Origin of the sequence: Candidatus Accumulibacter sp. ACC012 (genome assembly GCF_907163155.1) — a bacterium.
GTDB lineage: Bacteria > Pseudomonadota > Gammaproteobacteria > Burkholderiales > Rhodocyclaceae > Accumulibacter > Accumulibacter delftensis.
This window is the reverse complement of sequence record NZ_CAJQUC010000009.1, coordinates 57,672-173,014: the sequence shown is the minus strand read 5'-3', so window position 1 is coordinate 173,014 and position 115,343 is coordinate 57,672. Positions and strand designations below refer to the sequence as shown.

Genomic DNA, 115,343 nt, shown 5'->3' with positions numbered 1-115,343 from the left:
AGATCAGCGCGAGTCATACCCGCATTCTACCGTCTGGAGTAGCGTTGCCTCTCATTGCCGGACGGGGTTCAGAGAGACGAGCGCTTCCGGCACCGACCGCACGACTCGATCGGTCCTCGGAGTCGTGAAGGTCGGCATTTCGAGGTGAGGTGGCAACTCGCCACCTTGCCCTGATCGTCCGCTTGTCGGCCACGGGAGACGGTTGCCGATCACATTCGGCGACTTACCCCAGGTAAGCCGACCTGCGCCAGGCTCGATCGCTGATCAGGCCTCGATGCCCTCGCGCGTTGCGCGAGGATTTCTGCATTGCGTTCATCTTACCCGGCGGCCTCGGCTGCCAGGCACGGCATGCACATGCTGAAGCGCGCCCCGTGCAACTATCGCGCGCAATGCGCCCTCAGTCCTCGATCGTAAACTGGAGCCCGGCGCTCGCCTGCAGGCGGCGTACGAGGGCCATGCCCATGGCCGCGCCAGGCGTCCAGACGCCACCGCCGGTCATCGCCCCGTCGACATCCTGCACGAGGCAGAGCGCACTCTCGCTGATCATCTTCGAGGTCGAACCATAGCCGGGGTCGCGGTCGCCGATCACTTTTGCGCGCAGCAGGGCGCCCTCGGTCGTCTCGCCGATGAAAACGAGCTCGTAGCGGCCGTTCTCGCGTGCCTGCGCGTCGGGCCCTTCGCCAGGCTTGGGCAGCGCGAAGCGGCGCAGCAGGGCCCGGGTCGGCGCCATCGCGAGCAGCAGGTTCTGCACCCGCGCCTGGCGCACCAGGCGGCGTGCGCGCGCCTCGCCCTTGGCGCCATCGCCGGTCAGCATGCGTTCGTCGTACACGAAGTCGCGCCCCCAGGAATGGCCGAGCAATGCGTTCGTGCGGTGTACGTTCTTGGTGTTGATCGGCGCCATCACGAAGGGTCCAGTCCAGGATTGCGCGCCCTCGTCGTAGCTCGCCGATTCGCCTTCTGGCTGCGCCGGGCCGCTGAAGCCGGGCGTCAGCGCAAAGGGGTCGGCCATCGTGCGCGCCGCCGAAGGGTCACGTCGCATCTGCTCGATGGTGGCAAGCAGGCTAGCGATGGTGCCACCTGACGGCCCGCCCTTGAGCACCCGCACGCGTCCTCGCACGCGCGACAGGGGACGACCGAAGCGGCGCAGTGCCTCGTCTTGCAGAAACACCACGCCGAGGTCAAAGGGGATCGAATCGAAGCCGCAGGAGAACACGATACGGGCGCCGCTCTGCGCGGCCATCGGCTGCAGGCGCGGAATCATCTTCGCCATCCAGGCCGGCTCGCCGCACAGGTCGACATAGTCAGTGCCAGCCCGCGCGCAAGCGAGCACCAGCGTTTCGCCATGGAGTTGGTACGGACCGACGGTGGTCAGGATCACACGCGTGCGCGCCGCCAGGGCGGCCAGCGCGTCGACATCCGACGCATCCGCGGTGAGCAGGGGCAAGGTGGCGCGCGCCCCGATGGCATCGCGCACCCTCGCGAGCTTGGCGGCATCTCGCCCGGCGAGGGCCCAACGCAGCTCACCTGCAGCGCCGTAGGTCGCTTGCAGGTACTCGGCCACCAAGTGCCCTGTAAAGCCGGTGGCGCCGAAAACAATGAGGTCGAAGCTTCGTTCCATTCAGCATCCTCGCACGACGCCCGCGCCGCGAATTGCCCGCGTTACTGCGTAGCGATCGCTCAGGTCGCTTTGGCGGCACAAGGGCGACGATCGCGAACATGCGGTACGGACAACTGCTCGGCCGTGTCAGCCATCGAACCCCTCACCGACACTATCGCGCATGCACTCTGTCGCCGGGTCACACAGCGTGCCAGGCAGAGACGCGGTCATCGGTACAAAGTGTTGCTGCGTTACGTGGGGATTCCCACAAATACAAGGTCAGCATGAAACGTCTCCTCTTCGCCGCCGCACTGATCGTCGCCAGCTCGCCGGCGCTTCCCGCCGACGTTGGCGTCTCGGTGAGCATCGGCCAACCCGGCTTCTATGGTCGCATCGACATTGGCGGCTATCCACCGCCGCAGGTGATCTACCCGCAGCCGATCATCATCGAGCGGGTACCGGTCGCGCGCGCGCCGATCTACCTGAACGTTCCCCCGGCCCACGCAAAGCACTGGAGCAAGAATTGCCACAAATACCGTGCCTGCGGGGAGCGGGTTTATTTTGTGCAGAACAACTGGTACAACCGCGAATACGTTCCGTACTATCAGGAACAGCGCCACCGCCGTGAGGAATACCGCGAGGACTATCGCCGCGATTACCGCCGTGACCAAGGCGATGGCCGCGGGGACGACCATCGTGGCAAACCGAAGAAAGACAAGAGTCACGGCAACAGCGGTAACCATGGGGGAAATCGCCAGGATTAGGCGCTCCCAGCGCTTATGCGACTGGCCCCGAAGCTTGCGAGCCTTTTCGCTTGGGACCGGTCACCAACTCGTCATTCTCACCATGGAGAATTATCTGCAGAAAACGACGAAATGCTGCCCACGGAGCGATCACATAAACCCATCGAATTACTTCAGCAGGAAGTGCTCCATGCGGTGACCCGCTTCAATCAGCGCCTTGAAGACATTCGGAAGCTTCCCGCGACCGCTCCAGGTTACTGTTTTGTCTGGCGTGATGTACTTGGGTTTGACGGGGGTGCGAGCTTTCTTGGAACCTGCAGCGCCTGCGCTAAAACCACACTGGGCCGCAGTCAAATCGTATTCCTGGATAATGCCCTTCACCCGACGAATCGCGTCTGCCACTTCTGTTCTACGGGCTTCATCGATCCGTTTATTGAGTTCGTCGCGTTGGGCAAGCAGTTCCTGGTAATTCGGCATGGAATCTCCTGAGAGGTCTTGCTGGTTGAAGTGAAACGCCGAGAAGGCGCCACTTATAGGATTTTAATCGAGTGCGGGCTGATTCGATACCATAAAGAGCTATCTGAACCGATTGGCCCAGGTCAGTTCAACGAATCGACCCGGACGAAATTCGATGGATCACCGCCCGAGGGTTTTTCATCAACGACCTTGGCCCGGCTTCGCAGTTCCTCTGCTACGCCGACTACGCCACTGGGCTACAAACCGGTCGCTCACTATCGCCGTCCGTACCGCAAGAAAGTCAGTTGATAACTTCGACCTGCACCCATTTGAATATCAGCCCCTGTTCGCTTTCCACGCACCGGGCGACCAGCAAGATCGGCCCGTTGGGCACCAGCGTGACCGCCGCTTTGTTTTTCGCGGCACCAGCCCATCCTCCATGAAGCCCCATTTCGTGCTCGCGCTCGGCATCCTCGATGCGTTGGCACACGTCTTCGAGGGAAAGCTCCGTTAGCGTGATGTCCGCGGTCAGCGAGGCCAGCATCCCGAGATCGAACTGATCGGTCACCAGATAGCGAGGGGGCTTGTTCATGACGCGTACTCCTTCGGCTCGTCCTGCGACTGCGTCGGCACCTTCGCAAACCGCTCCAGGCGCCCCAGCGTCACGAGCAGGTCGGCAAGGTAATGCGCCTGACGACGATACTCGCTGGCCTCGCTCTCTACGGCAGTGACCAGGTCATCGTCCCACCCCGAGGTGTGTCGAAGCAGGTCCTCCGTGCGGTAGCCAAATGCTTGTGCATCCCGGCGCCGACTGCTGTTGCGCTTCGGAATGTACGTTCGGCGCGCCTCGCGACCTTGAGCCTTCCTGCCGTACCAATTGACCACGTACCACTCGATGGAGAGCGCATTGCCCCGCTGCCGAACCCGGAACTGCAACGTGTTCTTCTGGCTCCAGTCCTTGCCGTTGTTTGCCTCCATGACTTCCTGCAGGTAGCGATTACCCAGGTCTCTGGCCTGCTCGAACACGTCCTTCATCTGAGCTTGCAGCAGTGCTCTTACGTCCCTGATCCGGTCTTCCATGGGTAGTCCGTGCCCCCTCTTAAAGATAAGGATTCGTCACCCCACCAATCCTTATGAAAAATCGACCAAAACGCCGACACCCGGATATCGCGAAACCCCCGTCGTGACTAAAGCCAAGCGCCCTTCCCGGTCACCAAGGATGGTCATTTCGCCTATTCGGCCGGTTTCAAGGCCTCGCAGGATGTCCCCCAGGGGGTAATTCCAGGCAAATGAGCAGGCTTTTTCTTTCATAAGGCTGCAGCCCAACCAATCCTTATGTAATAGGGCATGGTGGGTGCAATCGTAGGCACCAGCCGCCTCCCCTTGCGGCCGAGATACGTCCTTCCCGGTCGCATTTCGAACCTGACAGTGAATACGCTCGCGTCGCATGCGGCCAGGTGCTCTGGCGGTGCACAGATCGTGGGCAAAAACGCTCAAAATCCGCTTGGTATCCCTGCAGGGTTCCTGCGGTACCACTGCCAGGTTTTCCTGCTCCATCCCGAACGCGCTGATCGACGATAGGTGCCCTCTGCCGGTCAGAGACTCGTCAACGGCCGGCATTGCCAGGATGTACAGTGGGATGAAAACGAGGTTCCTCAGACGATCCGACATGGTGGCTCCCTTCCCTGTCATGCGTTTCCGGTGCGTGGGTTCTTGACCCTCTTGCGGCGCCATGATCCAGCTGCCTTCCGTTTGCTCATGACCCCCATGGTGCCGGACATGCGGTGGAGGATTCCATGCCGCCACCGGGCGACTTCGGTAGCCAGCCCAACCCGTTTGTTCCGCAACATTCGCGCTTCTTCCGACGCGTGAACAAACCGTCACACGCGTGAACAAACCGTCACACGTGTGAAGAAACCTTCACACGACGGCGGTGCTTTCTCCGTCAAAAATAGCGATACTTCTGGAAAACAGGATCGGAGCGCCCCATGTTCAAAGTGGCCGTCATCGAAGACGACATTCCCACCAGCAATCAACTCAAGGAATGGATTCTTTCCGCGCACCCGGGCATCACCGTGGAGCAGTGGTTCACCCGCGACGATGCGGAAGCCGCCCTGGCTCGCGTGCAGTACGACCTGGTGGTGCTGGATATCGAACTGGGGCGGGAGCGTCACGCGGGTGTTGCGATCATCAACGCCATCAACAGGCGCACCAGCGGTACACCGGTGCTGGTGGTCTCGGCGATGCCCGCCACCATCTACCGCGGCATCATGAAGGCACTGGATGCCTGGGATTACTTGCAGAAGGCCACCTTCGAGGAAGCCGAGTTCATCGATACCTTCCTGGAAATCCTGCGCGCCGTCCGACAGCGTGCAAGCGTCAAGCCGCCCTTGGCTGCCAGCGACGAACTCTCCATTGATCCCCTGCGGCAGAGCACGCCCCTATGGCGGGGACAACGAATCAACCTGCCACTGACCGCCCAGCGCATCCTCGCCGCGCTCTACGAGAAACGTGGCGAGGTGGTCTCTTACGAAGAACTGGCCCAGGTGGTCAAAAGCGGCCGGAGTCGGGACAACATCCGTAAACACATCAGCAGCATCCGCGAAGCTTTTCGTGAACTGGACGAAGCGTTCGACCGTATCGAGAACATCCCCATGCGCGGCTTCCGATGGTCAGACCCGACCGCCACCGGCGCAAGCGACCGGTAAGCGGGTGATGGGCAGCAGGAGATTCCTCCGCCGCAACCCGGCGCATCGCTACGCCTCTTCGGTGAGGTCGCCGGAATGAAACCGCTGGCCTGGCTGGCGTCGTTCCGGCTGCGCATCCTCTTTCGGACCTCCTTCCTGCTGCTTGCGCTGGCTGTGGTGGCCATGGCGGTCGCAGTGCTGCAGGAGGAAAAGCAGCGCAGTTACGACAACTATCAAACGAGCTTCGCCAAGACCAAGGAACAGATCGTCGCCCGCCTGCGCCACCCAGCTGGGCAGTTGGCACTGCTCAACCCGCCGCGCGGCGACGGTCCCGTGACACCGCTACGCCCGGTGATGCTGCCCTTCTCGGCCATCGACTTCGATGATCAGGGCAAGGTCCGCCATGCTGTAGAAATGGCCGGTTGCCTGGTCCAGTACAAGAACTACGGCAGCCTGTGCGTGGCGATTGCCAACAACCCCTGGGCCGGCGGCTTCATCTATGCGGCAGGCACTTTCGTCAGCAGCACGCTGCTGCCTCACCGAATTGGCAACGAGTTCCTCGATGGCGCTCACCGCCTACGGGTGGTGGTCAGCCTGCGCGGAGAGACCTACCGCTGGGTCGCGCCCTTCGAAGTCCCGAGCCGTGACGAGCGTCGGCGCGCGTCGGGGATGCGAGGTCGTTTCACGGGTTACGTGGAACTGGACGACCGGGACTACACCGGCGAGATGCCGGTGAAAGAATTCCGCGGCTGGGTATGGCAGAGCGGTCGGTGCCTTGACGCCGCCAAGGAGAGCGACGAGAACTGCGATAAGAAATCGTTCTTCTCGCTACGCTTGCCGATTGACGTGCTGCGCGATGCGCTCTTCCAGCCGGAAAAGCCCCAGTGGCCGCCACCAGACCTCGACCAGTTTCAGGTCCGCGTGGAAATACTGCCACCCGGCGACGGTGCGGCGATTTTCGACAGCAACGAGGACGGTGCCGTCCCGCCCTTTTCCCTCAACGACCTGACGGCTCTTCTTCTGCCCGGCGAAACCCTGACGATTCAGAAGGCCGACCGCGGTGAGCCTACCCATCTGGTGCAACTGCATGGCAAGGACGAGGTCCTGGAGGAGCCTTCACCACTACTCACCCGCCTGATTCGCAAATTGCCGGTGGAACGTTACGACGCCCCGGTCGAACTCGCCGACGAGGTGGTGACGCCCATGGGCAGCTATCGAATTCTGTTCCACGGGGATGCACGCAGTGTGAACAAGATCCTGAGCGCCGTCGCCTCGCGCGTTTCCTGGTTTGTCGGTGCCATGCTGCTGGCCATCGCGCTGGCGTGGCTGGTTATCGAGACCGGCGTCGTCCGGCGCATATCCCGTCTCACGCGACGTTCCAGCGCGCTCTCCAGGAGCGTGAAGGCCATCGGCGGCCTACAGCGCTTCGATCTGGCGGATCTCCGCGGCAGCGACGAGTTGGGCATCCTCGCCAACTGCCTCAACGACCTGCTGCGGCGAGTGAAGGAAGACGCCGAGCGGGAAAGGATACGCGCCGAGCAGGAACGGGACATGTGGCACGCCGTTGGTCACGAAATCATGTCGCCGCTACAATCGCTCCTGGTGCTGCATGGCCACGCCGACGACCCCAGCTACCGCTACATCAATCGCATGCAGCAGGCGGTGCGTGTGCTCTACGGCAACGCCAGTCCAAGCGAAGCCTTTCAGTCCTCGGCGCTGCAGGTGCAGGCGATCGACATCGCCAAGCTTCTGCGAAATGTCGCTGACAACGCCGGTTTTGTCGACGTGCGCTGCGCCGCTGCGTACCAACCGGTGTGGGTACGCGCCGACGAGTTCCCCCTCGAAGACGTCTTCTCGCACATCCTCAAGAACGCCGATCGCTACCGTCAGCCCGGCACGCCGATCACGCTCACCCTGGAGACCACGGAGACCACAGCGACGGTGATCATTCACAACGTCGGCCAGCCCATTGCTGAGGATTTCCTGGACAAGATCTTCGAGTACGGCGTTTCCGAGCATGCGGAAGCCGGCGCCAACGGTAACCGCGGCCAAGGTCTCTTCGTCGCCAAGACGTACATGGCCAAGATGGGCGGGACAATCACCGTTCGCAACGTGGAAGATGGCGTGAGTTTCGTGCTGACATTACAGCGGATGCGGGTTGGAGGGGCGCAGTAAGGTCCCCCAACGGGTTCCAGGAAGACGATCGCGTGCTTCTGTCATTCCACCGCAGCGCTAATATAGAGCCGAGAATCCAGCACCAGCCTTGACCGATCATCCCGGACGGTGACGATCGAGGCGCTTGCGAGTGCATAAGTCGCGAAAAGAAATGCAGGACACGAACAACCAGCGGCCCTCGCCTCAACGGCACTCGGCCCGGTCCTCTGGCTTCGCGGCCTCAAAAGCGCCGGTTTTGAAGGGAGCGACATGAGCAAGACCGATGGGGAGCCACCGCCGGATGGAACAGCGTCTGAACAGGGCAACGACCGACTGTCAATCCCTGCAGTCGAATCGGGCGCGCTTGCAGCCCGTTTGAAGGTGCTCATCAGACCGGGGTCGGTTGCATCTTTTGCCAAGCGATGTGGCCTCGCGGAATCCGTCCTCCGGACGTACATCAGCGACGGGCGAATGCCATCTCTGGACAAGGCTCTGGCCATTGCCGCCGCCGGGGGCGTCACCCTTGACTGGCTCGCGACCGGCCGTGGCCGGCGCGTCACAGCCCAAGTCAGCGCGGCTTACGCCACGGACTCTAAAAACGCCGGCGATGCCGAAGAGCCGCAAACACCGTCACTCGACCCTGCCGTGCTGGAGGGCATCCTGAAGGCTGTCCTTGAAGCCCAGGGGGATCGCGCGACACCGGAACACCTTGCGGCCTTGACCGTCGACCTGTACTAACGTGCCATGACTATTGAGCCGCGGGAATAGACCCAACCGATCCTTCGGCCCGCGGTTACCGCAACCCGCACCTTTTCACCGACCAGCAGGGTGTTTCAAGCCACCCGCGGCAGATGAAACGTCAATCGTCGCCTGCCGAACGAACACCGTTCGCCGATGCCCGCGAGGTTCAGGCCGAACGAAGTGCAGCGAGCCATGGATCGTGACCCGTTCGGTCGCGATCCATGGCATGAAGGAGGATATCGGGAAATAGCACCCGCGGGTCTGGGCCGCGTCCCCTCCAGAAAACCTCAGCGAATGCTCACTGTCCGCGCCTTCCACGCCGGCGCCTGAGACCGGTAGAAGACCGACAGCGAACTCGGTTTGTCAGCCCAGCGCTCGACCTCCAGGCTGGACAGGTTCACCAGCTCGAAACGGATCTTGTAGCGGCCGTCGACCTTCGCCTCGCGGGCGGCGAGCAGTTTCGTGTGCCCTGGCACCCAACCCGCGAACTCGACGTAGCCGAGGTCGGGCGTGTCGGTGGCCGGCGGGACGACATCGACGATCCAGCCCGTCGGTTCCTGGCGAAAGACCCACATCTCGCGCCAAGTATCGAGCGGTTGCACGGCCAACGTCAGGGCGCCACCCTGAGGATGGGCTGCCGCCGACGCCGACCAGACGATGCCGTAGGTACAGCGGGTGAGCAGCGGGTTCTTCACGTCGTGGCGGGCATCGACCAGATGCACGCAGGTCTCGCCTGGCTCACCGGGAGTGGTCGCGACGCCGAGACCGACCGGCGCCTTGATTGGGTCGAGAGGTAGCCCGGGCTCGGCCGCCCAGCGCGAAGCGCCGACGCGAAGCGCAGCGTCGCTATAGGTCGCGGCATCCGTCTCCGCCAACTCGCTCTTGTTGATTAGCGCCAGTTCGTCCACCGCGCGGTTGGCTGCCTCGGCGACGGCTGCGACACCGAGTTCGGACCGTCTCGCCCGCTGCCACGCGAGACTTGCCCAGACACCGGCCTTGCGCAGGTGCAGGCGGTTCTTCAGGACATCCGGGAGCCGGGACGTGTCGATCCGGTCCAGCACTTCGGCCCGCCAGTTGTCGAGGGCGAATCGCTCGACCGGCGTCAGCCTCGGTGAGACGCAGTCGTGACGCGTGAGCGCCAGCGCCGCCAGGGCTTTCTGTAGATCGGATGCCGGCAGCGCCAGGACACGGCGGAAGGCGTCGCCGTCATAGCAGAGCTGGATCTTCTCGTCACGCTCGAAGCTGACCATGGTCACGCCATACGCGGCGGCGACTTCGAGATGCTCGCCGACGGCGGTGTCGGGTCCTTTCGCCTGGCGGCCGGTTGCGCGTCGGGCAAGGCGTTCGGCGAAGGTGCCGAGTGCATCGAACACTTCGCCATCGATGGCTTCCGTCGGCGCTGCCTTGAGATAAGCAGCGGCATAGCTGATGCCCAAGGATTCCTCTCCGGGCGTGTCGCGCAGAAAACGGACCACGGCGAGAAGTTCGGGAGCGCTCTCCGGCTTCAGCGACTGCGGCCGAACCTGGCTCGATAGGACGTAACCGGCGCGCTCGCGGCGGTGGTCGTAGACCTGCAGGTAATCGCCCTTGGCTCCACGGATTTCCAGGCTGTCACCCTGCCACAGGACGGCGTGCTGGGCGGCGCTCTCCCGCGGGGCAGCCCGCAGTCCGGCCTGATCCTGGGTGACGATGGCGATGACGGTGAGTGCGGTGGCGAGCATGGTCATTGTCCTCCCTCGCCACTTTCGTCTGCCGCCAGATCGTCCGACGCCCCACGGCCTGCTGCCGGCGCACGCGCCGCCGTGCCGCTACCAAGCAGCGTTGCACCGATGAAGCCGCCATCGCGGGGCGGTGCGGCGATGATCACCGAGATCTTGTCGGAAAGCTTGTCGGCCATCGTTTTCTGGATCAGCAGCGGATGCTTGTCGATCAGCGCGCCGTCACGCGCCAACTGTTCGCTGGCCACCTTACCAAGGCGTTCCTTCCGATACGCTTCGGCGTCAGCAAGTTGCCGGCGCGAGTCGGCTTCGCCGGCTGCCTCGATGCGACGCGACTGGGCGTTGGCCTCGGCGCCCTTGATGCGAGTCACCTTCTCGGCCTCGGCCTCTAAGCCGCGTTGCTCGATCTGTTTCTGTTTGAAAGGCAGGACGTGTTTCATCGCTTCAGCCTGCGCCCTGGCGGCGATGATCTGCTCCTGGCCGGCGGCCTCGGCGGCGGTTTCCCGGCGAATTTTCTGGGCCAGGGCTTCGAGTTCGCTCTGCTTGACCTGCTTGTCTTTGAGTTCCAGCGTGTAGCGCATTTTTTCGCTGGCGAGCTCTTCGGCGAGCAGGGTTTCCATGCCCGACCGGTAGTCGCGCGGCAGGTCCACCTTGCCCAGAGTCACCGACTCCAGAACAATCCCGTCAGCCGCCAGGCGGGGTTTCAGTTCACCCTCAATGGACTCCTGGATGGCCTGGCGTTTGCTGGAAAAAATCTCGCGTACGGTGTAGCGGGACAGGGTCTTGTAGAGCACGCCTTGCACCACCGGCTCGACGATCTCACCACTGACGTCCTCGGGCAGGTTCCTGGCCACGGCCACGATCTGTTTCGGGTCGAGCGCGTAGCGCACCGAGATGTCGATGCCCAGCGAGAGCCCCTCTACCGACTGGAAAGGCGCCGGGCCGTTGGCTTCGAGTCCATCGATCGGGCGATAGACCTGGTCGCGCAGCGAGAAGCGGCGCAGCTCGTGCAGATGGGGAATGACGACCGCGGCACCTTCGTGCACTTCGACCGAGTCGCCGGTGAGCTGATTGAGGCGGATGCCGACTTCCCCACGACCGATGCTCTGCACCGGGGGATTCGTGTAGAGAGCATAACCGCCGGCGGTGAGCACACCGAGCGTGGTGAGACCAAAGGCGTGACGGTGGATGGCGCTGCCGCAGTTGGTAGCCAGCGAACCGACACCAGTAGCCGCGCTACCCAGCGCGTTGCGAACGTTTTGAGCGATCTTTGTGAGCTGTTCCGACATGATGTTTCTCCCCACGGGCTGATCTTCGATGAAAGGGACAAGTGCCCCGCCGTGGGGTCGGGAAGATCAGTCCGTACCCGGTTCGGCATGGAAGCCATGGTCGTCCATGTGCCGTGGAGGGTTCAAAGGCGGCGCGGGGGCAGTTTAGTAACAGGCCGGCGGCTTTTCTACCGGGACGTCGTCATTTCTTCAGGGGTGTGAACAAATCTTCACAACCTGGCCGTGAACGCACCGGTCAAGCGGAAGAGGCTGCAGTGTATGCAGGCGGCTGGCCGCTGAAGAACCCTCCCCTGCCTCGGCGAAATGCGTCCTCCGTGGTCGCTTTTCGAATGCCGCTGGGCCGACCGTTTCCATAGCATCAGGTGCACTGGCGGCGCACTGAACGCGCGAAGGAACGTTGAACGCTCCTCTTGTGTGCCTGCAGGTTTCCTGCAGTACGTCTGCCAGGCTTCGCTGCCCACTTCCGGGCGCGCTGGTCAATGACGTGACCCAGGAGAAAACCTGACATGACAGTTCTCGGAATCGATATCGGCTATTCCAACCTCAAGTTGGCCTGCGGTGACCCCGGCGGCGAACCCCGGGTTCTGCTGCGACCCGCTGGCGCTGCGCCGGCCGACCGGCTCGGAGAAAAGATTGCCAGCAACGGCGAGGAAGATTTCTTGCGCGTGCTGGTCAACGGGGAACCGTTTGTCGCCGGTCTATCGCCGGATCGCGCCGAGCTATGGAGTCGCGAGTTGCACGAGGACTACCCGTCGACGGCCTCTTATCGCGCCCTCTTCCATGCCGCGCTTCTGCTCGCCGAGCGTGACGAGATCAATCGCGTCGTCACCGGGCTTCCGGTCACTCAATATCTCAACCCCGAGTTGCGCGAGCGCTTGGCCGGGCAGATGCGGGGAGAGCACCAAATCACGCCGCGGCGGAAGATCACGGTGAACCAGGTCAAGGTCGTCCCGCAACCCGTGGGAGGCTTCGTCGACTACGTCTGGGGATTGCCGGATGCCTCGGAAATCGAGGATAGCCGGGTGCTAGTCGTTGACCCCGGATTTTTCTCGGTCGACTGGGTTCTGATCAGTAACGGCGAGCTGCGGCGCCAGTCGTGTGGCACGAGCCTGGAGGCGTCTTCGGTGATCCTCGACGAAGCCGTTCGCCTGATCGCGCAGGATTTTGGGGGCAACGTCGGCAGAGAACGTCTGGAGCACACGCTCCGCAAAGGACACGCGCAGGTCCGCCTTCTCGGCGAGCGGGTCGAAGTCGCGCCCTACCTGAAGAAGGCTGCCGACAAGGTCGGGCCGATCGTCACCACCCGCTTGCGAGAATCCCTGCGGAAGGAGAACGCGAGCGCTGACCTGGTGCTGCTGGTAGGCGGCGGCGCGGGGTTCTTTGAGGAGGCGATCAAGGACGCGTTCCCGCAGCTCAAGGTGTCGACGCCGGAGGCGCCGGTTTTTGCGAACGTGCGCGGGTTCTGGCGGATGGGCGCTTGAGATGTCGTCGCTGCGCATTGTGGTGAAGATTCCGACGGGCACCTACCCGGAGTTGCTTGCCGATCTTGGTACCGTCGCGATACGAGAGCGGGCAGAACGGCTCAGAGTGCTGGCCATGATCGGCTTGAGGGACTTGCGTCAGGGTTCGTCACGAGGTCAGGCTCCGGCGAACTTGCAGCATCCGATGGAGGGAGAGGCAGCCGATGGGAAGCAGTCGGCGAATACGATCATTCGGAAACTGGCTGAGGGGCTGTAACCCCGAGCAGCACGAGCGTTCCGGTGCGATGAGCAGCCCCGAGAAAAGCTCGGTTTGCCGCCGACGCCCGACCGACCCTGTGGTCCCGCAAGCCTGCGAGCACCCGAAAAGAACGTTGTGCGCGCCTCGCAACCGAGCCGACGCGCGGTCTAATTGGTTGCTGGCAACGCCTAATTCTTGGGCGGCGGAGCGTTTCGCTTGGCGGAGGCCGGGCCAAGGCAGCTATCCGCGGTTTATCCACCGCTTACCCACAGCGTTACCAGCAGGTTCTGGGGACAGAAGCCAACGGTCCCGATTTTGCGCAACAAGAACTCTAGCGGACGTTCGCGGCTTGACTGGGTGGGCCCTTCCCTGGCGTTGCGCTTTTCCGCAAGATGCCCTTAACGATCATTGCAGAGCCGGCAGCCACCCCGTATCATGAAACATATTGAAGCGCGGTCTGCTCGTCGACCAAAGTTAGAGGCACCAGGGGTGGTGCTTGACAGAGGCATCAGAGTGGGTCCGCCCGGCTCTTTTCCTGGCATCGCGACGTCATCGTCGGCGATGCTTTTTTGCGCCCCAAGATTGCGTTGTTTCACATTAACGGACAAGAACGACGAGAACGAGGTTCGAGATGTCGCATGCAAAGCCCACTTCCCGGGTGAGGGAACGGCCTGGCGCAGGGCTCTGCGGCAATCGAGCGAATCGCCTTGAGCGCTTTTCAGCGGGAAGCCCCCGACCACCTGCCAAGCTTGGTACGTCAAACGATGGCGCACCCGTTTTTCGATCGCCAGAAAACGAGCAATCGCCACGCGCTGGTAACTCGCTTGGCCTTCGTCGAAGACTCCATGGGGTCGCTTCCCGGGCGACTTCTCCAACGACCGGAAGAACTTCAGCTTCTCCGTCCCGCTGAAGACGCTTCTCCTGGTATCGACTGTCGCGGCTGACAAAAAGACTTGACCTCACCGCTACCGCTACACGCGAGACCTTTACTGAAAGCGTCTTTCTTCCCAGGAGTGCCAGCGATGAAGATGCACATGCAGAGTTTTGGCGAGATCGAGGTTGAGGGCGCGCGTTACGTCTACGATGTCGTCATCGAACAGGGACGTATCCGAAAGCGGGCGAAGGGGCCCTCGAAGACCTATCACGCAGCGTATGGACTTACACCCTTTCCGCCGAAGAAGCCATCCCTTGGCACCGGAAACGACTGTACATTGGAACGGGGATGTACGGCGCGTTGCCCATCATGCCCGCTGTCTCTGACGCCGGCGAGGAGAAGGGCATCGAGGTGGTCGCGCTGCCAACCGGGGAAGTGTGCGGCAAGCTGGAGCGGCTGAAAGCGGACGACATCAATGCTGTCCTGCACGGGACCTGTCTTGCGGGGAAACAGCCAGCACATCTGACCTTGAGAGATTTGATGCAGCAATTTCCGGTGGAGTGGGCGAGGCAGAGGTTGCAGTTCGGGAGCAATGGTGGCTGATCTTGGCTGGGTGATGCTTCTGGCTTCTGATTTCAAACTGTCCTATTCTCGCAGTTAACGACCCTATCCTCTTCTGCCGAGAAGAGGTGCCAGGGCTGCAAGCGAGGGCCGCCTACCGGCCGGGTTCGAGGCGGATCGAAGAGGAGGAACGGTATGGGTGTTTCAGTCGTCACAGGTGCAAATCGTGGGATCGGTCTCGAACTCGCACGGCAGCTCAATGCACGCGGAGCGATCGTGGTTGCGGTGTGTCGCAAGAGCTCGCCGGAGCTCGACGCGCTCGGAGTGCGTGTCGAATGCGAGATTGACGTCACTGAGCCTGCAGCGTTGTCAAAGCTCGCCGAACGCCTCGCACACGACGACATTGACCTCTTCTTGGTCCAGAACGCGGGCCTGCTCGTTGGCGACTCGCTCGAAGATGTTGATCTCGACGCGGTGCGCGCGCAGTTCGAACTCAACGCCATCGCGCCGCTCTTTCTCACGCGGGCTCTCGCCTCGCGCCTTCATCCAGGCTCGAAGGTCGCGCTCATCACCAGTCGCATGGGCTCCATCAGCGACAACACCTCCGGGCGCTACTACGGCTACCGTATGAGCAAGGCGGCGCTTAATGCGGCCGGCGTCTCCCTGGCGCACGACCTCAAACCCCGAGGGGTCGCTGTAGTCATATTGCATCCGGGCGCGGTGCGCACCGAGATGACCGGCGGCCAGGGCATGATCGAGACGGACGAGTCTGTTCGCGGGCTCGTGCAGCGCATCGACGAGCTCGAACTCGAGACCACCGGACGATTCCTGCACCAGAATGGCGAAATCCTGCCGTGGTAAGACTGGGATCCGGGCACCCCGGTCGTGCTGGCAAATGGCGTCGTTCTGCGAATGGACGTTAGAGCAACCGTCCGACGATCCAGATGTGGTCAAGCTGGCGGAAACCTCGGGCAGCGGCTTGAAATGGCTCGACATGACGTTGTTTTCGGCCGGCGAAAAGCTTGCGGCGATCGCTTTGAATACAGGCAGTATTTTGGCTGACAGAACGACGGCCGTTGCGCACGTAACGCGATCGGCGTTGGCCCGCTAGCGGCAGATTGTTCGCGGCTGCACGAATTTGGGCGAAATTGACGCCCTGCTGCACCGGGAGGGGATCTATTCATCCTTTCTCTCCACCTGGCGCAAGAAGCGCGCGGCAATCGAACAGGCCGCATTCGAACCACAGAGGCGCGGACGAAAGGCCGACCCCGCGCTGGCCGAGGCCCGGCGACTTGATCAGCTCACGCGGGAGAACGACCGCCTGCGTCGCCAACTCGCCCAGGCCCGCAGGCCAGATCGCGGCTTGGTTTTACGTTCGATAACCTATTTTATCAATAGTAAGATGCATGGAAGCTGTTGCGCTCGACAGAACGCCGCTGTATTAGTATCTAATACACAAAAGCAGCCCAGAAAGGACCCGCCATGCCGAGAAACACCAGCGTCACCCTGGGTGAACACTTCGAGGGCTTCATCGCCCAGCAGATCGATGCCGGACGCTTCGAGTCCAAGAGCGAAGTGGTGCGCGCCGCGATGCGGCTGCTCGAAGAGCACGAACAGAAAGTGAGCGCGTTGCGTCAGGCCCTGGTCGAGGGCGAGACGAGCGGCGAACCGGTACCCTTCGCGATGGCGTCGATCATCGAGGAGGCACGCCAGGAGGCCAAGAGCGGTTCCGTGGATGCTTGAACTGCTTGTTCGCCCGCGCGCCCGCCGCGACCTCAAGGACATCTGGCGCTACACCGTTCAGCAATGGGGCGCCGCGCAAGCGGATCAATACCTGTACGACCTCGATCGGGAGATCCAGGGGCTTCTGAAGTTTCCCGAGCTGGGAACGCCGTACGATCCTATCCGGGCGGGCTACCGGCGGCTGCATGTGAAACGTCACCTGGTGTTCTATCGTCGCAACGGTCAGCGTCTTGAGATCGTTCGCGTGCTTCACGACGCCATGGATGTCAAAAGCCATCTATGACCCGGCGTGATCTTGTCGAAGGATTGGACGACCTCCCCGTGAGCGACACCAGCCCCCTCCCCGTCCTCCCGGCCGTTGCTTCCCGGCTCCTGACCGCCGAACGGTTCCAGCGCCTGGCCGACGTCCCCCCCGAAATCGAATGGTTCGCCAATCTCGGCAACAAGGCCACCCGCCGTGCTTACGAAAACGCCCTCGGGGATTTCATGAAGTTCACCGGTATCGCCAAGCCCGAGGAATTTCGCACCGTCACCCGCGCCCATGTCATCGCCTGGCGCGACGACCTGGTGCAGCGCGCCTTGAGCGGCATGACCGTACGGCATCGCCTGGCGGCGCTGTCGTCGCTGTTCGAGTCCCTGTGCGAGAAGAACGCCGTGACCCATAACCCGGTCAAGGGCGTCAAGCGCCCGCCGGTGGAAAGCTACGAAGGCAAGACCCCGGCCCTCGGCGACCATCAGGCGCGCAAGCTGCTGGACGCGCCCGACGGCGTATCGATCAAGGGCAAGCGCGACCGCGCCCTGCTGGCCACCCTGCTCTATCACGCGCTACGCCGCGAAGAGCTGTGCCGGCTGAAGGTCAAGGACTTCAAACACGAGCGGCGCGGCGTGCCGCACCTGAAGGTGTTCGGCAAGGGCGGCAAGATCCGCTATATCCCGCTGCACCCCGCTGCTAGCGGTTTGATTGGTGACTATCTTGAGATCGCAGGGCATGGCGCGGACGATGTCGGCGCCCTGTTCCGGCCGCTGCGCAACAACTGCACTACTGGCGGACTGGAAAAAGCGATCACGCCCGACGCGGTTTACAAATTGGTGCGGCAATACTCAACGGCGCTGGGTTTCGCGATCGGGGCGCACGCGTTGCGAGCAACCGCCGCGACTAATGCGCTTGACCACCAGGCCGACATCGCCAAGGTGCAGGAGTGGCTGGGTCACGCCAACATCGCCACGACCCGAATTTACGATCACCGCAAGACTCGGCCGGAGGACAGCCCGACCTTCAAAGTTGCCTACTAACGAATGCTCTCGTCATTTATCAGTCAGGGCCGGCCACTGGGTTTTTGCTGTTGATTTCCGCCGCGACATCCTGCCGACGTGGCTCATCGCGTCGGCGAGTTGCAAGGTGTCTGGGTCGCGCCGGAGGCGTGACCCACCGTGGCTTGAGCTAATGGACGGCGCTCAACATCCGGAGGGCGTCGAAGTTGCCATACGTCATCGATGCTATCGCGCCTGGCGTTGTGTGGTTTGCCATCGCTCCCGAGCGGAAGTGCCGCGTAAAATTCGCCGATGATCCGCTCCGAACTCATCGACCGACTCGCTGCCCTCTTCCCACAGTTCACCCCCAAAGATACGGAACTTGCGGTCAAGGCCATTCTTGAAGCACTGAGCAACACGCTGGCGAAGGGAGACCGCATTGAAATACGCGGTTTCGGAAGCTTCGGGCTCAACTACCGGCCGCCACGTACAGGGCGCAACCCCAAAACCGGTGAGGCTGTGCGGGTTCCAGCGAAAGCGGTGCCCCACTTTCAGGCGGGGAAAGAACTGCGTACCAAGGTCGACTCGCACAGATAATGGCCAGGAAGAGACGGTCGAGGAGTATTCTAAAAGCGCTCGTTGGAGCGGCTTGGGTGTATGCTATCGACCGCGCGTGCGAATTGTCATCACGATTTCTTAATGCTGTAAAGAGGCATAAAATGGGAGCAAAGGAAGACTTGTTGGCAGATCTGATACGCCATGATCGAACCGGCTCGGTGCAACGTATCCACGATAAGTTCATTGAGCATGGTCTTAAATGGAAAGGGCCAAGTAATAGTCAGACGCTACTGTATCTGTTTCGACTTGATGGCAGGGAAATGGGAGTGGCCGCGATGCGCCGTGGCATCTTGTCGTTCCCCACTACTTTTTGGAGCGCGCGGACGCCTGCGTTACGTAGGGCTCTTAATCGAGTCGCATCTTATCAGCAAGTCACCACGGAGCCCGCCATCTCGTCTAGTCAATACTCTGCAGGCCAAATTCAGGTATCAGAATCAACACTTGAGGCCATAGAGGAAATCATCGAAGAAATAGTCATTCCAGAGGCACGGCAAGCTGGTGCGAAACTTGCCTAACAAGTCGTTATTGCCGCCCCTTCGTGGCTGCAACCTCGGCTTCGCAGAGGCGCTGTTCCGCACGGCGAAGTACCGCCCGGAATTCCCGGCACGGGGGTTCGAGAGCATCGAGCAGGCACGCCTCTGGGGCAGCGACTTCGTGCGCTGGTACAACACGGAACACCGCCATAGCGGCATTCGCTATGTCACGCCAGAGCAACGTCATGCCGGCGACGATGAGGCCATCCTGGCGGCCCGTCATTTGCTCTACGATGGAGCGCGTGCGAAGAACCCGGCGCGCCGGAGTCGGCATACCCGGAATTGGTCGCCTATCGCTGCCGTGGCGCTCAACCCGGAGCGGGATGGCATCGTGGCAGCGGTCACCACTACTAGCAAGAGTATGCCAATGGCAGCATGAACTCAGGCGACAACTGTCTTGACATCTACCGTTTCTGCGGATCTACGCAGCCGCTAACAGATGCCGGCGGATGACACAACTTCTCGTTCTACCCGCCTCAGATTGACGGAATTTTCTGGGATATGCAGAGTCCAGGAATATGAGGAGTATTCTTTCCTAGGGCGGCAGCATTTGCCTTGAAATCAGGTGGTTGCAGCGGTTTCTTTTGCCGGTTTTCTCGGCATATTACTGTCGTCCTTGAACGGTTGGTTAGCCAAAGGAGGACAGTATGCTTACGACCTATTTCACGCGCCCGGCAACGCGCGCGGGGTATTATGCGGGACCTGTCGGTCCCTATCTAGACCCTTTCACTGACTGGTTGGTGAAACGGGGTTATTGCAAAGACGCCATCCGGCATCTTCTCCTTGGGGCGGTCGGCTTCGCCAACTGGATGCAGGTGGCCGGTGGTGACCTGACTTCCTTGCACGAAGGTGTTTGGAATACCTTCTGCGATCATTTGGCCAAGCAGGGTCGGCTGCATGGCACGAAGGGACAGCATTCGATCTACTGGCGCGGCGCGAAACAGTTCACGGAGTTTCTTCGCGCCCAGCAAGGCATCGTCGCTACCAAGGCGGCGCTAGCTCCGCCGGAACTGGTGGCCGCATTCGAGCACTGGATGCAAATTCACCGTGGCGTCAAACCCTCGACGCTGATCACCTATCGCCAGCACGTCATGGACCTGCTCTCTTCGCTGGACCCGCAACCAGAGCAGTTCAATGCCACCAAGCTCCACGGCTTCATTCTGACTTACGCCAAGCGCAACGGCCGCGCTGTTGCACAAACCCGTGTAAAAGCCGCTCGCATGTTTCTTCGGTTTTTGATCGCCACTGAACGTTGTCAGCCGGGCCTCGACGCCGCCATTCCGACCATTGCCGAATGGCGCTTGGCGAGCTTGCCCCGCTATTTGCCGCCGGCCGACGTAGAGCGTGTTCTGGAGGCATGCAATGGCGCAAGGCCTATCGATATCCGCGACAAAGCCATCCTTCTGCTGTTGGCACGACTCGGCCTGCGCGCCAGCGACGTCGCCTCGTTGAAGTTCGACGATATCGATTGGTTGCACGGCACGTTTACCGTCATCGGCAAGAGTCGGCATGAGGCCAAACTGCCTTTGCCTCAGGACGTCGGTGACGCCATCTTGAACTATTTGCGGCAAGCGCGTCCCTCGGTAAACGACGTCTACGTTTTTATCACCGCTGTCGCTCCATGGGAGCCGATCACCCGAAACGTGGTCAAGCATGTCGCTACGCGTGCCATCCGGCGTGCCGGTGTCGAGGCGCTGTCGTTCGGTTCCCATATTTTCCGCCATTCGGCGGCAACCGGGTTGCTCCGCCAAGGCGCTTCGCTCCAGGTCATTGGCGAAGTATTGCGCCACCGCAGCATCGACACCACCGCCTTGTACGCCAAAGTCGACATCGGACTATTGCAGCAAGTCATCAGGCCGTGGCCGGGAGCGACATCATGCTAAAGGACGCGCTTGATACCTATTTGGCTGTTCGCCACGCGGCCGGTTTCGCTCTCGTCGATGACGAACACCGCCTCCGAGGCTTTGTCCGCTTCGCCAGTGCGCAAGGAGACACCGTCATAGTCGCCGCGACGGCCATCGCCTGGGCAGGGCAAGGGCGGTCGGAATCGCAACGCAGCAACCGTTTGAAGATGGTCATCCGCTTTGCGCGGTTTGCTCATGCTACCGATGGTCGCCACGAGATCCCGCCGCAGGGCGTGTATTGTGCGCGGCGGCAGCGGCCAACCCCCTATCTGTATACCGAGAACGAAATCCAGGCGCTGATGGCGCAAGCGCTGCACCTTGGTCCGCCAGGGACGCTACGGGCGCAGACCTACAGCACCTTGATTGGCCTGCTGGCCGCGACCGGGCTGCGTATTTCCGAAGCCATCAGCCTCCATTTCCAGGACATTTCCGCTGACGGCTTGGTGATCCGCAACACGAAGTTTAAAAAAAGTCGGCTGGTGCCGTTGCACTCGACGACCCAGGCGGCACTGGAGCGATATCTGGTCGAACGCCGCCGAGTTGCCACCAATGATGACCATATGTTCCTCTCGACACAGCTCGGTCCATTGAGTCTCGACGCAGTGTATCCGACATTCCACAAACTCCTGTCAGCCTGCGGTCTTCCCCGCCAAGCAGGGCAGCCGAGGCCCCGGCTGATCGATTTTCGTCACACCTTTGCGTCGAATGCGCTGATAGCTTGCCCGCATGCTCGCGACCACATTGGGAGCCACATGCTGGCACTGATGACCTACCTTGGTCACGCAGTCCCAAGCAGCACGTACTGGTATTTGGAAAGCTCGCCACGATTGATGGAGGATATCGTCAACGTATGCGAGCGCTTGTTCGAGGAGCAAACGCCATGACACCGATCGCCCCCCATATCACCGCCTTTTTGCGCGAACGCCTTCCCCTGCAACGTGGCGCGAGCGAGCACACCTGCGACAGCTATGCCTACGCCTTCCAGTTGCTGTTCGAGTTTGCCGGCAAGCGACTGCGGCTTACGCCATCGGCGCTAAGTCTTGAGCAGATCGACGCCAAATTGGTGATGGACTTCCTGCAACACCTTGAAACCGAGCGCCACAATGGCCCGCGCACGCGTAACGCCCGCTTGGTGGCGATCAAGTCCTTCATGCGCTTTATCGAGCATCGCGTGCCGGCGCTGCTGGAACAAAGCCGGCGCATTTTGGCGATCCCGGCGAAGCGCACCGATTCCCACTTGATCAGTTATTTGTCGATGGATGAGATGCAGACCGTTCTCAATGCGCCGGATCTCCAGCGCCACGACGGCATCCGCGACCGCGCTATGCTCCACCTATGCTTCTCCGCCGGGTTGCGCGTTTCGGAACTGGTCAACCTGCCGATAAATGCGATCGAGTGGCAACCATCGCCCAATGTGCGGATCATGGGCAAGGGCCGTCGGGAACGTTTGCTCCCACTCTGGAAGCAGACTTGCGTGGATTTGCGCGCGTGGTTGGCGGTGCGCGGTCCGGCGCCGGCGACGGAGTTGTTCGTTAATGCGCGCGGCCAGCCGCTAACTCGATCCGGCTTCGAGTACATTCTCAACAAATACGTTCAGACGGCCGCCGAACGATATCCCGTGCTTAAGCAACGGCACATCTCGCCGCACAGCCTGAGGCACAGCGCCGCGATGATGGTGTTGCAGGCAACGGGGGATATCCGCAAAGTCTCGCTCTGGCTCGGCCATGCAGACATCCAGACGACCGAAATTTACTTGCGGGCGGACCCAACAGAAAAGCTGGATGCAATGAGCGCCGTTGTGCCGCTCTCACTAAAAAAAGGACGGTTCCGGGCGCCAGACAAACTGATCGCCTCGCTGCGGGGCGCTTGAATATGCTGAGCGATGGGAGCCGACATGGCCGTCAGCACAAGGCTCCCACGCCTGCAATTCTGCATATTCCTGGACTCTGCATATCGCCGAATATGCGGTGCACTACATATTCTGGGGTTCCGGCTTACAATCCCAGTAACGTGCTCTGCGTTTAAGCATTAATCGCCCAAGGCGACCGCGCTAAGAGTTTTCACAACCCGAGGCACTAAACGCCCACTTTTTCCGGGAAACATTTGAACAATCTTCCGGTCCTGATTTGGCCCGTAGCTGACATGGATAGGCTTACCCTCACCATAAAAATACAATCGATCAAAGCACGTATTGTCGACGATCCATTGTGCCACCTCGAGCATATTCTCATCGTCCACTATGAAATCGGCGGCAGCCCCCAAGCGACTGCAGACGGGTTCTCCTAGGCGGTTTTTCTCATGCGCGGCATGCTGGTCGAGCTTTGGGTCAATGCGGCCCGGAATCTGTCTGGCGAGTTGTGGAGAGCAGAATCCGTAGGTCAGGCGGATCATGCCGAAATAGTCGATCACAGGATCCAGGACATGCTCGGCCAGGTCCACGAGGGCGTTGTAGCTCTCGGGCTGCAGCGGCAGGTTGGTGAGTGCCGTGCAGGCCTGGGTTTCCCCGCACTCGATGAGTTGCCGAAAGATCAGGAATCGACCGCAGGGATCGTCAAGCTCCGGGATCGTGCTCGAACGGACAAGATCGAACCCCTCGATTCTCCAACGATGTTGGGACAACTTAGCAAGAAAAGCCTCAGGTGCTGGCCCGTAGCTTGACCAATCAAAAAGTCCCAACTCATCGACCGCCTGCTCGAAAGCGAGCTGTTCTGGGTAATTTGGAAACTCCTCGTTGAGATAGCGCGACTTGTGGTAGAGGAACGGTGGCTCGTATTCTTCGCCATAAGCGAAGTAGTCAATGTGCTGCTCCCGGAGTTTGATCTTGACCCGCTCGACCATGCGAGGTAGAGGCTGACCGTCGAAGTTGTCAAAGCGCATCAGGCTGACTTTGCCGGATCGGGTATGGATCTTGACCAGATCGGCGTTGCGGTAGTCGCCGTAGAGCACTGCTGCACATCCGACATAAACTCGTAGAAGCGCTGGAAGCTGCTCGACAACACCGACATGGAGTTGCAGCGACTGCCCCGTTTCCAGGCAACCCAATCCATGCTCCGCTGCATCACGGCACGCCTGATCAATGGCCTCGATGTCTGCGATCTGGAACAATAAGGCTATTCCCCTGGCCTTGGCGGCAGCATAATCGCCGAAGAAGTGCTTGACGTCCAGTTGCAACCCACGTTCCAGGTGGCCATAAGGTTTGCGCTGCTCGAACTGATTCAGCGCGAAATAGACTTCCAGATCGGCGACGCGTGAGGAGGCGGCACGCTCGATCTCAGCTAGGTTGTGGCGTTCCTCCAGGAAGCGGAGGGCCTTGGGCAAAGAACCAAAGCCCTCTGTGAGCACGACCAGATCATCCACCTCAGGCTTGTCAGGCTTGCGCCCGAGCGCAAGCCATAAATCCCATAAGCGATCCAGTGGTTCCCGGTAGGCTTTGTAGCGCTCGGCCGCACGATCCGGACGTATTTTCTGCTTCTGTTCGCGCAAGCGCGGGGATGGCTCACGCAGTCGATTGAATTTGCTGCGGTAGCGGTCGACCAGGAAACGCTGCTCGGCATCCTTGTCACGAAAGACGTAGAGGACCCCAGGAGCCACCGGGATGGCCTCCTCGTCGAGGACTTGCTCCAGAAACCCCTTGATTTCAGATTGACTGAAGTATTTCTGGAAAGTCCCTCGTTGCGTCATCACTCCGTCGCGAAAGCGCTCACCCCGCGGATCATTCTGGTTAACCAGCATCACCGACACCACGAGCAAGCGCTCCGCCAGCGACCAGGCGCGGGTGAGCGCATCCAGGCGTTCGTCGAAGTCTTCGATGACGTTGATGACAAAACCTAGATTGACAATGTCCGCCGCGTCGATCGGGTTGTCCGGTGCATAAAACGGATCCCAACCGCTGGCGTTCAGACCATTCTCGCGCAGCCCTCGCACATCGTCACCGCGACCACAACCGTAATCGAAAAGCCGGTAGCGGCCATCGAGAAATCCACAGCGCGCCAGGGACTGCACCGGCGCCGAAAATCCGTAGCGGACCAGGGCAGTGAGCTGTCGTGATGCCTGCCAACCGATGTGGCGCAGCGCCTGCTCGTCGACTGCGGCAAGTTCTGATTCCTCGTTGCCCAGTGGCACCAAGGCGTGCCCCTCGATGCGATAACCCTTGTCCCGCACCAGCGCCAGCCACTGGCGCCGGTAACCGATGCGTTTGGGCTCGTCGAAAAGCCCAATCGACTCGGCCATGGTTGTCAGTTCCGCGTAGGCCTCGCGCATAGGGTTGTTCGGTGGCAGCAGCAGTTCCTTGCGATGCAGGATCGGCGGATTGAACGACTCAGCATAGGTCCGGTAACTCACCGTAGAGTGGTCGAGATCGACTAGCCAACTCTCGCTCAGCGATGGGAAGGGATCCTCAGCAAACTCGGGGTAATTGAGCAGTGAGATGCAGGGTCCAGCTTCATCGATACGAACCAAATTGAAATGCACCTGCCGCTTGACCCCGGCCAGCCCCTCTGCCTCAGCCACTCGCGTCGCGACGTCGGTGTCGAGGCAGGTGAGGGAATCGACGTGCAGGTAGGTCCGCCCGCCGACGACCTTGGTAGGAAGCAAACCCATCGACACCCTCCCCTTGCTCAGCCCGTGTTTCCCCCTATTGCCCCAGTAAGGCAGATAGGCGTACAAGAAGTTGACGCTGCTGTGCTTCCAACAGGCGCTCAATCCTCGCGAATAGATCGTCCAAGCTCAACCGATCCAAGTGCGCCGTGAGACCCGCGACGACCAGCGCGACCTGTGACTGTTCTTCTGGTCGAAGCTCGCAAGGGGGTGTTCGGATCCGTTCCAACAATCGCTCGGTAGTTTGGGCATCCAAGCGCTCGACATCTGGGATATCGAGGTAGATCTGTTGCCAAGCAGCAATCTTGGCTCGGCGTTCGAACTCGTCCAAATCAGCCCTGCGGCGCTGAACTGCCGCCAGCAACTCACCCACCTCAGCGGCATGCTGTGCCGCAAGATAGGCTGGTGCCGCACTCAATTCTCTCTCAAGGGCTGTGCATCGGGTTCGATCGAGGGAAGCTACCTGGGATGCCAGCGCCAATCTAGGGCTGACCCATTCCGCGGACCGTCGCCGAGCCGCTTCCATACGCTCATCCGCAAGGGATTGGTAGATCGCTGCCATATCCCACGCAGGCTCCATCTCCTTGCCCTCCAGAAAGGCCTTCATCCCGACCAGTTGAAGTTCACAATGGTGCGTCAGCAAATCCTCAAGGCGGTCTACCGACACATCGCCAATGTCCCATGACCCGGTATCGGACAAAATGCGTTCGAGTTGGGCTGCAATGGCACTGACTTCGCTCTCATCCCGGGTTCCCACGAAGATATTCCTGAGCCGATTGACCTTCGTTAAAGTCTCCTGAAGTTCGTCGTGGGTTTCCAGGCGCAACTCATAGACGGTAGCAAGGGCGTCCGCCTGCCGCTGACATGCCGCTTTCAGTCTGATCTGACGCTGCTGAATTGCGTTGATATGTGCGGCGATCTCCTCCGGCGCTAGCGTGCCCGCTGCCCCCTGTAGTCCCAAAACAAGACTGTCGCCGAGTGCTATTTCATCGCGCAGACTCCGAACCGACGTCGAGTCCGTCGGTTCAGGCTGACGAGGATAGTCGTTGCATTGGGCCAAGGTTAGAGCGAAACGCTGCCGCGCTTCGACAGTATGGATGCAGCGCTGGGCCTGCTGGTCCAGCGCTTGTGCCTGCGCGGCGAAGCCCAACCCCAACAGCCATTTCGCCTGGTTCTGGGTGCTGCGTCGGAAGTCCGCGACCTGGGCGGCACTTTGGCAACCTTGGCGAGGAATCCAAGCGGCGATATGCTCGGTGATCACTTCCTTCGCAAAGCTCAACAGGCTGTTGCATTCATTCACATATGTCTCCGGCCAATGGGGACTATTTTGCATGTGATTCCGTTGATCCAGCACCTGACCGCCTAACCTGAGCGCGTGCTCGACACTCGCCGTTACCGTAGCCAGCTCAATTCCCCGCTCCCATTCCTTTATTCTGTTGTTCATGGCCAAGACTATCTCGGTCATCTCATTTGAAGCGTCGCGAAGATAGTTGTAGTTGCCCTCGAGAGTCTCCGGCAGAGGATCGATCTGGCGCATCTGCGCAGCCTCACGAGCTAGTTTGACCTTCGTGACGTAGTTCTGCTCCGCATCCCAACGCTGTAGCAGGTTTCGCCAGCGGTTCTCGCTGTCGGCCGCAAGAAAACGTACACGGCTTCTTGCCAGAACAGCCTCGTCGAGATGATGTTTCCCTGGTCTACTTGGGAATGCGGACCTGAGCCAATCAGCGGAGGCGACGAGCTCACCGTCCTGCTCGATGCGCCTGGGCGGATTGTCCAAGCCCAGAAGCAACCCCAAGAGCAGGCCGGCTGAGGATGAGTTGAGGCCATAAGGTGGTGCGATCAGTTCGCCGTAAGACGCCAACAACGTGCGCTGCGGATTATCTTGATGGGCTTGCTCCAACCACTTGAAAGGAATCTTGACGCGAGTTTCCAATGGCGGAATAAGCTCTCCTGTCCGCCGCAATGCCTGCCAGCTCTCGATCAAGACTGCATCCACTCTGTTTTGCAGCCTCCTTGGTAGCGACTGTACCCAAGGGCCGGTGACCTGCCGAGCGATCAGAGCACGTGCCAACTGGGTGGCGTCGGCCGCACCACCGCCCGCTGCACTAGTGAAGCCATCGAATGGAAACGGCAGGGCTTGCGGGTAAACTTTGGCGAAGATCTCCCGGCCGATAACGCCCAAACGCCCCGCTGGGATCATGTCAAACCCGGCAATCCAGTAGCGCCGCTCGCTGACCGCCTCCTGAACGTCATCCTTCAGCGCCCTGCGGCTACGCTCACGCTCGTCAGGGATAAACCGACGGAAGCGCTCCTGATCACCAGCGGATAGCTTTTCGTTGAACAGATGCAGGCGAACGATGTGCTCTGCGAGCCCTCCTCTCCGATCCACGAGTGCGATGACCCAGATCGGTGCCTGCGGTTGGCCAGTCTGCACAAGTCCTTCGCACATGCATTTCCGCACATGCTCGCCAACGGCTAACGCGTCGTCATCCGAGTGGAGATAGAGGTAGATCAGCTTGCCTTTGGCATCCTTTGGCAAGATCGCTCTCTGCCACTCCTGAAAGGCAGCCTGGATCGCGTTCTCGACGGTATTGGCATGGGCGAGCCGCGCTTCGAAAAACCAATCCGGGGTAGAGATTTCGCGGCTTTGAGCGAAGTCCGACGTGATGTCGACCAGCTCTAAATCCGCCGCGCCGCAACGGACGAACAGGTCACGAACCCCAGCGGCATTGAAACCGACCTGTTGCGCGCGCACTAACTGCTGGAACTGTCCCCGGGTAGCGCCGTCGCTCAACAGTTCGTATTGGCCGAGATCGCCATTCCATTCAACCGCGCCAAGCTCCGAGAGCGTGCCCAGGAGGGCCGGCAAGGCTGTAGGCTCCAAGGCGGTAGCCTCGCACAATAGGGAATTGGCCATTGGCTGCTGTTGTTTGCCAATGCGCGTCTTCTCAAGCACGGCAACGCCGGCCAGCACCAATTGCTGCCGGCTATCTAGATGCCCGCTAAACTTTTCAAGCAGCGCCTGCAACGTCTCGGCAGTGACCCCCCCGGTCTCGCGCTCGGCAGATACGAGTTCCGGCAGCATGCTTCCCACGACGAGATCGGCCGCGCTAACTTGACGAAGTCGTCCATCGACTACTGCGCTCTCGCCGGAGATACGCTCGATCATCTCCTTGATGAAAGTCAGCGCCGATCGGGACTGCACTAGGTCGCGTTGCCGGGTCAGGAACCACACGGCAAACGGATGCAGCGGCCAACAGCCCTGACCGATGACCCGAGCAAACCGTTCCCGTTCATTCCAGACGGGAAAGCGCGAGAAACCAGGTAGACACTCGGCCAAATGCTGCCGCGTCACTTCGTTCTTGCGCTCGGCGTGGGTCTGCTCCCAAAGCTCGGCTAGGGCCACCTCATCTTTGCCGATCATGTGAGCAAAGATGGTTTCCAGGTTGGTCGACAGATACCATTTATCCGCCGTATCGAAACGCGTCACATAGCGCTGCAATTGACGAAGATCGCCACCGCTGAAACGCTTCAAATACGCCTTCAGCTCATACTGAATGAAACCGACGAAGCGAACCTTGGTGCTGTTATCCTGCACGCCTTGGAAGATCTGTTGCAGCGCGGCGTCCCCGGCAAGTTGCGGCTTCTCCGCCGCGTACTCCAGGTAACGCCCTAGCTCGTCAAACAGGATCACCACGTGCGAGAACGGTCCATCGGGGCCGCAGTAGGCGTTGCACAGGGTATCGATCAACTCCTGGGCCGACTCTTGACCCTCTACCGGAATCGGATGGCCATTCGCCTCGATGTACAGCTCGTCGACCGCCGAATACACTTCTTCTTCGTTCTGTTGAAGACGCTCCTGGATCTGCTCGGCGTTGAGGTCGGGCAGACCTACGGCAAAGCGATCGGATCGAACTGCGAAGTTCCGCTCGACGAATTGGCCGGCAGTTTGAAAACGTGGGGACAGGCAACGAATGGCCTCAGCGTCGACACCGTGGTAAGCCAACTGCTTGAACACGGCTCGACTCAGGGCGTTGCCCAGATGAAATCCCGCCATGCCGTCCAACGGCAGCACCAGAGCGGGCTTTTGCATCTCCGCGACCTGCCGAGTCACCGTCGCCCCGATCTCCGCATCCGACATAGCGATCTGCTTGACAATCGCATGCGCCGTTGCCTCGCCTGGTGCCGAAAGTAGGGTAGCGCAGGTCAAGGCGAGGTGAGATTTGCCGGCACCATAACCAGCCACCACTAGCCAGTAAGGGTTGACCTCGCGACCTTCGGCCCCGGCGTGCATCGACGCGAGTAGATCACGCATGAAGCTCGCAGTGTCTTTGAGTCGATACGCACCCTCAACGCCTTCGCGCTCAGCATCCACCGCACCGTGGTAGCGCGGGCCGTGAAAGACAAAGGCGCTAGCTGCCTGCCGCGCTTGCTCAAGCCGCCGCTGTAGCCACCCTAACTGGACCGCGCCGTCGAAAAATCGCTCGTCGTGAAAATGGATAACTTGCCCAATGTCCATCAGGTTCCCTACGTGTTAAAGCGCAGCTCAAATCAGCTCGTCGTAAATACCCGACAGAACCAGCTCGGAGTCCCGCAGCCGAAGGGCCAGGGTGCCCCCAGTTTGCCGATCGAGCTGAATCAAGCCCCGATCCGCCATCCAGTCAAGCCAACGTGTTGCCGCCCCACGCTCCCAGCCCAGAATGGCTAGGCAACGCGTCTGAGTGAAGAACTCATCCATGGCAAGCTGATATTGATCACCGTAAAGTTCATCCCAGACCAGGAAGAAGTACGCAGCATAAGCAGGAAAATGACTGCGCTCGTCTGGAGCAGCGCGTCTCAGATAGACGCTTTGGCTGCCGGAGGGCTCCACCGAAAAGGCATTCAGCGGTCCAAAACAGGTCGCTTCCACGTAGCTCCGCAGGACCAATCCCGAAAGCGACTTCAGATAGCCCTTTACGCCATGACGCTCGGTCAGATAGGCCAGATAGGCAGGCTGATCGAAATTCTTGCCGAGACGCAGGCCACCCTCTGCGAAGAGGGCAAACCAGGGGTCGGCGACGCCGGTAGCCGGATCAGTTAGTCCTCGGCGCCGGCATAGCAGCAGGTGCAGCAACCACAATGTTACCGGCTGACTCAGATACGGATCCTCTGAGAAGACGACGCGGCCAAGCGGTGTCAAGGACAAGCGCCAACGACCCACATTCTTGCTCGCTGCAACCAGCCCCATTCCTCGCGCATAGTGGATCATCGGCTCCACTTTGCCGGTACTCTGCCCGGTGGGGATGCCGGTCTCAGCCCCGATCTGCACTTTATCGCCGCCGTTGTTCGCCGCAGCAAAGGGGAGCAAGCGGGCTAGTAAGCGCCGGTCGGGCAGGAAGGCCTGCGGGAAGTTGAGCGGCAAAGATGTCAGGCCGGCGTCGAATTCGGCCATCTGTCAGCCCCCAAAGTAACGTTTTTCCAAAGGCGTGACGGAGACCAGCACCGCCTCCTCTTTGAACGTCCCACCAGACTTCAATACTCGCCCGAGCGACCAACATTGGCCCTTCTCCAAGTTGGCCAAGCGCTGCCCCCACTCTGCTTTCGAAAGCCCTGCCGATGACTGCGCGAGTAGCTGCGCGAAGCGGTCGATCTCCGTCGTCGCCGGCTTGAAGATCAGTTTGTGCCCGGCCAGGAACAGGCGGTCTCGCTGCTCCTGAGTGAGCTGGCTCATGGTTTGTGTCGCCAACATCAACGCCAGCCCGAACTTGCGCCCCTCGCGGAGCATCTTGTCGATGGGCGAATCACTGCTGTGATCGAGGTTCTGGATCTCGTCCAGGACTACGGGGATCGGGCGATCCTTGCTGCCGGTATTCTGGACGTAGTCCCACAGGTCCCACAGCGCAAACTCGGTGACCATCTTCTGAATCTCGCGAGCCAGCCCTTTCAACTGCAAGACATGCACCCAATTAGCCGGCGAGCTCAGCATTCCCTCCCAAGCCGATTCCTCACCCGGCCGGAAGGGCTCCGACTTGATCAATGGTTCGAGCTTATTGGCCAGGGATTCACCGTTCTGGCTGTCGGCGCGCAGTCGCGGCAGAATGCCGTCCAAAACAAAGTCAGGCTCCTCTTCAATGCCTGCCTGCAGCACACGAATCAAGGCCGCGGATTGTTGATCGCCCATTGCGAATACCGATGCAAAAATACTCTCGATTCGAGTGGCGACTTGATAGGGGCTCTCGTTGATCGCTGGAATGGACGGGTCGATGATCTGACGCTGCCTACGGAACGGATTCAGCGGCAGCCGCTCGGTCACGATAAAGTGGTTCTTGGGTGCCGCCACGGTCGAGAAGCGAGGCTCCACCTGTTGGGGCAGGAATCCGTCCGTGTAGTCGACAATCAGAGAGCGCAGGTGCTGCTGGGCCATCTCCGCCAGCAGGCACTGAATGCCGTAGGTTTTCCCGGATCCGGAAGTGCCGAAGATGAGCATGTGGCGGTTATCCAACTGCGGATGACCAAAGTGCCAGTACGCTGGCTCGCCGTTGCTCCGCGTACCGATCAGTATCCGGTCCGGGAGCGGGAATGCATCCACGATAACCGCCAGAGGTGCGGCGAGTGCCGCTGCCACGTGCGGAATACTCACCGGCACAGCTTGGCCGCCGGATGTACTTGAGAGCGTTGCTGTCGCTTCGGGTGGGAGTGAAGAATCAGTTTTCTGCAGAACCTGTTGAGTCGTTGGAGTGTTTGGCGTATCGGGTAGTCCTTCTGGTGGAACGGGCTCCACCGACACCTGATGCTGGTGTTCCGTCGCGGTCGGGCCAGAGGTGCCCGTCGGCCCCGGTCGCAGATAAATCGCCGGTCCATCGGCTTTGATCAACGGCAGAGGGCGTGCCTCGGCGAACAGTGCGGCCAGCCCCTGATATCCCAGCGCCAGGTGTCGAATGGCAAATCCTTCAGGAACCTCGAACGGTGGATCGATCGTCCCTGCGTGCAGAGGTAGCGGCGTAATCACGGGCAGTGATCCCGCCTCGTTGGTCCAGAAAGTGAAGATGACAGCCTGCCAGCGGATCTCGAACTGGCCCTCAGCCAAGCTTTCCAAGGCTTTATCGAGCGCCTTTAACTCTTGCTCTGGGAGATTGACGACTGACCTTGACGTGATCGCCCGATGCAGTTGTGCCCACCAATAGCGCCGATCGAATCCCAGACGCCGCAGATCGCCGTGCTTGGGGGCGAGCAAGCCAGTCAAATGGCGCAATCCCTCCTGCACCTGCTCTTTGGCCTTGGCGAGATGGACCGGATTTTGCTGGGCCAGCTTGCACTCAAGCACCACAGCACGCACTAGTGGAATGTCGTCTGGGCGTACCTCCAGCGTCAGCTGCAAGAGGTCCGGCCTGAGAGTAACGTCGTCGCCAGAAAACCAATGGGAAAGCGAATCCACCGGCAACAATTGCGACATCTGACCGGGAGGGGACGCCAACGCGCGCCGGATGGCGGCGAATCCAACGACCTCGCGGATACGCTCGTCGGCGCCGACCACCGCTCGTAGAGATGCCAGACCAATGACTTCCTCTGCCTCGCCGACTACCCGCGCTGCCATCGCCTCGAATCCACCCGGCTGAGCCAAGGGCAGCAACCCGCTCAGTTTTCCTGCCACCTGATCGGTCAGTTGTTTCAGCGTGTCCTGCTCGGTGGAAATGGTCAGATTAAGCTCGCCGTAGGCGCCGAGTCCGGAGGTAAAGCCGACGATCTTGCGCTGTTGCTGACTGTCTCCGCTGCACAACAGACGCTTGTCCACGAAGGAATCGACGCACGCCACCCATTGCGCGCTCCTGTGCAAGGTCTCGACGACGCGCGCCCAGGGCTCGTAGTCGACCTGACCAATGATCAAATGATCGTGGCCCCTACTGCCGTCGTAGTTCAGTTTCGCCGACAGATCGGCGTGACGAGCCTGGGTGCGCAGCCGACGGTTGCTGAGCAGACTCTGGCGACGATAGCCGTCCCCATGCTGGATCGGGCGCGGATACTCCGCGATGGGAAACTGCACGCCGCCCCAGCCTTCAAAGTTGAACTCGAAGGGCAATGCCGCAATCGCACGACCAACCAAGTCACCGCGCAAAAAGTGAAACAGAAAAGCGATGTCGTAGCTCCGCTTTTCCTGCTTCAGCAGTTCGATGACCTGGTCTTTAGGCGCGTAGCGATGGCCAACCGACAGGATGACTTGTCGGCCCTTCTCCCGCTGGAATTCCACCACATGGTTGCGCCACTGGGTCAAGCGTTTCTCCATAGCCATTGGTGACGATGAAGTCGAATAGACCATCACCGTGCAATGGAACGCTGGCCAGTCGGCGGAAGTCCGCTTGAGGTAGCCTTCGAGGAAGTGATCGACCCCGGCCAGGATGGTGCGCAGATCGCGCACATTGACGGCCAGGATGCGCAGTCCATCTTCGGCGAAAGGATAAAGCTGCTGGTAGTCGCCCAGCACACGAGACACCAGATCCTGCTCTTCGCACGAGCGCACGATATCGCTCACGTCCTCGTCGTCGTCGCCTTCCTCGTCGCGCAACAGCGCCTGCACCGCCAGGCTCTTGTCAGCAGACGGCTCGGATCCCAGGTAGTGCAGCAGGCCGAAAGACTTTATCGAGGCGGACAGATGCCCATTCGGCGCGACGACCAGGGCTGCCAGCGGGCGATGGATCTGAGCCAGATCCAAAAGCCGCTCGAAGGCCCGCTTGCCCTGCCTGCCCAGCGCCAACTCGCCCACCGCCTCTGGAAATCCGTCGGCCAGAAAGCGGACCCGCGCCTGGGTTAGTTCCAGCACTGCCGGACTCAGGCCCCAGGCGATGGCCGCCGGCAGATAGGGATCGTTCGCATCGGTCCGCTCGTCTACCAGCAGAAACGCCTTGTAGAGCCGGCGCAGCAACTCGCTGCCGCCGAGCAAATTGCTATCAAGCACCTTCGCGGCCAAGTCATCGAAGGCAGCCAGCAATGCAGGCAAACGTTCTGCGCGGGCGCTGTAGTAGCCTGCTGTAACGATCGCATCAAGCCAGGCGCGATAGCGCGCGATCAGACCCGTATTCAGATTGGTGGTTGAGCTCCAGAGACTGGCATCCATCTGCGCGCTGGACAAACCCTCCAGCAGATCGATCACTTCGAGATCGGTCATCGCCTGGATGACCAATCGGTTAGCCTCGTTCTCGTCGGCGGCGAAATACAGCGCCGTCATGTGCACCGACGGGATGCGGAAGGCCGGCAGCAGTCGTGCCGGGTTTGGGGACTGTGCCCAGCGCGCGCGAACGATTGCGGCGGACTCGAAGAGTACGCGCTCCGGCTGGGTAGGACCGAGCACCCACCGGAAGACCGCCTCCAAGGGTTGGTCGTTACCGATACCGGCAATACTGACCTTGAACTGCACGCTCGGACGCGCCCGGCTGACGCCAACCGTCAGAGTATCCAGTGCCAGATCCAGGATGACGGGTACCTGACGAGTCCATTGGGTGCGCGGGAGAGTCGCCTGGTCCTCGTCCAGCGGCAACCGGCAATCGACTTCCTCGAAGACCTTATCCAGCCCTCCGAGGCAGCCTCGCAAGAGTTCTCGCGCCAGATCTGCTGCGCCAATGCCTTCGTCCGCATCTGCGGCGAGATCGTGATCGAAGCGTATCAGATCCACATGGATCCAGGCCAGTTGCTCGGCCATGCTCTGTTGGCCGCACTTCCTGGAAAATTCCTCAAGGGCGCGCCAGATGCCCTCGAGCAGGGCCTCGAAACTCATACCGGTAAACGCCAGGATCTTCTTCGGGCCGTCACCGTTTGCCGCCAGTTCCCTTTTCAGGCTACGCAGCAACTGCATTAAGTCCGTACGCAACAACCGCGCACGAGCGTCAGCATTGGCTTCATGGATGAAGGCGTGCAGGGTTTCACGATAGGCACCCAAATCCTTGTAGATCGCCTCACCCCCCAAGGTTGCGGGAATTTCTACACCTGCTTCCCCTAACATTCTTTCGATCTTCAGCCAGTCCCTTTTTTGCCCCGCGGGAGTCTTGTAGCGCTGATGCGAGATGAATGCATCGGCCTCCTTCAGGGCTGCGGCCCCCTTTCTACCACGCAGTTCAGCGCCCAGACCGTCGACGAACAGCGGCGGGATTCCCCAAGCCGGAAGTTGCTTAAAGAAGCGCTCGGTGAAATCACCAAAGCTGTAGTACTCGCCATCGACGATGACCTGTTGCTCCAGAAATTCGGCCAACTTGCCCAGACGCAACGGCCGCACTTGGAACAACTGCTGAAGTACTGCGTCGAATTCCTCCAGCTCGGAGTCGCCAGCGTTCAGATCGAGGCGCACGTTAATGCGTCGCAGCCAAGGCACGAAACTCTGCCCCATTTCCTGCCAGATCCGCGACTCGTCGACCCTGTGGAAATCTGCCAGTCCGCCCTGGTCTGTCGCGTGGTTCAACCCCACCAGCACCACCACCAGGCCATCCACGCCCTCGTCGCCCTCGTCGCCGGAGGTGCGGTTACGGTACCAGGTCAGGCGATCCTCTTCATCGATCCACAGCCGTTCGCCATCCGGCCCCAAGGCGCCCAGTGCGGCCATCTTTTGGTGCAGTTGTGCCTCCGCCGCGGGGCTAGAGCACCAGTCACGCCATAAACTGGTGGCGACCCGGAAATGGCAGGTGATGCTCTGTTGCTGGAGCCAGATCAACCGATGGGCGTCCAGGGCATGGAACAATGCAAAGACGCCCTCTGGAGCCAGGCTCTCGACGACAAACCTGGCTTCGTGTGATCCGTCCGCTGCCTTCAGCGTACGATCCCATTCGCCGATCAGATAAGCTGCCAGTGATTCGATATAAAGGTTCATGCCCGGTGCTCCTTGCTCACTGGACTAGGGACGATGGCCACCCCGAAGACCGTCCTGGTGGTTATTTGATTCATGGGCCTAGTCCGGAGCCAACTGTGGTTTCCTAGTCGTATCAGACGATATTTCTGCGTGAGACGCGCAAGACTCTTCCGGAAGCAGCTTGGCTTTGAGTTGCCGCATTGGTCGCTGAGCTTCCTGACGCCGACTTAGGCCACCTGTCTAGGCAAAGGAAGTTGAAATCTTCCCGCGACGACACCGGCAACGGTCAAGTCCTCATCAGGCTCTTCCCATCTCAGCGCATGTCCATTCACTTCAACCTGAACCTTCTTGAGCTGATCTTCAGACGCTTGACCAAGAATGCGGAAACGATCTGCCGGAAAACCGTAGATCCGTCCGTCCGTCAGTTCAAGGTAGACGAACCGCTTTTCGGCCCAAGCTCTAATTGCCACGATTTCGGTTTCAGTGACTATGGCATTCATGATATTTTTCGATCAATATTTGTTCGTTTTCAAAAACCAGTCGCTCGATTTCCAGCAAATCACGGGGAAGCAAACCGCGATTGCGGGCCAAAGCTACCGGCGCCAGTCAAAACTTGCATTCGCAATCAGCGCCACGTACATGAATGTGTGGAGGCTCGTTACCCTCATCCGAGTAAAAATGCAAGAAAAAACAGCCGCTTATTAAAATTGTTGGCGTAGTTTTGCTAGCTCTTATTGAGCTTACTTCTCTTTCTCCGCCTCGCCGCCATCTGGATTATGAACGATGGATACCGCATCGGACAGTTCCACCAGGAAACCGCCCTGCTTCAGAGCCTCCTCTATCCAGGCCGTGTCAGCGGAAACCGCATAGTCACGCGCGCCAAACTCACCGCCGCTCCAGCACAGAGCGCTGGCCAGTTGTCGATCACCCAAGGCGATGCCATAGTGAGCGAAGACTCGCGCATAAAAATCCGAGAGACGAACCCGCTCACCAGGTGCCACCAAGGCCGAGACCAGAAAACGTAATAGCGATGGGGGAAGCACAAATCGCTGCCCACCGCCAGTACGTGGGATGACCAAGCCGATAGCTTTCGCGAACTTCCTGAAATGTTGAAAGCAGTTGTTATCGCCATTGCGCAGGTCTTTGCTAGACGCTATAGATCCGTTGTGACCCAAACGCGGTGATCGCAATGCTCGATAAAGCATTCCATCGATACGCTCAAAAGAGTTCTGGGCAATTTTTCGCATTGGGGTTCCACTTGCCGCTTCTGAATTTGCGATTACCCATACGTAATTGCCCACGAAACCTTCCGTATCGATTTCATTTTCATCAATTCTGCGAGCCTGAAAGCAAAGACTGCGCAGCACATGCATGACAAACAGCGCTTGTAGTACTTCCAATTTTTCTAGAGGCCCAAGCGTAGATCTGCAAATGTTATCCATTTCTGCCGCAAACAAAAAAGCTTCAGGAAGCGTAGCCGAGGGCACCCAACCAAGCTTTGTAGATTTCTTTGGGTTTTCAAGTTTATAGGTATCTAGTGCTGACTCTATGAAGGTGACCAAACCTCCAATTGGCCCAATTGCTTCAGTGAGAATCGCCTGAAGACCACTCTCAACGCGAGCGCGAAGCTCTTGCAATTGAAGGGGCAACAAGTGATGGTAGGCGTTCAGAGTTAGCACATTCTCTAAAACCGGCCATTCATCGCGGGAAAAAAGGTTGGCTAGTTGTAGGAAAATCAACTCACCACCCCTGCCGAAGAAGTTGTGAGTGCTATTGTCGAAGTAGTGGGTTGAACTGTCCCAGTCGGTCACGGAATTCTTCGTGGCCGCCGAGTGGTTCCAAGTTACCTCCCGCGCAAGAAGGGATGCAGATGCTGGCAGGAAACTGTGCGTCACCCAAGTCCTCGTCTTCGCCACTCCCACAAAGCCGAAAAATAGGCTCTGAAGCAACCGAACTGCCTGTTCCTTTTCTTCATTTGAACCAGTGATGCGCGCTTTAATATCCTCCAAGGAGTTTACATATTCCTCCTGATGAACTTGGTGTCGAGTATCGAGTTTCGATGATGGGAAGAAGGAAAACAGCTTAAGCGCGATTCGATCCTCTGGCCAGTAGATAGATGGGCCGGTTCCGGGCTGGAGTCGCAGGCTAAAAGAATTTTCCTTATTTTGTCCTTTTGGCGATGCGAAGACTAACAAGAACTCGGCCAAGTACTCAACTGGCGTCTCGTCTTTATACAATCGTCGACCGTAAAGACGAATTGCTGGATTTGCCAAGTCAGCTGGAATGCCTTTGTCGCCGTTTTCTGGGAAGCGGTCCGCTAATATATCTTGTGCTACGCCACCCTGACTATAAGTAGCCATCAATTTTGCTCCAAGATGCGCTGATCCCGATCCAAAAAGAAACGATGGAGATGAACCCCACCATCTATTCCAGAACGCAATAACGCAATCTCGTCGTCGCTGTGTCGTGTCTCGGCTGTCACCCGAAGCAGCTTAGCGCGAAAGCAGTCCAGTTGAGCCTGATGGATCGGTGACAGAGCATTGCCTAGCTCACCGGCATCGCGGCGGCGGATGTAATCTAACAGCGGTAGGGATAGGGGTAGTTCGGCCCTGCCCTTGTCGAAACCTAATAAAAGGAGGCCCCGTACACGATCGAAGCGCAAACCGAAATCCTCAAACCTCAGGGTCTCGATGACCAGTTGTGTCGGCTGGACCACCGCCCGATCGGGGCGGCGTAACGTCAAGTAGAGGGTGTCATGCTGCAACTGGAATTGGCCCGAACTGAAGCCCGAGAAGACCTCCAGCAGGACTCGCAAGCAAGCCGTTCGCAAACGCTTGTTCTCTCCACGGGACAGGGTCAGATTGCCGGCTGTTTGCCAATGATCAAGCTCGCGCAGACTCGGGGATTGCAGGAAAGCATCGAGAAAAATCGCTGCTGACTTCTCCTTGCCGGGCACTACGGTTCCGAAGAGATAGACCATGCGCCGCAAGGCAAAGCGCCAGCGCACCCCGGAGGAATCTGCCGCTCCTTGTCGCCAACGATTAGCGAGAGACTCCAGCGAGGGGGGTAAGTCGGCCCAGCCCTGCCCGGCATCGGCTGGCAGTCTACGCTCAAAATCCACCGCCACTGGGCCGCCGAAAGTTGCCCGCCGCACCAACGCCACTGCGTGCAGCCCTTCGGCTTGAGACCACGGCTTGCCGCCGCGATAGCCGAAGAAGCTTTCGCTGAACAGGATCTGCTCCAGCCCCTTGCTGCCCCTGTCCACCCCTTCCGCGGTGGATTCTGCCACCACCTGAAAGGCCTCATCGCAACTCATGCCCGCGGTAAGACCAATGGCCAACTGAGCAACGATCTGACGCAAGGTCAGTCGTTGCTCGTAAGCGCCAAGACGTTGGTAGATCCAGCGCACTCGTTCTCCCGCCACTGTGCCGGCGTCCCTTAAAGCCTTGCGGTTCAGCATCAGTGGGCAGGCTGGTTCGGCACTGCAACCCGCACATTGCCCCCAACCGGAATGGTTCACCAAGCGCGACAGGATTCCTTCAACCAGTTCCAGGTTATTCCATCGTGTGAGGTTCAAGATCACCAGTTTTTTCTTGAAACCATCCAGAGTGTGCGTGTCTAGGCAGGTACCGTCGAGTGGCCGATCCAGGCGATTAAGGATGGCATTCTCAATGCCTTGGTCGATTCCTGCGAATTTGGCATAGTCTTTCAGGCTACTGAGCAGGGGGCCAGTATTACTGATGATTAGCCAGCTTCCGGGTTTGTTGAATGCTTCGTGCAACCATTGTTGGCGGCGTTCGGCACTAAGCTCGCTCATGTCCTTGACAATACTGACTAGTGCGGCATCAATGTCTTCGCGCTCCTTCATCGGCTGCCCCAACGGAGCAGTTGGGTGAAGGCCACGAAGCTTCCTAAGGACGTCCAACGCCACCGTTGACTTGCCATCCCCCGCGTGACCGGTGAGGACCACAATGCGTGGCACCCCGTCTGTCAGCGCCTCCGCGAGCTTGTCGATCAGGGGAAACGGGGCGTATAACTCGCCGAAATACGGACTTGTCGCCTGCGACTCTGCTAAGGCGTTGGCGCCACTCGACCCTAGGTTGTGCAGTGAGTTGAGATAGGAAATAAAGCCATTAATGGGATCCATGCCTCGACTTTTAACCATTTTCGCCTCAGCAAAATCAACACTCACTGAATTATATTGAGAATGTGCGCAAGAATGATCTTCTTGGCTTATCTTGCAGTGAGTCTCGGGCAGCAAAAGACCGAATTTTGATGTTATTAAACTGTGCTTATCCGGAGGAATGTATTTTTTTAGAAGGCCGACTGAGGCAGCTATTAACAACTCATGATCTGTAGACAGCGTCTCGTAAATTGCTTGAGGAAAACCCCCACGAACCGACCTATTTAACAACTCCGATCTGAGCAAATCCCCTGAGCTATTTCTGTCCAATTGCGCGTCAGCGGAAATCTCCCAGACGCCATCCGATGGTAGTCTGCCGAATGGAAACACCGCATTAAGACTGCCGAATTCTGGCGAAAGTAATGCCAACGACTCTTCATAAATATGAAATGGGGCCAGACGTTCTTTTCCTTGCTGGCACCGAGTCAGAGCAACCAATAGCAGCAGAGGTTTGTTCGGCCGATATGAACCTTCGTGTGTTTTTACCCGCACACTCAACAAGGTGTCAAGGATGTCTTCCATGGTGTAGCGCTAGAGAATGCACATCAAGCAGCCATCATCGGGCCGATCTGACTGGGTTAGGCTTTCCAGAAGTCGCTTTTTTGGCTTCTTGGCGTCCGCGATCTCCTGTTGCTCCGCGTTTGCCTTAATTTCACCTGATCTTGCCACTAGGTCATCCAGACGCTCGCCTTGTGACCAAGTATGCGTTCTACCTTGATCTCTGTGAAATTCTTCATATTTTCTAGCCTGTTCAAACAAAATAGGATAGCGCTCCGACAAGTTGACCCATTCCACCTTTCTTTGAAAAAAACAAAAATAACACCCTGATCGACTTCTCCACTCATAGTACTTCGGCATCCCGATTCCAGATGAATCCAGAATTTCTCTGATATCCTCTTCGTTCTTCTCATCTTCTATGAAAGGGTATCTGGCAGAAATGTTTGTCTTAGAGGACAAGTATCCCTGACGATGTGATTCGTCAGCCCGTATCGCCACGTACGTAATGGCTTCGTCGCTTCCAACATACTCCTCGAATGGCTTGATTTTTAGCTCGGAAGTGCACCATCGTGACTTGGCTGTCGGAAGAAAATTACCATTTAATTTCAAATAATGCTCAAATGAGCGACCAGTGTTAAGCCGCTTAATTGGCTTTCCAAGGTAATCTTCGAGAACGTCGACAAACTCAAGCGTTTCTGGAAGTTCCGCGCCGGTATCCGCAAAAAAATACTCCATCTCCGGAACTTTGTCGCGGAGATAAATCGCCAGCGCAGAGCTGTCTTTACCTCCTGACAAGCCAAGCAGGTGACGCACCGGCTTTTTCGGCTTGGGCTCAATCATGATTCTGTTCTCCTTTGGCCTGGTTATCGGTGAAACGCTTCAGCAGTGCGGCAACTACCGCGAACTGGGAGGAATTGTCGAGCGTCGTCAGGCCCGCGGCAATTCGCTCTGCATGAGCATCGGCGGCTTGGCGTTGCGCGGACGAGAGCCGCACCATCCGGGTGATCTCACCCTGCTCCGGGTCAACGAGCTTCACGAGGAGGGCGTTCTTAGGGGAATCTGCGTCAGGCATGGCCTGGCGCAAGAGCTCCAAATCGCGCAACTGGTTCGCGAAATCGGCAAGGCGTAGTTGTGCCTGCATACGGATTGATTCGCGCCATTTGGCAGGCGGAACGCCGCCTAACAGGGTCATGACGGATTCCAGCCAGGCCTCGTCCGTCGGGTATCCGCTATCGACCAGCCGGCGCGCGAAAGCGCCGATCGGGCTGTGCTGCGGTGAATAGCGGTCGAGTGCCCGATAGCGCTCGGCCAGTGTTTGACGCAGGCCAGCAAGCTCAATAGCTTCGGCGCCTAGCAGAGCCTGCCCGATCTCCTGCTGCCAGTTGGCCAATAAGACGGGATAGGCATCCCGCAGCTCGCGTAGTACCTGGATCAGACGTTGGATGAATCCTTCGACAATGCCCACCTCATTGGCAGCGAAGGCCTCCGGGGCGACGCCGCAGGCACGGGGCAAGGCCACAAACAGGAGTGCACCAGGACTCTTGGCCTGGCAGAAGGCACCACGCACCGCTACCGCCTGGGGGCTCAGGCCAGCACAATGTTGACTGTACTCGGGCAGGTCAGAGGCGAAACGTACCAGCGGTCGGACGATATCGAGCAAGGTGGCATCACTGCGCAGGTTACCAATCACTGAACTCAGGTAGCTGTCGAAAAGCCCGCCGCGCAGCCCGGCCAGCTCAAAGCGTTCAAGCGCAAAAAGGGCCGGCCGGCGGCAAAGGAGTTCGGCCTGGTCGATGGTCAAGGCCTCGCAGAACGCACCCTCTTGATACAAGGCTACCTCGCGTCTATGCGCCAATAGGTAGGTAACGATCAGGATGGGCAGGACGCCGAGCCGCACGCCGAAGGGTGGTTGGCGCAGCTTGGCAAAGATCTCGGGCAACCCCACTTGCCGCTCACCAGCGCGACCGAGAGTATCGGAGATCGCATTCCATACCGGACGCAATCGACACGGATCGTAGCTGGGGGGCGGGAAAAAATCCCAACGACCAGCCTCTACTCCATGCAAACCGCTCTCTTTGAGTAGCGAAAGATAGAGGCTCATCTCCGCAGGCGTCTTGTCGATGCCCAAGCCATAGCGGTCCGGAGCGGCCAGCATGGCGGCGAGCAAGCGCTTACGCCCGGTGGCGGCACTGGCGGAAGGTTGTTCACGATTGATCAGTTCGTTGCGGATTAGGGGCGCGTCTGGATAACAGGTGTCCTCTATCCAGGCAGACAACTGTGCTTGCAGGTCGCGGCGGCTGCGGATGGCGCGATGCTCGCCGCCGAAGTACCAGCTCAAGGCCTCAGGAACTTCGAGCAAAGTGTGGATGAGCTGGGTGGCCTCGGTTTCAGCATTCAGCAACCAGGCTTGGTGCTCGCGCTGGGCGACCGGATCCTGATGCAAGGCGGCGTGATGTCGCGGCAACTCCTGGAGTGCCGTCCATTCGGCTACCACCTCGCGCAAGCGCTCGGTAAAGCGGCAGACGGCAACCACCCCGAGCTTTGGCGTCTTCGATAGATCGGGCTGCTCGTCGATAGCGGCCAGGTAGAACCATAGCGGCAACTCGCCACCGGCGACGGCTTTCGGTGGCCAGCGTTCCAGGGAGGCGAAGGCTGGCATGTACGTGCGAAGGGTACCGGTCTCGATGGAAGCACGTCGGGCAACGATGGGCCGCAACGGAGTTAAGCCGTTCAAGGTGTCGGCCAGAGACAGCGCGGACTGCTCAGCGGCCGCCTGCTGTAGGGCGCCGTGGAGATCAAAGTCGCTACCCTGCCACACCCGGTACTCACGGGAGTAGTTGCGGAAGTGAACGATGGACGCGGTTTCGAGGCGCGCAAGGAGGCGTGCCGTGGCCTCTCCGAATGCCAATTCCAGGAGCGGTTGTGTCGCCTTGAGCCCACGCTGGGCGCCGATGAGGTTAAGAAGGCCGATGGTTTTAAGTAGACGCAGAGCGGGATCGTCGCCGTCGCAGACCCCCTCGAAGCGCTCTTGTGCGGTGATAACTTCTACCCAGCGATGATAGGTGAGCGGGTCCGAGAAACCGGCGGCCTGGTTCATGACGAAGTAATCGTAGAGGTCCCATGGACCGATCCACTCGCCCATGGCGAGTTGCCCGAGCCGCTGACGCAGGCCGTAGGGCTCCGAACTGGCAAGATAGGAAAATAAGGTCCGCTCGTTCTGTGCGACCTTCTGGCAAAGTACTGGCAGGATCAGCAGAGTGAGGGGGTGGAGTGGATAACAGCGATCGAAGAGGTCTTGCGCCTGATCTTGGCCCATCCCGAGCGGCAACGCGCCATCGGTAGTGAGCCGCTCAGCCGCCTTAGCGAGCCGTGCCGTCACCTCGGGCGCGAGTCGTCCATCACGAACGAAGGCGGCGCCGACAACGCGCAGCGACTGTTCGGCTGGTTCCAGGAAGGCGATGGTACTGAAGCGTCCTTGCACCTTCTGCCATTCGCCGCGAAGGCTCGTTCCAAGCCGGTTGCCATAGTGCTCGAACGCCTGGTGTAGCATGACCATCAGGTGCAAAGGCACGGGATGGGCCTCGGCTGCTTTTTCGGCCAGTAGTTGTAGCAAGTGGATTTCGCGGTGCTGCGGGTGATAGGACTCGTATTCCAGAAATTTGCCGAGTTCGTCGATCTCGATCAACAATCCCGCTCCACCGGCTGTTGCCCAGGCCTCCTGCACGAAGCCGATCAGATCGAGTACATGGTCCATGGCAACGCCAGCTCGGGCAGCGGCCCGAATCCGGGTGACGAGTGTGCTGGCCAGACCGCTACGTTCGGCGGCGCCAGCCAAGGCGAGCATCAGCTGGCGCGTCAGGGAATCTGGAATGCCGTTGATCTGGACTCTCAGGAAGCCCGAGGCGCTGCCGGTACCGGCGAAGTGCGCAGCCAACCCGGGGTCGGTGGCTCGCAGGCTTGCAGATGCAGCGTCCCGAAGCGCCGACTTCGGCGCAGAAAGCAGGGCGCCGAGAAACAGACCGAAAGCAGACTTGCCCGATCCATAAGGCCCAATCAACGCCAGGGCGCGGCTCGCCCGCTCGCTTGAGAGTCCCTCGGCAATCTGTCGCAGAGCGTCGATGGCTCGCGAGGTAGGAAGATAGCTGCGAATCAGATCGAGCGACTCACTGTCACGAGTGAGGTTGATCGAGCGGCTGAACGTAGCCCGTATGCGGATGCTTTGGCTCAATGGCAAAGATGCAGACTGGGTAGTGAGGCTCACTTGGATGCTCCCCGATAGTAGGATCTGAGGATATCCAAAGGTGCATTCATCTTGCTTCCGCGATAGATTTGGTGCATGCCGGCAGTGTCGCGTAGCTCGTAATTGTGTGGGTACAACGCCATGACCTGGGCCAGGGTTGCCATCAAACCCTCCTCGCTAAGTCGAAAGGCGGACCCGACGGCGGCCCAGTCGTCACCGCCATACAGAAGAAGTCGCACGGGGAGGGCGACCTGTTGGGGGTCTTCAGAAAAACGCTGCGCGAGTGCGAAGTGCAACGCCAACGGGGGCAGGAACGGCCGTACCTTGCGCAGACTGTGATAGCCGCGCCCCTCCTCGCTTTCGATAAGCTTCAATTGGGCCAGGGGCGAGTCGAGATGGTCTTCGCTCTGCCCCGGCGCAGGGGCATACATGCGCAGCAGGGTCGAGCAATCGGATTTCAGGGTGCTCTGTGACCGGGTGACATGGAACTCTTGCTGAACGAATTCGCTCAGGCCTTCCCGCATGTCTGGCTCACGAAATCGCGGCATGGCGAATCGGTTGAAGAACCAGAAAAAGCCGGTTGCAAGTTCGGCGTTGGAGGCAATCATCCAATGGATGACCCACAGTGTTGCTTCGTCTTCAAGATAGCGATCACCCTTTGGTCCCAACAGTGCGTTCCCGAGCGCGCTCACCTCTGCTCGACCGTCTGCGAAGTCGACGATGCGCGCGACCTGAAGCCAGTACTGGATAGCATTGACCATGTTGCGGCCAACGCCGAGCTCGACCATCGCCCGCTCCGGATCGCTGAAAATATCTGGCTGTTGCCGAACCGCGTCGCAACCCTTTGTTAACCAGGCATAGCGCAATGGAAAGGTCTCGTGGCGTCCAAACGCGGATTGTTTTCGATTCAACTTCACTAAGCTGTCAGCTCCTGCATGCGGCGTACCGCGGCGACAATCTGCTCCACAGCGGTGGAGACATCGTCGATGGAATGATTACGATCAAAGCTTAAGCGCACCGCGCCGTACAAGGTATCACCCTCTACGCCCATGGCGCGGAGCACATGGGAAGGATCCACGGTGCCTGAAGAGCATGCGGAGCCCGATGCGATGGCAAGCTCGTTGGCGAGTTGATTGACCAACGCGTCGCTACCAATACCGGCAATCGAGAAATTAACGATGTAGGGGGAGGCGTCTTGAGGTTGTCCGTGGATCTGGACAGGCAGCCGCGACCCAAGGGACTCGATGAAGTGGTGCTTGAGGTCGCTGACTCGGGCCAGATCGGCTAGGCGCCGATCCGCGGCGAGGGATAGTGCGACCGCAAGGCCGACGATCTGGTGCGTGGCAAGAGTCCCGGGCCGTAGGCCGAACTCCTGCCCACCGCCATACATCAGCGGCCGAAGTCGCAGTTGACGACGATTGCGCACCACCAAACAGCCGACACCTTTCGGGCCGTGAAATTTGTGCGCTGAAAGCGACAGAAGGTCGATGGGCGTTTGCTGCAGATCAATACGAAATTTACCGGCGGCTTGAGCCGCGTCGACGTGCAATAGGACCCCATGCTCGGCCGCTAATGCAGCAACCTCACTGATGGGTTGCATCACACCGGTCTCGTTATTTGTGTGCATCAGGGACACTAACAGGGTGTCTGGTCTCAGGACGGCGGCGATCTTCGCAGGCTCGACCCATCCACGGCTGTTGGGCATGAGGTAGGTGACCTCGAACCCTTCATGTTCCAGCGACGCACAGCAGGCGAGCACCGCTTTGTGCTCTATGTTCGAGGTAATGAGGTGCCGACCATGGTCGGAGTGGGCCAGCGCCAGACCACGCAATGCAATGTTGTTGGCCTCGGTTGCGCCCGAGGTGAAGATCACTTCGTCGGCCTCGCAGCCAAGCTCCGCGGCAATCTGCGAGCGAGCCATCTCGACAATGGAAGAAGCGGCTCGCCCTGGAATGTGGGCGGAGGAAGACGGATTGGCGAACGTCGCTGCGTTGCCCAAGTATTCGACCATCGCTGCCAATACCTCGGGGGCCATCTGCGTTGTCGCCGCGGTATCAAAATAGAGTGGCTTGGTCGTTGTTGTCATAAGAGCCCTTTCCGCTCGCCCGACAGTGTGCGTCTTATCCGGAAGATTTGCTATCTGGGACCATCGCAGAAAACGGAAAATAAAGCACGCCAAGCTTAAGTTGCCGTTTCATGACGATGCTTTGCCAACAGTCGAACCACGGTGGAAGGATGTACCCGAAACAATCTGGCGGCGTCGGCGCCGGTCTTGCGGCCTGACGTGACCAGGTCGATCACTTCCTTTTGTTGTTGAGAGGTTAGTTTCGCGCGACGGCCCCCAATCCGGCCTTGCTGCCGGGCGGCGTCGAGGCCCGTCCGGGTGCGCTCGCGCAACATGGCGCGCTCGAACTCGGCGAACGAACCGACAATCTGCATCATCATTCGTCCGGCGGGCGTGGAGGTATCAATCGCTTCGGTCAGGCTCTGGAAGTCGGCCCCTGCCCCATCAATCTTCTCGAGAGTCACGAGCAGGTCTTTGAGTGAACGCGAAAGCCGATCGAGCTTCCACACGACAACGACGTCACCCTTACGTAGATGCCCGAGCAGACGATGCAGCTCCGGGCGGTCCCAGCGGCCCCCAGACGCTTTCTCCTGAAAGACCCTTTCGCACCCGGCGGACTCAAGGGCTCCGATCTGAAGTGCGGTGTCTTGATCTTGGGTAGAAACACGGGCGTAGCCGATGCGCATGATTGCAAATTCCTGTTGCCATTCATTTCTATTTTGCAATAGGTTTTTGCAACCCGCAAGGCCTGGCGTTGGGGTCGTTGGCTTCGCGTTGCGCAAAGGAACGTTTGTGCAACAACCTGGCGCGACACGGCCCTCGCCCACCGGATGCTTTACCTTGCAGAGAACGCCTCAGCATCGCGCCCTCGCCAGCCGACAAAACGGGCACGATCGCGCATGCGACACATTCGGCTCGTAGATGTACATGGCCTGGCACCTTGCACACCGCTCCCAGCCGACGATCCGCGATCGCACATCCCTGATCGCGTACCACGCGGCATTGATGTCCAGACCAGCGCTGCCGACACGACCATGCACTTCCCACGCCGACAACAGCATCGCTGCGGTGACCGACCGGCCATCCCCCTCGTCAAGACGGTTGTAGAGGGCAACGAAACTGGAGAGCTTGGCCAGCATCATCGGGTTGGTGATGAAGGGTCGGACGGAGTCCGGCAGTTTCCCGTTGTGTGGACTTTCACCGTGGATCTGCCGCCAGCGCATGCGCAGCGGCTTTGGATGGATGTTCGTCAGGTAATGAACGATCGGCACGCGCAGGCGCAAACGGATCAGCTCATGGGCCACCCGGCTGTTTTCCAACTCATCAAGAGCAAGCAGCGCCGACATGACCGTTAGAGCAGCGTCGCTTCGGCGTAGGTGCTTTTCGCATCCCTGGGCATCTGCAGCAGCCGCTCAAGCGCCGAGTCCGTCAATCGGAAGGTGTAAAGCGACACGGGGACTGTCTCCGCCAGCTCGTCGATTTCGTCCATGTCGAGCGAGGCCACCTTCTCGATCACGGCACGGGGTAAGCCGGTCATGATCTCTGCCGCCCTTCCCTCCCGCGCCAGCTGGCGCGTGAGCAACAGGAACTGCCTGTTGATTTTGAGTACGTCGCGCTTTTCCATGATAGACAATCAAGAAGTTGCCACATGAACGCATTATATATTACACTTTAAGCATAGTACAACCACAAATCGGATGATCCATGATGATGACCGACCCCAGAACAGTCGCCAGCAACAGCCCGGTGGCAGAAATCCTTGAAGCGCTGATGAGCAAACATCGCCTGAATCAGACCGAGTTGGCCCATCGTTCGGGTGTCTCGCAGCCGGCCATCAACCGAATTCTCAGGGAGCGCTCGAAGGCCAAACATCCGCGGCAGGACACGCTCGAAAAGCTCGCCGCCGAGCTCGGGGTCACGCCGGATCAGTTGGCCGGCCGGGAGCCGATCTCCGCCCACATGTTCGCCAGGGGCGTGGTGCCAGTGTTGAGCTGGGAACAGATCTTGCCCACCGACTCATCGGGAGACGGCGGTCAGAGTGCGTGGCTGGCCTGCCCCGTCGAACACAGCGACGAGACCTTCGCCCTTCCAGTGCTCGGCGAGGCGATGAACGGAAATGACGGCTACCGCGAAGGCGAGATTCTCTTCGTCGACCCGCGCGTTCCCGCTTCGCACGGCAAGGATGTCGTGGTGCTCCACGGAGAAACCGCTCTCTTCCGGCGGCTGGTGCTCACGCCGGAAGGCCGTTTTCTCAAGACGCTCAATCCCAACTGGCCGACACCGATCATGCGTCTGCCAGACGACACCGTTGTTCGCGGCACGGTGGTCTTTTCCGGTCGGCTTCGCTGATCATTACGTTCGGCGAGCCGTCTTGTAATTAGCAATTACATTCGGCCGTTCATCGCCGGCCTGCTGCCGACAAAAAAATACCCGCCGAGGTGGCGGGTATTTTTTTGGTCAGATCAGCCCCCGCTCTGCGAAGGACATGACCGCGGTGTCGGCCACGATGAAGTGGTCGAGCACCCGGATGTCGACCAGCGCCAAGGCGTTCTTGAGCTCGCTGGTCAGCAGCTCGTCGGCGCGTGACGGCTCGGGATGCCCCGAGGGATGGTTATGCGCCAGGATGACGGCACTGGCATTCAGCCTCAGGCCGGCTTTGACCACTTCCCTGGGGTAGACCGACGTCTGGGTCACCGTCCCGCGAAAGAGCTCGCTCCCGGCGATCAGCCGGTTCTGCCCATCGAGCCACAGTGCGACGAAACTCTCGTACTCCTGCCCGCCAAGAAACAGACGCAGGTAGTCGCCAACAGCCGTCGTTGAAGACAAGCTGACAGGCGATTCCGCAAGCTCTTCCGCCAGGGCGCGCCGAAGGAGTTCCCGGGCCGCCATCAGTCGGTCAGGCACGGCATAGGGAAGAAGCGCCTGTTCCGTGCCAAGGGTAGTGGTCTGCCGGGGCGCGCGCAGCCCAAAAAGCTCGGCCAGCGAACGGGTGGCGAGCAACGCTGCCTCGTCGCCGAGCACGATCGAAAGGAGTTCGCGGTTGCTTGAATGGATCATCTGGGGTGCCTCCAATAGAAAAACGGGGCGGCACCCTCCCCTTGCGGGACGATGCACGCCCCGCGGGGTTCAAAGATTGCGGCTTAATGCGTTACGGTTGGCTGGCTAACGGGTCTGCCGGCTTCGAGAATCTTCTGGCTGGCGCTGAAGATCCGCTGTGCCGATCTTTCCGGGAGCTGACCGTTTTTGAGCCACGACTGGATATAACCTCGCGACTCGTCCCGGCCTGGCAACTCGAGGATCGAACACAGGAGAAAGGCCACGCCTTCGGCCTCGGCTTCGCGAACACTTCGTGGCGTCGACGCGGCGTCATGGCAGTCGCCTTCCAGGGTGTGCCCGAGAACGACGTGAGCCATCTCGTGAAAACGCGTCGAGTGGGGATGCTCTGCCAACTGACTGACCGCGATGCGGCGCTCAACCGCATAGCCCTCGACATTGCCGTCCAGGTAATCAAAGTGCTCCAGCGTGATGTCCAGCGCGGCCAAAGCCGCTTCGGCATCCCAATGGGGCGATTCGACAGGCTCGGCGTAGGCCTCACCTTCGGTCTGCTCCAGGCTGAACCAGCGCGGCGCGAGTTTGAAGCGCGTAAATACCTCTTCGCTGCCGCCGGGATCGCCGGAGTCGTCAGAAACCGCGTTCGTGCCGCAACGTTTGACGGTGATCGGCATCCACAGCGAGAGTGCTTTCTGTCCCTTGCAAACCGAACGACCCAGCGCCTTCCAGCGACTGAAGCTCGCGATGGGCGACAGGGGCAGGCACTTTTGACGGAGCTGGAGGGCCGCCAGAATCTGGTTGCCGATGCTGAAACGGTGAAACCGGCGGAAAGCCTGACTGACGATCCCGGGCTCGGTAAGAGCCTGTTCGAGAAGGGGTGCGAATTTGTCGTACATGGTGCCTCCAGTGAAAAACGGGAAGGCACCATCCCCGGCGGGGAGCGGTACACTCCCCGTGGGATGGAAAAACCGGCCAAGGCCGGGTAAGTCTGCTGCGTTAGCAGCGGCTGATTGATGAGCCGGCGGAAAGGGCAAATTTCCGTGCCTCGACGGCATGCGGGCCGAGAAACCTGGCGCGTGTACCGTCCGGTTGACGAACGAGGATTCGGCCGACGACGAGGATCTGTTGTCGCACACCGATGTCCCCATCGAAGCGGGTTTGCAGGTATTGCCGGTAGTCGCCCTGCCATCCGACTGGCGGAGCAAAAGGCCCGAAACCCCCTGGCCGGGTAGCGATCCGGCTGAAGTCGATGACGCCGTACATGGTCACCTCCTCGTCAGGCGGCCCGGGTGAGTGCCTTGTCGACACTGCCGAGCGTGGGAAAACCTGCTTTCCCTGCGAGATTGAACACGTCGAGCCAATCGACCCCTTTTTGGCCGTCGGGAATCGTGAGCGCTGGCGCAATCGCACCGGCTTGAATCCCCATGGCCCAGAGCCGAGTCACCAATGCCCTCGCCGCTTCCTGTCCGTGTCCGGACGGGTGCTGTCGCGACGGCCGGTCCTTGTCGGCGAAGACCAGGACCTGGCGCACTCCTGGAGGAGGAACAAAGGTTTCCAGAAGATGGGCATTTCCGGTCGCCCAGGCGGGCAGACCGGTGGCTTCGATGACGGCAAGTGCGGTTTCGATGCCCTCGGTCACCGCCAGGCGACTCCCGGGGGCGATCAGGCGAATGGCGCCGCCGGTCAGCTGTCGCGCCGAGGGATGGCGCATCAGCTTCTTGGGCGCGTCAACCGACGCCTTGTGGCCATCGACCGTCAGATAGGTGCGATGGAGAGTCACTGAATCGCCCCCCTGCCCGGTGACTTGGGCAAGGATGGCTGGATGGCGCCCCACGAGACACCGATCGGCGTAGTAACCCAGCGCGGGATGAAAGCGCAGGGTTTGGGGTGCCGTTGCCGACAGACCGCGCCGCGCCAGGTAAAGACGTGCCGGCTCGGCTTGCGGGTGCGTCAGCGGGAGGGATTCCCGCCAAGTGCGATTGAGGTGTTCGCGGCGGGTAGCATCGTCGGGCATACCGCTTGCGACTGACGGCCATTGTCTGCGGGTGCTGCTGACGGGCTGGCCGCCGACATGCTCGGCCACTTCGCGGATCGTGCGACTGAAATCCCAGTCGTTGACCCACATCAGCAAAGACAAGCCGTCGGCAAAAAAGCCGCAGGTGTTGCACACGCCGCCGCCGGTTTGATCGACGTCAGGAAAAACCCGAAAGCCATCCCGACCACCATGGACCGGACAAGGGACATGCTTCCCTCGCCGCTCCACAGCCTCTTTCAACGCCGGCGCCAGATCGGGCAGGACCCGCTCCCAGCGCCCGCGTGCGTCATCCTTGACGCTCTGTGTTTGATAAGCCTGTTTCATTGCAGGTGCCTCCATGGAATGTCCCGGTCGGGACCTTCCGAAGCACCCCATGTCGAGGTCCTGGGGAAGGCCACGGCAAGGCCGGTTGGAACGTTCCGCGCGGCATGAAGGTAGCCCTGCCGGGATACGCTTCCCCGGCGGGGTCATGATGCTGTTTGTTTTCTCGTGGCCAGCTACCACACGTCCATCCTGCGCCTTACGGTGCGGGATCGAAACTCAATGGGCTGTTCGCAGGAGGCTCACCGAACCCCTCCGAAAAGCCCCGGCACGGTGGCCGGGGAAAGTGCTGCAGGGGAGGAAACAGCTACGATGTTACGCAGGCACTACGGCCTTCGGCGGGCGAAATGCGTCCTGATCGAATCGAATTCGGCGAGCTTTAGCGGCGGCGTCGAACCGCGCAAATTTGGCGGCCATAGTTGGCGGCGGAATTTGGCGGCGACGAGCGCCGGCAGAGCGACGACAATCAGTGTCCGGTGTTTGCTGCGAAGCGGGCATTCGGAACGAGGCGTTCTACGTCTGGTCGTCGGCCGGAGCGGTCATTGGCGCCACACTGTGCGGACGGCCGGTATGGATCCTTTACCGGCCATCCGGTGGCCAAGCACGCCGAACGGCGGCTTCGATCCTTTCGCTACGCCCGGTTCCGACCCATTGCGGTCAGTCGCTGAGGCGCGTAGCCGACGTTCACGAGAAGGCAATCTATACAGGCTCAACGTCAGCCGTAAGCGGCGCATTTGTAGTGAGCGCAGCGAAGAAAAAATGCGCCCGCGTTTACGGCACTGTTAACACTTATGCGGCAGTTGCTTTCTCGATAATATCTGCGCATTTTGTTTGGTTCTTGAAAAGGCTCGCAGGATAAGAATCTGGATAGTGGGCTTCGATTGTAGCAAATACATTTTCGTACGATTCTCGAGTCTTTTTGGCGGCGTCTTCTGACTCAGTTTTATTCAAGCGCCCTGAACCTGATACCACATCGCTCGGCAGTTGCCGATAAACAATATGAGAAATGAGACGATTGCCGTGAATCGCACAAAGGCGCGTTCTGCCTTCTAGCGTGTTAGCTTTGCTATCTAATACGCCGTCGATAATTCGCAGCAAGAGCACCAGTCGCCATAGATGAGGGCCGCTAATCCCATCATGAAAAAGTGCTCGGTATGGCGCCTTCGAAATATCATCCCATAAGCGCCCGATTTCGCGTTTGGCTTGGACAGAATGACTGAAGTTTGAGTGGGCGCAAGCTAACGCGACCGTTGCTTCGACCAAATCAAATCCCTCTACATCAGGCGGAAGCGAATCTCCAGACTTGTATATATAGGCAACATTCTCAAGCAGCAACTCGTTCCGAATTCGTTCTTGATTTTCGTCTAGCGCGACGAAATCTCTTCTATCTATTCTGTTTTGTGTATTGTTGTTTTTAGTAATCTCTTTGCCAAATTCTTCCGGAGTGTCCGATAGAGAAATTATTCTAATTGGGACTTTGGCATTCGCAATATTCTCAGGTGAACGGTCGAAAGCCGCAGCGATTGAACCTACTGTCTGCGCGCCATTAACAATTTTAAAATCCTCGCATTCAAAAACCCCCATATCTCGGCCTGCACCACCGATTGGCTTGCGTGAAATATTCGAGCAAAGAGCGGTTATACCGTTATTGAAATACCAGAACTTTTCGGGTGAGTTTATTACTGCATCAGTAATCCCATCATTGATTTCAGTACTGCCGAGGTACACACGTATATTTGGAGAAAAAATCTGCGGAAAGTGGTCATGCCACCAAGCGGCTACTTCACTTGCAGAAACCTGTCCGTAGTACGCCAAGTACGGTTCACGAACCTGGCCCCATGAATGCAGTGCGAGCTCTAAATCAATCGGTTGAGCTTCGGCGCCACGCGCTACTGCACTATAAATATTGCTTTGTCTGAGTGTTTTAAATATCAATATTTCTGTTGTATCGTTAATTTCAGCAGCGAGATCGTTGGATATGGCCTCTACCTCAGCACTAAGCGGATGTGTCCCAGTATAGGTTACAATCATTACTAATCGAGTTTTTGCATCATTGAGCGCTTGATCAATCTCCGCCTTTATCCCTTGTACTTTGTTATTAAATCGTTTATACCTTGCGTTTATAAGATCTTTGAAGCCTTGCAAAAATTTCTGCATATCTCCGACACTAATGGAACCTGATCCATCTTGGCTCCATTTGGATTGAACTAGATACAATACGCGATCCGATCGATTGAAATAGACCGCATCAAGCCCATTGTCGCCATAGCCATCTGTGACGTGTTGCGCAGATATTTCAAATGAAACCTCTGCCTGTGTTTTTAACGCATACGCTGCTAAGGCACGTGTTCGAAACACTTGATCTTGTTCTTCCACGCTTTTCTGAGACACATCAGATAGATCAATGTGTGCTCGGTAGTTTCCTTCGAGATGTGCATTGATTTGTCTTAAGTGGACGATACTCATGACGTCAATTTCCTTATTTTTCTAACGTCCTAGCTCAGGGGCGCTGCGCAGGGCCTAGGCACTCGAATGGCATAGTCTGACGAGACCCATGATCTTCGCCCGGAGGTCGTCATCCCAAGCGGCTGCCTTGCGCTTTAGGCGCAAGCTGGTTTTCTTCTGGTCGGTGGTATCCAGCCGAATCAGATTGAGAACGATCTTCTTCAAGAGGGAAAGATTCTGTGGGGCGTTGTCTTTACGTACTGTGCTGGCATCCTCACCGAAGCTGACGTCGAGCACCCAGTGAAGTCGATTTTCGATGGCCCAATGGCCGCGCACGGCGACGGCAAGTTGTTCGGCGGTCAATTCGCGAGAGCTGATGTAATAGCGCCGCTCGAAGTTCGACTCTTGATCGCCGACCTTGCGCAAGGAGTCGACCAGACCGATCGTCTTGCACTTGGGCCAATCGGCCAGGTCAACGGTCCCTTCTGCGGGCAGGACCGAGGCGATTTGGCCGACGACCCGACCACGGGACTTATGGATTTGGCGGTGGCGGTCGACGGCTTCCGATTGGTATTGGTCAATGAAATCAGTCTCGATCGCTTCCAGCAGCGCCGGTTGGTTGCCTTTGACCGCAAGCAGGTAGTCACCGCCTTGGTCGGTGATCTGACGGGCGATGTTCTTCTGGCACCCCATGGCGTCAATGGTGATCAGCAAGTCCTTGATATCCAGGGCCTGGAGCAGTTCCGGGATGGCCGTGATCTCGTTACTCTTGGCGGCGACCTTTTCCTGGCCAAGAACGACGCCCAATGCTGTGGCGAAGGCACTGACCATGTGAATGGCCGTCTCACCGCCGCTGCCCGATCCACGCACGGTCTTTCCATCGACCGCGATGCCGCCATTGAGGGCACCGACCACCTCAGCGACCCAGCGGCGAAACGCCACCTCGAATTGCTTCGGGTCCAGCGCTTGGAAGATCCTCAGAAACGTCTTCTTGGAGGGCACGCCGTTCTTGAGTCGCAGAAAGTCACGCAGCCAATCCTCCTTCTCGGACGCCCAATAGGCGATGTCTTCGACGGTGTCACAATCTGAGAGCACAGCGGCCATGGCAATCACCAGAATCTCCACAAAATCATGCAGCGTTCCATTGCTGGGTTTGCGCGGATCGTCTACTTCCCTCAAGCAGCGCATCAGGCTGGCTCCATTCGTCACACTCATTTCGGTCGTCCAAAAGACGAGAGTAGACCTGATTCCAGAGGGGTTTACAAGCCCTTGTCATAAGTCCATGAATGTTAACGATTTTTCGCTTCGCCGGTCCAGCAAGAAACGCCATGCCATTCGAGTGCCTAGGCCCTGGGGCGCTGCGCGGCTTTATCGCGCAGCGTCCCTTGGAGCGCAGTGTTAGCCAAATTGTCGCCGTCTCGCTAGCGCCGACTTCGAAATTACGATCTAGGCTCATCTTGTCACTCTGTTTGCTGGCAGGATGCCTTTGGCCCGTAACGAATCCAGGGCGATCTGCTTGCGCAGTGGCAGGTCAGCGGCGTTACGTGTGTCGAGATTCAGTGCGAACAGCCAAGCGTCCTCAGCTACCTCCACATACCCAACATACCAGCCGACGCCGGGTGTGCTACGGGTCGCCCAGCCGGTTTTGGCGTACAAACGGTAGTGCGGAGTTGTTTCAGCGAGCATGATTGTTTTAAGTGTGTCGTAGCTGCTCGTTTGGTACGGCAGGCTGCGCTTGACCACCTGTTTAAGAAAGGCTACCTGCTGTTCGGCGCTGATGGTCAGCGAGCCGTCCAGCCAGAACTCCGTGCCATTAAATGGTTGGCGCAACTGCCCGTAGTGCGCCTGATGGAGATACGCGGGATATTTCACAGCACCGACTCGCCGTGCCAACTCTTGGTAGCACCATACGCAACTGACCTTGAAGGCGCTTTCCAGAGTTTGGTCGTGATTCCAATCGGTGATCTCGAATTGAGTGCCATTCCACGGAATGATTGCACCTGCTGCAGCTATCACGTCTTCGTCAAGAGCGATCAGGGTATTGAGCACCTTAAATGTAGAGGCAGGGGTGAAAGCGTGCTTCGAACGGGCGTTGTTGTGAACAAAGCGCTGGCCAGTGTTGGCTGATTCGATCAACACAGTTCCGTCGATACCAGCTTTGCTGAACAGTTGAGCGATAGCCACTTCTTCTGCGTAAGCAAAGAGCGAAAAGCAGAGAAGAAAAATCGATATGAGTAGAGTTGGCATTGCGGATAGTCTTGGAGATATGGCTAACGTGAAGTAGACGTCAATTTTGCAGGGTTTCTCTCCTGCTTGAGATCTATGTTGGCAAGTGGCATCTCGCTCAACGTCCTTGTCATCTGGCTTTTCGTTGATATACTGTTGTTATGTACAGCACTAAATATCCGGTCAAACCCTGCAAGCCTGTCGAAAGGCCACCACTTACATCGGTGCGCTTGCTTGATCAGGTGCGTGAGCGTATCCGGTACAGGCATTACAGCATACGTACCGAGGAAGCCTATGTCTATTGGGTACGTGGATTCATACGGTTTCATCAGTTGAAGCATCCCAAGGAAATGGGCTCCGCCGAGGTTACTGCCTTCTTGTCGTGGCTGGCGGCAGAGCGCGGCGTGGCGCCGTCTACGCACAAGCAGGCGTTGTCGGCACTGTTGTTTCTGTATCGCGAGGTGCTGGAAATTGATCTGCCGTGGATGAACGACATTTTGCGTCCAAAGGATCGTGTCCGAGTGCCAACGGTGCTTTCGGTAGGCGAGGTAGCTGGCCTGTTTGCGGCGCTGGAGGGGCCGATGGCGCTGCTTGGGAGATTGCTCTATGGCACGGGTCTGCGTTTGATGGAGGCACTTCGCCTGCGGGTCAAGGATGTTGATTTCGAGCGCAGGGAAATTGTCGTGCGCGCCGGCAAGGGAGGCAAGGACCGGCGGGTGATGTTGCCCGAGTCGCTGGCTGCGCCGCTTAAGGCACAGTTGGCGCATGCCCGTTTGATCTGGTCGCAAGACCGTGAGCAGCGCTTGCCGGGCGTGTTCATGCCGGATGCGCTGGATCGGAAGTATCCAAACGGCGGGACGCAATGGGCGTGGTTTTGGGTGTGGCCGGCCCCTGATCTGTCGATTGATCCGCGTAGCGGCATCCGTCGTCGCCACCATCTTTACGAACAACGCCTGCAACGCGCTATCAAGCAGGCGGTATTGCTGGCTGGATTAAGCAAACAGGTGTCGGTGCATACTTTGCGCCATTCATTCGCCACACACCTGCTGGAAAGCGGTTACGACATTCGAACAGTGCAGGAGTTGCTCGGTCACAGTGACGTGAGCACGACGATGATTTACACCCACGTGCTGAATCGAGGCGGGCGCGGTGTGATGAGTCCGGTAGATCGAATGGCAACGGGTTCGCTTGTCGGCTGAGTGTTTGCGTTGATTGGCGCAAGCCAGAATCAAATTTGCCAAGCTGTCGGTAAGCGAATGGCCGCTTTCCGAACGCAACTTCGACCCAATCCTCTCAACTTAGCATAAATGCATAGTTCCGACCGCGGCTTGAATGCTGCCCATTTTCATTGGATAATTGCGCTGTAACATATTGTTTATAAAGGGTAATTGTATGACGCCCTTCATATGCTAAAGTAATTAACGGGCTTGCCAACTATCTGTTTTCACAGGAATTATTGGAAAACGCCCGTCTCAAGCCGAAGTATTTCACCCGCAACCGCACGCTCAGCTTCCCAACCGTCCTGACCTTTTTGCTGTCGGGCGTACAGGGTGCGGTCCAAGGCGAACTGGACCAGTTCTTTGCCAACCTGAGAAATCGTGCGGACTCGGTCCGCTTGGTGAGCGCCCAGGCTTTCTGCAAGGCGCGCTACAAGATCGGTGCTTTGGTGTTCGGTGACGTCAATCGGAAGTTGATGGAACTGGTCGAAGCGCATCTGCCGGTGCCGCGATGGCAGGGTCTGCGGATAGTGGCGAGCGACACCGCGGCGGTCCGGCTGACGACGATGAAAGACGGGGTACGTTCGATCGTCACGGGTGCGGCGTTTGGCCTGTACTTGCCAGGAATTGAGATGTTCCTTCACTTCGCGTTGCAGCATGGCGCGTGTGACGAGCGCCAGATGCTCTTCGAGGTGATCGAGCGGCTGCAGGTCGACGACCTGCTGGTCCTGGACCGTGGCTTTCCTTGCCGCTGGCTGGCGGCAGCACTGACCGCACGCGGGATTCCTTTCTGTATTCGCTGTGACATGTCCCGTGGATTCAAGGTGGTACGTGAGTTCATGCGCTCGGGGCAGAGCGAGCAGTTGGTGATCCTGCGTGCGCCGAGCGCGCGCGATGCGCAGGACTACGAGTGCCCGGCGACGCCGACAACGGTTCGCCTGGTGCGGGTGATCACGCCGAACGGGCGGCAACATGTGGTGATGACTTCGCTGCTCGACGCCGTCGCGTTCCCGGCGGCCGTCTTCGGTGCTTTGTACCACGGCCGTTGGCGGATCGAAGAAGCATTTCGCCGGCTCAAGCATCGCTTGGGACTCGAACATACCTCCGGCTTGTCCTGGCAAGCGGCCAATCAGGACTTCGGTGCCAAGGCCGTCTTCGACAACCTCAATGCCCTGGCTGCCTACGTCGCCACCGACGCGCATCTGGACCCCGATTCGCCATGGAAGATCAACCGTACCTTGGCGATCGACAAGATCAAGCGCCAGATCGGCCGATGGTTGCTCGCCGCCGGTGCGACGACGCGGCGATTGAAGCCCCTCATTCACGAGATCGCCGCCAACCTCCAGAAGTTTGTCGCCGGCCGCTCCAAACCTCGACCGCCGCAGCGAAAACCGCATCGGTATCACGCCTACAAGCCGGTATGACGAAATGCTAAGTTGAGAGGATTGGTCAGCCAACCCCGAGGGACGTCGCAGAGAGTGAGCCAGCGCTGCGCTTCGAGCGCACTTATTGGCGCCGCTGATGCACGCGCAACGCTAAAAGTGTCGGTTTTTTTTACACTTGGTGCGCTTTCGACCAAGCGGTTGTTTCTAAGTACCTGTTTCTATATGTGAATGTTTTTCGGGTGCAAATATTGCTTCTTTTTAGATCGCTTAGTTCGCTTGCCGATGCGTCGCCTCGCTAGCTATGGGCGACAATAGGTGATATCCGACCGACTTACTCCAGTGCCGGAGCGGGTGCGCTTCTGGCTCCAAGTTTGGTGGGTCGTACGTACAGGCGCGCTTTGAGGACGCTACTGCGTATTCCACACCAAACTGGACACCGATTCCAGACGAAACTGGACAGTGATTCCACGGCAAACTGGACACCGATTCCAGAGCAAACTGGACAGTCATTTGTAATATCGTAGCGCGCGGGATAACCGTGGCACCCTCGGGAGATTTGCCGAGGCCCACATGGCGAATAGCAGGCTATCCATGCGCAAGATTCTTGATGTTTTACGGCTGTCCCTTGAAGGCGGTCGCAGCCACCGCGAGATCGCCCGGGCGATCCACGCCTCACCGACGACCGTCGGCGATGTCCTCCGCCGCGCGAAGCTCTACGGCGTCACCTGGCCGCTGCCGGCGGGAATGAGCGAGCCGGAGCTGGAGGCGCAGCTGTACCCGCCGGCGGCACCGTCGAACCAGACCCGCCCCGAACCCGATTGGCCGGTCGTGCACCGCGAACTGCGGCGCAAGGGCGTCACCCTCGACCTCCTCTGGCAGGAATACAAAACCGAACAACCGGCCGGCTACCGCTACAGCGGCTTCTGCGCCCTTTATCGGCAGTGGGTCGGGCGGCTCTCGCTCAGCCTGCGCCAGACGCATACCCCGGGCGAGAAACTGTTCGTCGACTACGCCGGCCAGACGGTGCCGATCACCGACCCGATGAGCGGCGAAATCCGGCTGGCGGCGATCTTCGTCGCCGTCCTCGGTGCCTCCAACTACACCTACGGCGAAGCCACCTGGAGCCAGAGCCTGCCCGACTGGATCGGCAGCCATGTGCGCACCTTCGAACACCTCGGCGGCGTCACCGCCCTGGTGGTGCCCGACAACCTCAAGAGCGGCGTCACCAGCGCCTGCTACTACGAGCCCGAACTCAACCCGACCTACCGCGACCTGGCCACCCATTACGGCACCGCGGTTCTCCCCGCCCGGCCGCGTCGCCCGAAAGACAAGGCCAAGGCCGAGGCCGGGGTGCTTCTGGTCGAGCGCTGGGTCCTGGCGCGTCTGCGCCACCAGCGTTTCTTCAGCCTCACTGAGCTCAACCGCAGCATCGCCGAACTGATGACCCGGCTTAATAACCGGCCGTTCAAGAAGTTGCCCGGCTGCCGCCAATCGGCTTTCGCCGAACTCGATCGGCCCGCTTTGCTGCCCTTGCCGGTGACGCGGTACGAGTTCGCCGAATGGAAAGTCGTCAGGGTCGGCATCGATTACCACGTCGAGCTCGTCGGCCACTACTACTCGGTGCCCTACCGCTTCGCCCGCGAGCAAGTCGATAGCCGGCTGACGGCGAGCACCGTCGAACTCTTCCATCGCGGCACGCGCATTGCCAGTCATGTCCGCAACGACGCCCGCGGCCGGCACACCACCGTCGATGCGCACATGGCACCGGCGCATCGGGCGGTACAGGGCTGGAATGCCCCGCGCCTACTCGACTGGGCCGGGCGTATCGGGCCGCATGCCCAGGGCGTCGTGCAGAGCGTTCTGCATCAGCGCCGCCATCCGCAACAGGCCTACCGGGCCTGCCTGGGCATCCTGCGCCTGGGCAAGACCTACGGGGACGAGCGCCTGGAAGCGGCCTGCGAGCGGGCCATAGCCATCGGCGCGACGTCCTACAGCAGCCTGAAATCGATCTTGAAGAACGGCCTCGACAAGCAGCGTGTGAGCGCCCCGGCCCAAACCCATTTGCCCTCGGAGCACGCCAATGTGCGTGGCCCCGGTTACTACCACTGAAGGAGCTTTGCCATGCTGAATCATCCGACCGTCGAGAGACTCCACCAACTGCGCCTTCCGGGCATGGCCCGGGCCTTGGCCAGCCAGGCGCAAAGCCCCGAGATCGGCCAGTTGTCGTTCGAGGAGCGCCTCGGGCTGCTGGTCGACTGTGAGGCCGCCGAACGCGAGTCACGACAGAATGCGGCGCGTCTGAAACGCGCCGGGTTGAAACAGGCGGCGACGCCAGAAGATGTCAATTTCCGGCATCCGCGCCAACTCGACCGGGGGCTGTTCGCCCGCTTGATGACCGGGCGCTGGGTTAACGACCACCAGAACGTGCTGATCTGCGGGCCGACGGGGATCGGCAAGACGTATCTGGCCTGTGCTCTGGCCAACCAGGCGTGTCGGCAGGGGCATTCGGTCCTCTATGTGCGTTTGACGCGTCTCTTGCCGGCGCTGGCGATCGGCCGCGGCGATGGCAGTTATCTGAAGTCGCTGGCGCAGTTGGCCAAGACCGAGGTCCTGGTGATCGACGAATGGGGGCTGGCAACGCTCTCCGACGAGAGCCGCCGGGACCTCCTGGAGATCTTCGATGACCGCCACGGCAGCCGTTCGACGATCATCACCAGCCAGCTGCAGGTCGAGCATTGGCATGCGTCGATTGGCGATCCGACGCTGGCCGACGCGATCATGGACAGGCTGGTCCATCAGGCGCATACGCTGGACCTCGATGGAGAGTCGCTGCGCAAGCCGGAGACGCCGGTATGAACGCCTCCAGCAAGCTCGACAAGTTACCCACCGCCGCCCGCCAGCCCGCCTGCTATAGAGGGAGCGCAGCCTGGCGGGCGGCCGTGGATAACTCTGCGCGGTGTCACTCGTTGCGCCCAAAGCGCGACACCGCCTGCGCTCTTGATCGCTGCGCGGCGGGCGCCGCAAGCACTCCATCAAAACCGTTACTGCGTAACGCTCCACAGGACCATCAACATGGCAAAAAGTAATGCTCAACGGCAATCGGACTATCGCGTTCGTCACTTGAAAGATGTGGACGGCCAGGCCGAGCGGCTGAATCTGCTGGTCAACCTTCACGCCAAGCGTGCCTTGGAGCGCCTGGCGGCGTGTTACGCCGTAACGCAACGCGAGCTCCTTGAGCGCCTACTTCGGGAGGCGGACCACGCCGCTTTGAAGCGCGCGGCGCGGGTTCCGAATGGAGAGACTGACTACTACGAAAAGCGCCTTCGATTGGCCAAAAAATCCGTTACGCAGTAACGCCCAGCGGTTGCCTTTGCATGCCAAAAACTTGACCACAGGACGAGGCTCAGAGTAAAACCTTTCAACCCCGCGTCGCTACGCTCCGACTGTCCAGATTCACGTGGAATGGGTGTCCAGTTTGCCGTGGAATCGGTGTCCAGATTGCGTGGAATACACACAAGCTGCGGCGACAACGATTTCTCTAGACTTCTCAACCTTGCCGAGCGCACAGGGTTGGACATATTTTACAAGTGGGGCCGCCGAATCTGATGTCTTCTCGGTCTCAGGAGGCGTCCTGTCAATGAATGGGACTCTGACAAACGCTGCTTACTACAAGCTCGAAGGGGTCGTTGATCCCTCGTTGCCGTTTAGCCTCAGCGCGAGGGCGCGAGTATTGAGCGGAGGTCAGGCGCTTGCGTTTTATGCCGCAACATCCGCACAGTTTGCAGCAATTAATCTCTCTCCGACGGCAATCCTCGACGAAACAAACGCAGCAACCTTGGCAACTTTGGACAATACCACCTTCCACGACTATCGACTCGAAGGGGCTTTTGGGAGTGGCTACCAACTATTTGTGGATAATGCCCTGATTGGATCAGGGTCTATTGGCGCTTATCCCGTGAATCTTCTTCTGCTTGGAGATAGTGGTAGCTTCGGCGGCGGACGCGCCGAGATCTCAGCCTTTTCGTTCCACCAATCTGCGCTGATACCAGAACCTGCGACGCTTCTTCTTGTCTTGTCTGGCCTTGGCGTGTTGTCTTCTCGTCGCCTTAGGCGCACGTGAGCCAGGGGTTTTGCTTTTTTTGCCTAGCCTTCTGTAGTTGGTTATCTGTGGAGGGGTCGGATGGAGTTTAAGAGGATTTGTTGACGGCGCTCAGATCAGAAGCTTCTTTCGCTTGAACGAGCGGTAGGATCGCAAGCTCGGTACCGCTCACTTACGCATTAGACGCCCGCGTTTTCAGCTTTTCAGCTGAGCGCTTGTCGCCGTGAGGGGGGCGCGTTTTTCCTTATTGCAACGATTGCATCTGGTCGCTGTCTGCTGACTAGCGCAGCCACTTGCCTTTTGCGGTCGTTGCCGCTTGCTCATAGGTTGACGTATGGGCCATCCCGTTATACACAACTCACATGACATGACCGATCTCACGCATATGCTCTACGCCGGAGACGAAATCACGCAAGCGCTGGATGCCGAGCCAAAGGGATTTGACGCCGGGTTCGCCGTCGCCCTTGCGGGCGAGGAATCCGCCGAGCTGCGCGATCAGACGGATGACCTCGCGAATTGTCGGCACCTTCGTCGGTGGCTTCTTCTTGTTGAGGATAAAGGCGCCGGCCCATTCCGTTTCGGAGAAGAACAGATCGGCAGACCCCTGCGGGTGGATGCGTCCCAGGCGGATCAGGCGGGCAAGGCGCCAGGAAACGACCAGATAGACCGCCAGCGCCAGTTCCAGCTTGCTCTGGCTGCCCAGCTGCAAGGCCTCGACCCGGCAGCCGTTCTTGAGCACATGGAACAAGGTTTCGATCTCCCAGCGGCAGCGATACCAGTCGATCAACTCGACGGCCGCCTCAAGACCGACGACTTTACGATTGGTCAGCAAGCGCCATTCGACCGGCTTGCAGCCGGCGGGCGCTTCGATTTCCGTGGCGATCAGGCAGGTCACACGGACGTGACGGCCGTCCGTGCCAGGAGCGGGGAGGTCGACCGCCTGGCTTCGCAACTGCTGGCGAACGATTCGTTCCGGCTGCCCGTGCCGCGATGCCAGGGTGAATTCGATCTCGCCGAGTGGCGCTTCGGCAAGAGTTGCCGCCCACAGTTTGCCGCCTTGCGGCAAACAGCGGTTGTGCTTGGCGCGAATCAGCCAGTCTGCCGGCGTCCCCAACGCCTGGGCACGGTGCATCAGGCCGACCATGTCCGCTTCGCGGTCGGCCACATAGACCAATCGCGTTTGTGGCATCGTCGCCGCGGTTTCGGCGACCCGCTCGTAGCCTTCGATCCAGCGCGTGCTCTCGCTGATGCCCGGCCGGCTTCCGTCGGCCGCTTTCGCTTCTCTCGCCCACATCCAGGCGTCGATCACCCCGAGCGGTTCGCGTTCCGGGGTCACCGCATAGGTCGGGTGCAGATACATGCCGCGCTGGGCTTCGTACGAGAGCGGCCCGAGTCCTTCGATCTGCTGACCGTTGAAGTCCAGTTCGGTGGTGTCCTGAAGGCACAACACCACCGGGTGTTGTGCCATGCGCCTTTGGCTGCAATCCATGTGCGGTTGCAGGATCGATTGCCAGTTCAACCCGCGCTTGTCAGCGCGGGCCTGATCGAAGAAACGGTACGCTGCCACCGTCTCCGCCCAATCCCCACAGGCGCCCGGTATGCTCGCCGTCGGCTGCTCGGCAAAGCGTGTCGCCAGTTTGATCAGCCTCAGCTTCAGACGTCCGTCCCCAAGTTCAGCCCCACCAAATTCGTCTCCCGCCCAGTTTGCCATCGTCCGACCCCCATGAAAATGGGAAGGACCAAGCAAGGGGTATACCAGACAAATTCTGTCAACTACTTGCCCGGGGCGCATCGGGCGGCCAGATTATGATGAGTGAGTTGTGTATAACGAGATGCGTTAAGCCGTAAAACCACCAACGCAGTGAAGGTCTGATTGAGCTGCTTGTTAGGCATATATTAAACTGGTATGCCACTTCGTTTACCTAGTAAAACACCAAGCTCTTCAAAAACTTCATTAAAGTCGTCAGGGTTCAAATCAGGATTTTCAGTAAACTCTTTCATTTTTTTACCAATTTCACTCAGCTTCGATTTATCCATAAAATGGTTGTCATTTGTTGGGCCAAACCTATATTCATATGAAACCGAGTCGATGATTAACCTATTAACTGATTTTAGAGATAGTTTTTTCTCTTTTAACGGGTAACCAAACAATGAAATATTATACAATTCGGATTTATGAGCCTGCCCAAAATAGCTAAGAGAAATAAACCCGTCATATCCATATTTCTGGATTTCTAAGGCTAGCTCTTGGCAAATACTATATTCATTCTTTCCAGCATATGACAGCCTTTGTAACATTCTATCAACCTGCTCAAACTCAGTAGCGCCAGTTGACTTGCTTTTAGACAAATTCAACAGTTTCAATGGTTTTATAGCAAGTAGTTCTGCAACAACAATATAGTCAGCTAAAGTTGCACGTGTTTCGTGCATACAAGTTTCCACATCAGTAGCACAGTATAATATTGGCAACCTACTTGAGTTAAACCTCCCTTCGCCAATTAAGCCTACTGGGGGCGTATCAAATTCACACTCTACTGATGGAGGCATCTTATTCCCAGTTCTTACACGGTATAAAACATCACCTACGTTATAGGTAGATTCCTCACATCTTTGTATTATCTGATTCCAAATCTGACTTCGCTTTTCCCCTTCCACTTTATCGAAAACAAGTGCTTGATAGTGCGCAGTATATCCAAGTCTCCACAATGGAGGTCCATAATGAAAAAGTCCCACATTTAGTTTTTCTGAAAGCAATTGAAGATCTTTATCAATATCGGTTAAAAATATAATGTCTTTAGAGCTATGGTATTTATTGAATTGATAAACAGGTGCTGGACCACCAACTTCAGGGGGAATGGAACCATTAACAAAAAACCTCCTCATAATATCTTCTAATTCATCTAAGTTAAGGGGGTGCCCGATGGAGCCACAATTATCACATTGCTTTTGAATATTTGATTTCTTTACTAAAAGGCTTGTTTGCCGAATACCATAATTATTAAAGCATGATGTACAAACCATCAAATACACTCCGAATATGTGAATATGCCTAACGAATAGCGTTTATCTGCCGCCGCAGGGGGGAACCGGGGACAGACCACGGTTGCCCTACGAGTAGGTGGCATCGCAATGGCCGTTTCGGTCGCCCGCCAATTGGTGCTATCGACCCGCTGCGGACGCTCAAGATTTTGAAGAGCAGTCCTTCAAAGAGTCAATTTACCGATCGCTTACGACGATCCGAACCAGAAAGGTCAAACTTGATCCTCTAAGATATCATCGTCGGCGAGGTCAAACTTTGGACCCAACGATAGTTTGCGTTGAAGTAGACGATGTATTCGCTGATCCACGATGGAGTATTCGTTTGCAGGCTTACCGGCCTGCCCACCTTCAGCAGGCCTTGTTCCTGTCAATGCGACGATGCCAGCGTCCTCCCAAACTCGAATACGATTTCTCGCAGATTGACCGTTGATACGGAATTTGTTCTGTACGTCCTTGTTCGTAAAAACCATCGAATTCATTCTGACAATCTGCTGTAGCGGAAGACGCGCATAAAGCTGTGGAAGCGTTTCCACCGTGTATTTGTCGAGCGCGCGATCAACCGATTCTTTCACGATTAATGGCGGCGAGGCTTGATTTGCAAAGTGCTCATCGTGCTCGCGAACAACGGTGTCGAGAATTCGGATCAGTTCTCGTGGAGACTTCATACAGAGCGAAATCATATCTCCAAGCTTGGCAGGGGCGTCTAGCGCTGGATCACATAGGCCCTCAAACTGCGTAATTCGCTCACCGGAGAAGTGGGCCAATCTTCGTCCGATCATGTTTCTGAGGAACGGCTCTTGCCAAATGATAGTGGCGTGTGCAATCTTATCGAGGCGTACCGCCTGTTCTGTTCCTGTATAGCTTTCCTTTACCTTGTCCCACAGGAAAAAAACCCATCCAAAGTTGTCGACCTCAAGGAGTTGGGTCGTCGAAAGCAGAGGGAAGAGAAGGCCTGCAGTTGCTGCCGCAGAATTACTAGTGAGTGGCGTTTCGTCAACCTTATCTACGAGTACGACAACGCCAAGAAAACCAAACACCTTGGCGAAATCGCTGAATCTAGATAGAAGCGCCCTTGCGAACTGATTGTCATTCCACTGAGCGACGTCAGTCTTCAGAAGGTCACGAAGTCCTGCGTCAATATTCGCATCGATACCCGATGCTTTTTTTGTAATTGCAGACGCAATAGTCGAAACTAGTCCGGCGACAGCATCCCATCGCTTTTCAATCCAAAGTTTTGTCCGCTTGTGCCACGCTTGATTTAGCAGCTTGAGCGGCTCACGAACACTGGCGCTGCGTACCAGTTCCGGCCGGGAGAGGTAGAAGCGCTGCACAAGTGCTATGACCAAAGCCTCCTGCTCCGATGTCATTGTCTCAAGGTGCAAGTGCCGATCCGCTTCCTCCAAGGCGGACAACCAAAGAAGCACCGCCTCGATCGTTAAGTATCCAACCTCTGCGACAAATTTTCCGAGATCGGCGTTTGCAAGCCCACCTGAAGTGATCCGCGAGAAGTCCTCTAGAGCCACCGCTAGAGGCGCCGGTTCATCCTTCTGGCGAAGTGCCCAGCATCCCTTATAGAAAGTCAATCGCGTGGCGCTCTTGCCCGCTCCACGCGCGCCAAACAGAACCAGCGAGCGACAAGCCTGTCCTCTCACAGCAACTTCGTCGAAGTATGGCGGCCGAACAAAATAGCTATCAATGTCGGGCTCATTTTCGGCGACATATAAAGCGAATGGATTATCTTGAAATACAAGTGTCTCGAGCAATTTTGGCATTTGATCTCGCGGGAAAAAATGGGTATGCCTAAAGCAGAAGAAAAAGTGGATACGTCCGAAGTTAGGTTGACAGCATACACCGGCAGTGCCTGATCGACTGCTTTAGGACCAACCCCTTCACCGTCCGCTCCTGGCCGAGAGCTGTCCGTCACCATCCAGAAATTTCGCGTTGGTGCACCCCACGTAACCAAGGTACACGCCATCGCGAACTCAATCTCGGTCACCTTTCGAGCACGCCGGCGGAGCGGCAATTGCGCTTACGACTACCCACGTGCGCGCCACGTGGCTGCATTGAGTCGTTCCACGGCGGCGGCGTAGACGGCTTTTGAGCTGTTTGCATCTGCTTTGGCATTGAGGAGGTCGTGGATGTGTTCGGCAACGACAGAAGCAATGGCATGGACGGCCTCATGCCGGTCCAGACCTTCGGTGGTAAGGCGAGCCATCGCACGCGCAGCCGGTTCGAGATTTTCGGCAAGTTGATTCTCGACAATTGCGTGAAGGGCAGCGTGGACGGTCACGTTGGGCAACTGAACGCGTTCCTGTCTATGATATTTTTCCACAAGACCAATGCGCAACTGCTCGTCAAGCGCCAACCATTCCTCGGAGTTCGGGGGCTGATCGGGATCGTAACGATTCATAGAGGCGGTATCCTAACGACTAAGCAGAAGGGGAGCGGCGCGCTTTTATACCGAAAATTCCAGCGCCAAACTTAAGCCAAATTTTAGCCACGAAATTCAACGCCATACTTTCCAAGAAATTCAATGACCTTGAAATATAGCCCTGAGATGCTAGTTGCCCTTATTGTGTGGGCTAGGGGCATATTCACTGAAAAAGGATGCGGGGGGATAAATGTCATTTCAAGTGAAACCGGAAGTCTTCCACCATCTTCTATCTTGAGCACACACGAATACTCAACCCAATCGTTTGCCCGTGGTACCACACCTGAGATAACTTCCTTCACTTCAAGCACCACGTTATACTCGGGCATGTTTAGCGACTTTCCCATGGTTTGCACGTATCGCGCCCGAGGTCGAGATAGGCGCGCTGTGAAGGATCGCGGTTTGGTTTAGTAACCGCCGAGATTGGTGGCCAAAGTCTATCTGAACTGTGCAATCCACTCGAAATTATCCATATCCATCTGTGCCTGAACTGCCTGTTGGTTCGGCAGAATTACCGTCTTTCGGGCATCGCCCCGGTTTCTATCAATTTCGTAAGTATTCCACGACAGACAAACCAAGGCATAGGTCTCTGGTTTGTCGTCGGTCTCATAGATGACGGCGTCGGGGTCACGTCGAAATGCCAAAGGGAAGACCTCCCGACGATACAGTACGTGCTCTGGACCAATCTGCTTATGCAGCGCGTCAATAAGGATGCTCACCGCGTCGAGATACGGCATCGTCCAAGGGTTGCAAATGTGAAGCTTCAAAGACGACATAGTGATGTACGGTGCAAGGTCAACGCCATCTCGTTATACACAACTCACTTAGCATAACTTGGCCGCCCGATGGGCCCCTGGCAAATAGTTGACCGTTTTTGTCTGGTATACCCTTTGCTTTCCCTTTCCCATTTTCATAGCGCGGCCGTTGGCCGCAACCAAAAGGAGGTGTCGCCCCCGCTACCGCCGGATTTAATTTGCGAGGACAATATCCTCAACCCCACGTAGGAGGTAGACCACCGCACGGCAAGGGAGGCGACATGGACATTTTCCTCAAGAAGCACCAAGAGTCAATCCTGGGTGTGGTCGAAGGATTCGACCGGATAATCTTCAAGGGCTACCTGACCTCGATGTTTCCGGATGGTGCGTTTGGCCGCTACCTGTCCAAGCGAGGCGTGCTGCTCAAGGATGCCGGGAAGTTCTTCGAAAGCGAAACCAAAACGCTCGTCGAACACGCCAAGACGACCGCCGAAGAGGCGGGGCGTCCCTACCTCTTTTTCGCCTCCGCGCACACGCACGCGAGCGGTCGATCGAAGGAAGCGATGGCCCGGGCCATCGCCGAGCAGGACGGCATCAGCGAAGGCCTGGTCTGCATCTTCTCGGTCCTCGAACCGTGCCTCTCGTTCGCCGTGGCCGGCAATCGCAAGACGCAACGTCTGGAAGTCGTTCGGCGCAATCGCCGCTGCCTGCACCTGTACTGGTATCTGATCGACCCGGTTTTTGGCTGGATGCACGTGCGTATCCAGACCTGGGCACCGTACGCCACTCAGATTTACGTCAATGGCCGGGAGTGGCTGTGTCGGCAACTGCCGCAAGTGGGTGTCGCCTTCGAGCGGAGCGACAACAAGATTCTCTGGGTGTCGGATTTCGAAGCCACCGCGGCACTTGCCGAGCAGTTCAACCACACCGACTGGCCTGCGTTTCTGATTCGCCAGGTGGCCAGCGTCAATCCGCTCTTGCCGGCCATCGCCGCGGCGAAGTTCGACGGCTACTGGTTTGGCATGGATCAGGCAGAAGTCGCCACCGATATCCTGTTCAAGTCCAGAGCCGATCTCGAACGTATCCACCAGGACCTCGTCCATGCCGCCATCACCGGCTTCGGTGCCACGGACGTCATGCGCTTTCTTGGCCAAAAACCTCATCACCTCTTCACGGGCGAGGTCGTGATCGACAGCAAGAAGCGGCCCGAAGGTTGCCGGATCAAGTTCCGTATCCGACGCAACTCCGTCAAACTCTACGATCATCTCAACGTCTTGAGAATCGAGACCACCCTCAACAATCCGGCAGAGTTCAAAATCCTCACCTCGTCCGAAAATGCCGAGGGTCAGATCGTCTGCCGGTGGTCGCCGATGCGCAAAGGGGTCTCGAATTTCTGGCGCTATGCCGAAGTCGCTCACGGTGCCAACTCGCGCCTGATCGACGCCTTGGCCAATGCTCCCCTTCAAGGTCAGGCGATCGAGGCCATCGATCGCCTGTGCCGGTCACAGAGCAAGCCCGGTCGGCATGTCGCCGCTTTCAACCCGGTCACCGCGGAGAACGTCGCTCTGTTCACCTCGCTGCTGGCCGGCGAGTTCGCCATCAATGGCTTCCGCAACCGCGATCTCCAGGGCAAGCTTTACTCGGCCCCTGCCAATAACCCCGCCGAAATCAAGCGGCGTACGCATCGAACCAGCCGCCTGATCGCCAAACTGCGCGGCCATGGCTTGATCGCCAAAGTCACCAACTCTCGTCTCTACCGGGTCACGCAAAACGGCGTGAAAGCAATGTGGGCCGCCGTCCGCTGCCGCCGTATCGACTTTCCAGCCGCCTTCAACATGTCAGAATCATTCGCGCAATAGAGACAAGTCCTGCGGAGGAATTTCATAGGGATCGGGCGATGGCAAACTAGGCGGGAGACGAATTTGGCGGGGCTGAACTGGGGGACGGACGTCTGAGGCTGAGGCTGATCAAACTGGCGACACGCTTTGCAGAGCAGCCGACGGCGAGCATACCGGGCGCCTGTGGGGATTGGGCGGAGACGGTTGCGGCGTACCGTTTCTTCGATCAGGCCCGCGCTGGCAAGCGCGGGTTGAACTGGCAATCGATCCTGCAACCGCACATGGATTGCAGCCAAGGGCGCATGGCACAACACCCGGTGGTGTTGTGCCTTCAGGACACCACCGAACTGGACTTCAACGGTCAGGAGATCGAAGGACTCGGGCCGCTCTCGTACGAAGCCCAGCGCGGCATGTATCTGCACCCGACCTATGCGGTGACCCCGGAGCGCGAACCGCTCGGGGTGATCGACGCCTGGATGTGGGCGAGAGAAGCGAAAGCGGCCGACGGAAGCCGGCCGGGCATCAGCGAGAGCACGCGCTGGATCGAAGGCTACGAGCGGGTCGCCGAAACCGCGGCGGGGATGCCACAAACGCGATTGGTCTATGTGGCCGACCGCGAAGCGGACATTGTCGGCCTGATGCAGCGGGCCCAGGCGTTGGGGACGCCGGCCGACTGGCTGATTCGCGCCAAGCACAACCGCTGTTTGCCGCAAGGCGGCAAACTGTGGGCGGCAACTCTTGCCGAATCGCCGCTCGGCGAGATCGAATTCACGCTGGCATCGCGGCACGGGCAACCGAAACGGATCGTGCGCCAGCAGTTGCGAAGCCATGCGGTCGACCTCCCGGCTCCTGGCACGGACGACCGCCACGTCAGCGTAACCTGCCTGATCGCCACGGAAATCGGGGCGCCCGCCGGCTGCAAGCCGGTCGAATGGCGCTTGCTGACCAATCGTAAAGTCGTCGGTCTTGAGGCGGCCGTCGAGTTGATCGACTGGTATCGCTGCCGCTGGGAGATCGAAACCTTGTTCCATGTGCTCAAGAACGGCTGCCGGGTCGAGGCCTTGCAGCTGGGCAGCCAGAGCAAGCTGGAACTGGCGCTGGCGGTCTATCTGGTCGTTTCCTGGCGCCTTGCCCGCCTGATTCGCCTGGGACGCATCCACCCGCAGGGGTCTGCCGATCTGTTCTTCTCCGAAACGGAATGGGCCGGCGCCTTTATCCTCAACAAGAAGAAGCCACCGAAGAAGGTGCCGAGCATTCGCGAGGTCGTCCGCCTGATCGCACAGCTCGGCGGATTCCTCGCCCGCAAGGGCGACGGCGAACCCGGCGTCAAATCCCTCTGGCTCGGCATCCAGCGCTTGCGTGATTTCGTCTCCGGCGTAGAGCATATGCGCGAGATCAGTCATGTCATGTGAGTTGTGTATAACGGGATGGGGCAACGCCCTCCGGCGATCCGTTCTTTCCTCATCGGTCGAGCGCCGGGTTCGGTTATCCACTGCTTCCTGATGGAGTTCTCAAGCGCCGATTTGCGAGCCTGAAGTTCATCCAGTCTCTTTCTCACAGTGGCCATTTCCTTGGTGATCTTTCGCAGTTCAGCCTGGTTCTTTATCCACTGCAGATGATCTGCACCAAGCTCCTCAGCGATGTACTGTTCAAGCTCACGCCGAAGGAGTTTGCGGTATGGATTTCCCCAGACAGCCCCCTCGCGATATTGCACTTTGCCGGCACGTATGCCCTTAAGAATAAAATCCCGGCTCACGCCGTATTCCTTGGTGGCCGTTACATCACTAAGGCTTGCGCCTTTACTGATCCATTCGCCGTGTTCCGCCATTTCTCATCTCTCTGAGCGACTATACTATCGGTGGCTACTGCCTTCGGGACATCCCAAGCCGCATCAACCCTCACACACCCAAGCCCCGGCAGTCCTTCTACCTCTTCTGCGCACTCGCTCGTTGGGGCGATTTCGGGAACTTCTTGAACATCGCGTAGTGGCTCTTCAGCCGGTCGATGTAAGGCTTGTCCTGGAGCACTACGTGTTTGAACACGCCGAGGAAGGCTCCTGCATGCGCGGACTGAGGATTCAGAGGGTCAAGGGTCGGGCCAAACCACTCCGCGGCATTCTTCGTTCCCGGTGACCATTTACGATAGAAGGCAGCATCTTCCCATCCGTAGCTGATTGTTGCCCAGACCTTGCCGCCGCTATTCTCGCCGACAACCTTGATGATCACCCGTCGGCAATCGCAGTTGTCGTCAGTGCAATAGAATTCAAGCAAGCCATAGACGCCAGCCGGTACCGCACTCCGAGGAGGCACGGTGAGCACCCGCGTTTCCCCGAGATCGCCAAATCTTTCATGAAACGCCAGCATTACCATGCTCCATCCTCGTCACGTCTTGCTTGACTATGCTACAACACAATCAGAAGGCCTTGGCCACGGCGGTCACTCATTTCTATCGCATCGTCCTCGTGATCGCGAATCTGGATCAGACATACATGCTCAATCCCGGTTGCAGCGCCCATGGTTGCTATGAGTGAAATTTCTACGGCGGGCGTTTTCGTCCGGCGAAGCACGGTGCCAGCAGATGCCCAACCCCGAGGTGCAGGGGGGCCGCGCGATAAAGTTGCGCAGTATCGCTGACCCTTTACCTTCAGCGTCAGCTTTGACAATTGTGTCACTTTCGCTTCGGATCGAGAGTGTGAGTAGCATTCGTCAGTAAGCGGTCGCCCGGAGTGGCCGACCCAGACTTTTTCCGCGAACCCGGCCGAACGGCGGCAATGCGCAGTAGAGCCGACGCTCAAGGCACATGCCCGCAATGACCGCATTGGCCGATGAGCGGACGAAGGGTACCCTTTTTCGATTGTCCGCTTCGGGGTGACGACCCGACGCTCGTCCGCGAAACTAATCTCGCGGCCCTGCTCCGCCTACGCGCCCCCCAGTGCGGTCGAGACGGCAAGGCTTGTCACTTGCAGAGATACGACAAAGTGCTTGCGTACTGGCCGGAACGGGCCAGGCAGCCGGTGCGCTGATGAAGTTGCGGTGAGGAAATCCATCCGATCAGGTGAAAGGTCGGCGGCGATCACGCCAGCGCTCGTCAACGCCAACAAAAAAAAAACCGGGAACCCGCTGCCGAACCTGGCAGGGGGTCCCCGGGGGGTTGATGGACGTTCCCGTCAAGCGGCGGCTTCGGCTTCCATCCCGCCGGCGTGTCCCTTGTCGAGATCGAGAGCGGCATTGATCTCGCGTTGACGCAACCGCAAACTCGTCAGCCGCGCCGCCTTGTCAAAGGGCTTCGCCAACTCGATGAGGATGTCCGCCAAGCGCTTTTCTGCTCGGACCAAATCGTCGTTCGCGTCAGACAGTCGTCCTGCCAGACTGTTGGCCACGTTCTCGATCACCCTGAGCATCCCTTGCGGGGTCTCGGAATGATGAGCCGCATAGGCGCGTCGGCCTTTCAGGACGAAACAAGGACTATCGTCCGATGCTGCAGGGATCGAGAGATCGAGATCGAAACCGGCAAACTGCCCCACCGACCGCTCTTCTCGCACAGCCTTCCAGCCGACCTTTCGGCTTCTGGCTTCGAGGTAGTGCCGTTGGAGTGCCTCTCCCGCCGCTGATCGATCGGTATAGTGCTGGCCGTCGATCACCATGCTGAAGTGCTTACCCCGTACATCGATCCGATCTGCGAGGTCCGCTTCGATCGATCCGATCCGTTCCCGGATCTTCGCGATTCTGCCGGGCAAGGTCGCCGACTCCTGCTGGTTCGACCATCGCTGGTTGTCCCATTGGGATTTCAGAAAACCAAGCTTCGCCACTTCGGCATCGATGCCTGCCTTCTCCATCACCAGCGGGTTGCCCGATGCCAGGGCTTTCACCTCGGCATAGGATAGCGCCGCCAGTTCTACGTCCTCCGCACTGCGCATCCCGGTGTCCCCGCGCATCACCTGGGCGATAAAACGTGCCTTGGTTTCGAGGGTCTGCCAGAGGTAGGCGTCGAACGAGGCCTCGGTGACATAGCGAACGATCCGCACTTCTTCGTTCAGGTTGCCCTGGCGAATGATGCGTCCCTCCCGCTGTTCCACATCGGCCGGTCGCCAAGGGGCGTCCAGGTGGTGCAAGGCCGCCAGTCGGGTCTGGACGTTGGTGCCCACCCCCATCTTCAGGGTGCTGCCCAGGAGGATACGAACCCGCCCTTTCCTCACCGACTGGAACAGTTCTGCCTTGGCGGCATCGCTGTCATAGTCGTGGATGAAGGCCACCTCCTCTGACGGGACCCCCCGCTCGACGAGCTTGGCCCGAATGACGGGATAGACACTGAACCGTCCATCGTCCGTCGGCGTGCCGAGATCGCAGAAGACCACCTGTGTACCGCGGAACGCTGCGGTTTCCCGCCATATCGCATGGACCCTGTCCGCACACTGATTGAGCTTGCTGTCCGGATCTTCCCGGCTGGCAGGATCGACCAGTCGCATGTCCAACGCAGCCTTGCGGCCGTCGTTGGTCACCGCCAGCATGTTGTCTTCGCTGGGCATGACCTGGCCGTTGCGGATCGCTTTCGCCCGCGTGACCAGCGTGGTCACGAAGGCCTTCAGTTCCGCGCTGGGCTTGGCGGCGATGGTTTCCAGATGGTGCCTGGGTACCGGCAGCTGCAGCATTTCGGCGGTGCGGATATCGGCCACTTCCCGGAACAGGGTCATCAGCTCCGGTAAATTGACGAAGCGCGCGAAACGCGTGTTCATGCGATAGCCACTCCCATCCGGCGACAACTCCAGCGCCGTAACCGATTCCCCGAAGTTGCCCGCCCAGGTGTCGAACTGCGACAGCTGATGGGCGTCCAGCGTCGCCGGCTGCAAGTAGCGTTGCATGGTCCACATCTCGGCCATCGAGTTCGAAACCGGTGTCCCGGTCGCGAATATCACCCCGGAACGGCCACCCTGCTCGCCCATCACATGGCGCGTCTTCACGAACAGATCGAAGGCACGCTCGGAGTGGCTGTTTGGCAAACCGGCAACCCGCGTCATTTTGGTGAAGCGGTAAAGGTTCTTGAAGTAGTGAGCCTCGTCGACAAACAGGTAGTCGATGCCCAGTTCCTCGAACGTGAGCAGGTCATCCTTTTTCGAACGAGCCGACAGCTTCTCCAGCCTGGCGAGCCAGACCTTCTTGGCCCGCTCCAACTCCTTGACGATCCGATTCCCCCGCTGCTCCGATGTCGAGGCCCGGATGGCACGCTCGATTTCGTGGACACGCGCTTTGATGAACGACGCCATCGCGGCGTCGCTCATCTTGATCCTCTCGAAAGAGGCATGGGTAATCAGCACGGCATCCCAGTCGCCGGTGGCAATCCGGGAAAGTAGCGTCCGGCGTTGGTCACCGGCCAGGTCGTCCTTGCTGGCCATCAGGAGATTGGCCCCCGGATAGGCCCGCAAGAACTCCGTCGCGAACTGCTCCAGCATGTGGTTGGGCACCACGTAGCACGGCTTGCTGGCCCGGCCGAGGCGGCGCAACTCCATGCCGGCGCAGACCATGGTCAGGGTCTTGCCGGCACCGACGACGTGCGCCAGCAGGGTATTCACCCCGCTGGAGACGATTCGCCAGATGGCGTCCTTCTGGTGCCGATGAAGCGCGTACACCTCGGAAAACCCCGGTAAAGAGAGCCCTGAACCGTCGAACGCCCGCAATCGCACCGCGTTGAACTGGTCGTTGTAGCGCCTGACCAGCCGCTCGCACCGCTCGGGATCGGCGAACACCCAGGATCGGAACTGCTCCTTGAGTGCCTGCTGCTTTTCCCTGGCGACGAGGGTTTCCTGCGGGTTCACGACTGACTGCTCGGTGAGCGGATCCCGGTCCCGAATGGTCGGAACCGTCTGGTTCAGGCTGATCAGGAACAGCTCACCCGCCGTCATGCGCCGGGTGCCGTAGGTTTGCGTCGAGGCGACCGAGCGTTCGCCTGGCCATGGCACGTTGATGTTCCACGCACCGGCCTCGGCGCTGAACTCCACCGTGCAACCCTCGCACCCCAGGAGATGATCGAGGAATGCGCCGTAGTCACGCGAGGGGATCCAGGTCGAGCCAATCCGGGCATCGATTTCACCCGGCCCCAGGTCCGTCGGGATGACCGCCTGCAGGGCTTCAACGTTGCGGAGATAGACTTCCCCGGCCGTTTCCGCCATCGCCAGCTTGTTGCGCACGTTGCCGGAGAGATAGGCATCGGCGGTTTCCCAGTCGCCGGATTGCGGATCGAGAAAGATCAGGCCACGACCCGCCAGGTCCGGGAGAAACTGCTCGACCGCCAGCCCCAGCAAGGACGCCATCCGCGTCGGATCGACGCGTCCGGCTTCGTGCAGGGAGACCAGCAGCGCTTCGTCGGCTGACGAACAGCGCTCCACCTTGCGGACCGCGCCCACCGTTCTGCGGGAGAAGAGGTCCGCCTTCACGGCCGTGCCGCTTTCCCGATCGAAGTCTTCGAGCGAGAGCAGCAGCGGCAGATCCGGATCCCCCTTGAACGCCCGCTTGTTGACCATCGCGTGGAGAATGCCGTGTTGCGCCACGAAGGTATCGTAGGCGGTGTTCAGGGCGGCCCGGTGTTCGCCGAGTCGACCATCGTCCGCCGTGACGGGCTGTAGGTGCAAGAGCCGGCGTGCCGCATCGCGAATCGCCATCAAGCCACGAATCCGCCGGGCGGTTGATACCGTCGCGTCGATGACCCGCAACGCATCGCCTTCCGAGATGGCCAGGCGGCCATCCGGGGTCAGGCAGTACGCGCCGGGCTTGACGAACTCCGGTGCAGCGACAAGGTGCTCCCGCGGCATCGACAACAGGTTCTCGACGGCACGAGGGAGATACACGTCCTCGGGCAAGCGGGCAACGCGCTCTGTCAATGCGCTGCTCACATCACCGTCAAAGATCGCCGCATTGGCCGGACCGAAGCCATTCGACTTGAGCCCCATGCGACCGATCAGCAGGTCCGGATGGTCGACATACCAACTCGAGATGAACAGGCGTCGATCCGTGTCACACATCGACCGCGGGGCTTCGCTGACGCCGATCCAGTCGCCAGCGGCCTGCTCACCCTCCGCCAGTTTCTGGAGGAAGACGATATCGGTCGTGACGTCCGTGTTGGCAATCTGCGAGAACGTGCCGGACGGTAAGCGAATCGCGCCGAGGAATCGGGCCTGCTCACCAATATGGCGCCGTGCCCGGTCATCGCCCTTGTCGAGCGTCCCGGCCGAGGTGATGAAAGCCACCAGTCCACCGGGGCGAGTCACCTCCAGAGCGCGAGCAAAGAAGTAGTCGTGGATGAGGAAGTTGGCATACGGCACATTGCGGTCCTCGGGCACCGGGTAGTTCCCGAAGGGAACGTTCGAGATCACGAGGTCGTACCAGTCCTTCGGCAAACGCGCTTTCTCGAAACCGACCGCGAAGGTCCGCACGCCATGAGGAGCATACAGGCTCGACAGGATGCGCGACGACACGCGATCGATCTCGACAGCCGTCACTTCCGAGGTGGCGGCCAAATCTCTTGGCATCGCCCCGATGAAGTATCCAACGCCCGCTGAGGGTTCCAGCACACGACCGCCCCGAAAACCCAACCGGCGAACGGCGCGCCACATCGCCTCGATCACGAAGACTTCGGTGAAGTGGGCGTTGACGACACTCGCCTTGGCGCTTTCGTAATCTTCGCCCAACACATCGGGCAGAGATTGGGCTCTCGCCTTCCACGCCCGATCGTCCTGATCGGGATTGAACGCCTTGGGAATGCCGCCCCATCCGGTGAACCGGTTGAGGATGGCGCGCTCGTCGTCGTGGGCAGCGCGGTTCTCTGCGGCCAGGCGAGAGAGGAGCGCGATGGCCGCCAGGTTCGCTTCGAACTTGGCGACGTCACCACGAAGACTCGCATGCAGCGTAGGCTCGAGTGGGTCCCAGGGACTGCGAGCTGGCCCCGTTGCCGGAGCCGGAGAGCATGTTGGTTCGACGAACGGAAAAGCGATGATCTCCGCCGTCGGACATGCAGCGAGTACTGCTTGCGAATCTTGAGGAGTAAAGCCCGGCAGCCACAGAGTGGTCTGGGCGAGTTGAGTGAGTTTCACGTGGGTCTCCTTGAAAAGTCGGAGACACGTACCCCTTCCGGGGGGTGTCCCCGGAAGGGTGGAATCAACAACATGGGTCATGGCGCGCCGACTCTCGCCAGGCGCCACGGCTTCGCTGCAAACTTGCAGCCTCGCGACACCTCGCGCGTGCGCTATTGACCCATTGCGAGGTCGTCGTCGCGGTTCATGAGTCCCAGATCGACGAGGTACTGCTTCAGTCCGTCGAGGTCGCGGCGGTGCCGCATCCAACCGTCCTCGAAGATCTGAAATCCGTGGATCTCGAAAATGGTTCGCTTACGCGGGTTACGGACGTCGGCGGAGAAGCTGCCGCGCTCGTCCGGGTTGATGAAGTACCGATAGCCGGTGCTCCGGGGTACTTGAGTCATGACGCCTCCGTGAATCGTGCGAAAGACGCCATGCCTCGCTGGAGGCTCGCGCCCCCGCGTGGGGTGGTAGGAATGCTGTTTGTTTGTGGCGGCCAGCTACCGCCTTTCAGGTCCCGTCCGACGGATGGGTCCAGAATCCGCTTTCCGCAAAGGGCTGCGTCAACCCTCTGGGGAAAGCCCGGCGTTGCCGCCGGTGGTTTATTGGGAATCGCGTGACCAATACCGTTTCAGCACCCGATCCCGAATCACTTCGGGATCGAGGCCAGACAACGCGCAGCACGCGTGGTACGAGAAGGCGTTCGAGCAATCCTTCGGGGACAGCAGCCAGTCGAGGATCTCCACCCGTGTGGCGGCGCAGACCCTCGAATCGAACAGAGCGCGCAGCGACTTGTGCAGCAGGCGCCTGTGGAGCCTGACAAGATCATCGTCAGTCCACGGGACTCCTTCGCAAAGTGTTGCTGCTCGCTCGGTGCGAACCGACGCCCGTCGTGCTAGTCGCAGTCCATCAGCTATGGATAGAGACAGCGCGATCACTTCCTCGCGGGGCGCCTATTTCGCTACACCGACAATCGCACTGGCCGGCGAAGCCGTATCCGTCAACGCCGCCTTACGACTGCGATAGGCACGAAGCAACTGCTCAAGATCGCCGTCGTCGGCGGCGTCTTCGGCCTGGGCGTAGCGTTCGTCGAGGTCATCAACGGATGCGGCCTGGCTGATGCTGCTGAGGAACACATCGAGGGGCGGTTTGCCACCTTCACGACCGGACTTCTGGTCGCCCGCCCCCGTCTCCTTAGCCTTCGATTCACTCGACTCTTCGTCGATGACCGGAGCCCAGGAGCCGTCGATTGCCTCGGCCATCCCGATGTTCTGGGTCTTACCGCGTTCATTGAGTTCGTCCATGGCCAGTGCCATGGCCAGCTCGGGCGATTTCGGCAGCAGATTGCACAGGCGGCGAATGGCCGTCTTGAGGCCCATCGGGACGAAATGCGTGTCCCACGGACTCTCCTTTCGGTTCTTTTTCGCCATCTGGTAGCCGCGGGAGTGGTCACGTACCCACTCGACCTGCTCCTTCGACAAGGCGTGGAAGGTGCGTGAGCCATCATTGAACACCGCCACGGCATAGAAACCGGCGATCGCTCCACGCTCGTCGTCGGACGCCGGGAAGCCGTTCTTCTTCAACGGCTCGTGCATCAAGGAACGGTTGAGGCCCAGGACGATGTCGAACTTGTCGTTGATCCGCACTTCGTGCGCATAGATGTCCTGCACGCTGCCGCTGTTGCGCGCGAGTTTCACGAGCCCCTGATAGCCGGGAATCAACTGGCACTGGCTACCGAACACGACGAGATGCGCTTCGCCCATCAGGCCGATTTGCAGACCGAGCTGGCAAGACTGGATGACCGCCGCGACGACACTGCGTGGATCCACTTCAGACAGCTTCGGATTCATGCGAAACGCAGTCAGTGCGATCCGCGCCATGCGCTCCGCGCTGAGATGCTTGGGCAGCGCGCGGGCGATTTCGCCCTTGAGCTGTTCGAGCATCGCTGGAAAAGACACCACGCTGGTCGTATTCCCCTGACGGGCGCTCTGGATGTTACGCAAGGTTTGAGACATGGTTTCCTCCAAATACAAATGGCGGAGACACCATGCCTCCCGGAGCGGGGACGGGTCTCCCCGCCGGGGTCGATAAACTGAAAATGGCCGCCGATCAGGCGGCGTCGAACTCGAAAGCGTCGGTGTTGGCTGCCCAACGCGGGAGCGAGATCAATTCGATCTCCCCCCCGGGCTGGTAAGCCGGCCAGCTTCCGGAATCCTGGCACCACTTCAAAAGCTGTAGTGCTGCCCGGTACTTCTTGCGACCGACCTCGATGATTTCGGGATCGGCCCGGTAAAGCGCCACGGCATGGGGAGCCTCTTTCTCGACGGCGACGAAGAGAAAGGGCAGCTCCGTGCCGGTCACGGCTTTCATTCCATCGACGTAGAACGCCGCTTGAATGTCGTAGCCGAGGTTGGCGATGGCGCGAGAAAAGCCTCGGCTGCTGGCATCGACACAGCTCTTGAGATCCGCCACGGCCGTCCCGTTGAACCAGTCCGGACGACAGCGACAGCGGATCCCGGTGAGCGAGTCTGTCCAGAACGCCGACAACTCGGCTTCTCCCTGCGTGAACAGGCGGGCCGCCCCCTCGTGCGCGTGAACGGCGGCGCGCAGTCGAGTTAGATTCGCCAGGTCGTCGGAAGTGATCAGGGTTTTGCCCTGATTCTCCTGTTCGAAGCGGGCGGCGGCTTCCTTGCCTTCCTTGGTGCGGCGATCAAACTTCTCGACCACCGCAAACTCTTCGAAAAAACGATCCGGTTCGAGGACGTGGGTGTGAACCGCGGTGCCAAACGCCATCGCCGGCGTGGGTGGCGACGGATGATCGAGGGCTTCGCGCAAATGCGCTGGGCTCTTGAGCAGTTTGATGATTCCCGAATGGCCGATCGATTGATCCGCGTGGTATTGCTTGGCCGGCATGCGCAGCAGGCCAGGATGGCTGACGTCCATGGTGCCTCCAGAAGAAAAATGCCGGAGTCACCAGCCCCTTCCGGAGATGACGTCCCCGGCTGGGTGGATGAAAATGCTGTTTGTTTCGTGCGGCCAGCTACCGCGACTTGCTCGGGCGAAGAATCGCTCGATCAAAGGCTGCTTTCCGGAGGGCGCTTTGCAAACGCACTCGGGAAAGCCCCGGCAAGCCGGGGCGTGGTTCAGTTCGCTGCTTGTTCTTGCTTCGAGAGGATCAGAGCCCGTCGGAGCATCTGGCGGGTTTCCGGGTCGGTGCGTCCTGCCTGGAGTCTCTGGTGGAGATCGCAGGCACGATTCATCGAGAGCGCCGAAAAGAGTCGAACGAGACGCGGCTTGGATTGCACGACTTGATCGTGCGCGGGGTCAGAAGCCATGGTCAGAGCCCCAGCGCGCGAACGATCGGGCGGCTGATGATCCAGCCGGTGATGCAGCAAGAAAGAAGAACGAGTGCCATGAGATGCCTCCTAGAAAGAAAAAAGGGCATCCCTCCCCTGACGCGGAGGCGATGCCCCGCAGGGGAATGAGCGTTCAGGCGATCACTTCGAACGAAGCCTCACCGCTCTTGGCGGAATCGATGTCGATCCCGGTCCGGCGCTGGACAGCCGGTCTGTCGTACTGCTGCCAATCGGAAGTCGTAACGTTTATGACCTTCGCTGGCTCGGGTGCTTTCGTCACTTCGGGTGTACGGCTCAACAGCTTCTTCAGGCCTTGTGCCGAGGAGCGGAGAAAGGACAAAAGTGAGTGAAGCCCTGCCAGCATGGCGAGGACGAGAATGACACGTTCCATGAGCAAACCTCCTGAGGTGGAGGGCAGTCGGCTCCCGGTCCGGGAGAATGACCGCCCGGTGGGGGAAAGAAGTCACGATCTGCTCAGAACGAATCCATGACCGGCAACTCGTCGACAGCTGTACTGCTTGGCTCATCAGACGAGCCCGTGTCGGCGCGACGAGGGACGGAACCCGATGCCTTGGCGTCCTTCGCCGATGGACGAGCACCGAGCATCTGCATTTCGCTGCCGATGATCTCGACGACGTAGCGATCCTGACCTGCGCTGTCCTGCCACTTGCGGGTCTGGATGCGACCTTCGACGTAGATCGGGGAGCCCTTCCTGAGGTACTCGCCGACGACTTCGGCCGTACGGTTGAAGAAGACCACGCGGTGCCATTCGGTGGTTTCCTTGCGTTCACCGGACGACTTGTCCTTGCTGATCTCTGTGGTCGCGATCCGGATCGTGGCGATCGCTTCGCGGTTCTGGGTGTAGCGAACCTCGGGGTCGGCGCCGAGATGGCCGATGAGGGTGACTCTGTTCAACGAGGGCATATGACCTCCTGACAAGGAAGGCAGGGACGCCGCCGTATCCTGACGGGGCTACCCCGCCGGGGGTTGGAGAGAATGCTGTTTATGAAGAAGGCCAGCTACCTTCACTTCGATCGTCATAGACGGAACGAGAGATGGCTGAATTCTCTGCCGTCACGATCGTCGCAGGAGTTCGAAATGCGTCGCTTATGGTTGCATTTCGAAGGTCGCCATCGCGGTTCAAGCGATACGCTGGGCTTGATCGACACCCTGGGAGACGGCAAATGGCACAGCGACAGCGGAACGATTCGACGCACATTCCATCGGTCCGGCAGGACAACAGCCGGCCCTTCCTGACGCAGAAGGCCGTGCTCAATTCACTGCACGCGCAGCAGATCTTCGACCGTGGCTACGAGATGTGCGCCAACGCGCTGTTCTCGTTGAGCGTGGTCTTGAGATTCATCGGGAGCGAAGAGCAGGCGCAGGAAGTCGATGCCTTGGTCGATACTCAGATCGACCAGACACTGGAGGAGATTCGCAAAGAGTCGCTGCGGCTGAAGGAAGTTGCCGAGGGGAACGGCATCGAAACTGCGATCGGCTACACCAGTGCCAAGACCATCGATGTGCAGATCACCTCGCCGCGCTCAATCAAGTACCTGGCGATCATCCGCGAGTTCGACGGGATGATGGCCCACCTGGATGCGCTCTGGCTGTCATGCGTCATCAGCGACAGCCAATACGCGCGCGGGGTCTATGAATGGAAGCGGCGGATCCTTCGTCTGGCCGGACAGATCCGGCAGCTCGCTACGCGTGCGGTGCTGGCGGCACGGCGGAAGGAGACGGGTGGGGTGGTTGCTGAAGAGAAAGAGCTTCCGGCTGTGGAGCATCGCGATTTGGAGACGGCAGGCACCCCGGACGAGTCCTCGCAGACAAGGTAACTGGCGATCAACACCTCAGGGAACCGAGCGGTTCAGCGTTCGCGTCAGCGAGCACGGCGCCAGATCTGCCGGACCAGTCTGACGTGTGGCGTTGCTGGCGAGCTCAGATAAGTGGCGTCACACTCCGGCGCTTTTATGACGGTACCCGAGGCAGCGATGTGACATCGTCTAAGTTATCTCGCCCGAGCAGGTCAAGCAGCTCTCCGAGGCTCCTCCAGGCATTCTTCTGCTCTAATGTCAGGTCTTGGCGCTGATAGATCCGAACCAGTCTGTTTTGCTGAACGTGATTAAGGCACTTTTCAATTACGTCTGGACGGATACCGAGCATACCCATCAACGTGGCTCCAGTTCGCCGTAGGTCGTGCGGCGTCCATTTCCCCCGTGGAAGAATTAGAGATGACACGTTACTACTGCGGTTGCTCAGTGCTGGTCTGTCACCCCGCTGGCGATCGCCGATCTGCTTGGCCAAAGACTTGAGGCACAGGTGATTGCTCTTATCGTGCGAAGGCAAGACCCAAGGACATCTAATTTTCACGCCTTCCGCGTTGAAGGAAGTAGCCGTGATGTCGCGAAGCTCCTTGAACCGATCGACCGCGAAATCGGACAAGAACACCGTGTGCTCCTTGCCATTCTTGGCATCTTCTGGGGGGATGCGCCAGACGCCTTTTTCAAGATCAATCTGATCCCAACGGGCCATCGACAGCTCGCCAACGCGACAACAGGTCGCGAGGATGATCCAGACGGCCAGTTCCGATGTCTTTGCCATTCTGGCCGCCGACAGCTTGCTCTTGAGCAAACGAACCTCGTCCTCACTCAATACTCGGCTACGCTCGACTTTCTTGCCAAAGTCATCGCGTTTCATGTGGCTGCTCGGATCAGTAGTTACGAGGCCACGAACGATGGCGAAGCCGTACATCTGGCGAATGTCGCCGAGGAGGTTGCGAGCAAGAATGCGGGCGCCTCTTTCCACAACGTTGTCAAGTACCTGAGCGACCATCGGCCTCGTGACATCCTCCGCCGCAACATCACCCAGGCTGGGGAACACGTCTTTCTCGAACGATCTTCTTGCTTCTTTGCCGGCATCCTTCCGCGCCGACAACTCAAGCCTTTCCCAGCGATCAAAAAGAGCCCGAACGCTTAGGCGTGACTTGAAAGATTCGGCCTCAGCAATCCGGCAGTTGAGCTTGGCTAGCTCCTCCGCTTGCACCGCCCGAGCAGAGAGCTTCCGCGTGCGCGCCTGTTCAGTTGGATCCAAACCCTTACTGACGTAGGCAGCGGCATCCGCTCGCACCTGACGGATCTGGGCGAGCGAGTCTTTTGGCCAAGTCCCGCAGGTGTAGTCTTTAACCTGACCGCCGAATCTGTATCTCCAGCGAAACATGACCGAGGCTGCATCACCACGCGTTCTCACGACACCGTAGAGGGCGTGCTCGTCGCTCAACCTCTTACCTGCGTCAATAGCGGAAAGGGCCTGCAATTGCTTCACGGTCAGTCTCGCCATGGTCGCGCCCCTAACATCTCAAAATGTGCCCAACAATGTGCCCAACAAAAACCTAGGCTACCCCTGGATTCTATCGGACTCCTCTGGATGGTGCAATCGGAGAGATATGGAATAAATTACTTAAAAACAATATATTACGAATCTACTGCGGCCTTATGTGGATCACTGCGGACGTTTCAGTACTTGGCTACGAACCAAGGGGTCGGGCGTTCGAATCGCTCCGGGCGCACCAATAGATTCAAACAGAAAGGCCAATCTTCGGATTGGCCTTTCTGTTTTTTGATGGCTGGGGGAACAATCAGGGGAACAGTGCGCTGCTGGTAGCCCTTGCAGTCACCTTGTACTACGGTGGGGCAGCTTCCATGCCAGGCGACCATCGCGAACCCCTTGCGCTGCGATTTGGAAGCCATCGGCCCGCCACACAGCCCCGCCCGCATCAACTCTCTCGTGCCGCGGACTCAACGCCGTGAACGCTATGGTTCCAGGTCTCCGCGCCCAACGGCAGTTCATTCAGCTCGGCACGGGCTTCCCGCCACGTCGGGAAATGCTGGTCGAGCAGCGCCACGAAGCGCTCGCTATGCGTCGGCTCGACCAGATGCAGCATTTCATGCACAACGACGTATTCAAGCAAATCCTTGGGCTTTTTCACCAGCTCGGAATTCAGCCGAATGCTTCCCGCCCTGGGGTTGCAGCTACCCCACTTCGTCTTCATGCGCTGCAGCAAGTAACCGGAAGCTTTCACGCCAAGCCTCTGCTCCCATTTCTTGATAAGGGCAGGTACGACTTCGTGAAGCAATGAGCGAGGCCATTCCAGCATTACCTCTTCCCGCTTGGCCAACCCACTGCCTGGGCGCACGCTGAGCGTGATTCGGCGATGATCCAAGCTCACGCTTGGCTTGGCGTCCTTCTCGACAATGGACAACAGGTAGCGCCGTCCCCAGAGGTAATGGCTTTCCCGCCCGACAAACTGGCGCGGGGTCTCTCGCGCCTGTGCCAGCAGCTTCGCCTGCTGGTCACGAATCCAGCTCAGCTTGGAGATGGCATAGGCTCGGGCCGGTCATGCCGTGCAGCGCCCCCGGAATACCCGCCTCCGGCTGCCTGGCGGCCAACCGCTTCACCAACTGCTCGGCCTTGCGCAGGAATTCCTCATAGGCCGCCGTATCCACCCGACTCTGCTTGATCAGATCATCGAGCAGCTTGGACATCTGCGCGTAGAACCTCGGGTCAGTAAGCTGCTCGCGGATGATCGTCTTGCGGACGTTGTTGATGATCCCCTCGGCGATGGCGTTCTTCGAGAGCTTGCCCTTCGCGTTCAGCTTCCTGGCGATGGCATCGTGGATGCCGGTCTCGATGATCAGCTCGGTCAGCGACATCTCGCCCAGTTCACCCAGTTCGACCGCCGGATCAGCCTGGATGTAGGTATTGATGAGGTGGCGCATGTCAGCCTCGAAGGGCTTGATGTCCAGTTCCTCGCCGGAGTGTCTCTTGATGGCTGCGCGAATCTCGGCGTAAAAGGCGACGTCCTTTTGCAGAACCGCCACCTCGGCGTCGGAATAGCTCGCCTCGGTCAAATCCTGCGCGAGGTCGGCGAAGGCCCGCGCAAAGAGCGCCACCGCCTTGTAGAAGGAAATGCGCAGTGCCTCCGTATCGTTCAGCGCGTTGGGATTGGCGGCATCGCCACAGAAATAGTGCAGGAACTGCTCCACCTCGCGCGGCAATCCCACCGGCTCGCAAAGGTAGCTCAGCGCCTGGCGAGCGTCGTCGAGCTGCTTCCTGCCTTCTTCCAGCCAGTTCTTGAGATGCACGTTGTTGTTGCCACCGTTCCCCTGTTCGATGTCCAGCTCGTCGGAGTTGTACACCGCGATGGCCTGCTGCACGTCGCCGAAAAGCTTCTTGTAGTCGACGATGTGGCCGTAATCCTTGTCATCGCCGTCGAGCCGGTTGGTGCGGCAGATGGCCTGGAACAGATTATGGTCGCGCAGTTCGTTGTCGAGGTAGATGTAGCTACAGCTCGGCGCATCGAAGCCGGTCAGCAGTTTGCTCACCACGATCAGCAGCTTCAGGTTCGCCGGTTCCTCGATGAAACGGCGCTTCGCCTCGTCCTCGTATTGCCTGGTCGTCTGGCCGCTCTTGAGAACGTGCCGGGTGTAGGTGTCGAACTTGTAACGCTCGTCGCTGTTCGGCGGCTCCCTGGAAATCGCATTCGCGTTCGGCTCGAAGGAGGTGACGATCCCGCAGTAGGCTCCGAAGCTCGCGTTCTGGAACAGGCGGAAGTAATGGCAGGCGTCATGGATCGAGGCGGCCACCAGGATCGCCGTGCCCCGGTCGTTGTTCAGGCGCGGCTTGAGGGCAAAGTCGCCGATGATGTCGGCAATGATCTCGCGCTTGCGTCCCGCCGCGCTCATCAGCTCTTCCATCGTTGCCCAGCGTTTGCGCACCAGCGCCTTCTGGAAGTTGTTCAGGTTCTTGGTCTTCTGCTCGAACCACTCGTCGATCTTCTTCTGCGACGTTAATCGCTCGGGCACGTCGCGTGCCTCGTACTTGAGGTCAAGCACCACCTTGTCAGCCACCGCCTGGTGGAATTTGTAGGTGTGGATGTAGCTGCCGAACACATCCCGCGTCAGCAGCCTGTCCTTGCGCAGCAGCGGCGTGCCGGTGAAGCCGATGAAGATAGCTTCTTCCAGCCAGCGCTTCATCTGCCTGTTCATGTCGCCGCCTGGCTGCGGTGGCACTCATCGACAAACACATAGAAGCGGCCTGCCACCTTCGGCGCCGGCCCTTTCAGGTCGGCCACCTCGAACTTGTGGATCAGAGCGCACAGCAGGCGCGGCATGGTCGCCGCCAGCTTGTCGACGAACTCCGCCCGCGAGGTAATGCGTGGTGAAGGCGAGCTCTCGCCGATCACCCCGGCATTCCTCATCACGCCGACGATCTGCTTGTCCAGCTCGTCGCGGTCGGTGATGACGAGAATGCGTGCCTCGGGGTCGTGCTCCAGCAGCCACTTGGCAACCAGCACCATGAGGATGCTCTTGCCGCTGCCCTGGGTGTGCCAGATCACACCGCCCTCGCGCCTGGCCATGCGCTCCTGTGCCGCCTTCACCCCGGCATACTGATGCGGTCGCGGCACTTTCTTCTGGCCGGCATCGAAGATGATGAAGTGGCGTATCAGGTCGAGCAGCCGGGCCTTGTTGCACAGTTGCGCCAGCGGCCGGTCGAGCAAGGCACCGGCCTCGGGTAGCGCAGTCCCACCGGCGCCGACCTTTTCCTCGTCCTTCCATTCCACGAAGAATTGCTCAGGCGTGCCGGTGGTGCCGTAGCGCAATCCCTGTGCGTCGCTGCCCGCCAGCAGCAACTGTACGGTCGTGAAGAAGCCCTTGTTGAAAATCTCTTCCTGGTTGGTGATCAGTTGCCGCACCCCGTCGGCCACCTCCACCGAGCTGCGCTTGAGTTCGATCACCGCGATGGCGATGCCGTTGATGTAGAGCACGATGTCCGGCCGCCGCTCGTAGCCGCCCTTGAGCGTCACTTCCTCGGCCAGAGCGAAGTCGTTCTCCTCGGGGTTGGCCCAGTCGATCAGATGCACCGTCTCATGCGCCTTGCCGGCGGCGATCTGCACCGGCACCCCGTAGCGCAGCAGTTGGTAGCTGCGCAGGTTGGCCTGATAGAGCGTGATGCCGGTCGCGTCGGCAGCGGTCTCCAGCTTCTGCAGGGCCGCTGCGATATGAGCAGCCGAATATCCCCACGCCGCGAGTCTGTCGCGCAGCAGCGCCGTCTCGATAGGGCGCTTGTTCTCGCGCCTGGCCCACTCACCGAGGTAGCGGTAGCCGAGAGAATCGGCGCGTAGCCTGCCGGTAAACAGGTCGATCACGCGGTGTTGCGTCGTACGTTCGGAACGGGGAATTTCAGGCATGGATCAGTCCGCCCGGTTGAGCGTCGGGGGAATGAAGCCTTCGGCGGACAGGGCACGAACAATCCCGCGCAGCAGATAGCTGTTGCTGAACCCCAGGGTGTATTGCCGCGCCCCTTCCCTGATCGGCAACAACATCCTGCGCTCGACCAGCTTCCTGATCTGGTAGGTTCGCTGCGCCGCCGACATCCCCGGCATCGCCGCAGCCAGATCGGCCGCCTTGGCGATGCCGCTCCTGGCGCCGATGTGCAGAACCCGCTCTTCGCTGGCCGTGATCAACTCCCGTTCGCGCGCGTAGGCAATGGCAGGCGCAAGCACCTTGTTACTCAGGTAACCAAAATCGGTCAGCCGATCCACTTTGCGCAGTTCGTCCAGAATGCCCTGCAACACATAGACGCACCAGGTTTCCAGCCCGTTTGGCGTGCCGGTATCGGCGCTGGCCAGCATGGCGTAGTAGCGGTCGCGATCGTTGCAGAAAACGGCGGTGGGGTTCAGCACGCGCCCGCCGGCCTTGACGTTGAAACCGTACTTGATCAGCAAGGCATAGGTCAGCAGGCGTACCACCCGGCCATTGCCGTTGCCGAACGGGTGTATCCAGCCAAAACGATGGTGCGCCAGCGCCACCGATCAGGTCATATTTCGGCGGCTGATTCTCATTGATGAACGCCGCCAGCGCCTGCATGTATTCCGGCACCTGGATGAATTCAGGCGGCAGGTGCTCAGACTGCGCAATACGCACCGGGTGCTGCCGATACGTCCCCGGCGTGGCGTCGCCCTCGCGCTCCAGCTCGCCGACGGTGATGGCGTGCAGTTCGCGGATGAAATGGTCGCTCAGGCGATCGCCGGGTTGAATGCTCTCCTCGACTTAAGTCATCGCCGACTCGATGTTCTCCATTTCCCGCAGTTGATCGGATGGCGGCTGGCGGTCGCCTCCGAGCTTGCTTTCCACATAATCGGCCAGGGTGGTGTGGTTGCCCTCGATGCGCGCCGAGCCCAGACTTTCGAGCATGTGAAAAATGTGCTTGAGCTGAAAGAAGATCGGCGCCGGCGTCGTGCACTGAAGTTGCAGGCGGCGCAGATGCTCCAGCTCGGTCAACACATCCACCAGCGGCGAATCGAGCGCCGGGTTGAGGAGAGTCAAATCGTGATGAACAAAGGCAGGCATCAGGCTCTTTGTGGAAACGGCTGAGAAGTTATCTCTAATCGACTGCAATTATCACCATAACAACAGGCTATTAGCTCATGCCTTCGCAAGACTTATCTTTGCTGAAGAGCCGACGGATGTTGACGGCAAGGGCCTGTCCAGATCCAGAAACGGCACCGCAGCCGCCCGGCGACGGTCGCGCCACCCTGCGGACTCGACGCGCTCAGAGCAGCCGGGTCCTGCCGCTGAGCAATTCCTGCATCATGGCGTTCTCGAGGGCGCGGGTCTTGTCGCGGCGTGCTTCCCGCGCCGACAGTTCGGCGTCCATAGCGGAGAGGACGGCCGCCATGACGACTTGTCCCGAAAGCACGTCGACGACGGTGATTGCAAGCTCGCCGCGCACGCGGCGAGCTTGCAAAGACTTCCTCAGCGAATGAAGCGGTGCAGCGGGATAACCTTCAGCTTGCCGGAAAGACTGCCGATGTAGGCTGAAAGCTCCTCGATGTCCTGCGCCGAAAGGCTTTCTGCCTGGCCGTTCATCAGCGCATTCTTGCGGGCGCCGGACTTGTAATCGGTCATCGCGCGCGCCAGGTAGTCTGGGTACTGGCCGGCGAGGCGCGGGATATCTTCCGAAATCGGGGTATTGAAATCAGCGCCATGGCAGGCCGCACAGACCTCGGCCTTTTGCGGCGCTGCGCCAGCCCCGGCTTGGGCCGACGAGCTGACGACGGCCAACAGAGCGATAAGTAAGCTCGCTTTCATGGTCGATCCTTTATTTCTGCAGGCTGGAATAGTAGGCCGCGAGATCCGCCATGTCCTGCTCGGACAGGCTCTCGGCGATGGCGCGCATGGTCGGATGGCTGCGTGCCCCCAACTTGTACTCTTGCAAGGCATTGACCAGGTACACCGGCTGCTGCCCACCGATCTTCGGCACGTGATACACGTGCGGCGAGGCTGTCCGGTAACCCGGAACGCCGTGACAGCCTTCGCACATCGAGGTCTTGGCCTTGGCCGCCTCGGCGTTGCCCAACGGCGTCTGCGCGAACGCTGCGCCGGCCACTGCAAACACCATCAAACCGAGAATCGTTTTCATCGTTATCTCTCAAAAAAATGGCGGCCGGAAAACCTGGCCCGCGAGCGATTCAAGGATCGGAAATTCAGCTCGGCAGTATAGGAGTGTGCATGAAGCGGCGTCAATCGCGCATTTTCCCCCGGCCAGGCTTGCTTCCTGCGGGGTGCGACTCTTTCGCACCCGACAAGGTGCGCTGAAATCACTGGCCGTCCATGGGGCGCCAGCTTGCGCTGCCTGCGGGAAACTCGACATCGTTGATCTTTTCATGCCCACGCATTGGTGCCTCCGGTGTTGTTGCCTCCACGGCCCCAAACTCGCTCGGCTGCTGCCCACCATGATGGTCAAGCATCGCAAGACGACCGCCGGACAAGGCGTTCGAGGCCTTCGACCGGCAGCGGGCGCTGCGATGGTAGCCCTGGTAAGCAACGCAGCCAATGCTGGCCAGAAACTCGCGTTGCTCTTCGTTTTCCACCCCCACGGCGATCACTCTCAGACCCAGGCTCTGGCCGAGGGCGACAATGGTTCGGGCGATGGCTGCGTCACCGGGGTTGGCGACGATATGGTGGACGAACGACTGGTCGATCTTCAGTTCGTCGAACGGCAGGCGCCTTTTCTGACCTCCCGGGCGAGCCTCTATTGTTAGCTGGTCTGGCAGGTCCTTCGCCATGCGGCGGCAGAACACATGATCATCGGCACCCTGCGCCTGTTCGGCTTCAACGTCTTTCGCAATACCTACAAACCGCTGCCGCCGGAATCCATCCTGGAGTTCTGGAATCGCTATTCCTACTACTTCAAGGAGCTGACGTGACTTCGTGGAGATTCTCGTGATTGCCACGGCCGCCGTGATCTCCAGTCACCCACCGACCCACTCGCTCACCCAATCGCCCTTTCCGCAGGAAATCTCTGTCCGTCCGGGGACTCGCCGAGATGACCTCCAGGCCCGACTTGATGCGCGAATTTTCGTATTGACGACTCCTGTGCAGGCGCCGATACTCCCTGCCCGTACGGTGGCTTCTTGTTCGCCACTGCAGCAAAAAGACGGGAACCCGCCCATCCCCGCGCCGGCACGATCGCCGCGTACAGGGCCAGGTTCTCGTGCCCCCCTCGGCATTAACGGAGATGCGACGTGATTGGTCATTTCAAGCGTTCGACGCGACGCCTGTTCGCCCTGCTTCTCAGCATTCCGCTGGTGATCCTCGCCGGCGGGCTGCTGTACATGTCCGGCATGGACCACCTGGAGAACAACCCGCGCGATTTCTGGGCCAGCGTCGCGTGGGCCTCCGAAACACTGACCACCACCGGCTACGGCAGCGACTCGCGCTGGACACATCCGGCGATGATCCTGTTCGTCATTTTTTTCGAGTTGGTCGGCATGTCATTCTATGTGCTGATCTTCCCGGTGTTCTTTTTGCCCTACTTCGAGGAGCGCTTCGAAGCGCGCCTGCCGGGAATCCTGCCGGAAATGTCCGGACGCGTGCTCATCCATCGCTACGGGCCGGCGGTTGACTCGCTGATCGAGGAACTGCGTCGTGTCGGTACGGCCGTCGTCGTCCTGGAGCAGGATGAACGCCAGGCCCGTCGTCTTCGCGATCGTGGCTACGACGTGGTCTTCGGTGCCCTCGACGAGCAACCCCGGATGCTGGCCGGCGTGGAAAGGGCGCAGGCGCTAATCACCAACGCCGACGACCACGCCGACGCGACTTTCATCATGATGGCGCGAGAACGCGGCTACACGGGAACGATTCTGGCACTCGCCGAAGAGCCCCTGCATCGTCCGCCGATGGAGAAGATCGGAGCCACCGCGGTGTTCACTCCTTCACACGTGCTGGGTGCAGCGCTGGCGGCCCGCGCCAGCTCGCGCATCAGCCCCAAGGTGGAAGGGCTGCAACTGCTCGGTGAGAGAGTCGGCATCGCCGACTTTCGCGTCCAGGCCAGCAGCCCACTGGCGGGGCAGCGTCTCGGCACGCTGCGCATGCGCGCACGCTACGGGGTAACAGTGATCGGGCAGTGGAACGGTGGCCGTTTCGCCCCTGCCCAGGGCCCGGAGACGCGTATTCAAGCTGGCGCGATCCTGGTTGCGGCCGGGGCGCACGCCAATCTGGCGAGGGTCGAACGTATGGCCACGCCACTGCGCCGTAACGGCCCGATCGTGGTCGCCGGCTACGGCGCGGTAGGGCGCAAGGTGGTGGAGATGTTGCGCGACGCAGGGGAGTCGATCATCGTCATCGACGAGCGCCCGGACGCGGCGGTCGATGTGGTCGGCAACATACTGGAGCAAAGCACTCTGGAAGCCGCCGAGGTGCGCAAGGCGCGTGCGGTTGTCCTGGCGCTGAGCAACGACAGCGCCGGGGTTTTTGCGACCGCGGTGGTCCGCGATTATGCGCCGGAGGTGCGCCTGATCGCGCGCGTGAATCTGGCGCCGAACGTCGCCCGCCTGTACCAGGCAGGGGCGGATGTCGCCCTGTCAGTGGGCCAGGTGGCCGGCCAGATTCTCGCCCACCACCTCCTGGGCGAGGACGCGGTAACGGTGGAACAACGGCTGAAGCTTGCCCGCGTCGCGCCAGGCACGCTGGTCGACGGACACCCGTGGCAAGCCGGTATCCGGGAAAAAACGGCGACCGCGGTAGTGGCCGTGGAACGTGGCACCGAGGTGCTGGTGGAGTTCAACGAGGCTTTCAAGCTGCGCGCAGATGACATCCTCTTCGTCTGCGGCACGACGACCAGTCTCGACAAATACATGCGCGAGTATCGAGCCAAACCGGCAGAGTGGCCGCCGACTCCGCCGCCGCCAGATCCTTCCTCTTGAACGCTGCGCGGCAGGCGCTGACAAAGACGCTCAGTAGTCGCCCGGTACTGCCTATCATTCGACTTTTGCGACCAGCAGGTGAAAACCGATGCGAACAAGCAGCACGGCAACAGGCAAGGGCAGCGCTTGCCGATGAAGCCGGGGAGAAATGACCAGTGCCCCTGCGGCAGTGGCAGGAAGTACAAGAGCTGCTGCCTGGGCAAGGAAACGGGAGGGCCAGCGCCTGATCGTACTGCAGGCGCCGCGCCGACGTCTTCACGTTCTCGGAGTTCTCTGAATTCTCCAAGCGCACTGAGTTCCCGCGCTCGGAACGATTTGCTGGCGATGTTCAACGGCGGCCGGTTTGCCGAGCTGGAAACGCGCCTGCGCGCACTGCTCGGACACTCGTCGCAGTCTGCTTCCGGGTTTCTCTGGGGACTGCTCGGTGCGACCCTTGAGGCGCAAAGCAAGGACGGTCTGCCGGCCTTGCAGCGCGCGACGATGCTAGCGCCGCAGGATTTCGACATCCAGACCGTGCTGGCAAGGGCGCTTGTCGAGCGCGCGCGTTTTGCCGAGGCCAGCGACGCCTTCCGCCGAGCGCTGGCGGTACAGCCGGAGAATCTGGCGGCACAGTTCAATCTTGGTGACACGCTGCGCCTGCTCGAGCGCTTTGCAGAGGCCGAAGAGCTCCTGCGCGGCGTTGTGCGCAGCGCTCCGGACTTTGTTGAAGCACTCGTCTCGCTGGCCGATACCCTGGCCGAGCGCGGGGCAGCGGCGGAAGCCGAAACCGTCTGCCGTCGGGCAGTCGCACTGGCACCCGAATACGCAACGACGCATTTTTGTCTGGGTAATATCCTGCGCAACGCGGGCCGACTCAGCGCAGCCAGAGATTGCTTCCTGGCGACCTTGCAGCTCGCACCGAACACACTGCCCGCGCTCGGCAACCTTGGCAATGTGCTGCAGGAGTTGGGCGATTTCGTTCAGGCCGAGGATTGCTACCGGCGGGCGCTGAAGTTGAACCCGGCCTATGCCAAGGCTGGCGCCAACCTGGGTCGGCTTTTCGTCGAGCAGAATCGCTTCGTCGATGCCGAAACCGCCTATCGCGACTTGCTCAGAACACAGCCGAAAAATGCGCAGATTCTTGAGCGGCTGGGCGGCGTCTTGCTCGAACTTGGCCACGCCGACGCGGCACGGAAATGCTACCTGGAAGCCCTCGCCGTCGAGCCCGAACGGACGAGCACGCGGCTGGCATTGGCGACAGCCGTGCTGCCGGTGATCGCGCAAAATAGCGAAGAAAGTGCGGCGGTACGACAGGCTTTTGCGAGTGCGCTCGACGAACTGGCGGAGTGGCTGCACGCGGATCGCGCTCGGCCGGTGGACCTTGCCAGTCTGGCCAGCGCACAGCAACCCTTCTCGCTGGCGTACCGCGACGGCAATCACGTCGATCTGCTGGCGCGCTATGGCGATCTGATCGGCGAATGCCTGCATCCGGGTGGCCCGGGTTCGCAAGTGGCAGCGCCATGCCCGCCGCGCGAGCGGCCGCGACTGTTGATCGTCTCGCATCATATCCGCCGGCATTCCGTATGGGAAATCGTGTTGCGCGGCCTGTTGCTGGATCTCGATCGGACACGCTTCGAGGTTCTTGTTTATCACCTCGGCAACGTCGAGGACGAGGAAACCCGCTTTGCGCGCGGGCAGGTCGACGGCTGGCGGGATCGGCAGACCATTGCCGACCCTGCCGGCTGGCTGGCGGCGGTTGCGGAAGACGCCCCCGACGTGATTTTCTACCCCGAAATCGGCATGTCGTCGCTATGCTATTTCCTGGCCGCACATCGGCTGGCGCCTTTGCAGGTGGCCAGCTGGGGACACCCGATCAGCACCGGCCTGGCGACCATCGACCTCTTCCTTTCCGGTGACCTGCTTGAGGCCGCCGACGCCGACAAGCACTATCGGGAACGCCTGATCCGCCTGCCCGGTAGCGGTTGTTGTACGGCCCCCTTGCCGCTCCTCGCCGAGCCCATCGCGGCGGTCGAAGCCCGCTTGAGCGGCATGCATGGCCCGCGCTTGCTGATTGCCCAGCGGGCGATCAAGTTCGACCCGGTCGATGACGCGCTTTACGCCAGGATCGCGGCGGCCACCGGCGAGAGTGTCTTCATCCTGCTGCGCGATCCGATTTCTCCCTGGGCCACCGAACAGGTCATGGCACGCCTCGAGTCGGCGTTCCGCGACCAGGGTCTCGATCCGCGCCGACATCTGCTCAGCATTCCCTGGCTCGCGCCAGCACAGTTCCTGTCCTTGCTCGATTGCTGCGACGTCTATCTCGACTGCCCGGCTTTCTCCGGCTACACCACCGCCTGGCAGGCGCTGCATCGCGGCCTGCCGATCGTTACGCTGGAAGGTCCCTATATGCGCCAGCGCCTGGCATCAGGCCTGCTCCGCAAGGCGGGCTTGCCGGACGGCATCGCCGCATCGACTGACGATTACGTGGCCATTGCCGCGCGCCTCGCCAGGGAGAGCCGTGATGCCGAGCACAGCAGCAGCCGGCGCGCCGCGATCATCGCCGCCGCGCCGTCGGTCGATGGCGACGTCAGTGTCGTGCGCGCCTTCGAGCAGTGTCTGGCAGCGGAGCTCGACGCGCTCCGCCAGTGCCGCTAACGGTCATGTCAGTCGAGATACCCCGGATGATGAAAGTCATGACCGTTTCCCTCTTCCCCGGCCCTTCTCCCGCAAGGGGAGAAGGGAGTTTCGTGAGTCGCTGGCGCGACTTTCACATTAACGGTCATTGCAGTTGCGGCCGCCCCGGATCATGAAAGAAAATTCGAGTTGGGAAGCGATGGGTAGAGGTCGCGCAAAGCTTTGGCGGCTCGACCCCGAACTTTAACGTGACCCGCTGAACCGACTCGTACCCCGGATTGCTGCCATCGAGCGCACACATTAAAAGGGCCGTTGGCGACCTGTCGCCTTCAGGCAACTTCGGTTCTGGCACCCACCGCTTCCCGCTTTCAAGTTTATTGCGAAAGGAGACGGTATGGAACTGGTTCCGATCCACAAGCGGGTCATTGGACTCGACATTCATCAAGCCCAGATCACGGCGTGCGCGATCATCGAGGAATCGAGCGGCGAGACACGCATCGAACAACGGCAATTTGGTGCCTTCAAACGCGATCGACGGGCGCTGGCGGCCTGGGCGGCGGCGCTTGAGCCTGAGGAAGTCGTTATGGAAAGCACAGGCATCTACTGGAAGAGTCCGTATGCGGCGCTGGAGGCGGTGGGTCTCCGGTCGACGGTGGTCAATGCCCGCCACGTCAAGCAGGTGCCCGGGCGCAAGACCGATGTCGGTGATGCCCAGTGGCTGGCCACCCTGGCGCGCGCCGGTCTGCTGCGTGGCTCTTTCGTGCCTCCGGCCAAACTGCGCGAACTGCGTCTGATCGCCCGGCAGCGGCAAAAGCTCGTTGGCCTGCTCTCGTCCGAGAAGAACCGCCTGCACAAAGTGCTGACCGATGCCGGCATCCGCCTGGGCGTGGTCGTCAGCGACATCCATGGGCAGTCGGCACGGGCGATGATCAAGGGCATCCTCGCCGGCCAGCCTCCCGAAGAGGTGCTCAAGCTCGCCAGCCGACGTCTCAAGGCCAGCCGCGAGGAGTTGTACGATGCCCTGCAGGGCGAATTGACCGCGAGTCATGTGTTCGTTCTCGACGAACTGTTGCAGCATATCGAGGGGCTTGAAGCGGCCATTGCCCGCTTCGACGCTCGACTGCTTGGCGAGCTGGCAAGTGAGATGAATGCGCTGGCGCTGCTGCAAACGCTACCGGGCGTCGACGCGATCGGCGCGGCCATGCTGCTGGTCGAAATAGGCAGCGACATGAGTGCCTTTGGCTCCCCGGATCGCCTCGCTTCCTGGGTCGGCGTTTGCCCGGGCAACAACGAATCCGCCGGAAAACGAAAGTCGGGGCGCGTGCGCAAGGGCAATCTCTACGTTCGCCGACTTCTCTGTGAGTTCGCTCACGCCGCCAGCCGGACCAAATCAGCGTTCCAGTCCAAGTTCCAGTCGCTGATCGTTCGCCGTGGTCACAAACGGGCCATCGTCGCGCTGGCTCACAAAATGTTGCGCACCATCTTCTTCATGCTCAAGCGTGGCGAACACTACCGGGATTCCGCCACCAACTATGAGCAGCTTTCCGTACAGCGCAACGCTTCTCGCTGGATCAAGGCTCTGACTCGCTTCGGCTTCATCCCCGCAGCCGCTTGATTCACGACAACCCTTTTGCATGACCCCAGGCGGTCAGGGGTTCCTGCGCCTTCCAACGAGCTTCTTTCGCATTAAGGAAAGGCAAGAGCCATGCGCGCAATCGGGAATCTTCTCTGGTTCATTTTTGGTGGCCTGGTCATGGGCCTCGCCTGGTGGCTCGTTGGCCTGATCGCCCTGCTGACCATCGTCGGCATCCCGTGGGCCAAGGCCGCCTTCGTGATGGGGCAATTCTCCTTCTTTCCCTTCGGCAAGGAAGCGATCAGTCGGCAAGAGCTCCACCAGCAAGAGGACATCGGCACCGGCGCGCTCGGCATGCTTGGCAACGTCATCTGGTTTGTCTTTGCCGGGGTCTGGCTGGCGATTGGCCACCTCACTTCTGCGCTAGCGTGCTTCCTGACAATCATTGGCATTCCGTTCGCCATTCAGCATCTGAAGCTTGCCGGCATTGCGCTGGCGCCGATCGGCAAGACCATCGTCACCACGGAGCTTGCGGACGCGGCGCGGGCGACCCAGGCGAGCGCCACAGTGGCACAGTGGCACAGCTTCGCAGCGATGCTTAGGCGATTTCTGTCAAAGAACCTACCATCTTGCTTGTCTTTTCGCCCGTCTTCTGTGTTACGACAACAGTTACACAGTTCGACCATGCGCCTGTTGTCGCGCCTTGAAGCCGACCGAAAATCCGGCGCAATCTGGTACGTTCTTTTCCGGCAATCGCCTTAGAACTTGTCCGGGCTCACCAACGTGCAAACTTAAGCAATCGGCGAAACAGGCCTTTTAGGCGGCGCTCACTACTTTCGCGTCACCATCGCGTTCATACTGCGTCTTTTCTCGACCCTCAAGAGGAATGACCATGACCGTTTGCCCGATTGCCATCGTCGCTGGTTGCCAGAAATGCCCAGCCTTCAAGATCTGCCCGCTCAAGAGCGTACTCGGCGATCAGCCGGGTGCCGGCGAGCAGGGCGCCACGAGCAGTAGCGCAGCCGCGCAGGAAAAGAACGGCAAGAAGTAAGCAACCGCCGACTGAGCAAGGATAAAAACCTGGCGTCGCACCGCGCTGCCGGCGCGGGATAGAATTCAGCCATGACAGCAAACGACAGCAATGAAGAGAGCGAAGCCGAGCTGCCAACGGCGGTGAATGAGCCGCGCCTGTGGATCAATAATGGCTGGACCGCCCGCGTCATCAAAAACGAAGACGGCGAAGGATGGGCCGTGGAAATGATCAAGGAAGGCGAAGCCGAGCCCGCCCTGGTCGGCCCATGGACCATGGGTCGCGACAAGAAGAATCCGAAACCGCTCGACGTATCGGCGTTCAACACCCTGGTGAAAACCGCGTCGGAAGTCCTCCGCCGCCACGAACAGCAGCTCTACGCGCAGTATCACAAGAGCATCACGATAGACGCCCCTTCCGGGCGAATCAAAGTGACGCTGGACATCGTTCCCGACGAATACGATCCGCATGCCCTGCTCGGCGCCTGTGACGATTTCGGCGAACAAATGGCACAGGTCCGGGTATCGCCTGGCTTCAAGCTCACCATGAGCAGCGCCAGCGCCTGGATCGACAATGACTTCCGCCGACCGGGCGCCTGAGGGCTGGCTTGCCCGCCGCGGCTGCGCGGGGGAGCCATGACCATCGGACTCATCGGCTTGATCAAGCACTCCTCGACCCGTGCCTTCAGGAACACCTGAATGCTCAGACTGTTGCACACCGCCGACTGGCAGATCGGCAAACTCTTCGGACAGTTCGAGCCTGACCAGGCGGCACTGCTCGCCGACGCTCGCTACAAGGCCGTTGAGCGCCTGGCGACACTGGCCAGCGAACAGGCCCTTGACCTGGTGCTGGTCGCCGGTGATGTTTTCGACGCCCAGGGCGTTGCCGACCGGACCATCCACCGCCTGTTCAACGCCCTGGCCGCCTTTTCCGGCCGCTGGGTCATGCTGCCGGGAAACCATGACGCCGCGCTCTCCGAATCGGTGTGGACCCGCGCCGCACGCCTGCACGCGATTCCCGGCAAGGTCACGCTGTGCCTGACGCCCGAGCCCCTGCTTCTGGAAGAGCTTGGCGTCGCGATCCTGCCCGCGCCGCTAACCCAGCGCAACACCTTCAGCGATCTCAGCGAGTGGTTCGCCAGCGCCGAAACGCCGCCGGAAATGCTGCGCATCGGCCTCGCCCATGGCAGCGTCCAGGGAATCCTCGCCGAGGCGATCGACTCGGCCAACCCCATCGCCGCCGGCCGCGCCGAACAGGCGGGGCTCGACTACCTGGCCCTCGGCGACTGGCATGGCACCCGCCAGGTGGACGCACGCACCTGGTACAGCGGCACGCCGGAGAGCGATCGCTTCCGCGCCAACCAGTCCGGTCAGGCGCTGCTCGTCGAATTGGCCGGAAGGCAAGCACTACCCGCGGTGACGCCGCTGAACATCGGACGGCATTGCTGGCGATCGGATGCCCTGACGCTGCAGGTGCCAAGCGATGTCGAGCAGGCGCTGCAGCATATTGCGAAATTTTCCACCGACGACGTCGTGCAGCTGAGCCTCTCCGGGCAGACCGACCTGGCCGGCCACCGCCGCCTGCGCAACGCCATTGGCCAAGCCGAGGGCCGCGTGCATAGCCTGCTGGCCGACCTTTCCGCGCTGCGTCTCGAACCAACGGCCGACGACATCGACGCCCTGCAAGCCGACGGCTACCTCGGCGAGGTCGTCGACGAGCTGCGCACGCAGCAACAGGGAAGCAACGCAGAAGTCGCCCGCGACGCCCTGACGCTGCTGGCCGGAATTCTCGACGAGCGGCGAAGAGACGCTGGAAGAGCGGCCAATGCGGAGGCCAGCGTGGGGGCTAGGGCAGGGACCGCCGCGGATCCCGGCGCAGGCACCAGAGCAGGCGGTCCTGCGGGCATCATTGCTGGCGGCGCCTTGTGAAGCTCAGCCGCATTCGCATCGAACAGTTCCGGCAGTTCCGGCAGGCGCTGGAGATCCGCGATCTCGACGCCGGCATCAACCTTTTCACCGGCGCCAACGAAGCGGGCAAGAGCACCATCGTCGCGGCACTGCGCGCTGCTTTCTTCGAGCGCCACCGCTCCGGAAGCGTCGATGATTTTCGCCCCTGGGGCGATTCGTCGGCATCGCCCAGCGTCGAACTCGATTTCACGCTTGGCCACCAGGATTACCGCCTGACCAAGAGCTTCCTCGGCAAGAAGCGCTGCGAACTGCAAGCCGGTAGCCAACACCTGGATGGTGCCGACGCCGAAGACCACCTCGCCGACTTGCTCGGCTTTCGCTACGCCGGACGTGGCGCCAGTGCCGCCGAACACTGGGGCATCCCGGGCCTGTTATGGATCCCGCAGGGCGGCGCGCAGGAGGTCCGGGAAGCGGTGGCGCATGCCACTGACCATCTGCGCAGCGCCCTGAACGAATCGCTTGGCGAAGTCGCCAGCAGTGGCGGCGACGAAGTGATGGCCACCGTCGAGGCCGCACGCAACGAATTGCTCACTCCGGCGACCGGCGCTGTCCGCGGCATATACGCCGTAGCCATCAGGCACGAAGCCGCTCTGGCAAGCGAGCTTGACGCACTCACCACCGCGATCGCCAGCTACCGTCAGAAGGTCGATAGGCTGAGCTCGCTGCGCCGCGAACACGCGATCGACGAAGACGAGAAGCCCTGGCTGCACTTTCGCAAAGAGCATCAGGCGGCCATCGACAAACTTGCGGCCATCCAGCGCATCGAAGAGACACAAGCCGCCGAGAAGCAGCGCGCCACCCAGATCGATGGGCAGATCAAGCTGCTGCGCGAACAACTCGCCAGTTTCGCCGCCCGCAAGCAAGAAGCCGAGACGCGGGCGACAGCGCTCGAAAAAGCTCGCCAGGAACAGTCGAGCAACGCAGCGCTCGTCGTGCAGTGCTTGGAGAAACGCGTCGAGGCGAGCGTGCGTTACGAGGCTGTGCGCGAGATCTTGCGCCTGGCGCGCCAGGAAGACACGCGCCGCAGTCTGGCGCGAGAGCTCGACGAGATCCGGCAGAAAGCGGCAAGCGCGGCGATCGCTCTGGCCAAGGCCGAGGCCGAACAGACCACCCTGCTCGAACGTCAGCGTCTGGCAGCCGCCGCGGAGATCAGGCCCGCCGACCTTGAAAGTCTGCGCCAGCAGCACCGGCAGATCAGGGAACTGCACATCCACCGGGCCGCTGCCGCAACCCGCCTGCGCTTCACCCTCGACGACGAACGCCGCATGGTGATCGGCGACGAGTCACTCAGCGGCAGCGGCGAACGTCTGCTGCTCGCAGCAACAGAAATTACCCTGCCCGGCTTCGGCAAGCTCGAGATCGCGCCCGGCGGCAGCGACCTCACGCAACTCGGACGCCAGGAAAGCGAACTAAGCGACCGCCAAGCGGCGCTGTTGCAGCGGCTGGGGCTCACTTCTCTGGACGACGCCGAAGCCCGCCAGCAGATCTACAGCGAGCGACTCGGCGAAGTCAAAACAGCCACCGCGACGCTGAAGGCCCTGGCCCCCAAGGGGGGCGACGCGCTGCGCAGCGAACTGGCCAGCCAACAGGCGCGCGGCGGCGACGTCGAAGCCAAGTTGCGCCAACTACCGCCGGCCGTCGACGGCTCCTCCTCCGCCGCCGCCTTGCCATCGGTAGGCGAAGCGGAGGCGGCCGAAGAAGGCGCCGGGAAATCACTGACGCAGATCAGCGAGCAGCTGCACCAGGCGCAGCTCGCCGCAGCCAACGCCCAGACAAACTGTGAATCGGCGGCGCGCGAACTGGCCGCTGCCAGAGCGCTCCTCGATGCCCCCGACCGCGCGGCACGCGAGGCAACAGCGAGTCGTGATCTGGTGGACGCACTCGCCGAGCGGAGCACCCTGACTGCCCGCATTGCCGCCTTGCAGCAGCAGGTCGGCGAAGCGCGGCCGGACATCCTCAAGCAGGATGTCGAACGCTTCGGCAAGAGCGCCGAGCAGCACGAAAAGCGCTTCGGAGAGCGCCGTGACACGCTCTTGCGCCTGGAAGTGGAGTTGCAAGCCGCCGGCGCGCAAGGCCTGGAAGAGCGCAGCGCCGAACTGGCGCGCGATCTGGCGCAAGCGCAGCGCCGCGGCGAAGAACTGCGTCGGCGTGCCAGCGCCCTCGACCATCTCCTGCAACTGCTACGCGACAAACGTCGGGCGCTGACCCGCAAGCTGCAGGCACCGCTGCAAAAACACCTCAACCGCTACCTGCAATTGCTCTTCGCCCAGGCCAGCCTGGAAATCGACGAGAACCTCAGCCCCGGCCCGCTGACCCGCGTAGGCGCCAAGGGCAGCGAGTCGGGCGCCTTCGAAGCGCTGAGCTTCGGCGCCCGCGAACAGATGGGCGTCATCAGCCGCCTGGCCTACGCCGACCTGCTGCAGGAAGCCGGCCGCCCGACACTGATCATCCTCGACGACGCCCTGGTGCACAGCGACGACGAGCGCCTGGCGCAGATGAAACGGGTCTTGTTCGACGCTGCGACGCGGCACCAGATCCTGCTGTTCACTTGTCATCCCGCGAACTGGCGCGACCTTGGGGTCGGAGCCAGGTCGCTGGAGACGCTCCGGGCGGCGTGCTGAGGAAGCGAGAGGAGCAAGGCCGTGGCTACAGACGAGGCCGATGCGGCAACCTTGCACCCGCTCAAGCGATGCGCACCGCCGTTCCGCTGACCGCCACCATCAACATTCCGTTGGTCTCGCCAAGCACTTCGTAATCAAAATCCAGTCCGACAACGCCGTTGGCGCCCATCTCCTTGGCGGCCTCGATCATGTCTTCCAGCGCCGCATCGCGGGCGCCGGAAAGGGCGCGCTCGTAGCCACCGGCACGACCACCCACCACGTCGCGAACCGACGAGAACAAATCCCTGAAAATGTTGGCGCCGATGATCGCCTCGCCATTCACGACACCCAGGTATTTCTCGATGCGCATACTGTCCGTTGCCGGCACCGTCACGAGTAAGAAATCCTTGTCCGCCTTCGAAAACCAGCCCATGCTGCCTCCTTGGTCAATCCTGCGTTGTTGAATCGATAGCGGAGAAAGCCTCACGGCCTCCGCGCACCCATTGTCGCCGGAGGAGTGGGATGGGTATCCGGCGCTTCCACTATTGGCCAGCGGAGTCACGGAGGAAGGGACTCACCTCTGACCCCGCGACACTCTTCCGCGGTTCTGCTCGAAGCTGCGGATGGTATGACCTGCCCTCATGTAATGTACCCCAAATCGGCGGCCGATCTCGAGCATCGCCGCTCGCCACGGGAAGTCACGCTGGTCGCAGAAGCAGCCTCGGCAGAGCATCTCGTGACCGAGGGCGAATCATGCCTTGTGGCGCGGAACCCTGTCCGCATGGCGGTCGGCGCGGCCCAGGAAGGGTCAATGGCGACGGAAATTGAGCCTGCCCGGCTTCTTTTCAAGAGCAGTCCACAGCGCTGCGCTTGCCTGCTCTGGCTGCTTGCGCGCTATCATGGTGCGCTCCGCAGGCCTTCTGCCGCGACAATCATGCGCCGCATGGCAGTCGGCAGCCGCACGAACGGCGTGGCGCGAAGGCTACGACAAGGCAGGTAGCTAGCGAATGCAGATTCTCGGTTTTCTTCTCGGGCTTGCCCTCAGCCTCGTTTCGGCGGGCGTCCAAGCCAACATCTATGGTTACGTCGATGAGCATGGCGTGGCGCATCTTGCCACGGAAAAAATCGACGCCCGCTATAAACTGTTCGCGCGCGGCGATGCACTACAGTCGTCTTCCTCGCCGGTAATGGACGCCGAAAGACGCGCGCTGCTGCGCTATTTGTCCCGACATCCCAATCTGAAGAAATTCGAGCCTTTCCTGAAAGCGGCGAGCAAGGAATTCGCCGTCGATACCGCCTTGCTCAAGGCAGTCATGGCGGCCGAATCGGGTTTCGATCCCGCTGCGATTTCCCCCAAGGGAGCCATTGGCCTGATGCAAATCATGCCTGCCACTGCCGAGCGCTATGGCTTGCGCGCTGACCAGCAGAAGACCATTGCAGAAAAGCTGACCGACCCGGGAACCAATATCCGTTTGGGCGCGCGCTACCTGCGTGACCTGCAGCGCATGTTTCCAGATCAGCAAGACCTGGTGCTGGCTTCGTACAATGCCGGCGAAGGCGCCGTCCAGCAGTACAAGAACACCATTCCGCCGTACCCGGAAACTCGCAATTACGTGCAACTGGTCACGCAGATCTATCAGTGGTATCAACCCACGCCAGCGACACCAAGACTAAAAGCCAGCGTCTTCAGCACGGGAGTCAAGAGCAAGCGCCTGTCCATGACCATTCCCGCAAAAGGCGCGAAAGAAAACAAGGTCGACTAAATCAGGGCGGCGCTTCATGGCGCGCGGAACCAGGCAAGTTTGCCAATTTTGCCAAGCTGTCGCAGCTTTCGACACGGGCGATGCCCATTGAGCGCCTGTCCTCTAACCTACCCGCTGCTTGGCGGTTCGCCCTGCTCGCAGTTCGCCTTCCGGAAGCAGTTCTTCTTTCCCCTTTCTCCGCGGACAGCCCAAGCTGGCCAACAAATGGCGGCCAGTCACTTTTTCGAGAAGCCCGGACCAAAACAGGCAAAAAGCAAGACCTGACCATGCGAGTGCACTACTGCGAGTGCACCGCGAATGCATATCACCGCCAGCCACAAGCGAGCGAAGCCAGAGCGAGCGGCCTTCCTGAGCACACGGCCATTCAATACCCGCGCACGGCGTCGACAGACGCTGGAAGTTCGCCGGTGTCACGATAGCGGCGAATGTTGTCCGCCACGATCCGTGACGCTGTTTCCCGATCCGTCTGAGCCGAACAGTGCGGCAAGACGGTGACCCGGGGATGTCGCCACTGCCATTGATCTGTCGGTAGCGGTTCGCGCGCGAAGACATCCAAAACCGCATGTTCAAGCCGTCCGCTGTCCAGAACCGCGCGCAAATCCTCATCGACGATAATCGGTCCGCGGGCAAAGTTGATCAGTGAGGCCCCGGTTGGCAATCGCGCCAGGCGATCCGCGCTGAGCAAGCCTCGAGTTTCGAGGGTGAGCGGCAACAGGCAAATCAGGATGTCGGTCCTGGCGAGCATCCCCGCAAGCCCGGCGTCGCCAGCAAAGCATTCGACGCCGGGCAGAAATCTCTGCTGCCGACTCCAGCCGCAGACCGTGAAGCCGGCGGCCAGCAGGCGTTCGGCGCTGGCTGATCCCAGGGCGCCCAGGCCAAGCAGGCCCAGGGTTCGCTGTTGAGGCCGGATATAGGGGCGTGGCTGCCAGAGTTGTTGTGCTTGTTGCCGCGCATAGGCGGGCATTTCCCGGTGCAGGAAAAGGCTCCAGGCCAGGACGGCTTCGGCCATGGTCGCAGCCAGTTGCGGGTCAAGCAGGCGGACGATATGCAGCCGGGAGTTCTCCGGATCGGCAAGCAGGCGCTCGACCCCCGCCCAGACGCTATGCACCCAGCACAATCTTGGCAGCCGGCGCAGATCAGCCGGGTCAGGGTTGGCGACAATGGCCAGCCTTGCCTCGCTCCTGGCCTCTTCGTTCAAGTCCTTGAAGGTGACGATGCGTTCGTCCGGCATCGCAGCCCGCAACGCACCTACCCACTCCGCGGCTTCCGGTGACTCGTTGGCGGCAAGGAAAGGGATGGGTGCATTGGACATTCTTGCGGCATCGCTCCTGCGGGAAAACCAGCCTATCAAGCGGCAACGGCTACGCGGCCCTGTCGGGCTTGCTGAAAGCCCCGTCAGGCATGGTGAATGGAGAATAGTGAACGGAGAACACGGCTCCACACCAGCCCCCAGGTCATTGCGAGGAGGCGCAGCCGACGTGGCAATCCAGTTCCATGCCCTCACTATTTCCCGCCGCATTGACATAGTGGCAACGCGAAAAGCCAAACCGCCGGATTGCCACGTCGGCTGCGCCTCCTGGCAATGACGGGGGGCGGGAGAGGGTTGCCAAAAGTGTCATCAAGAAGGCAAAACTACAGTAGCGGCGCGATTACGATTCTTGCCCCGGCAGGCTTTGGTCTCGCGCGAATGACAGGGCCTGACGGTCGTGACATGTCGCGATACGCCAGATCATGAAAGTGATGACCGTCTTCCCTCTTTCCCAGCCCTTCTCCCGCAAGGGGCGAAGCGAGATTGGTGAGTCGCGCAGGCGACTTTCATATCAACGCAGCCTGCCATTCAGTTCATCGATCACCCCTGCCCAATCGGCATCCTCGATGATCTCCTCCTTCAGAAAGCTTCGCTGCGAATCCGTCCAGAATGAGGCACGGTAGAGAGCAATCTCATTCCCCAAGGGGCGGTGGCGGCTGATGAATTCTTCGATGGCAGCTGGATCGGCGGGAAGCCCGAGCTGTGCGAAGAGATTGCTCATGGTGTGCAGGTTAGCGTCCATCCGATACCTCCTGTTAGTGTGAAAGTCGCGCAAGCGACTCACGAAACTCCCTTCTCCCCTCGCGGGAGAAGGGCCGGGGAAGAGGGCGAAACGGTCATGACTTTCATGATCCGGGGTATCTCGACATGTCATGACCGTTAGTGTGTCGCCAGGGCTGAAAGCCAGCGAACAATGAGACGGGATCGGGACCAAACAGTTCCAATATTGCGCGCCAACCGGGCCGGCGGAAAGCTGAGCGTGCTGTCGTTGCGGCTGAAGCGGTTCGACTTGCAAGGCGCGTTCCCCTGCGCCCGATATGCACCGGCGGACGAGCGAGCGATTGCGCAGCTCATGGGGATCGGCGTAAACTCGCATTCCGCCGTTCCCACGGCACCACCAGTACCCGCGCATTCGCCTGAGCTGCCCCTGCACTCGGCTCGCTCCGTCCAGGCATGTTCAGCGGTGTCGGTTGCAAGATCAAGGCTCAGCATGCGACAACTTTCCCCCAGCGGCCAGCAGGCCATCGACAATATTGCCCAGCGCCATGGCTTCAGCGCCAACGCCGTGCACAGCATGCTCGAGTCGGTGATCAACGGCAACGGCAGCATGGCGCAATTCTCTCATCCCGAATTCTCCGGCTCCGGTCAATGGATGCGTGGCGGCATGATCATGGTCTCGGACATGTTCGACAACTATCTCAAAGGGCGCATTGGCGGGCTGTGCGACGAACTGTCGAACCTGGTCGCCAGCCAGCCGGACCTGATTCGCAGTGGCAGCTTCCAGTCGCAAAGCCAGGGCAACCAGGGCGGCTACAACGCGGGGCAAGCACAGTGCAATTTCGGCGGCGGGCAGCAACAGCAGAGCGGCGCGGGGCCAATTGGAGCGGTCAGCCTGTTCGTACCGCCCGCGCCCGGCAGCTCTGGCGAATGGTGGCCGGGCGAGCTGCGCAGCCCGAGCAGCACGGGTGCGCAGAACGGTGTTCGCTATGCCTACTTCGCGCAGGCGCGGCGCCTGGCCATCGATGTCGGCGGCACGGTCACCGTCTATGACACGCTCGACCACCAGATCGGCGGCTTCTCGCAGCAGCAATCGGTCGGTGGCACGCTGAGCTTCAGCAGCCAGTATGGGCTGATCGACGTCGCGAGCCTGCCGGTAGTCTTGCCGACCGAACAGCCGCCGGGATCGCCTTCCGCGCCGATACCATCGCTACCATCGATACCAACGACACCACTGACGCCACCTGCGGCGCCCGTTCATCAGGAGAGCAAGGCGTCGCAGGCAGCCATGCCAGCAATGGGTAAGGAACAGGATATCTTCGCGGTAATCGAGAAGCTTGCCGACCTCCGGGCCAAGGGGATCCTCAGCGACGAAGAGTTCTCGGCCAAGAAAACAGAATTGCTGAGCCGACTATGATCCCGCTCGTGCGCCCGGCGCTACTGGAGCCGCTGCGCGACAAGGCGGCTGAGCAGGCTTCATTCTTGACTGCGGCCCCTTGACGGCAGAGCCGCCTCAAGAGGGGAGCGGTTGCTTGGAATCAGCAGGCGGGCTGGCGTGTGCTGCGCGAGAAGATTCGAACGCCCCCTTGACCAGGCTCGGCGAGTGGGCAATCCCGTGGCTGCCGCCCATTGCCCGCCGGTCATCTCTGTAGAGCGGCTGGCTTCTACTTGTACCGAAATTTGCCAATCCGATCCGCTTGGACGGTTCATCCCCGCGCCTGCGGGGAAGCACTTGCGCCAGAAGCCAGCCGGAGCCGTTTCCCGGTAGGCGACGGTTTCGCCGAGAATCGCTTGCTGAAGCAGTTTGCCCGGCACATGTCGCTGCATGGTCCCGCTGCAAACCTGGGCTCCGACCATTTCCAGGCGGGGACGGCGGACGACCTCGGCGTGGACGAACTGCTGGCGGTACGTCTGGCCCAGACCTGCGGCCATGCGCCTGACAGACTGAGGGGTAGGGAGCAGTCTCAGATCGCCAATCGCTGGCCCATTGCCAAAGCCGCGGCCAAGTGCCTGCGCGGTGATCTGGCGACCGTCATCGAGGTCTATGGTATGGCACTGCCGCGCCAGGCCTTCCTGCCCATGCTCGAAGCGGGTATTGGCCTTGGCATGGTCAACCTGCTGTTGTCCACGGCAGTGTGCCTGTCCGAATGGGAGCGCACCGGCGGCATACCGAAGGAACAGACGCCGATGCCCTTGTTGGTGGACTGTTCGCACGGACTGGACAGCAAGCTGCGCAACGCCTCGGAAGCAGCAATGAGTGAATGCCAGGCCCGCTACGAGCGCCTGCCGGTGCTGATGATGCTGGCGCGCCTACTGGATGATCGAGTCAGCCACCATTCCAGGCTGAAGAATGAACTCCCGCCGCGGCAGCCCGATCCGACAGCCTGGTTCAATCTGCTTGGCGACATTTACCACGGACGGCATGAGCGGGCGGAGTCGATCAGGGAAAGACTCGACGAAGATTGCATCGGTCTGGCCACTAATCTGGAACAGACGGATGAGGCGCTGGAGGTGGCGCGGGCGCTGCGTAACGACCAGAACCATCCAGCCTTGCGCTTGGCGGAAGCTTTGGTTAAGTTGCACGGGCATCAACAACAGGGAGGCCAATTCATGAAGGCGTTGGATAGCAGCCTGATGCCCACCGCCCCAATGGCATTGCCTTCAAACGCCGCGTCTCACGCAGCGAAGCCGGCACCAGGAAGGCGGTAGACCTACGTTCGATTGTCCTCTCCAACGCGCTACTGGATTTTCTCGTCCATCGCCATCTGCGCAAGGACGGCGAAGGCAAATCCGCGCGGCCGCTCACCCTGCCCAGGTTCCTCGACATCCTGCGCGACCGCTACGGCCTCCATGTCGACCGCGAACCCCCGGGGATGTCCGTTCCCCAGGACCTGCTACGAGCCAACAAGCAGTGGCTGGAAAGGCGACTGCGCGACCTTGGGCTGCTGGTCGGGGTGAACGACGCGGAGTCGATGAAGCAATTGCGCGCACGGTTTGATGTAGCATGAACGGCTTCAATCGTATCGAAAACGGCTACAACCATGCTCAGCTCACTTCTCTTCGGCGAATACCGCCAGAAAGTGCTCGCCCGCTTGCTCCTGCACCCGGAACAGCGTTACCACGTGCGCGAAATCGCCCGCCTGACCGGCACCAGTGCCGGTACCTTGCACAAGGAACTCACACGCCTCGCCCAGGCAGGCGTGCTTACCCGGGAGGAGATTGGCAACCAGGTGCGCTACGGCGCCGATCGGCAGTGCCCCATCTATGCGGAACTGGCCGGCATCCTGCGCAAGACGGCCGGACTCGCCGATGTGTTGAAGGCAGCCTTGTCCCCCTTGAGCGAAAAGCTTGCCCTGGCACTGGTGTTTGGTTCCGTGGCGCGTGGAGACGAAGGACCGGGCAGCGATGTTGATGTCTTGTTGGTAGGCGAAATTGGCTTCGCCGAGGCGGTACGAGCGCTGCATGAAGCCCAATCCAGTATCGGCCGGGAGATCAACCCGGTGGTTCTGTCGCCCGTTGAGTTTCAGAACAAGCTGAAGGGCGGCGACACCTTTCTTGCCGAGGTTCTGGGCGGGAAGAAGATATTTCTGATTGGAAACGAGGATGAGTCTGGAAAACTTGCTGGCAATCCAGCGTCTGGTTCGGCATGAGGCCGGGCACGCCGCCGTTCTCAAGTTACTGGCGGCGGCGGGACGCAATCTCGCCGACGCCAGGGTTGCGGCGATCAGCGCCGAGAACCGCGTCGATGCTGCCTACAAAACCATCCTGCAATGCGCGATGGCCGCCCTCGCGGCCAAAGGTTACCGCACCTCGACCAGACCCAGCCAGGCCACCACCAGACCGCCATTCAGACGCTCCCGCTGACCTTGGCCGTGGACCGCGCCACGGTGATCGTTCTCGACGCACTGCGCAAACAACGCAATCTGACCGACTACACCGGCGACGGCGTGAACGACGCGCTACTGACGGAATGTCTTGCGCAAGCAGAGGCCTTGTTGCGCCACGCCCGTACCACCTTCGGAGATTGACATGCCCCTGATCGAAAACGCTGCGCCAACGCTGGCGCTTGCCTTGAGCGAGCTGTTGGGGTACGCATTGCCCGGCAGCATGGCGTTCATTGGCTGCCTGCCCGGCGACGTGGCGCGAGAACTGGCGGCAGACGAACGCTTCGCGGTCCAAGGCTGGTAGATCGCCTTGGTCAGCCATGCTACGGACGCGGCCACTCGCCTTGACTCCGGACCGACGTTTCGAGGCCGCGCCAGTGCCGCGTTGGCGATCGTCCATCCCACCCACGCCGGAAGGCGAGAAGCATCCGGTGGCACGCGGATTTTCCGAGCGGCTGGTCAAGGCGCATTCGGCCTTGCTGCGCTGTGTTGCCAAACGCGTGGGCGCAGGTGCTAACGACTGGCCGGTGTTGATCACGGAAGTATCGCCCGAGCGCAGCGAAATGCTGGCGGCCCTGCACCGCCTGTGCGATTGGGTGGTGACAGTGGACCGGCATGCCGGCGTCGAGTATTTCGATTCCCCGCGCGACCTGCCGAGCCTGTACGAGGCGTATATGATCGACTGCGTGCCTGAGCGTGACGATTTGGGTTTCCTGCAGTTCATTACTTCCACCAGTTCGCTGGACGAGATTGTGCGCCTGCTGGACACCGCCCTGGGCGAAATGGGCTTGTCGGCAAGCCCTCGTAACTGCACCTTTCTGCTGGATGCGCTGAAAGCGCTCAGCGGCCGCCTCGCCTTGCGCCTGACACAGTCCGCCTCGGCGGCGCAGGAAATGGTGGCACTGGCGCTAACGCAAAACCACTGCGCGCTTGGTGGCGAAGAGAGTGCGCCCTGGTTTTCCCTCACGGAGGGCTTTTTCGTTCCTCTCGACGACGTACCGGTCTGGTTGTTTGGCCCGGCGCGTCTACCTGAAACGCAGCGTGGCGCAATGCCCTTGGGAGAGGGGATCAGTTTGCTTGAGGCGGCTACGCCGTTGACGGCGCAGGATGAAGCGAACGCCGTGGAGGAGTTCCCGCCGCCAGGCCTTCTCCCGACCGCGGGAGACAAATTGGTGGCGGGACCAAAAGCCGTCGAGTTGCTGCTCGGTCAGCGCGATGGGAGCGATGAGCCGGTGCGTTGGCAAGTGAGCATCCAGGGCAATCCACACTTGCTCATCGTCGGCCTGCCGGGCATGGGCAAGACCACCTGCCTGATCCAGATGTGCCGAGAATTGATGTAATCGGAGATCGTGCCGATCGTGTTCTCCTACCACGAGGATATTGATGTTGACGAGAAGCTCGGCGCCCTATGGGGCAATGCGCTGCACAGGGTGTGTATGCCGGGCTCGGCTTCAATCCGTTGCCCTGGCCAATACCCAACACGATTGAACACAGCCTCCAGCCTGCTTTCAGCCTTGGGACCGGCCTGCCAGACCAAGCCATCGTGCCTCGTGATCCAACTGTGGCGGTTTTTTTCTATGGCGCTGTGGTCTTCTGCCCGCCAACTCCCTCGCCGACAGCTGGCGATCGTCGCCAGCGATACAGCAGCCAGCCGTAAATACCGAGGTTGACGACGATCACCACCGCCGCCAGAACGAACTGAATGTCGCGGGTCAAGCCGACGGGATAGATGATCGGCAGCAGGTAGTGCTCGATGAAGCTGCCGGCGTAGCCGGCCTCGCCGGCAGCTTGCCGCCAGGCATTTTCCAGCGGCGTCAGCGGGCACATGCCAGCGCTGATTTCGATGAAAGCTCCCCAGCAGGCGGCCGGAAGATGGAGCACTGCGAGCCTTGGCCAGAGCAGCACCAGACTACCACCAAGAACGACGAAGACGATGAACAGCAGATGCGCGAAGACGACAGCGTCAGCCAGCAGGCGATAGCTCATGGGTTGGCGGCCAACTTCCCAAGCGCTCAGAAATTATCGGTGAAACCGCGGATCATCCGGCGCGCTTTCTTGGTCGGCCGACCACGCAGATCGCTGCCCGGGACCGGCGCCAGGCGCCGGGCCTCCTGCTGCGCCAAGCGGCGCGCGCGGCTGTCCTCGGTTTCCTCGTAGAGCCGCTGCGCTTCGACGGCCGGGCGGCGCTGCGCGTTGAGGCCACGCACGACGACGCTCCAGACGCTGTCGCCGACGGCGATTTCGAGGCTCTCGCCGACGTGCAGCTCGCGCGCGGCTTTTACAGCTTGCCCCGCGAGTCTGACGTGGCCGGCAGCAAGCGCCTGCGCCGCCAGCGAGCGCGTCTTGTAGAAGCGCGCCGCCCACAACCACTTGTCGATGCGC

At 60.1% G+C, this 115,343-nt stretch carries 94 protein-coding genes and 10 pseudogenes (2 of these 104 cut by a window edge); 47 read left to right on the top strand and 57 right to left on the bottom strand.

Annotated elements, in window-relative coordinates:
• Positions 1–17, bottom strand: partial view of an integration host factor subunit beta gene (locus QZ648_RS11620; protein WP_291997124.1) — the 5' end (the start) only. It extends 295 nt beyond the left edge of the window; the window shows 17 of its 312 coding nt (coding positions 1–17); the start codon lies at positions 15–17; its stop codon lies off the left edge, out of view.
• A gap of 380 nt (positions 18–397) precedes the next feature.
• Positions 398–1,618 (bottom strand): saccharopine dehydrogenase NADP-binding domain-containing protein, encoded by a 1,221-nt coding sequence (locus tag QZ648_RS11615; RefSeq protein ID WP_291997123.1) that lies wholly within the window; start codon positions 1,616–1,618, stop codon positions 398–400.
• Between the two features lie 263 nt (positions 1,619–1,881).
• Between QZ648_RS11615 and QZ648_RS11610 the strand changes: the two genes are divergently transcribed.
• The gene (locus tag QZ648_RS11610; protein WP_291997122.1) at positions 1,882–2,361 is read left to right on the top strand and encodes a hypothetical protein; all 480 of its coding nucleotides are present in this window, start codon (positions 1,882–1,884) and stop codon (positions 2,359–2,361) included.
• Positions 2,362–2,508: 147 nt separating this feature from the next.
• Here QZ648_RS11610 and QZ648_RS11605 read toward each other — a convergent pair whose 3' ends face one another.
• The 4 genes from QZ648_RS11605 to QZ648_RS11590 form a co-directional block, all read right to left on the bottom strand.
• Positions 2,509–2,817, bottom strand: a complete 309-nt coding sequence (locus tag QZ648_RS11605; RefSeq protein WP_291997121.1) for an H-NS histone family protein — start codon at positions 2,815–2,817, stop codon at positions 2,509–2,511.
• A 280-nt stretch (positions 2,818–3,097) separates the two neighbouring features.
• Positions 3,098–3,388, bottom strand: a complete 291-nt coding sequence (locus tag QZ648_RS11600; RefSeq protein WP_291997120.1) for a hypothetical protein — start codon at positions 3,386–3,388, stop codon at positions 3,098–3,100.
• Positions 3,385–3,876, bottom strand: coding sequence for a conjugative transfer protein MobI(A/C) (mobI, locus tag QZ648_RS11595; RefSeq protein ID WP_291997119.1), 492 nt, complete (start codon positions 3,874–3,876; stop codon positions 3,385–3,387). The genes QZ648_RS11600 and mobI overlap by 4 nt, the downstream gene beginning before the upstream one ends.
• A gap of 51 nt (positions 3,877–3,927) precedes the next feature.
• The gene (locus QZ648_RS11590) at positions 3,928–4,467 is read right to left on the bottom strand and encodes a hypothetical protein (RefSeq protein WP_291997118.1); all 540 of its coding nucleotides are present in this window, start codon (positions 4,465–4,467) and stop codon (positions 3,928–3,930) included.
• A 317-nt stretch (positions 4,468–4,784) separates the two neighbouring features.
• On the opposite strand from QZ648_RS11590, the gene QZ648_RS11585 reads away from it, so the two are divergent.
• The 3 genes from QZ648_RS11585 (at position 4,785) to QZ648_RS11575 (ending at position 8,375) form a co-directional block, all read left to right on the top strand.
• Positions 4,785–5,504, top strand: a complete 720-nt coding sequence (locus QZ648_RS11585; RefSeq protein ID WP_291997117.1) for a response regulator — start codon at positions 4,785–4,787, stop codon at positions 5,502–5,504.
• Positions 5,505–5,579: 75 nt separating this feature from the next.
• Complete coding sequence (locus QZ648_RS11580) at positions 5,580–7,658, top strand: HAMP domain-containing sensor histidine kinase (RefSeq protein WP_291997116.1); 2,079 nt, start codon at positions 5,580–5,582, stop codon at positions 7,656–7,658.
• A 249-nt stretch (positions 7,659–7,907) separates the two neighbouring features.
• Positions 7,908–8,375 (top strand): helix-turn-helix domain-containing protein, encoded by a 468-nt coding sequence (locus tag QZ648_RS11575; protein ID WP_291997115.1) that lies wholly within the window; start codon positions 7,908–7,910, stop codon positions 8,373–8,375.
• 290 nt (positions 8,376–8,665) lie between these two features.
• Here the strand turns inward: QZ648_RS11575 and QZ648_RS11570 are convergent, their stop codons facing one another.
• Both QZ648_RS11570 and QZ648_RS11565 read right to left on the bottom strand, forming a co-directional pair.
• Entirely contained in the window at positions 8,666–10,099 is a 1,434-nt protein-coding gene (locus QZ648_RS11570; protein ID WP_366144125.1) for a hypothetical protein, read from the bottom strand.
• 2 nt (positions 10,100–10,101) lie between these two features.
• Positions 10,102–11,385 (bottom strand): SPFH domain-containing protein, encoded by a 1,284-nt coding sequence (locus QZ648_RS11565; protein ID WP_291997113.1) that lies wholly within the window; start codon positions 11,383–11,385, stop codon positions 10,102–10,104.
• A 506-nt stretch (positions 11,386–11,891) separates the two neighbouring features.
• Between QZ648_RS11565 and QZ648_RS11560 the strand changes: the two genes are divergently transcribed.
• From QZ648_RS11560 to QZ648_RS11490, 15 genes and pseudogenes are all read left to right on the top strand, one after another.
• Positions 11,892–12,866: a ParM/StbA family protein gene (locus tag QZ648_RS11560; protein ID WP_291997112.1), complete on the top strand. Its 975-nt coding sequence runs from the start codon at positions 11,892–11,894 to the stop codon at positions 12,864–12,866.
• A 1-nt stretch (position 12,867) separates the two neighbouring features.
• Positions 12,868–13,122: a hypothetical protein gene (locus QZ648_RS11555; protein WP_169068303.1), complete on the top strand. Its 255-nt coding sequence runs from the start codon at positions 12,868–12,870 to the stop codon at positions 13,120–13,122.
• 819 nt (positions 13,123–13,941) lie between these two features.
• Positions 13,942–14,061, top strand: a pseudogene (locus QZ648_RS11550) (DUF2905 family protein); the annotation flags it as partial.
• Positions 14,062–14,326: 265 nt separating this feature from the next.
• Positions 14,327–14,581 (top strand): hypothetical protein, encoded by a 255-nt coding sequence (locus tag QZ648_RS11545; protein WP_211203862.1) that lies wholly within the window; start codon positions 14,327–14,329, stop codon positions 14,579–14,581.
• Positions 14,582–14,734: 153 nt separating this feature from the next.
• Positions 14,735–15,400, top strand: a complete 666-nt coding sequence (locus QZ648_RS11540) for an SDR family oxidoreductase (protein WP_169068304.1) — start codon at positions 14,735–14,737, stop codon at positions 15,398–15,400.
• A gap of 34 nt (positions 15,401–15,434) precedes the next feature.
• A complete protein-coding gene (locus QZ648_RS11535; RefSeq protein WP_169068305.1) occupies positions 15,435–15,650 on the top strand; it encodes a hypothetical protein in 216 nt (71 codons plus the stop codon).
• A 371-nt stretch (positions 15,651–16,021) separates the two neighbouring features.
• A complete protein-coding gene (locus tag QZ648_RS11530; protein ID WP_042331304.1) occupies positions 16,022–16,282 on the top strand; it encodes a type II toxin-antitoxin system ParD family antitoxin in 261 nt (86 codons plus the stop codon).
• Positions 16,275–16,565, top strand: a complete 291-nt coding sequence (locus tag QZ648_RS11525) for a type II toxin-antitoxin system RelE/ParE family toxin (RefSeq protein ID WP_291997111.1) — start codon at positions 16,275–16,277, stop codon at positions 16,563–16,565. The genes QZ648_RS11530 and QZ648_RS11525 overlap by 8 nt, the downstream gene beginning before the upstream one ends.
• A gap of 38 nt (positions 16,566–16,603) precedes the next feature.
• On the top strand, positions 16,604–17,575 hold the full coding sequence (locus QZ648_RS11520) for a tyrosine-type recombinase/integrase (protein ID WP_291997110.1): 972 nt from the start codon (positions 16,604–16,606) through the stop codon (positions 17,573–17,575).
• 270 nt (positions 17,576–17,845) lie between these two features.
• Complete coding sequence (locus QZ648_RS11515; protein WP_291997109.1) at positions 17,846–18,130, top strand: integration host factor subunit beta; 285 nt, start codon at positions 17,846–17,848, stop codon at positions 18,128–18,130.
• Positions 18,131–18,186: 56 nt separating this feature from the next.
• Positions 18,187–18,666 (top strand): hypothetical protein, encoded by a 480-nt coding sequence (locus QZ648_RS11510; protein ID WP_291997108.1) that lies wholly within the window; start codon positions 18,187–18,189, stop codon positions 18,664–18,666.
• A gap of 46 nt (positions 18,667–18,712) precedes the next feature.
• Positions 18,713–19,063, top strand: a pseudogene (locus tag QZ648_RS11505) (integrase core domain-containing protein); the annotation flags it as partial.
• A gap of 268 nt (positions 19,064–19,331) precedes the next feature.
• The gene (locus tag QZ648_RS11500) at positions 19,332–20,567 is read left to right on the top strand and encodes a tyrosine-type recombinase/integrase (RefSeq protein WP_291995983.1); all 1,236 of its coding nucleotides are present in this window, start codon (positions 19,332–19,334) and stop codon (positions 20,565–20,567) included.
• Positions 20,561–21,472, top strand: coding sequence for a tyrosine-type recombinase/integrase (locus QZ648_RS11495; RefSeq protein WP_291997107.1), 912 nt, complete (start codon positions 20,561–20,563; stop codon positions 21,470–21,472). The genes QZ648_RS11500 and QZ648_RS11495 overlap by 7 nt, the downstream gene beginning before the upstream one ends.
• On the top strand, positions 21,469–22,458 hold the full coding sequence (locus QZ648_RS11490) for a tyrosine-type recombinase/integrase (RefSeq protein WP_169068653.1): 990 nt from the start codon (positions 21,469–21,471) through the stop codon (positions 22,456–22,458). The genes QZ648_RS11495 and QZ648_RS11490 overlap by 4 nt, the downstream gene beginning before the upstream one ends.
• Before the next feature lie 158 nt (positions 22,459–22,616).
• On the opposite strand, the gene QZ648_RS11485 is transcribed toward QZ648_RS11490, so the two are convergent.
• The 15 genes from QZ648_RS11485 to QZ648_RS11415 all read right to left on the bottom strand — a co-directional run bounded on the left by QZ648_RS11485 (position 22,617) and on the right by QZ648_RS11415 (position 48,601).
• A complete protein-coding gene (locus tag QZ648_RS11485) occupies positions 22,617–25,187 on the bottom strand; it encodes a DNA phosphorothioation-associated putative methyltransferase (RefSeq protein WP_291997106.1) in 2,571 nt (856 codons plus the stop codon).
• Between the two features lie 34 nt (positions 25,188–25,221).
• Positions 25,222–29,703: a hypothetical protein gene (locus QZ648_RS11480; RefSeq protein WP_291997105.1), complete on the bottom strand. Its 4,482-nt coding sequence runs from the start codon at positions 29,701–29,703 to the stop codon at positions 25,222–25,224.
• Positions 29,704–29,730: 27 nt separating this feature from the next.
• On the bottom strand, positions 29,731–30,615 hold the full coding sequence (locus tag QZ648_RS11475) for a hypothetical protein (RefSeq protein ID WP_291997104.1): 885 nt from the start codon (positions 30,613–30,615) through the stop codon (positions 29,731–29,733).
• Between the two features lie 3 nt (positions 30,616–30,618).
• Positions 30,619–36,012, bottom strand: coding sequence for a type IV secretion system DNA-binding domain-containing protein (locus QZ648_RS11470; RefSeq protein WP_291997103.1), 5,394 nt, complete (start codon positions 36,010–36,012; stop codon positions 30,619–30,621).
• A gap of 206 nt (positions 36,013–36,218) precedes the next feature.
• Positions 36,219–36,491 carry a DUF2442 domain-containing protein gene (locus QZ648_RS11465; RefSeq protein WP_291997102.1) on the bottom strand — a complete coding sequence of 91 codons (273 nt, stop codon included), beginning with the start codon at positions 36,489–36,491 and terminating at the stop codon, positions 36,219–36,221.
• Between the two features lie 106 nt (positions 36,492–36,597).
• Positions 36,598–36,675 (bottom strand): DUF4160 domain-containing protein, encoded by a 78-nt coding sequence (locus tag QZ648_RS24955; protein ID WP_366144129.1) that lies wholly within the window; start codon positions 36,673–36,675, stop codon positions 36,598–36,600.
• A gap of 56 nt (positions 36,676–36,731) precedes the next feature.
• Positions 36,732–38,351, bottom strand: a complete 1,620-nt coding sequence (locus tag QZ648_RS11455; RefSeq protein WP_291997101.1) for a hypothetical protein — start codon at positions 38,349–38,351, stop codon at positions 36,732–36,734.
• Positions 38,351–40,696: a hypothetical protein gene (locus QZ648_RS11450; RefSeq protein WP_291997100.1), complete on the bottom strand. Its 2,346-nt coding sequence runs from the start codon at positions 40,694–40,696 to the stop codon at positions 38,351–38,353. The genes QZ648_RS11455 and QZ648_RS11450 overlap by 1 nt, the downstream gene beginning before the upstream one ends.
• Before the next feature lie 9 nt (positions 40,697–40,705).
• Entirely contained in the window at positions 40,706–41,512 is an 807-nt protein-coding gene (locus QZ648_RS11445; RefSeq protein WP_291997099.1) for a phosphoadenosine phosphosulfate reductase family protein, read from the bottom strand.
• On the bottom strand, positions 41,505–44,357 hold the full coding sequence (locus tag QZ648_RS11440) for a hypothetical protein (RefSeq protein WP_291997098.1): 2,853 nt from the start codon (positions 44,355–44,357) through the stop codon (positions 41,505–41,507). Before QZ648_RS11440 ends, QZ648_RS11445 begins: the two co-directional genes overlap by 8 nt.
• A 572-nt stretch (positions 44,358–44,929) precedes the next feature.
• A complete protein-coding gene (locus tag QZ648_RS11435) occupies positions 44,930–45,829 on the bottom strand; it encodes a DUF4007 family protein (protein ID WP_291997097.1) in 900 nt (299 codons plus the stop codon).
• Positions 45,829–46,998: a cysteine desulfurase family protein gene (locus tag QZ648_RS11430; protein WP_291997096.1), complete on the bottom strand. Its 1,170-nt coding sequence runs from the start codon at positions 46,996–46,998 to the stop codon at positions 45,829–45,831. Before QZ648_RS11430 ends, QZ648_RS11435 begins: the two co-directional genes overlap by 1 nt.
• Positions 46,999–47,093: 95 nt before the next feature.
• On the bottom strand, positions 47,094–47,663 hold the full coding sequence (locus tag QZ648_RS11425; protein ID WP_291997095.1) for a recombinase family protein: 570 nt from the start codon (positions 47,661–47,663) through the stop codon (positions 47,094–47,096).
• 168 nt (positions 47,664–47,831) lie between these two features.
• Positions 47,832–48,323, bottom strand: a complete 492-nt coding sequence (locus QZ648_RS11420) for a FlhC family transcriptional regulator (protein WP_169068419.1) — start codon at positions 48,321–48,323, stop codon at positions 47,832–47,834.
• Positions 48,324–48,328: 5 nt separating this feature from the next.
• A complete protein-coding gene (locus tag QZ648_RS11415; RefSeq protein WP_043569162.1) occupies positions 48,329–48,601 on the bottom strand; it encodes a hypothetical protein in 273 nt (90 codons plus the stop codon).
• An 80-nt stretch (positions 48,602–48,681) separates the two neighbouring features.
• Here QZ648_RS11415 and QZ648_RS11410 point away from each other — a divergent pair, with 80 nt between their 5' ends.
• Positions 48,682–49,326, top strand: a complete 645-nt coding sequence (locus tag QZ648_RS11410) for an XRE family transcriptional regulator (protein WP_291997094.1) — start codon at positions 48,682–48,684, stop codon at positions 49,324–49,326.
• A 108-nt stretch (positions 49,327–49,434) separates the two neighbouring features.
• On the opposite strand, the gene radC is transcribed toward QZ648_RS11410, so the two are convergent.
• From radC to blaOXA, 7 genes are all read right to left on the bottom strand, one after another.
• Positions 49,435–50,034: a DNA repair protein RadC gene (radC, locus tag QZ648_RS11405; RefSeq protein ID WP_291997093.1), complete on the bottom strand. Its 600-nt coding sequence runs from the start codon at positions 50,032–50,034 to the stop codon at positions 49,435–49,437.
• An 83-nt stretch (positions 50,035–50,117) separates the two neighbouring features.
• A complete protein-coding gene (locus QZ648_RS11400) occupies positions 50,118–50,924 on the bottom strand; it encodes a DUF1738 domain-containing protein (protein WP_291997092.1) in 807 nt (268 codons plus the stop codon).
• 100 nt (positions 50,925–51,024) lie between these two features.
• Positions 51,025–51,291: a hypothetical protein gene (locus tag QZ648_RS11395; RefSeq protein ID WP_169068256.1), complete on the bottom strand. Its 267-nt coding sequence runs from the start codon at positions 51,289–51,291 to the stop codon at positions 51,025–51,027.
• A 13-nt stretch (positions 51,292–51,304) separates the two neighbouring features.
• Positions 51,305–52,387, bottom strand: a complete 1,083-nt coding sequence (locus QZ648_RS11390; protein ID WP_291997091.1) for a primase-helicase zinc-binding domain-containing protein — start codon at positions 52,385–52,387, stop codon at positions 51,305–51,307.
• A 786-nt stretch (positions 52,388–53,173) separates the two neighbouring features.
• The gene (locus tag QZ648_RS11385; protein WP_291997090.1) at positions 53,174–54,850 is read right to left on the bottom strand and encodes an AIPR family protein; all 1,677 of its coding nucleotides are present in this window, start codon (positions 54,848–54,850) and stop codon (positions 53,174–53,176) included.
• 54 nt (positions 54,851–54,904) lie between these two features.
• Complete coding sequence (locus QZ648_RS11380; RefSeq protein WP_291997237.1) at positions 54,905–56,017, bottom strand: ISAs1 family transposase; 1,113 nt, start codon at positions 56,015–56,017, stop codon at positions 54,905–54,907.
• 264 nt (positions 56,018–56,281) lie between these two features.
• Positions 56,282–57,076, bottom strand: coding sequence for a class D beta-lactamase (blaOXA, locus tag QZ648_RS11375; protein ID WP_291997089.1), 795 nt, complete (start codon positions 57,074–57,076; stop codon positions 56,282–56,284).
• Positions 57,077–57,216: 140 nt separating this feature from the next.
• Here blaOXA and QZ648_RS11370 point away from each other — a divergent pair, with 140 nt between their 5' ends.
• The 6 genes from QZ648_RS11370 to QZ648_RS11345 all read left to right on the top strand — a co-directional run bounded on the left by QZ648_RS11370 (position 57,217) and on the right by QZ648_RS11345 (position 63,777).
• Positions 57,217–58,254 (top strand): integron integrase, encoded by a 1,038-nt coding sequence (locus tag QZ648_RS11370; protein ID WP_291997088.1) that lies wholly within the window; start codon positions 57,217–57,219, stop codon positions 58,252–58,254.
• A 218-nt stretch (positions 58,255–58,472) separates the two neighbouring features.
• Positions 58,473–59,696 carry an IS4 family transposase gene (locus tag QZ648_RS11365; RefSeq protein ID WP_366144128.1) on the top strand — a complete coding sequence of 408 codons (1,224 nt, stop codon included), beginning with the start codon at positions 58,473–58,475 and terminating at the stop codon, positions 59,694–59,696.
• A 531-nt stretch (positions 59,697–60,227) separates the two neighbouring features.
• Complete coding sequence (gene istA, locus QZ648_RS11360) at positions 60,228–61,766, top strand: IS21 family transposase (RefSeq protein ID WP_291997087.1); 1,539 nt, start codon at positions 60,228–60,230, stop codon at positions 61,764–61,766.
• A gap of 12 nt (positions 61,767–61,778) precedes the next feature.
• Complete coding sequence (istB, locus tag QZ648_RS11355; RefSeq protein WP_291997086.1) at positions 61,779–62,513, top strand: IS21-like element helper ATPase IstB; 735 nt, start codon at positions 61,779–61,781, stop codon at positions 62,511–62,513.
• A gap of 216 nt (positions 62,514–62,729) precedes the next feature.
• Entirely contained in the window at positions 62,730–63,011 is a 282-nt protein-coding gene (locus tag QZ648_RS11350) for a hypothetical protein (RefSeq protein ID WP_291997085.1), read from the top strand.
• 283 nt (positions 63,012–63,294) lie between these two features.
• A complete protein-coding gene (locus QZ648_RS11345; protein WP_291997084.1) occupies positions 63,295–63,777 on the top strand; it encodes a PEP-CTERM sorting domain-containing protein in 483 nt (160 codons plus the stop codon).
• A 337-nt stretch (positions 63,778–64,114) separates the two neighbouring features.
• On the opposite strand, the gene QZ648_RS11340 is transcribed toward QZ648_RS11345, so the two are convergent.
• The 6 genes from QZ648_RS11340 to QZ648_RS11315 form a co-directional block, all read right to left on the bottom strand.
• The gene (locus tag QZ648_RS11340; protein ID WP_291997083.1) at positions 64,115–65,467 is read right to left on the bottom strand and encodes an IS4 family transposase; all 1,353 of its coding nucleotides are present in this window, start codon (positions 65,465–65,467) and stop codon (positions 64,115–64,117) included.
• Between the two features lie 185 nt (positions 65,468–65,652).
• The gene (locus QZ648_RS11335; protein WP_291997235.1) at positions 65,653–66,777 is read right to left on the bottom strand and encodes an RES family NAD+ phosphorylase; all 1,125 of its coding nucleotides are present in this window, start codon (positions 66,775–66,777) and stop codon (positions 65,653–65,655) included.
• Positions 66,778–67,007: 230 nt separating this feature from the next.
• Positions 67,008–68,567 carry a hypothetical protein gene (locus QZ648_RS11330; RefSeq protein ID WP_291997082.1) on the bottom strand — a complete coding sequence of 520 codons (1,560 nt, stop codon included), beginning with the start codon at positions 68,565–68,567 and terminating at the stop codon, positions 67,008–67,010.
• Positions 68,568–68,830: 263 nt separating this feature from the next.
• A complete protein-coding gene (locus QZ648_RS11325; protein ID WP_291997081.1) occupies positions 68,831–69,205 on the bottom strand; it encodes a hypothetical protein in 375 nt (124 codons plus the stop codon).
• A gap of 83 nt (positions 69,206–69,288) precedes the next feature.
• Positions 69,289–69,555 (bottom strand): hypothetical protein, encoded by a 267-nt coding sequence (locus tag QZ648_RS11320; protein WP_291997080.1) that lies wholly within the window; start codon positions 69,553–69,555, stop codon positions 69,289–69,291.
• A 108-nt stretch (positions 69,556–69,663) separates the two neighbouring features.
• Positions 69,664–69,963, bottom strand: a complete 300-nt coding sequence (locus tag QZ648_RS11315; protein WP_291997079.1) for a hypothetical protein — start codon at positions 69,961–69,963, stop codon at positions 69,664–69,666.
• Positions 69,964–70,262: 299 nt separating this feature from the next.
• Here QZ648_RS11315 and QZ648_RS11310 point away from each other — a divergent pair, with 299 nt between their 5' ends.
• Both QZ648_RS11310 and QZ648_RS11305 read left to right on the top strand, forming a co-directional pair.
• Positions 70,263–71,840: a hypothetical protein gene (locus QZ648_RS11310; protein ID WP_291997078.1), complete on the top strand. Its 1,578-nt coding sequence runs from the start codon at positions 70,263–70,265 to the stop codon at positions 71,838–71,840.
• A 59-nt stretch (positions 71,841–71,899) separates the two neighbouring features.
• Positions 71,900–73,231, top strand: a pseudogene (locus QZ648_RS11305) (IS4 family transposase); the annotation flags it as partial.
• Here the strand turns inward: QZ648_RS11305 and QZ648_RS11300 are convergent.
• The 8 genes from QZ648_RS11300 to ssb all read right to left on the bottom strand — a co-directional run bounded on the left by QZ648_RS11300 (position 73,219) and on the right by ssb (position 84,161).
• Positions 73,219–73,647 (bottom strand): hypothetical protein, encoded by a 429-nt coding sequence (locus QZ648_RS11300; RefSeq protein ID WP_291997077.1) that lies wholly within the window; start codon positions 73,645–73,647, stop codon positions 73,219–73,221. The pseudogene QZ648_RS11305 and the gene QZ648_RS11300 overlap by 13 nt on opposite strands.
• 97 nt (positions 73,648–73,744) lie before the next feature.
• Complete coding sequence (locus QZ648_RS11295) at positions 73,745–74,188, bottom strand: hypothetical protein (RefSeq protein ID WP_291997076.1); 444 nt, start codon at positions 74,186–74,188, stop codon at positions 73,745–73,747.
• Between the two features lie 797 nt (positions 74,189–74,985).
• The gene (locus QZ648_RS11290) at positions 74,986–79,899 is read right to left on the bottom strand and encodes a DEAD/DEAH box helicase family protein (protein WP_291997075.1); all 4,914 of its coding nucleotides are present in this window, start codon (positions 79,897–79,899) and stop codon (positions 74,986–74,988) included.
• Between the two features lie 152 nt (positions 79,900–80,051).
• Positions 80,052–80,285 carry a hypothetical protein gene (locus tag QZ648_RS11285; protein ID WP_291997074.1) on the bottom strand — a complete coding sequence of 78 codons (234 nt, stop codon included), beginning with the start codon at positions 80,283–80,285 and terminating at the stop codon, positions 80,052–80,054.
• A gap of 549 nt (positions 80,286–80,834) precedes the next feature.
• Positions 80,835–81,896 carry a recombinase RecT gene (locus QZ648_RS11280; protein ID WP_291997073.1) on the bottom strand — a complete coding sequence of 354 codons (1,062 nt, stop codon included), beginning with the start codon at positions 81,894–81,896 and terminating at the stop codon, positions 80,835–80,837.
• Between the two features lie 94 nt (positions 81,897–81,990).
• Positions 81,991–82,824, bottom strand: coding sequence for a PD-(D/E)XK nuclease-like domain-containing protein (locus tag QZ648_RS11275; RefSeq protein ID WP_291997072.1), 834 nt, complete (start codon positions 82,822–82,824; stop codon positions 81,991–81,993).
• Positions 82,825–83,370: 546 nt separating this feature from the next.
• Positions 83,371–83,628, bottom strand: a complete 258-nt coding sequence (locus QZ648_RS11270) for a hypothetical protein (protein ID WP_291997071.1) — start codon at positions 83,626–83,628, stop codon at positions 83,371–83,373.
• Between the two features lie 83 nt (positions 83,629–83,711).
• Complete coding sequence (gene ssb / locus QZ648_RS11265) at positions 83,712–84,161, bottom strand: single-stranded DNA-binding protein (RefSeq protein WP_291997070.1); 450 nt, start codon at positions 84,159–84,161, stop codon at positions 83,712–83,714.
• A 260-nt stretch (positions 84,162–84,421) separates the two neighbouring features.
• Between ssb and QZ648_RS11260 the strand changes: the two genes are divergently transcribed.
• A complete protein-coding gene (locus QZ648_RS11260) occupies positions 84,422–85,075 on the top strand; it encodes a hypothetical protein (RefSeq protein ID WP_291997069.1) in 654 nt (217 codons plus the stop codon).
• Between the two features lie 133 nt (positions 85,076–85,208).
• On the opposite strand, the gene QZ648_RS11255 is transcribed toward QZ648_RS11260, so the two are convergent.
• From QZ648_RS11255 to QZ648_RS11220, 8 genes and pseudogenes are all read right to left on the bottom strand, one after another.
• Entirely contained in the window at positions 85,209–86,576 is a 1,368-nt protein-coding gene (locus QZ648_RS11255; RefSeq protein ID WP_169068237.1) for a site-specific integrase, read from the bottom strand.
• Between the two features lie 436 nt (positions 86,577–87,012).
• Positions 87,013–87,630: pseudogene (locus QZ648_RS11250) on the bottom strand (SprT family zinc-dependent metalloprotease); the annotation flags it as partial.
• Between the two features lie 49 nt (positions 87,631–87,679).
• Positions 87,680–90,486, bottom strand: a pseudogene (locus QZ648_RS11245) (type I restriction endonuclease subunit R); the annotation flags it as partial.
• A 3-nt stretch (positions 90,487–90,489) separates the two neighbouring features.
• Positions 90,490–91,648 (bottom strand): annotated as a pseudogene (locus QZ648_RS11240) (Fic family protein).
• A 202-nt stretch (positions 91,649–91,850) separates the two neighbouring features.
• Positions 91,851–92,045: a hypothetical protein gene (locus QZ648_RS11235; RefSeq protein WP_248595605.1), complete on the bottom strand. Its 195-nt coding sequence runs from the start codon at positions 92,043–92,045 to the stop codon at positions 91,851–91,853.
• A gap of 8 nt (positions 92,046–92,053) precedes the next feature.
• Positions 92,054–92,389 (bottom strand): cytochrome c, encoded by a 336-nt coding sequence (locus QZ648_RS11230; RefSeq protein ID WP_169068236.1) that lies wholly within the window; start codon positions 92,387–92,389, stop codon positions 92,054–92,056.
• A 10-nt stretch (positions 92,390–92,399) separates the two neighbouring features.
• Entirely contained in the window at positions 92,400–92,720 is a 321-nt protein-coding gene (locus tag QZ648_RS11225; RefSeq protein WP_211203851.1) for a cytochrome c, read from the bottom strand.
• Positions 92,721–93,040: 320 nt separating this feature from the next.
• Positions 93,041–93,309: pseudogene (locus tag QZ648_RS11220) on the bottom strand (EAL domain-containing protein); the annotation flags it as partial.
• 72 nt (positions 93,310–93,381) lie between these two features.
• On the opposite strand from QZ648_RS11220, the gene QZ648_RS11215 reads away from it, so the two are divergent.
• From QZ648_RS11215 to QZ648_RS11175, 10 genes and pseudogenes are all read left to right on the top strand, one after another.
• The gene (locus tag QZ648_RS11215; protein WP_291997068.1) at positions 93,382–93,507 is read left to right on the top strand and encodes a hypothetical protein; all 126 of its coding nucleotides are present in this window, start codon (positions 93,382–93,384) and stop codon (positions 93,505–93,507) included.
• 318 nt (positions 93,508–93,825) lie between these two features.
• Positions 93,826–95,505, top strand: a complete 1,680-nt coding sequence (locus QZ648_RS11210; protein WP_291997067.1) for an NAD-binding protein — start codon at positions 93,826–93,828, stop codon at positions 95,503–95,505.
• A 132-nt stretch (positions 95,506–95,637) separates the two neighbouring features.
• Positions 95,638–95,703: pseudogene (locus QZ648_RS24950) on the top strand (SEC-C metal-binding domain-containing protein); the annotation flags it as partial.
• 126 nt (positions 95,704–95,829) lie between these two features.
• Positions 95,830–98,139, top strand: coding sequence for a tetratricopeptide repeat protein (locus tag QZ648_RS11205; RefSeq protein ID WP_291997066.1), 2,310 nt, complete (start codon positions 95,830–95,832; stop codon positions 98,137–98,139).
• 373 nt (positions 98,140–98,512) lie between these two features.
• The gene (locus QZ648_RS11200) at positions 98,513–99,733 is read left to right on the top strand and encodes an IS110 family transposase (RefSeq protein ID WP_291997065.1); all 1,221 of its coding nucleotides are present in this window, start codon (positions 98,513–98,515) and stop codon (positions 99,731–99,733) included.
• A gap of 90 nt (positions 99,734–99,823) precedes the next feature.
• Positions 99,824–100,237 (top strand): annotated as a pseudogene (locus QZ648_RS11195) (YccF domain-containing protein); the annotation flags it as partial.
• A gap of 346 nt (positions 100,238–100,583) precedes the next feature.
• A complete protein-coding gene (locus QZ648_RS11190) occupies positions 100,584–100,742 on the top strand; it encodes a hypothetical protein (protein WP_291997064.1) in 159 nt (52 codons plus the stop codon).
• 71 nt (positions 100,743–100,813) lie between these two features.
• Complete coding sequence (locus tag QZ648_RS11185; protein WP_169066745.1) at positions 100,814–101,320, top strand: hypothetical protein; 507 nt, start codon at positions 100,814–100,816, stop codon at positions 101,318–101,320.
• A gap of 99 nt (positions 101,321–101,419) precedes the next feature.
• Positions 101,420–102,649 (top strand): DNA repair exonuclease, encoded by a 1,230-nt coding sequence (locus tag QZ648_RS11180; RefSeq protein WP_291997063.1) that lies wholly within the window; start codon positions 101,420–101,422, stop codon positions 102,647–102,649.
• Complete coding sequence (locus QZ648_RS11175; protein ID WP_291997062.1) at positions 102,646–105,309, top strand: AAA family ATPase; 2,664 nt, start codon at positions 102,646–102,648, stop codon at positions 105,307–105,309. Before QZ648_RS11180 ends, QZ648_RS11175 begins: the two co-directional genes overlap by 4 nt.
• Positions 105,310–105,370: 61 nt before the next feature.
• Here QZ648_RS11175 and QZ648_RS11170 read toward each other — a convergent pair whose 3' ends face one another.
• Positions 105,371–105,721, bottom strand: a complete 351-nt coding sequence (locus tag QZ648_RS11170; protein ID WP_169066748.1) for a heavy metal-binding domain-containing protein — start codon at positions 105,719–105,721, stop codon at positions 105,371–105,373.
• A gap of 574 nt (positions 105,722–106,295) precedes the next feature.
• Between QZ648_RS11170 and QZ648_RS11165 the strand changes: the two genes are divergently transcribed.
• Positions 106,296–107,051 (top strand): lytic transglycosylase domain-containing protein, encoded by a 756-nt coding sequence (locus tag QZ648_RS11165; protein ID WP_291997061.1) that lies wholly within the window; start codon positions 106,296–106,298, stop codon positions 107,049–107,051.
• A 364-nt stretch (positions 107,052–107,415) separates the two neighbouring features.
• Here the strand turns inward: QZ648_RS11165 and QZ648_RS11160 are convergent, their stop codons facing one another.
• Together QZ648_RS11160 and QZ648_RS11155 are read right to left on the bottom strand one after the other, a co-directional pair.
• A complete protein-coding gene (locus QZ648_RS11160) occupies positions 107,416–108,363 on the bottom strand; it encodes a glyoxylate/hydroxypyruvate reductase A (RefSeq protein ID WP_291997060.1) in 948 nt (315 codons plus the stop codon).
• A gap of 508 nt (positions 108,364–108,871) precedes the next feature.
• On the bottom strand, positions 108,872–109,102 hold the full coding sequence (locus tag QZ648_RS11155) for a DUF2789 domain-containing protein (RefSeq protein ID WP_169066750.1): 231 nt from the start codon (positions 109,100–109,102) through the stop codon (positions 108,872–108,874).
• A 468-nt stretch (positions 109,103–109,570) separates the two neighbouring features.
• Here QZ648_RS11155 and QZ648_RS11150 point away from each other — a divergent pair, with 468 nt between their 5' ends.
• The 7 genes and pseudogenes from QZ648_RS11150 to QZ648_RS11120 all read left to right on the top strand — a co-directional run bounded on the left by QZ648_RS11150 (position 109,571) and on the right by QZ648_RS11120 (position 114,301).
• Positions 109,571–110,494 (top strand): SHOCT domain-containing protein, encoded by a 924-nt coding sequence (locus QZ648_RS11150; RefSeq protein WP_169066751.1) that lies wholly within the window; start codon positions 109,571–109,573, stop codon positions 110,492–110,494.
• Between the two features lie 470 nt (positions 110,495–110,964).
• On the top strand, positions 110,965–111,786 hold the full coding sequence (locus QZ648_RS11145; RefSeq protein ID WP_291997059.1) for a hypothetical protein: 822 nt from the start codon (positions 110,965–110,967) through the stop codon (positions 111,784–111,786).
• 164 nt (positions 111,787–111,950) lie between these two features.
• Complete coding sequence (locus QZ648_RS11140; RefSeq protein WP_291997058.1) at positions 111,951–112,085, top strand: hypothetical protein; 135 nt, start codon at positions 111,951–111,953, stop codon at positions 112,083–112,085.
• A 33-nt stretch (positions 112,086–112,118) separates the two neighbouring features.
• Positions 112,119–112,727 (top strand): nucleotidyltransferase domain-containing protein, encoded by a 609-nt coding sequence (locus QZ648_RS11135; protein WP_291997057.1) that lies wholly within the window; start codon positions 112,119–112,121, stop codon positions 112,725–112,727.
• Positions 112,681–113,105, top strand: a pseudogene (locus QZ648_RS11130) (DNA-binding protein). Before QZ648_RS11135 ends, QZ648_RS11130 begins: the two are co-directional and overlap by 47 nt.
• Before the next feature lies 1 nt (position 113,106).
• Complete coding sequence (locus QZ648_RS11125; protein WP_291997056.1) at positions 113,107–113,265, top strand: hypothetical protein; 159 nt, start codon at positions 113,107–113,109, stop codon at positions 113,263–113,265.
• A gap of 127 nt (positions 113,266–113,392) precedes the next feature.
• Entirely contained in the window at positions 113,393–114,301 is a 909-nt protein-coding gene (locus tag QZ648_RS11120; RefSeq protein ID WP_291997055.1) for a hypothetical protein, read from the top strand.
• Positions 114,302–114,536: 235 nt separating this feature from the next.
• Here the strand turns inward: QZ648_RS11120 and QZ648_RS11115 are convergent, their stop codons facing one another.
• Positions 114,537–114,947 carry a DUF2784 domain-containing protein gene (locus QZ648_RS11115; RefSeq protein ID WP_291997054.1) on the bottom strand — a complete coding sequence of 137 codons (411 nt, stop codon included), beginning with the start codon at positions 114,945–114,947 and terminating at the stop codon, positions 114,537–114,539.
• Between the two features lie 26 nt (positions 114,948–114,973).
• Positions 114,974–115,343: the 3' portion of an RNA-binding S4 domain-containing protein gene (locus tag QZ648_RS11110; RefSeq protein ID WP_169066761.1), read on the bottom strand. The gene runs 38 nt beyond the window's last position; the window shows 370 of its 408 coding nt (coding positions 39–408); its start codon lies off the right edge, out of view — the gene reads right to left on this strand; its stop codon occupies positions 114,974–114,976.

Coding starts and splice junctions, on each gene's coding strand:
- blaOXA (WP_291997089.1), bottom strand. CDS start 57,076: ATGCCAACTCTACTCATATCGATTTTTCTTCTCTGCTTTTCGCTCTTT.
- QZ648_RS11515 (WP_291997109.1), top strand. CDS start 17,846: ATGATCCGCTCCGAACTCATCGACCGACTCGCTGCCCTCTTCCCACAG.
- QZ648_RS11150 (WP_169066751.1), top strand. CDS start 109,571: ATGCGACAACTTTCCCCCAGCGGCCAGCAGGCCATCGACAATATTGCC.
- QZ648_RS11465 (WP_291997102.1), bottom strand. CDS start 36,491: ATGAATGCCATAGTCACTGAAACCGAAATCGTGGCAATTAGAGCTTGG.
- QZ648_RS11570 (WP_366144125.1), bottom strand. CDS start 10,099: ATGCTCGCCACCGCACTCACCGTCATCGCCATCGTCACCCAGGATCAG.
- QZ648_RS11615 (WP_291997123.1), bottom strand. CDS start 1,618: ATGGAACGAAGCTTCGACCTCATTGTTTTCGGCGCCACCGGCTTTACA.
- QZ648_RS11495 (WP_291997107.1), top strand. CDS start 20,561: ATGCTAAAGGACGCGCTTGATACCTATTTGGCTGTTCGCCACGCGGCC.
- QZ648_RS11400 (WP_291997092.1), bottom strand. CDS start 50,924: ATGTACGACAAATTCGCACCCCTTCTCGAACAGGCTCTTACCGAGCCC.
- QZ648_RS11185 (WP_169066745.1), top strand. CDS start 100,814: ATGACAGCAAACGACAGCAATGAAGAGAGCGAAGCCGAGCTGCCAACG.
- QZ648_RS11170 (WP_169066748.1), bottom strand. CDS start 105,721: ATGGGCTGGTTTTCGAAGGCGGACAAGGATTTCTTACTCGTGACGGTG.
- QZ648_RS11475 (WP_291997104.1), bottom strand. CDS start 30,615: ATGGCCGAATTCGACGCCGGCCTGACATCTTTGCCGCTCAACTTCCCG.
- QZ648_RS11480 (WP_291997105.1), bottom strand. CDS start 29,703: ATGGACATTGGGCAAGTTATCCATTTTCACGACGAGCGATTTTTCGAC.
- QZ648_RS11270 (WP_291997071.1), bottom strand. CDS start 83,628: ATGGAACGTGTCATTCTCGTCCTCGCCATGCTGGCAGGGCTTCACTCA.
- QZ648_RS11140 (WP_291997058.1), top strand. CDS start 111,951: ATGTCCGTTCCCCAGGACCTGCTACGAGCCAACAAGCAGTGGCTGGAA.
- QZ648_RS11415 (WP_043569162.1), bottom strand. CDS start 48,601: ATGGAAAAGCGCGACGTACTCAAAATCAACAGGCAGTTCCTGTTGCTC.
- QZ648_RS11565 (WP_291997113.1), bottom strand. CDS start 11,385: ATGTCGGAACAGCTCACAAAGATCGCTCAAAACGTTCGCAACGCGCTG.
- QZ648_RS11310 (WP_291997078.1), top strand. CDS start 70,263: ATGGACATTTTCCTCAAGAAGCACCAAGAGTCAATCCTGGGTGTGGTC.
- QZ648_RS11445 (WP_291997099.1), bottom strand. CDS start 41,512: ATGATTGAGCCCAAGCCGAAAAAGCCGGTGCGTCACCTGCTTGGCTTG.
- QZ648_RS11590 (WP_291997118.1), bottom strand. CDS start 4,467: ATGTCGGATCGTCTGAGGAACCTCGTTTTCATCCCACTGTACATCCTG.
- QZ648_RS11155 (WP_169066750.1), bottom strand. CDS start 109,102: ATGGACGCTAACCTGCACACCATGAGCAATCTCTTCGCACAGCTCGGG.
- QZ648_RS11545 (WP_211203862.1), top strand. CDS start 14,327: ATGTACGGCGCGTTGCCCATCATGCCCGCTGTCTCTGACGCCGGCGAG.
- QZ648_RS11540 (WP_169068304.1), top strand. CDS start 14,735: ATGGGTGTTTCAGTCGTCACAGGTGCAAATCGTGGGATCGGTCTCGAA.
- QZ648_RS11490 (WP_169068653.1), top strand. CDS start 21,469: ATGACACCGATCGCCCCCCATATCACCGCCTTTTTGCGCGAACGCCTT.
- QZ648_RS11275 (WP_291997072.1), bottom strand. CDS start 82,824: ATGGACGTCAGCCATCCTGGCCTGCTGCGCATGCCGGCCAAGCAATAC.
- QZ648_RS11300 (WP_291997077.1), bottom strand. CDS start 73,647: ATGGCGGAACACGGCGAATGGATCAGTAAAGGCGCAAGCCTTAGTGAT.
- QZ648_RS11455 (WP_291997101.1), bottom strand. CDS start 38,351: ATGGCTACTTATAGTCAGGGTGGCGTAGCACAAGATATATTAGCGGAC.
- QZ648_RS11335 (WP_291997235.1), bottom strand. CDS start 66,777: ATGGTTTGTACATCATGCTTTAATAATTATGGTATTCGGCAAACAAGC.
- mobI (WP_291997119.1), bottom strand. CDS start 3,876: ATGGAAGACCGGATCAGGGACGTAAGAGCACTGCTGCAAGCTCAGATG.
- QZ648_RS11320 (WP_291997080.1), bottom strand. CDS start 69,555: ATGCCCGAGTATAACGTGGTGCTTGAAGTGAAGGAAGTTATCTCAGGT.
- QZ648_RS11420 (WP_169068419.1), bottom strand. CDS start 48,323: ATGTCGGCGCTGCTTGCTCTTGATGAGTTGGAAAACAGCCGGGTGGCC.
- QZ648_RS11470 (WP_291997103.1), bottom strand. CDS start 36,012: ATGAACCTTTATATCGAATCACTGGCAGCTTATCTGATCGGCGAATGG.
- QZ648_RS11380 (WP_291997237.1), bottom strand. CDS start 56,017: ATGCGCTGCTTGAGGGAAGTAGACGATCCGCGCAAACCCAGCAATGGA.
- QZ648_RS11385 (WP_291997090.1), bottom strand. CDS start 54,850: ATGAGTATCGTCCACTTAAGACAAATCAATGCACATCTCGAAGGAAAC.
- QZ648_RS11585 (WP_291997117.1), top strand. CDS start 4,785: ATGTTCAAAGTGGCCGTCATCGAAGACGACATTCCCACCAGCAATCAA.
- QZ648_RS11285 (WP_291997074.1), bottom strand. CDS start 80,285: ATGACTCAAGTACCCCGGAGCACCGGCTATCGGTACTTCATCAACCCG.
- QZ648_RS11340 (WP_291997083.1), bottom strand. CDS start 65,467: ATGGCAAACTGGGCGGGAGACGAATTTGGTGGGGCTGAACTTGGGGAC.
- QZ648_RS11425 (WP_291997095.1), bottom strand. CDS start 47,663: ATGCGCATCGGCTACGCCCGTGTTTCTACCCAAGATCAAGACACCGCA.
- QZ648_RS11605 (WP_291997121.1), bottom strand. CDS start 2,817: ATGCCGAATTACCAGGAACTGCTTGCCCAACGCGACGAACTCAATAAA.
- QZ648_RS11610 (WP_291997122.1), top strand. CDS start 1,882: ATGAAACGTCTCCTCTTCGCCGCCGCACTGATCGTCGCCAGCTCGCCG.
- QZ648_RS11215 (WP_291997068.1), top strand. CDS start 93,382: ATGATCATCGGCACCCTGCGCCTGTTCGGCTTCAACGTCTTTCGCAAT.
- ssb (WP_291997070.1), bottom strand. CDS start 84,161: ATGCCCTCGTTGAACAGAGTCACCCTCATCGGCCATCTCGGCGCCGAC.
- QZ648_RS11295 (WP_291997076.1), bottom strand. CDS start 74,188: ATGGTAATGCTGGCGTTTCATGAAAGATTTGGCGATCTCGGGGAAACG.
- QZ648_RS11225 (WP_211203851.1), bottom strand. CDS start 92,720: ATGAAAACGATTCTCGGTTTGATGGTGTTTGCAGTGGCCGGCGCAGCG.
- QZ648_RS11260 (WP_291997069.1), top strand. CDS start 84,422: ATGGCACAGCGACAGCGGAACGATTCGACGCACATTCCATCGGTCCGG.
- QZ648_RS11165 (WP_291997061.1), top strand. CDS start 106,296: ATGCAGATTCTCGGTTTTCTTCTCGGGCTTGCCCTCAGCCTCGTTTCG.
- QZ648_RS11190 (WP_291997064.1), top strand. CDS start 100,584: ATGACCGTTTGCCCGATTGCCATCGTCGCTGGTTGCCAGAAATGCCCA.
- QZ648_RS11560 (WP_291997112.1), top strand. CDS start 11,892: ATGACAGTTCTCGGAATCGATATCGGCTATTCCAACCTCAAGTTGGCC.
- QZ648_RS11325 (WP_291997081.1), bottom strand. CDS start 69,205: ATGAATCGTTACGATCCCGATCAGCCCCCGAACTCCGAGGAATGGTTG.
- QZ648_RS11115 (WP_291997054.1), bottom strand. CDS start 114,947: ATGAGCTATCGCCTGCTGGCTGACGCTGTCGTCTTCGCGCATCTGCTG.
- QZ648_RS11395 (WP_169068256.1), bottom strand. CDS start 51,291: ATGTACGGCGTCATCGACTTCAGCCGGATCGCTACCCGGCCAGGGGGT.
- QZ648_RS11430 (WP_291997096.1), bottom strand. CDS start 46,998: ATGACAACAACGACCAAGCCACTCTATTTTGATACCGCGGCGACAACG.
- QZ648_RS11200 (WP_291997065.1), top strand. CDS start 98,513: ATGGAACTGGTTCCGATCCACAAGCGGGTCATTGGACTCGACATTCAT.
- QZ648_RS11230 (WP_169068236.1), bottom strand. CDS start 92,389: ATGAAAGCGAGCTTACTTATCGCTCTGTTGGCCGTCGTCAGCTCGTCG.
- QZ648_RS11580 (WP_291997116.1), top strand. CDS start 5,580: ATGAAACCGCTGGCCTGGCTGGCGTCGTTCCGGCTGCGCATCCTCTTT.
- QZ648_RS11390 (WP_291997091.1), bottom strand. CDS start 52,387: ATGAAACAGGCTTATCAAACACAGAGCGTCAAGGATGACGCACGCGGG.
- QZ648_RS11410 (WP_291997094.1), top strand. CDS start 48,682: ATGATGATGACCGACCCCAGAACAGTCGCCAGCAACAGCCCGGTGGCA.
- QZ648_RS11255 (WP_169068237.1), bottom strand. CDS start 86,576: ATGGCGAGACTGACCGTGAAGCAATTGCAGGCCCTTTCCGCTATTGAC.
- QZ648_RS11450 (WP_291997100.1), bottom strand. CDS start 40,696: ATGGAAGACATCCTTGACACCTTGTTGAGTGTGCGGGTAAAAACACAC.
- QZ648_RS11485 (WP_291997106.1), bottom strand. CDS start 25,187: ATGGGTTTGCTTCCTACCAAGGTCGTCGGCGGGCGGACCTACCTGCAC.
- QZ648_RS11315 (WP_291997079.1), bottom strand. CDS start 69,963: ATGCCGTATCTCGACGCGGTGAGCATCCTTATTGACGCGCTGCATAAG.
- QZ648_RS11205 (WP_291997066.1), top strand. CDS start 95,830: ATGTTCAACGGCGGCCGGTTTGCCGAGCTGGAAACGCGCCTGCGCGCA.
- QZ648_RS11125 (WP_291997056.1), top strand. CDS start 113,107: ATGCCCCTGATCGAAAACGCTGCGCCAACGCTGGCGCTTGCCTTGAGC.
- QZ648_RS11370 (WP_291997088.1), top strand. CDS start 57,217: ATGTACAGCACTAAATATCCGGTCAAACCCTGCAAGCCTGTCGAAAGG.
- istB (WP_291997086.1), top strand. CDS start 61,779: ATGCTGAATCATCCGACCGTCGAGAGACTCCACCAACTGCGCCTTCCG.
- QZ648_RS11345 (WP_291997084.1), top strand. CDS start 63,295: ATGAATGGGACTCTGACAAACGCTGCTTACTACAAGCTCGAAGGGGTC.
- QZ648_RS11575 (WP_291997115.1), top strand. CDS start 7,908: ATGAGCAAGACCGATGGGGAGCCACCGCCGGATGGAACAGCGTCTGAA.
- QZ648_RS11530 (WP_042331304.1), top strand. CDS start 16,022: ATGCCGAGAAACACCAGCGTCACCCTGGGTGAACACTTCGAGGGCTTC.
- QZ648_RS11180 (WP_291997063.1), top strand. CDS start 101,420: ATGCTCAGACTGTTGCACACCGCCGACTGGCAGATCGGCAAACTCTTC.
- QZ648_RS11600 (WP_291997120.1), bottom strand. CDS start 3,388: ATGAACAAGCCCCCTCGCTATCTGGTGACCGATCAGTTCGATCTCGGG.
- QZ648_RS11160 (WP_291997060.1), bottom strand. CDS start 108,363: ATGTCCAATGCACCCATCCCTTTCCTTGCCGCCAACGAGTCACCGGAA.
- QZ648_RS11350 (WP_291997085.1), top strand. CDS start 62,730: ATGGCAAAAAGTAATGCTCAACGGCAATCGGACTATCGCGTTCGTCAC.
- QZ648_RS11555 (WP_169068303.1), top strand. CDS start 12,868: ATGTCGTCGCTGCGCATTGTGGTGAAGATTCCGACGGGCACCTACCCG.
- QZ648_RS11330 (WP_291997082.1), bottom strand. CDS start 68,567: ATGCCAAAATTGCTCGAGACACTTGTATTTCAAGATAATCCATTCGCT.
- istA (WP_291997087.1), top strand. CDS start 60,228: ATGGCGAATAGCAGGCTATCCATGCGCAAGATTCTTGATGTTTTACGG.
- QZ648_RS11535 (WP_169068305.1), top strand. CDS start 15,435: ATGGCGTCGTTCTGCGAATGGACGTTAGAGCAACCGTCCGACGATCCA.
- QZ648_RS11280 (WP_291997073.1), bottom strand. CDS start 81,896: ATGTCTCAAACCTTGCGTAACATCCAGAGCGCCCGTCAGGGGAATACG.
- QZ648_RS11135 (WP_291997057.1), top strand. CDS start 112,119: ATGCTCAGCTCACTTCTCTTCGGCGAATACCGCCAGAAAGTGCTCGCC.
- radC (WP_291997093.1), bottom strand. CDS start 50,034: ATGATCCATTCAAGCAACCGCGAACTCCTTTCGATCGTGCTCGGCGAC.
- QZ648_RS11500 (WP_291995983.1), top strand. CDS start 19,332: ATGCTTACGACCTATTTCACGCGCCCGGCAACGCGCGCGGGGTATTAT.
- QZ648_RS11525 (WP_291997111.1), top strand. CDS start 16,275: ATGCTTGAACTGCTTGTTCGCCCGCGCGCCCGCCGCGACCTCAAGGAC.